The organism is Actinomycetospora sp. NBC_00405 (assembly GCF_036044095.1).
GTDB lineage: Bacteria > Actinomycetota > Actinomycetes > Mycobacteriales > Pseudonocardiaceae > Actinomycetospora > Actinomycetospora callitridis.
The window spans coordinates 3573653-3685141 of record NZ_CP107938.1 but is presented as its reverse complement, the minus strand read 5'-3'; the positions used below and the strand labels follow the sequence as shown (position 1 = coordinate 3685141).

The following is a 111489-nucleotide window of genomic DNA, read 5'->3' as shown; positions in this document are numbered from 1 at the left end:
GCCGGCGCCGGAGATCGGCAGGGCCTCGCGGAGCTCGACGGTGCGGGGCGCCTTGTAGCCCGCGATGAGGCCCTTGACGTGCTCGCGGAGCGCGTCGGCGTCGGGTGTGGCGCCCGCGGCCGGCACGACCACGGCGTGGACGCGCTCGCCCCACTCGTCGTCGGGCACGCCGATCACCGCGCAGGAGGCGACGTCGGGGTGCTTGGCCAGCGCGTTCTCGACCTCGACCGAGTACACGTTCTCGCCGCCGGAGACGATCATGTCCTTGATCCGGTCGACGACGTAGACGTACCCCTCGTCGTCCATCCGCCCGCCGTCCCCGGTGTGCATCCAGCCGCCGCGCAGCGCCGTCGCGGTCTCCTCGGGGCGGTTCCAGTACCCGAGCATCACATGCGGGCCGCGGCAGACGATCTCGCCGACCGTGCCGCGGGGGACCTCGCGGTCGTCCTCGTCGACGATCCACACCTCGCTGTGCGGCGCGGCCCGCCCGGCCGAGCGCCGCAGCCGGTCGACGGCGTGGTCGGCGGGGGAGAGCAGCGTCGCCACCGGCGAGAGCTCGGTCATCCCGTAGGCCTGCGTGAACTCGGCGGCGGGCAGGCGCTTCGCGGCGCGCTCGAGGACGGCCTCGGAGATCGGCGACGCGCCGTAGATGAGGTTCCGCAGGCTGGTCAGGTCGGCCTCGAGGGCCTCCGGGGCGTCGACCAGCATCTGGATCATCGTGGGGACGAGCAGGACGTCGGTGACCTCGTGGCGCGCCATCGCGTCGGCGACCCCGGCCGGCGTGAACATCGGGACGATCACGTGGGTGCCGCCCACGACGTTGCGCGCCACCCACGCGGCGCCGTCGGCGAGGTGGAACATCGGCGCGGCGTGCAGGAGGCGCCCGCCCGGCGTCATGAACGAGCCGGAGGCCGCGCTGCCCAGCGCCGAGGCGAGCAGGTTCGCGTGGCTGAGCACGACGCCCTTGGGCGTACCCGTGGTGCCGCCGGTGTAGTAGACGCCGTAGGGCTCGGCGCCGCCGCGGCGCGCGTCCGGCACCGGCTCGTGCCCGGCGACGAGCGCCTCGAAGGACACCATCCCCTCGGGGACGTCGCCGTCGCCGCAGTGGACGACGGTGCGGACGACCGGCGCGGCCGCCAGGACCGCGGGCACGGCCGGGACGAACGTGTCGTCGACGAGCAGGACCGTCGCGCCCGCGTCCTCCAGCGAGAACGCGATCTCCGCGGGGCTCCAGCGGATGTTCACCGGCGTGACGACGCCGCCCGCCCACGGCACCGCGAACAGGTACTCGTGATAGCGGTCGGAGTTCAGCGAGAGCATCGCGACGCGGTCGCCCGGGCCCACCCCGAGCGCGTGCAGCGCGCCGGCGAGACGGGCCACGCGGTCGCGGCACTCCGCCCAGGTGCGGACGCGCTCGCCCGCGATCGTCGCGGGCAGCTCGGGGGTCTGCTGAGCGGCGCGGTGCAGCGCCTGGGTGATCTCCATGGCCGGGTCCTCGGTGTCGGTGCAGGCCGGGTCGTTGCCCACGCGATGTGAACCGTGATTAGCTTGCTGCGGCGTCAGTGAACCACGTCACGCGGGGGTGGGGAAGTGTCCGTTCCGGGCGGGAGGAGCGGCATGGGCCGAGCGCACAGCACCTCCGGTGGCCTGCCGTCGGCGGGCGCCACCGCCGGCGCGTGCGTCGTCACGCTCCGGGAACGGTCGGCCACGTGACGCTCACCGCGCGCGAATCATCGTTCACATCCCGTGACGGCGCGGAGGACGGCGTCGTGCGCGTCGCGCTCGACGGCGGCGTCGCGACGCTCGTCCTCGACCGGCCGCCGCGCAACGCGCTGACCTCGGGCTTCGCGGACGCCCTCCTCGAGGCGCTCACCGCCTGCCACGCCGACGCGCGGGTGCGCGCCGTGGTCCTCACCGGAGCCGGGGACGTGTTCAGCGTCGGCGCGGACCTCACCCGCGGTCCGGAAGCGCTCCGGGACCTCCTCGACGCCGACGGAGCCGACCGGCCCGGCTACCGCGAGCCCGCCGGTCGCGTGACGGCGGCGATGGCGAGGCTCGAGGTCCCCGTGGTCGCGGCCCTCAACGGTGACGCCGTGGGCGGCGGCGCGACCGTCGCGCTCGGGGCCGACGTGCGCTTCGCGACGCCCGAGACCCGCATCGGGTTCCCGTTCACACGGCTCGGCGTCTGCCCGGAGGGCGCCTCGACCCACCACCTGCCGCGCGTGGTGGGCGGCGGCCGGGCGGCGGACTGGCTGCTCTCCGGGCGCCTCGTCGACGCCCGCGAGGCAGAGTCCGCGGGCTTCCTGGCCTCGACCACGACCCGCGACCAGCTGCTCGCGCGGGCGCAGGAATGGGCGGGGGCGATCGTCGCCCGCACGTCGCCGACGGCGGTCGCGGCCACCAAGGCGCTGCTGCGCGCCGCGCCGGCCGACGCCGGGGTCGCGTCCGAGGCGGAGAGCCGGACGATCGTCGAGCTGATCCGGGGGCCGGACTGCGTGGAGGGCGTCACCTCGTTCCTCGAGCGCCGCCGCCCGCGCTTCGCTCCGCGGGTGCCCGAGGACGAGCGGTGACGTCACCGGCCGCGCCGGTGCGCCGGCGGCCCCGGGACCGTCGCCGGCAGATCCTCGCCGCCGCGGCGGCCCGGTTCTGGTCGCTGGGCTACCACCAGGTCGGGATGGCGGACGTCGCGACGGCGGTGGGGATCGCGCCGAGCGCTCTGTACCGCCACGTCCGCGGCAAGGAGGAGCTGCTCCTCGCCATCCTCGACGAGCACCTGGCCCGCATCGAGCGCCTGGTCGAGGAGCCCGCCGACAGTCATCCAGGTGGCGATCTCGTCGACGGCCTCGCCGCCCTGACCCTGGAACGCCGCGAGTTCGGCCTGCTCTGGGAGCGGGAGTCCGGCCACCTGCCCGCGGAGGCGCGGCGCGCGATCCGTCACCGCCTGCGGGCGGTGGCGGGCGTCGTCGCCGCGCGGTGCGCCGAGCCCGACCCGGCGACGGCCGACCTGCGGGCGTGGGCCGCGCTGGCGGTGGTGGACAGCCCGTCGCACCACCGCTACCAGCTGGACGACGCGCGCTTCCGCCCCCTGCTGGCGGGCGCGGCGCGGGCCGTGCTCGCCGAGCCCCTCCCGCCGGCGAGCGGGCCGTCGGCCGACCCGGCGCGACCGGGCGTGCTCGCGCCGGCCTCGCGCCGCGAGGCCCTGCTCGCGGCCGCGACGCGGCTGTTCGGCGAGCGCGGCTACCCGGCGGTCGGCCTCGGGGACATCGGCGCCGCGGCCGGCATCGCCGGGCCGAGCGTCTACCGGCACTTCGCGACGAAGCCCGACCTCCTGCTCCGCACCCTGCACCGCGGGAACGAGGCGCTGTGGCTGGGCCTGCACCACGCGCTCGGGCGGGCGCGGGACGCCCCGGACGCCGTGGCGCGGCTGGCCGCCGACTACACGGCCTTCGTCGCCGACAACCCCGAGATCGTCAGCGTCCTCGTCTCGCAGGTCATCCACCTGCCCGCCCCGAGCCGCGACGAGCTGCGGCGCTCGCAGCGCGACTACGTCGCCGAGTGGGTCGCGCTCCTGGCCGCCGCGCGGCCCGGGCTCCCGGCGCCCGAGGCCCGGGTGCTCGTCCACGCCGCGCTCGCGCTGATCAACGGCCTGACCCGCGTCCCCCACCTCGCCGTGCAGCCCGGCGCCCGGGCGCGGATCGCGGCCCTCGCCGAGGCGGTGCTGGCGGCGGAGGGGTAGCGACCCCTCAGGCGAAGTCCAGCACCGGCTCGCGGTGGGCCGGCGGGTAGGGCGCGGGACCCTCCTTGCGGGCGCGGGCGGCGAGCAGCGCGGCGTACTGCTCGCGCGGCGTCGGCCCGTGCGCGGCGTAGGCCTCGGCGGGGCTCGACACGACCGGGGTGACCGCGGGGGTCCCGCGCAGCACCGGCTCCAGCACCGGCACCGTCCGCGGCGACGCGACCCGCAGCAGCGCGAGCTGCAGGGTGGTGCTGGCCGCGAGCAGGCGGATGACCGGGCGGGTCACCGCGACCGCCAGGGCGTCGACGACGGCCGGCTGCGGCATCCCGCCGAGGCGGCGCATCCACCGGGGCAGCGTGGCGATCACGGCGCGCCGCGTCGCCGCGGTGAACAGCCGCCGCAGCGGCGTCGGCAGCTCGGGCGGCAGCACGATCGCGTCGGCGTCGAGCAGGAAGTCCATCATGCCCTGGGCGACCTCGGAGGCGATCAGTCGCGGCCGGTAGGCCTCGAAGTAGGCGCGGATGCCCTCGCGGGTGCGCGGCACGTCGGCGGGGTCGATGGTCTGGAACTCCGCCGCGCGGGCGCACTCCTCCCAGTACTGCTCCTCCTCGTGCGCCGGGAGCTTCCCGGGCCCGAACACCTCGTAGGTGTAGAGGATCGAGTGCCATGCGGTGAGGTGGATCCACAGCTGCGAGTCGGGGTCGTTGGCGTCGAACGGGCGCCCGGTGACCGGGTCGGTGCCGATCGCCCGCGCGTGAATCTTCATGAGGGTGTCCGCGGCCGCGAGGACGGACGCGGTGTCGCCGAACTTCACCGTCGCGAAGTACTGCATCGTGCGGTCGTAGCGCAGGCGGGGGCGGGCCTGGACCTGCCCGGACTGCGCGACCGACGCGAGCAGGAACGGGTCGAGCTCCTCGACCACCACGGCGCGCAGGAAGCCGAGCGCCAGGGACGTCGGGTAGGACCACACCTTCCAGGTCACCGACTCCGGTCCGAAGAACCCGTAGTCGGCGTGCTGCGTTGCCCCGCGCCCCGACCGCCGCACGACACCCATGTCGACTCCCTCCGATGGTGATCTGCAACAGAAGGTAACAGTTACCTGAAGTAGGCCATACCTCGTGTCCGACCAACTTCGGCGGAATCACCGCCACGGGTGACCGGACCCACCGTCGGCCGGTCCGGAGGGGCGGATGCGTGCGGTCCGTCGCGGTGTTGATCCTGATGCCGGCCCGACATCGCACCGAGATCGACGGCCGGACGTCACCGGACATCGGGGTCCGGAGAGGGAGTGCGTCGTGCGACGTCACCACAGCCCAGTCAGCGCCGGCCCGGCCGGCACCAGCCCGGTCCTCATCACCGGCGCGGCCGTCTCGCCCGCGGCGGAGTTCGCCGCCCGCAGGCGCCGCTACTCGCTCATCATGTCCCTGCGCATCCCGTGCCTCGTCCTGGCCGGCGTGCTGGCCCTCGGCTTCGGGTGGAGCATCGCCGCCGCCGTGATCGTCGTCCTGTCCGTACCGCTGCCCTGGGTGGCGGTGCTCATCGCCAACGACGGGCCGCCGCGCAAGGCCGAGAAGGTGGCCCGCTACCGCCCGGACCGCGTCCTCGAGGCCCCCGAGACGAAGGCGCTCGGGACGGGCGTCGTCATCGACGTCCCGCCGGACCGGGCGGCCTGAGCCCGATGGCCGGCGAGGGGTCCTGGGCCCAGCTGGTGGCCCGGGAGCACCGCGGGGCGATGGCGGTGCTCTCGGGCGGCACGCTGATGTTCGCGGTGGACACCTACATCACCGCGAGCCTGATGCCGTCCGCGGTCGCCGAGATCGGCGGCGAGGCCTTCTACGCCTGGCCCACCACCGTGTTCCTCCTCGCCGCCGTCGTCACGTCCGCGCTGGTCAGCAGGGTCCTCGCGACCGTCCCGGCCGCGCGCGCCTACCTCGTCGCGCTCGCGGTGTTCGCCGCGGGCGCGCTGGTCGGGGCGCTCGCCTCCTCGATGGCCGTGTTCCTCGTGGGCCGGCTCCTGCAGGGCGTCGGCGGCGGCCTGCTCGCCGGCATGGGCTATGCCCTCATCCGCGTCTCGCTGCCGCGCGCCCTCTGGACGCGGGGCAGCGCCGTGATCGCCACGATGTGGGGCGTCGCGCTGGTCGTCGGCCCCGGGCTCGGCGGCGTCCTCGCCGGGGCGGGGCAGTGGCGCTGGGCGTTCGGCGTGCTCGTCGCCGCCGCCCTGGCGATCGCCGCGATCGTGCCCTCGGCCCTGCACCGCACCCGCGCCCGGATCGCACCGGGCCCGTTCCCGCTCGGCTCGGTGCTCTACGTCGGCGCCGCCGCGGCGGTGCTGAGCGTCGCGGGCCTGGCCGCCGACGTGCGCGTGGCGGGCGCCGGCCTCGCCGCCGCCGCGGTGCTGATCGTGCTGTTCCTGCGCCACGAGCGGCGCACCACCGCCGCCGTCCTGCCGCGCGCCACGTTCCGCCCGGGCTCGGCGCTGCCCTGGATCTACGGGCTGAGCGCCGTGCTCGTCGGGGTGGCCGGGCTCGAGGCGTTCGTGCCGCTGGTCGGGCAGCGCGTCGCCGGCCTCGCGCCGGTCGCCGCCGGGTTCCTGGGCGTCGCCCTCGGCGCCGGGTGGGTCGCCGGCGAGATCGTCAGCGCGTCCGGCCGCCGGCCCCGGGGCCGGGTGCTCCTCGGCCCGGCGCTCCTCGCGGCCGGCACCGTCGTCGTCGCGGTCACCCTGCTCGTGCTCGACCCGCTCGCTGCCGGGACCTGGGGGGCTGTGCTCTGGGCCGTCGGGCTCGCCGCGGGCGGGCTCGGCATCGGGACGGCCTGGCCGCACCTCGCCGCCGCCGCGATCGGCGGTGCCGACGACGACCCCGATCTCGACACCTCCGGTGCGGCCCCCGACGAGAGCGAGGCCGACAAGGCCTCCGCCGCGGTGACGACCGTGCAGATGCTCGCCACCTCCGTCGGCACCGCGCTGGGCGGCGCGAGCCTCGCCCTCGGGGGCGCCGACCCGCTCGCCTCGGCCCGCTGGCTCTTCGCGACGTTCGCCGTCGTCGCGGTCGTCGGTGCCCTCGCCGCCCGCCCCGCCGCGCGGGGCGTCCCGGACCGCGCGTAGCGCCCTACCGCAGGATCTCGACGAGCAGTACCCACGCGTTGATCAGGCCCGCGGCCAGGGCGAGCGCCACCGCGACGGGGAGCCAGTAGAGGCCGCCGAGCGACTCGGTGAGCAGGCCGATCCCGGCGACCGCGGGCGCGAGGGCGACGATCGCCGACGGCACGACGTTCGTCCCGAGCCACGAGGCCCTCGACTGCTCGGGGGCGCGGGTGCCGGGCCTCGCCAGGATGCCGAGCGCCGGGACGATCACCGCGGAGATCGCGAGCAGCTCGATCCCGAGGGCGACGTCGGACTGCCCGGGGACCAGCAGGACGAGCGAGAGGAACACCGGCAGCGCCAGCAGGATCAGGGCCTGGGCGGCGCGGCGGGCGATGCCGTGGCCGGCCAGGATCGTCTGGATGTTGATCGAGACGGCGACGAACAGCAGGCCGGCGAGCGCGGCCGCGGCCCCGGCCATGCCCGCGGCGAAGTCGGACCACGCCTCGGCGTCGTAGGCGGGGTCCACCTACGTCAACTTCTCGCGCATCGCCGCGGCCACCGCCTGCAGCGCGGACAGCGGGCGGATCATGACCGTCAGCCGGTCGATCGCCCCGCTGTCGTCGTGGTGGAGCAGGTCGATGCCCTCGAGCTCGCGGTCGCCGACGTGCGCGCGGAAGACCAGGACGTGCTCGTCGGCGCCCGCACCGATCTCGGCGACGTAGCGGAAGCCCTCGAAGACCTCGACGACCGCTCGCAGGATGGGTGCCACGGCGTCGCGCCCCCGGTACGGCGAGTGGACGACGGGGCTGTGGAACTCGACGTCGGCGGTGAGCAGCGCGATGGCGGCCTCGACGTCGTGGGACTCGATCGCCGAGCGGAACGTCGTGCTCATACGGGCCTTTCGGGGGAGTGGTCGGGGCTCGTCGGTGACCGGTGGGGTCGCCGGATTGGAGTAGGCGTGCAGCGGGAACAGCCTACGGTCGGGCGAGGTCGGGATCCGGGTCGCGGAGGTGGGGCGCGCGTGGTCGAGGTCGACGCCGGGTCCGACACGTTGCACCTCGAGGTGCCCGCCACGGCCGCGCACGTCGGACGGCTGCGCCGCGCCCTGCGCCGCTGGCTGACCGGGGCCCTCGCCGAGGGCGACGACGACGCCGTCGACAACCTGACCCTCGCCGTCAGCGAGGCGCTCGAGAACGCCGCCGAGCACGCCTACGCCGACCGCGACGAGGCGGGCACGATGACGCTCGCCGCCTGCCGCGAGTCGGCCGCGCCGTACGCGGTGATCATCACGATCTCGGACAGCGGCACCTGGCGCGCGCCGTCGGTGGGCGCCGGCTACCGCGGGCGGGGCCTCGCCCTCATCGAGGAGCTCGCCGAGACCTACACCGTGACGCCCGGTCCCTCGGGGACGACGGTCACGCTGCGGCACGCGGGCTGACCGCCGCTACACGACGTCCGGGAGACGCAGGTCGACCTGGAAGCCGCGGGCCCCGTGGTCGATCACGCCGCGGCACCGCACCGGGCCCGCGAGGTCGACGAGGTGGCGGTAGCGGGCGCTCATCGCCGCGGTGAGCTCGCCGACCCGGGCGCCGTCGAGGCGGACCTCCACCGCGTAGTCGCCGCGGTACTTGCCCCGGGAGACCGTCGACGAGCACAGCTCGACGGTCACCGACGTCGGCGGCCGGCCCGGGGCGTGGTGCCCGGCCAGGACGTCCTGGTGGTCCTCCTCGCGGGTCACCACGACCTCGCGCTCGGGGGCCAGGATCTCGTCGGTGTCAGCGGGCGTGTCGGCGGGCGTGCCGGCGGCCCCGGCCCGCGGGCGGGGGTCCGGGACGACGGTGAGGGTCCGGGAGCCGCGGGGGACGGGCACGGGGGCCGTGGGCGGGTCGGCGGGAGGCGCCGGGGCTCGTCGCGGAGCCGCGGGGGTGACGGCGACGAGGGGCGCGCGGGGCGTCGGGAGCGGAGCCGGCGCGGGGGCCGGGGCGGGGGCCGGGGCCTGGCGCCGGGACCGGTCGACGAGCCACCAGAGGCCGAAGGGCACGGCCAGGATCAACCCGGTGGTCAAGAACCACATCAGCACCGTCGTCACCACACCCGCCATGCCCCGAATCCCTCCGCAGGACCCGCACCGCGCGAGCCGGACGTCGCTTCATCGTCGGGAGCGGGCGTTTCGTGACACCACCGGTCCGGTGCGTAACGACCGGCCCACCGGACCCGACAAGGCGGACGATCACACCGGCTGAGGGGACGACGACGTGCGCACCGCCCACAAGGTCTGGTCCGGGATCGCGGCAGGCGTGTTCGGCCTGGTCGCGGTGACGGACCTCGCCGGCTCGTCCGTCCCGCCGGCCGGCACCGTCGCGAGCTCCTCGACGCTCCCGGCGTCGTCCGGCGCGGCGTCCCCCGGTGCGATGCCGGCCGTCGCCCCGGCGGTGGCGGGCCCGGCGGCGATGTCCGCGTCGGTCATCGACGTCATCGACGGCGACACGTTCCGGCTCGCCTCCGGCGACGAGGTCCGTGTGCTGGGCATCGACTCCTGCGAGGCGGCCACCCCCGGGGGCCGGCGCGCCACCGCCGCGGCCCGTACCCGCCTGCTCTCCGCGCCCGTGACGCTGACCGCCGAGCCCGGCGTCGACCGCGACCGCTACGGACGCATGCTGCGCTACGTCGGCGCGGGGGGCGCCGACTTCGCGTCGTCGATGGTCACCCAGGACCACACCGCGATCTACACCCGTGGACGCAACGACGCCTCGACCGCCGTGCGGTCGACGCTGCGCCGCCTCGACACCGACGGCCGGAGCTGCGGCACGGCTCTGTCCACCGCACCCACCACCCCGCGGACCACCACGGCGACGCGCACCCCGGACGCGGACGTCGACCGCCCGCGCACGCCGCGCCCGGTGGCCCCGCGCACCGCGCCGCGGGCGGCAGCCGGCTCGTCGGGCGGCTCGTCGGGCGGTGGCGGGTACTACGCGAACTGCAGCGCGGCGCGTGCCGCAGGCGCAGCACCGCTGCGCGCCGGAGCGCCCGGGTACCGCGCGGCACTCGACCGCGACAAGGACGGTGTCGCCTGCGAGTGAGCGCCCCCGCGAGTGACGGCTCAGCGGGGTGTTCGCTCCGGGTACCGCGGTGAGCGTGGCGCGGGAGTTCGTGCCGGGCGCGTTGCGTGACTGCTCGCCCGCCGGGGCGTCGGTGACGTCGCGGACGGCTCGACCAGCCCGAGGGCGGAGTCCGGGATGAGGGCCAGCTCCCGATTCTTGATCATCTTGCTGCCCTTCCTGTCGGACCCGGGCGTCGGAGCGTCCCGGGTGGCTCGTCCCCAGTGAACGCCGTCACCCCGGCGATCGTTCGGTCGTCGTCCACGGGATCGATCAGGCGGGGCCGATCGAGCGGCGGATGGTCGGCCTCCGTGGACGAACGGTGACCGAACTGCTCACTCAGAGCAGCGGTCGCAGGTGCGCGTGCGCCCAGCCCGCGAGCGTGCTCGGGGTGGTGGTGAGCACCGAGCGCGGCTGCTCGGGCACGAAGTCGTTGCGCAGGCCCGTCGACATGCCCACGATCGCCTCGACCTGCGCCCGGCCGAGCCCGACCGCGCCCAGGCTCGCGCGCAGGTCGTCGTCCGAGATGCGCTCGGCGCGCACCGGGCGGCCGAGCGCGGTGGTGAGGACGTCCGCGACCTGCGCGAAGGTCAGGTCCTCGGGCCCGTGCACCGCCGTCACCCCACGGCTCTCCCACGGGTGGAGCAGGCGCCCGGCCGCGACCTCGGCGATGTCCCGCGGGTCGACCCAGGGCATCGGGGCGTCGAGCGGGTTCGCGGTGCGCAGCACCCCCTCCCGCAGCGCGTCGAGGTCCACCAGCAGGTTGCTGAAGAAGTAGCCGGCCCGCAGGTGCAGCACCGGCGCACCGGTGGCGTCCAGCGCCTCCTCGGTGCGCGCCAGCCCGTCGATCTCCCCGACGCCGTGGCGCTTCTCGGCGCCCACGCTGGACAGGAACACCGTCCGCGCGATCCCGTTCTCCGCGACGGCGCGGGCGACGTGCCCGCCGAGGCGCGCGTGCGCCGCCACCGGGTCGGCCTCGTGGAGCGTGGGGTTCACCCAGAACAGGGCCTCGACCCCGCGGGTCGCCGCGAGCACGGCGTCCGCGTCGTCCTGGTCGCAGGCCACGGCGTCGACGTGCTCGCGCCAGGCCGGGTCGAGCGCGCCGGGGTCGCGCATCAGCACGCGCGGGAACGCGCCGGCCTGCACGAGGCGTTGCAGGACGTGGGACCCCACATGGCCCCGGGGAGTGGTGATCGCGATCGTCATCAGAACTCCTCTCGTCGTCCGCCCACCGTGGCCCAGGGGTCCGACACCCGTCGGACGTCGGTGATCCGCGGGGTGCAGGAATGTTGATCGTGCACGACCGAATCGGCCAGATCGAAAGGATTCCCATGCCCACGCTCACCGTCGGCGACGAGAACGGCAGCCCGATCGACCTGTACTACTCCGACCACGGCTCGGGGCGTCCGGTGGTGCTCATCCACGGGTGGCCACTGTCGGGTCGCTCCTGGGAGAAGCAGGTCCCGGCCCTGGTCGAGGCCGGGCACCGCGTCGTCACCTACGACCGCCGCGGCTTCGGCTCGTCGTCGCAGCCGTGGGGCGGCTACGACTACGACACCTTCGCCGCGGACCTCGACGCCCTCCTGCGCCACCTCGACCTGCGGGACGCCACGCTCGTCGGCTTCTCCATGGGCGGCGGCGAGGTGGCCCGCTACCTCGGGCGCTACGGCGGCGAGCGCGTCGCCCGCGCGGTCTTCGCCGGTGCGGTCCCGCCGTACCTCTACAAGACCGACGACAACCCGGACGGCGGCCTCGACGACGCGACGATCCAGAGCTTCCTCGACGGCGTCACCGGCGACCGGATCGCGTTCCTCGACGGGTTCACGACGAACTTCTTCGCCGCGGGCGACCGCACCGACCTGATCAGCGAGCCGTCGCGGGTCTACCACCGCGAGATCGCCGAGTTCGCGTCGCCGAAGGGCACGCTGGAGTGCATCCGGGCCTTCAGCTACACCGACTTCCGCGACGACCTCGCCAAGATCGACGTCCCGACGCTGGTGCTGCACGGCGACTCGGACGCGATCGTGCCGTTCGAGGTGTCGGGCAAGCGGACCGCCGAGGCCGTGAAGGACAGCCAGGTCGTCGTGATCGCGGGCGGTCCCCACGGCTTCAACGCCACCCACGCCGACGAGTTCAACCGCGCCCTGCTCGACTTCCTGGGCTGAACCCGGCCGCGCTCAGGGGAGCACGGCCGTCGCCTCGACCTCGACGAGCAGGTCGGGCTCCCCGAGCGCGGTCACGCCGATCATCGTGATGGCGGGCGTGACGAGGCCGAGGTCGGCGGCGGCCCGCATCGCGCCCTCTCCGAACAGGGCCATCCTCTCCGGGGCGAGGTCCACGACGTAGACGGTCATCTTCGCGACGTCGGTGAGGCTCGCGCCGACGCCCGCCAGCGCCACGGCGACGTTGCGGTAGGCCTGCTCGGTCTGCGCCGCGAGGTCGCCGGGGCCGACCGGCGTGCCGTCCGCGGTGCGGGCGACCTGCCCGGACACGTAGACGGTGCGCGTGCCGGTCGCCACCGCGACCTGGCGGTAGATGTCGGGAGCGGGCAGGCCGGCCGGGTTGAGCAGTTCGACGGTCACGGTGACCTCCGGGTTGGATAGCGGTGTTATGTCTCGCTAGGTATAGCAGTGCTATGTATCGTGGGCAAGTGCCCCGGACCCCGGATCCCGCCGTGCGCGTCGCGCTCATCGAGCAGGCCGCCGCGATGCTCGTCGCGCGCGAGCCGGTGACGCTGCGCGCGCTCGCCGGGCGCGTCGGCACGTCGACGATGGCCGTCTACACGCACTTCGACGGCATGCCCGGGCTGTGGGCCGCGGTGCGGCAGGAGGGGTTCGCGCGCCTGGCCCGCGGGCTGGCCGAGGTGTCCCCGTCCGACGACCCCGTGCGCGACCTGGCCGCGCTCGGCGCCGCCTACGCCGCGAACGCGGTCGAGAACCCGGCGCTCTACCGCGCGATGTTCGACGCCGCCGCGGACCTGCCCGACCCCGGGGCCGCCGGCGCGGGGTTCGCGCTGCTCGTCGACGCGGCGCAGCGGGCGGTCGACGCCGGCCGCTTCGTCGACGCCGACCCCACCGCCGTCGCCACGCGTTTCTGGGCTTCGGGGCACGGCGTGCTCCTGCTCGTGCTCTCCGGCGTCCTGCCCGACGACGCCCTCGACGAGCACTCCCCGGCCCTCGCGACGGCGGTGTTCACCGCCGCCGGCGACGACCCGGAGCGCTGCGCCGCCTCGGTGCGGCTGGGATGGGCGAGGTCGTAGGCCCTCGGCTCCACTCCGGCGGCCTCACCCTCCGGGACGACGCTTCGAAAACCGAAGCGTCTGCAGCGAAGTACTGACCGTCCGCCGCTGCCGACGATCGGCGTCCGTCGAGGCCGGGCACTAGGTTCCGCGCCGTGGACCCCGCCGCCCTCGTCGCCGACACCCCCCGCGCCCAGGCCGCGGCGCTGCGCGAGGGCCGGGTCACCGCCGTCGACCTCGCCGCCGCGGCGGTCGCCGCGTCCCGGGCGCTCGACGACGAGGTGAACGCGTTCCTCGCGATCGATGCCGACGGTGCCCACGCCGCCGCGCAGGAGGCCGACCGCCGGCGCGCCGCGGGGGAGGACGGCCCGCTGCTCGGGGTGCCGATCGCGCTCAAGGACGACCTCGACGCCGCGGGCCACGTGACGTCCTGGGGCACGCGCTCGCGCCGAACGCCGGCGCGCGCGGACGGTCCGGTCGTCACCGCCCTGCACCGCGCGGGTGCGGTCCCGATCGGGCGGACGACGCTGCCCGAGCTCGCGCTCTACGGGTTCACCGAGTCGGCGTTCTCCGGCATCACCCGCAACCCGCTCGACCCGACGCGCACCTCGGGCGGCTCGTCCGGCGGGTCGGCGGCGGCCGTGGCGGGCGGCGCCGTCGGGATCGCGACCGCGAGCGACGGCGCGGGCTCCATCCGCATCCCCGCCGCGTGCTGCGGGCTCGTCGGGATCAAGCCGGGCGCCGGGCGCACACCGGGCGGCGGCTGGAACGGGCTGTCGGTCCAGGGCTGCCTGACGCGCCGGGTCGCCGACTCCGCGCTCTACCTCGACCTCGTCGGCGACTTCCCGAGCCCGCTGGCGACCGCCGCGGAGCAGGACCCGCCGGCCCTGCGGGTCGGCGTCGACCTCGCGTCGCCGGTGGCACCCGCGCTGCCCCTCGACCCCGATCTCGAGGCCGCGGCCCGCCGGTCCGCCGAGCTCCTCGCCGGGCTCGGGCACGAGGTGCGCGACGTGCGGGTCCGCTACGGCGCCGCGCCGGCCGGGTTCGTCGCCCGCATGCTGCACGGCCTGGCCACCGCGGCCGGGGACGTCGACGACCCCGCGCTGCTCGAGACCCGCACCGCCGACGTGGCGCGCATCGGGCGGCTCGTCCCCGACGCCGCGATCGGGTCGGCCCGCCGCCAGGGGGAGGCGTGGGGACGCCGCGTGCTCGCCGACCTCGGTGTCGACGTGCTGCTCACGCCTCCGGCGCGCGGCCCGGCGGTGCCCGTCGGGCACTGGGCGGGCCGCCGGGGCCTGCCGACGATGCTGGCGCAGGCCCGGCACTACGCCCACACTCCGGCCTGGAACCACACCGGCCTGCCCGCGGCGGTCGTGCCGATGGGCGGGTCGGACGGCGGGCTGCCGCCGGCGGTGCAGATCGTCGTGGGCCCGGGGCACGACGCGCGGCTGGTGTCGGTGGCGGCCCAGCTCGAGCGCGCGGTGCTCCCGACGGCGCACGGGTGAGTTCCCCGAACGCCGGGTAGCCACAGCCCGGTCCGCCGAGCGCGGGTGTCGCCCAACCCCGGCGAGGCCCCCACTCCGCCCCGGGGTTCAGCCTCCGCCTCGTGGTGACGCCGGCGGGCCGTCCCGCGCCGCGACCCGTCGGGCGCCGTCCGCCACCAGGAGAGCGATGACCTCCCCCGACGTCCTGCGCCCCGTCCTGGACGCGTTCCGCACGGCGCCCTCGCCACGGGGCGACGGCCGGACCCTGCACAATTGGGCGGTGCTCGCCCGGGCGGCGGGCGAGGACCTCGACGTCGCCCGCCTGGCCGAGGCCCACCTCGACGCCGTGACGATCGTCTCCGAGCTCGGCGGCCCCGGGATTCCACCCGGCTCGTGCTGGGGGGTGTGGGCGGCGGAGTCGTCGAGCGACAAGCTCACCGCCGAGCCGGACGGGGACGGGTGGCGGCTGACCGGCCGCAAGCCGTTCTGCTCGGGCGCCGCGGGCCCGTGCACCCACGCGCTGCTCACCGCGCACGCCGACGACGGCCGCCGCCTGTTCGCCGTCGACCTTGCGGAGGAGGGCCTCGAGGTCGCGGCGGGCGCATGGCAGGCGCTCGGCATGCGGGGCAGCGCGGCCGCGACCGTCGACCTGCACGCCGTCCCGGCCGTCGCCGTCGGGGGGCCGGAGACCTACCTGGACCGCGCCGGCTTCTGGCACGGTGCCATCGCCGTGGCGGCGGCCTGGTTCGGCGGCGCGGTCGGGGTGGCGGCGCCGCTGCGGCACGCCGGGCGCGTCGGGCGCCTCGACGACCACGGGCTCGCCCACCTCGGGGCCGTGGACGCGGAGCTGGCCGGCGCGCGGGCGCTGCTGCGCGAGGCCGCCGCGGCCGTCGACGTCCCGGACGACCGGGCGCACGCCGAGGCGATCACGGCGGCCCGGCGCCGCGCGGTCCGCGTGCGCGCGGTCGTGGAGGCCGCGGTGGAGAGCGCGGTGCGACGCACCGGGCGCGCGCTCGGCCCGGGCCCGCAGGCGCGCGACGCCGACCATGCGCAGCGGGTCGCCGACCTCGAGATCTACGTACGCCAGAGCCACGCCGAGCGGGACCTCGCGACCCTCGGTGAGCTCGCCGGCGACCAGGACCTCCTGCTGTGAGCGGGCCGTCGCTGAAGGGGGACGGGACCCCCGAGGACGTGTGGTGGGCCGCGGGCGGTCTGGACACGGTCCCGGCGCGCGACCCGGCCGCCGTGCGCCCGCCGGGTCGCGTCGTCGTCGTCGCACCCCATCCCGACGACGAGGTGCTCGGCGTCGGCGGCACCCTCGCGGCCTGGGCACCGGTCGAGGTGCTGGTCGTCGCCGTGACCGACGGCGAGGGCTCGCACCCGGACAGCCCGACGCTGGCGCCGGCCACGCTCGCCGACCGCCGGGCCGACGAGCGCCACGCGGCGCTCGAGATGCTGGGGATCGGGGCGGGCGTGCACCGGCTCGAACTGCCCGACGGCGGGGTCGCCGCGGACGACGTCGCCGCCGGCCTCGGGGCGGTGCTGCGCCACGGCGACACCGTCCTCGTCCCCGTCGACGGTGACGGGCACCCCGACCACGACGCGACCGGCGACGGGGGTGCGCGGGCGGCGCGGCGCGCCGGGGTCGCGTGCTGGCGCTACCCGGTGTGGCTCTGGCACTGGGCCGACCTCGGGACGGTGTCGTTCGACGGCGCCCGGCGGGTGGTGCTGCCCGCGTCCGCCCGGCGCGCCAAGGCCGCCGCGATCGGCTGCTTCACCACCCAGATCGCCCCGCTGTCGGACGACCCGCGGGACGCGACGATCCTGCCCGCGCCGGTCCTGGCGCGCTTCCGCCGTGACGCCGAGATCGTGTGGGGGCCGCGGTGACACTGGGACCCGAGTATTTCGACGCGCTCTACTCCGACGCCGCCGACCCGTGGGGGATCGAGCAGGGCTGGTACGAGGAGCGCAAGCGCGCGGTCGTCCTGGCCGCCCTGCCGCGCCGGCGCTATGCGCGCGCCTTCGAGCCCGGCTGCGCGTCCGGTGCGCTCTCGCTGGGGCTGGCGGAGCGCTGCGACGAGCTCGTCTGCTGGGACCCCGCCGAGCGGGCCGTCGAGGCGACGCGCGCGCGGTTGGCCGACCGGTCCGGCGTGCGCGTCGAGCTCGGCGCGCTGCCGGAGCGTGCGCCCGACGGGACGTTCGACCTGGTCGTGGCCTCGGAGGTCGTCTACTACCTCGACGCGGGCGACCGCGAGGCGTTCTGGCGGGCGGTCGAGGACGCCCTCGAGCCGGGCGGGCACCTGGTCGCGATCCACTGGCGGCGCGAGGCGCCGGAGTACCCCGTCGAGGGCGACGCGGTGCACGACGAGCTGGAGACGCGACCGGGCCTGGCGCGGGTCGTGCGCCACGAGGAGGCCGACTTCCGGCTCGACGTCCACGCCCGGGTGCCGCCGCCGCCGCGCTCGGTGGCCGAGGAGACGGGGCTGCGGTGAGGCCGGTCCTGGGGGTCGTGGTCCCCGCCCACGACGAGGAGGAGCTGCTCGCCGCCTGCCTCGCCGGCCTGCGGACCGCCGTCGGGGCCGTCGCCGACCGCGCGCGGGTGGACGTGCTCGTCGTCGCCGACGCCTGCACCGACCGCACCGAGGCGGTGGCCCGCCGGTGCGGGGTCGAGGTGCTGCGGCTGGACGCACACACGGTGGGGCGGGCGCGGGCGGCCGGGGCGTCGTCCCTGCTCGGTCGCGGACCGTCGTGGCTGGCGACCACCGACGCCGACTCCGTGGTGCCGCCCGACTGGCTCGCCGCCCAGCTCGACGCGCGTGCCGAGGGCGCCGACGCCTGGGTCGGCACCGTCGAGGTCGCGGACTGGCGGGGCCTGCCGACCCCGGTGCGGAGGCGCTACCGCGACGCCTACGAGAACGGCGACGGCGACGCGCACCGTCACGTCCACGGCGCCAGCCTCGGGATCGCGGCGCGCGCCTACGAGGCCGTCGGTGGCTTCCCGCCGCGGGCCACGGGCGAGGACGTCGCGCTCGTCGACCGCCTGGACCGCGCCGGGTTCCGCGTCGTCCGCGACGGCGCGCACCCCGTCGCCACCAGCGCCCGCACCGTCGGTCGCGCCCCGGACGGCTTCGCGAGACATCTGCTCGGGCTCGCGGGCAGGCGTGTCATCGCCGATCCATCGGGTACCAGGAGGGTGGAGGATCCCCGTCCGGACCAGCGGCGGGGACGTGACAACGGCTCGGCGGCCCACATCTCCTCCGGAGCACCGCCGGCCGGTACGACCGCTCAAGACCCGCGGCGGTGACCACACCAGTCGTGCGCGTCCGCATCGGGCGCCGATCGTCCCGGGAGTCGTGCCATGGTCGATCCCCTGATCCCGCGAGCGCGATCGTGAGTGCCGGGTCCGCCGGGTGGCGCGCCCACGTCGACGCCGCGCTCGACCCGCGCTTCGAGCGCGCGTTCGCGATCCTCGACGCCCTGCAGGCCGAACGTCAGCGGCCCCGGCCCGAGCAGAGGGCCTCACGGGTCCTCTGGATGCGCCGGGAGCTCGGCTACCTCCTCGCCGAGATCGACGGGCTCCGGCAGCCCCGCGTCCCGCGAGGGACGCGCTGACGGCCGTGGCATGCGGACGATGCGCTCCGCCGTCGCGGTCGGTAATGTACCCCTCACGCATTTCGCGGTTGAGACCTCCACGCCGCTACGGACGCCGCGGTCCGGTCCCCCTCGGGGAGATCGGGCCGGCCGTGCACGACGAGGAGGTCCGATGACCATCCAGTCCGATGCCCCGGTCCACGGGGCGGTCGACGACGTCGAGCTGCCCGTGGATCCCGCCCGGCGTCGCCGCGCCGCGCTCGCCGAAGCCGCGGCCCACGCGGAGCCCGCCACCGTGGGCAACCGACGCGGCGCCGTCGGCGTCCGCACCTACGGCCCCGGGTGCGTCGCGCTCGCGCTGCGCGGACGCTTCGACCGCGCGGGAATGGAACGTCTCCGCGCCCTGAGCAGCGAGATCGAGCAGTACGCCCACGCGGAGCTCGTCATCGACCTCGCGGGGCTCGACCACTGCGACCCGGCGCTGGCCCGCGTGATCGCGCGCCTGCGCATCCGGTGCCTCGCGCGGGAGGCCCGCGTCGAGCTGCACGACCCGCCGGAGGCGCTCGCCGCCGAGCTCGGCCAGTTCCGGCTCTAGGGAGGACCCGTGACCGACCGCGACGACCTGCGCGTGCGCAAGGCCCTGCAGGGCATGGCGTTCCCCGCGGACCGGACGCAGGTGATCTCGTACGCGATGGACCGCGGCGAGCGCGACGAGAAGACCCTCGCCGCCCTGCAGGCGCTGCCCGACCGCACGTTCTCGACCGCCGACGACGTGGTGATCTCGGTACCCCATCAGCCCGACCGGGTGTGATCACGCCGCGGGTGGCACGGTCGGTCCCGTGCTCACCGTCACGGACCACACCCTCCTGCGGCGCGGCGTCGAGCTGGCCCGCGAGGCACTCGACGCCGGCGACGAGCCCTTCGGGTCGGTGCTCGTGGGTCGCGACGGTGGCGTCCTGCACGAGGACCGCAACCGGATCGCGGGCGGGGACGCCACCCGGCACCCCGAGTTCGCGCTGGCCCGGTGGGCGGCCGCGGAGCTGACCCCGGCGGACCGGGCGGGGAGCACCGTCTACACCTCGGGCGAGCACTGCCCGATGTGCTCCGCCGCGCACGCCTGGGTCGGGCTCGGTCCGATCGTCTACGCGAGCTCGGTGGCCCAGCTGACGGCGTGGCGGGAGGAGCTCGGCGCGCCGCCCTCGCCGGTCCGCCCGATCCCGATCTCGGAGGTCGCGCCCGGCATCCGCACGGAGGGCCCGGTCCCCCCGTTCGACGAGGAGGTCCGGGCCCTGCACCGCGCGTCCCTCCGTCAGCGAAGTTCCCGGCCATAGCCGGGAACTTCGCTCACGGGTCAGAAGCCGTCGGGGTCGTAGGCGGTGGTCTCGAAGGTGCCGTCGGCGTTGGTGTCCACCGCGGAGGTGTCGAAGTCGCCGTCGTTGTCGGTGTCGACCAGCACGACCTCGCCGTAGCCGTCGGCGTCGGTGTCGACCACGGCGGACTCGAAGGAGCCGTTGTGGTCGGTGTCGGCGATGACGGTGTCGACGGCGCCGTTGCCGTCCTCGTCGGTGGACACGGAGTCGATGTTGCCGGCGGCGTCGGTGGTGTAGGTGCCGGCCACGGTGCCGTCGGCGTGGTAGACGGTGCCGTTGGTGAAGGAGTAGGTCTCGGCGCTCATGGTCTGCTCACTCTCGGTCTGTTCGCGGTGCCCGGCTGGTGGGCTCTCGGCACTGTGACGACGCGAGGAGCTGGGGATGTTCCGCGACGACCGACAATTTTCTCTGTGCGAACGCGATCACCGACGGTGATCAGTCGTCGTCGTCATCGCCGTTGCGGTCGTCGTCGCGGATTCCGCCTGCGGCCGCCTCGGCGGGGGTGACGACCTCGACCGAGCCGAACGCCCCGTTGGCGTCGACGACCACCTCGGGCAGTGTCGCGCCGTTCGCCGGCACCGCGCAGGCCTGCTGGCACTCCGTGCTCCCGAAGATCATCGTGCCGGTCGTCCGGGCCGTGACGCCGGGCGGGACGACGACCTCGGTGTTGCCGAACAGCGTGGCCACCTGGGCCTCCGGGTCGCCCGGCGCGACGCTCACGGTGCGGCTGCCGAAGATCGCACCGCCGTCGTCGGCCGTCACGAGGTGCCCGCCGACGAAGACCGCGGCCGCCGCGATCACGAGCGGCACGACCACGCCCCCGAGGCGCTCGTGCCACGGCTTGCGCGGAGTCGCCTCTACGGGGCGGTCGTCGACGACGGTCGGGCGGTCGGCGGGCACCGGGGTGGCGGGGCTCGGCAGGTCGACGACCAGGGCGTCGAGCTCGCGCTGGGTGCGGGCCGCCCAGCACTCCCGGGTGCGCTCGTCGTACTCCACGAGCGTGAGCACCCCGTCGTCCAGCGCCGCCCGCAGGCGGTCGTCGGTGGCGCGCCGCTCGCGGTCGCCGATCCGCATCTCGGGGGCGGGGTGCTCCGCGCTCATGGGGCCATCCTGCCCGCCGCGCGTGGCGGCGGAGTGACGGTGCGTCAGCCGCGTCGACGGCGCGCCGCCAGCAGCGCCCGGTCGTCGGGGTCGTCGGTGCGGGCGAGGGCGGCCTCGAGCGCCCGGTCGGCCTCGGCGTCGCGGCCCAGCCGGCCCAGGAGGTCCGCCCGGACGGCGTGCAGGAGGTGGTAGCGCTCGAGTCGCTCCGCGAGCGCGTCGACGATCTCCAGCGCGGCCGCCGGCCCCTCGGTCTCGGCCAGCGCGACCGCCCGGTTGAGCGCGACCGTCGGGCTCGGGGTCAGCGCGAGCAGCTGGTCGTGCAGGGCGACGACCTGGCGCCAGTCGGTCGACGCGGTGTCGGGCGCGGACGCGTGCACGGCGTTGATCGCGGCCTGGACCTGGTAGGGCCCGGGCCGGTCGCGGCGCAGGCACCGGCGTACGAGGTCGAGGCCCTCGTCGACCATGGCCCGGTCCCAGCGCGTCCGGTCCTGGTCGGCCAGCAGCGCCCGCGTGCCGTCGGCCGACGTCCGCGCCGGCCGGCGGGCCTCGGTGAGCAGCAGGAGCCCGAGCAGCCCGAGGACCTCGGGCTCGTCGGGCATCAGCTGCGCGAGCAGGCGCGCCAGCCGGATCGCCTCCGCGGCGAGGTCCTCCCGCGTCGCCGTCGCGTGGCCCTCGGTGAAGACCAGGTAGACGACGGCGAGCACGCCGGGCAGGCGGTCGGGCAGGTCGGCGTCGCGGGGCACGCGGTACGGGATGCGCGCGGCGCGGATCTTGTTCTTCGCGCGCACGATCCGCTGCGCCATCGTCGCCTCGGGCACGAGGAAAGCGCGAGCGATCTCGTCGGTCCCGAGCCCGCCGAGCAGGCGCAGGGTCAGGGCCACGCGGGCCGGCAGGGCGAGCGCGGGGTGGCAGCAGGTGAAGATCAGGCGCAGGCGGTCGTCGTCCACCGGTCCCTCCTCCTCCTGCGGGGTGTCGTCGTCGGGCGGCGGTTCCTCGCGCGCGGCCCGGTGCTCCTTGTCCCGCCCCACCGCGTCGCGCCGGAGTCGGTCGAGGGCCCGGCGCCGGCCCGTGGTGACGAGCCAGCCGCCGGGGTTGGCCGGCACGCCGTCGGCTGGCCAGCGCGTCAGGGCGACGGTCAGCGCGTCCTGCACCGCGTCCTCGGCGAGGTCGATGTCGCCGAGGACGCGGGTCAGCGTCGCCACGCACCGCCCGTACTCCTCGGCGGCGATCCGCTCGATCGCCGCCGAGGACGGGACGTCGCCCGTGGCGCGATCGCTCACGGGGACCACTGGAAGGGCCGGACCTCGATCGCCAGCCCGATCGCCTCGGTGGAGCGGCGGCCCCAGTGCAGGGCGGCGTCGAGGTCGGGCACGTCGATGATCGTCAGGCCGCCGACGTACTCCTTGAGCTCGACGAACGGTCCGTCGGTGACCAGGACGTCGTCGCCGCTGCGCTGCAGGACCGTCGCGGTGTCCGGGGCCTCGAGGCCACCGGAGAACACCCAGACGCCCGCGGACTGCATGTCGTTCTGCAGCGTCGCGACGTTGCCCATGATCGCGTTCATCTCGTCCTCGGTCGGCGGCTCGCCCTCGGAGGGGGTGACGACGCTGAGCAGGTAGTGGGCCATGAGGTCCTCCTCGGTAGGTGGGCGGGCAGGGCGCCCGCACACCCCTCCACGAACGGCCGGGGCGCCGATCGACAGGTCCGCGGAGAAATCTTCTCCCGGGACGGAACGCTCAGCGTCCCCGGTCGGCCACGGCCGTGATCACGGCGGCGCGGGCCACGTACCAGGCCCGGCTGGCCCACCACCCCGCCGCCACGCCGTGCCAGACGACGCCGGCGGCGAGGACGAGGACGGGACGGACGGACATGCGGACCTCCGGGGAAGCGACTCGGGGGCTTCCTATCTCCCGAGGTGCGGCGGCCGCACCCGACACGCGACGCCGGACGGGTGGTGGACGCCGAGGCTTCACCCGGCGTTCGTTCCGGGCCCCGGCATGATGGCGCGGTGATCAGGGCGTGGCTCGCCGTCGTGGTGCTCCTGCTCGCCGCGGGGTGCTCGACGACCCCGTCGGGAGGCGCGGTCACCGACACCGGCCCCGAGGGGCCGCGGGACGTGTACCTCCGGCCGTTCGCGTGGAACTCGATCTGGAACCTCCCGCTGTCCACGGCCGCGGAGTACGCCCCGTTCGACGCGCAGATCGACGAGCTCTACCCGACGTCGAGAACATCTCGGTGGACCCGGACGCTCCGGTCCGCGAGCTCGACGCGGACCCCGGCGGATCCGTGCACGTCGACCCGGCCCTGCGGGCGGACGGCAGCGACAACAACTGCTCCACCCTGCTGCTCGACACCCCCGGCCGGACCACGGTGATCCAGGGCCAGCCGATGCGGCTCGCCCGCGGCGGCGACCCGAGCTGGGAGCACGGGTGGCCGCCGATGTCGCTGACCGGTCGCGGGATCGAGGGCTGCCACGGCGGGTCGGGGCTGTCGGGGATCGGCGGCACGCTGCGTCAGGGCGAGCTGTCCGGGACCCGGCCGGCGAGCTCGGCACGCCTCGGCGTGCCCCCTGCGCCCCGGCGTTCACCGACGGGACCGGGGGCGCGCCTCCCGGGTGCTGAGCGGTCACTCCCGGGCGAGGCCGTGCAGGAGCAGCGTCGCGAGGGCCTCGTAGGCCTCGGCGTCGGCCAGACCGGTGGTGCCCGCGATCCGGCGCTGCTGGATGGCGACCATCGTCGCGGTGATCACCTCGGCGGCGAACGACACCGGGACCTCCCGGAACGCGCCGGCGGCGACGCCCTCGCGGATCAGGTCGCCGACGCGGCGCGCGGCGGCCTCGGTGTTGCGCGCGTAGACCTCGGCGGCGGGCGGGAAGGCGGCCGTGTCGTCGAAGAACCGCGCCGAGGCGGGCGCGAGCTCGGCGGCCACGGCACGCAGGTAGGCCGCGACGCGGTCGGGGGGCGCGGCGACCGCGTCCACCGCGGCCTCGACCCGCGTGGTAGCACGCTCGAAGAAGTGCACGACCGCGGCGCGCACGAGCTGCTCCTTCGACCCCGCGAGCGCGTAGAGCGTGCGCTTGGAACAGCGCAGGCGGCCGGCGAGCTCGTCGAGCGTGAGGTGGGCGAAGCCCTCGGCGAGCAGGAGGTCGACCAGCGCGTCGAGGAGCTCCGAGTGGCGCGCGGCACCCCGTCGGGTCGGGCTCGGAGCGGACACGGACCTACCCTAGCGCTCCTGCTATCGGTACTCTAGGACCGATCTCAGTACCGATAGGAGTACCGCCGATGGCCGTCGACCGGCTGCTGCCCACCCAGGAGTCCGAGGACCTGCTCGAGCTCACCCGCGAGATCGCCGACAAGGAGCTGGCGCCCCGGGTCGAGGAGCACGAGCGGGCCGAGACGTACCCGGAGGGCCTGTTCGCCACCCTGGGCGAGGCCGGCCTGCTCGGCCTGCCCTACCCCGAGGAGGTCGGCGGCGGGGGCCAGCCCTACGAGGTCTACCTGCAGGTGCTCGAGGAGCTGGCCGCGCGCTGGGCCGCGGTGGCCGTGGCGACGAGCGTGCACTCGCTGGCGTGCTTCCCGCTGTTCACGTTCGGCACCGAGGAGCAGAAGCAGCGGCTGCCCGAGATGCTCGCCGGCGGGCTCATCGGTGGCTACAGCCTGTCCGAGCCGCAGGCGGGATCCGACGCGGCGGCCCTGCGGTGCAAGGCGGAGAAGGTCGACGCGGGCTACCGCATCACCGGTACCAAGGCGTGGATCACCCACGGCGGCGTCGCCGACTTCTACGCGCTGTTCGCCCGCACCGGCGAGGGCTCGCGCGGCGTCTCCTGCTTCCTCGCGCCCGGCCAGGCCGAGGGGCTGGAGTGGGGGAAGCCCGAGGAGAAGATGGGCCTGCACGCGATCCCGACGACGACGGCGAACTGGGACGGCGCGGTGCTCGACGCCGACCGGCTGATCGGCGCCGAGGGGCAGGGCCTGGAGATCGCGTTCTCGGCGCTGGACTCCGGCCGGCTCGGGATCGCCGCGTGCGCGGTGGGGCTCGCGCAGGGGGCGCTGGACGCGGCCGTGGACTACGCGAACGAGCGCTCGACGTTCGGCAAGAAGATCGTCGACCACCAGGGTCTCGGCTTCGTGCTCGCCGACATGGCCGCGGCCGTCGACTCGGCCCGCGCGACCTACCTCGACGCCGCGCGCCGCCGCGACCTCGGGCGCCCGTACGGCCGCCAGGCCAGCGTGGCGAAGCTCGTCGCGACCGACGCGGCGATGAAGGTGACCACCGACGCCGTCCAGGTCTTCGGCGGCTACGGCTACACCCGCGACTTCCCGGTGGAGCGCTACATGCGCGAGGCCAAGATCATGCAGATCTTCGAGGGCACCAACCAGATCCAGCGCCTGGTGATCAGCCGGCACTTCGCCCGCTGACCCCGTGAGCGAAGTTCACGGCCATAGCCGTGAACTTCGCTCACATGGCTAGCCGCCCCAGGTCACCTGGCGCAGGCCGTGGCGGTCGGGCGGGCCGGGCTGGGCGGCGCCGTCGGGCGAGACGGGCGAGCCGTGCGACGTCCCGCCCTCGCGGGCCTCGCGCTGGTCCCCGCCCGACGGGGTGGCGCCGTCGTCGAGCTCGGCCAGCCGGGTGCGCAGCACCTCGATCACCGGCATGCGCGAGGAGTGGGCGCGCTCGTGGTCGAGCAGCCCCTGCACCTCGTCGCGCTCGAGCGACCGGATGCGGTGCTTCACGGTCTCGACCGTGGCGTGGTCGAAGTCGGGGAACGGGGGTGTGTCGGCCACGAGTACCTCCTGCGGACGGTGCCCCGGGGCCTACCCGTTCACGAGGTCGACGCACTCTCTCCGGGCTGGTGGAGCAGCCCGATCACGCGCTTCTTGACGAGAAACCCCACGGTCAGGCCCACGATCACCGCGACGACCAGGCCGGCCCAGGAGAACCGCCGCAGCCAGGTCTCGGCTGCGATCCCGAGCGCGTACACCGCCGCCGTCGTGCCGAACGTCCAGAGCACCCCGCCGACGACGTTCGCGGGCATGAACTTCCGGTACGGCATGCGCAGTGCGCCGGCTAGCGGACCCGCGAAGATCCGCAGGATCGCGATGAAGCGGCCCACGATCACCGTCAGCACGCCCCAGCGCTCGAACGCGCGCTCGGCGAGGGCGAGGTGCGACGGACCGAAGTGCCGCGGGAAGCGCCGGCCGGCGGCCCGCAACAGCGTCATCCCGTAGCGGCGCCCGACGGCGAAGCCGATCGAGTCGCCGACCACGGCCCCGATCAGCGCGGCCACCGCGACCCAGATCGCCGACACCGCGAGCTCGGGGCGGGTGGCCATCAGCGTCGCGCTGACGAGCACGATCTCCCCCGGCAGCGGGATCCCGAAGCTCTCCACCCCGACCACGCCGAGGACGGTGAGGTACACCGCCAGGGGCGGGATCGACTGCAGCCACTCAGCGATCACCGCGCGACCCCCTCTTCCCCGGCACCGACCCGCCGAGCATGACGCACCGTGGCGACGGAGGACACCGTTGGGTCAGAAGGGCGACCGGGAACCGGGTACCGGTCGACACACCGTGACCATTCGGGTGCTACCCGCTGCGCAGCACCCGGCTCCGGCCGCGGAACTCCGCGATCACCTGCCCGTCGCGGGGACGGGAGACCGTGACGTCGTAGACGCCGCTGCGCCCGTAGGCGGTCCGCTCCGTCGCCACGGCCTCGAGCACCTCGGCGGTGCGCGCCGAGGCGACGAAGACGATGTCCGCGGCGGCGGCGACCGTGATCGGGCCGGGGCTGTTGCAGGCGCACGCGAACGCGGAGTCCGCGAGCAGGAACAGGTAGCCGCCGTGGCACATGCCGTGCCCGTTCACCATCTCGTCGGTGACGGTCATGGTCAGCCGCGCGCGGCCGTCGACGGCCTCGTGCAGCTCCATCCCGAGCTTGCGGGACGCGGCGTCGTCGTCCCACATCCGCCGGACGGAGGCGCTGATCTCACCGGTCACGACTCCTCCTGGGCACGCTTCGCCACCAGGGTCAGCACGTCGTACTTGGCGACGGGCTCGCCGGCGGCGTTGACGACCTCGGCGTCCCAGCGCACCTCGCCGTAGGCCGCCGAGGCCCGCGGGGAGATGTCCTTGGCCGTGAGCGTGATCGTCAGCTCGTCGCCGAATCTGACGGGCGTGAGGAAGCGCAGGTGGTCGACGCCGAAGTTCGCCAGCACCGGGCCGGGCGCGGGGTCGACGAACAGGCCCGCGGCGAACGAGACGACCAGGTAGCCGTGGGCCACGCGCTCGCCGAAGAACGGGTTGGCGGCGGCCGCCTCGGCGTCGAGGTGGGCGTAGAAGGTGTCGCCGGTGAACTCGGCGAAGTGCTCGACGTCGGCCTCGGTCACCGGTCGCGGGCCGCCGACGACGGTGTCGCCGGGGCGCAGGTCCTCGAGGTGCTTGCGGAACGGGTGCTCGTCGGTGACGTGCCGCGCGCTGCCCGGCACCCAGCGGCCCGTGATCGCCGAGAGCATGTCCGGGCTGCCCTGCACCGCCGTGCGCTGCATGTGGTGCGCGACGCCGCGCACCCCGCCCATCTCCTCGCCGCCGCCCGCGCGCCCGGGGCCGCCGTGCACGAGCTGCGGCATCGGCGAGCCGTGGCCCGTCGACTCCTTCGCGTCGCCGCGGTCGAGCACCAGCAGCCGCCCGTGCCACGGCGCGACGCCCAGGACGACGTCGCGGGCGAAGTCCGGGTCGGCGGTGACGACCGAGCCCGCCAGCGAGCCCTGCCCGCGCGCGGCCAGCGCGACGACCTCGGCGGTCGACGAGTACGGCATCACGGTCGACACCGGGCCGAACGCCTCCACCTCGTGCACCGCGGCGGCGTCGCCCTCGGCCCGCAGCAGGACCGGCGACAGGAACGCCCCGCGCTCGGCGTCGGCGCCGCGGACCTCGACCTGCTCCGGGTCGCCGAACACCACCTCGGCGGCGTCGGTGAGCGACTTCAGCGAGCGGCGCACCTCCTCGCGCTGCTCCAGCCCCGCCAGCGCGCCCATCGTCACGCCCTCGGTGGACGGGTCGCCGACGACGACCTGCGCGAGCTTCCCGCGCACCGCCTCCACCACCGCGTCGACCTGCGCGGCGGGCACGAACGCGCGCCGGATCGCGGTGCACTTCTGCCCGGCCTTCACCGTCATCTCGGTGACGAGCTGGGAGACGTAGAGGTCGAACTCCGGGGTGTCGGGCGTCGCGTCCGGGCCGAGGATCGAGCAGTTGAGCGAGTCGGCCTCGGCGGTGAAGCGCACCGCGCGCGCCGAGAGCACGGGATGGGTGCGCAGCTGCCGGGCCGTCGACGCGGAGCCGGTGAACGACACCAGGTCCTGTTCGGTGAGGTGGTCGAACAGGTCCCCCCCAGAAGGGGACGTGAGAGAGCCGGCCAGGAACTGCACCGATCCCTCGGGCAGCACGCCCGACTCGACGATCAGCCGGGCCAGCTCGGCGGTGAGGAACGCGGTGGGCGTCGCCGGCTTGATGATCGACGGGACGCCGGCGAGGAAGGCGGGGGCGAGCTTCTCGAGCGGGCCCCAGCACGGGAAGTTGTAGGCGTTGACCTGCACCGCGACCCCGCGCAGCGGCGTCAGCACGTGCTGGCCGACGAACGTCCCACCCCGGCTCAGCGGGGCCAGGTCGCCGTCGAGCCACGGTCCCGACGCGGGGAGCTCCCGCTTGCCCAGCGACGCGTAGGCCGCCAGGACGCCGATGCCGCCGTCGACGTCGAACTTCGAGTCCCCCTTCGTCGCGCCCGTGCGCGCCGAGACGGCGTAGAGCTCCTCGCGGTGCTCGCGCAGGTACCCGGCCAGGGCCTTGAGCAGCGACGCCCGCTGGTGGAACGAGAGGTCCCGCAGCGCGGGGCCGCCCGTGTCCCGGCCGTGGGCGGCGACCGCGGCCATGTCGATGCCGTCGGTCGCGAGCCGGCCGATCTCCTCGCCGGTGACGGCGTCGGTCATCGGACGGCCCGCCGTGTCGGAGACGGCGGGCGTGACCCACTCACCGCGGACGTAGCTGGGCAGGACACTCATCGGGACCTCTAGACGTCGTAGTCGACGGTGACTTCGTCGGAGACTGGCAGGGCCTGGCAGGTCAGCACGAACCCGGCGTCGACCTCCTCGGGCTCGAGGGCGAAGTTGCGGCGCATCGTCACCTCGCCAACGCTCACGTGGGCCCGGCACGTGCCGCACACCCCGCCCTTGCAGGCGAACGGCAGGTCCGAGCGCACCTTCTGCGCGGCGTCGAGCACCGGCTCGGTGCGCGGAAGCGTCAGCACGCTCGCGCGCCCGTTGAGCACGACGGTCACGGTGGCGCCCCCGACCTCGTCGACGGCGTCGTCCTCGCTGCGGTGCACCTCGGGCGGGGGCTCGTCGACGTAGAAGAGCTCGCGGTGCACCCGCGCGCGGGGCACGTCGAACCCGGTGAGCACCTCGCCCGCGGCCTCGACCATGCCCAGCGGCCCGCACAGCCACCAGTGCGCGACCTCGCCGACGGGGACGAGCGCGCCGATCAGAGTGCGCAGGCGGTCGGCGTCGAGACGGCCGTTGAACAGGTCCGCGGCGGTGGGCTCCCGCGAGAGCACGTGCACCAGCTGCAGGCGCGGCCCGTAGCGGTCCTTGAGGTCGGCGAGGTCCTCGCCGAACATCACGGTGTCCGAGCGCCGGTTGCCGTAGAGCAGGGTGACGTGGGTGTCGGCGTGCGCGGCGAGCACCGTCGCGGCGATCGAGAGCACCGGCGTGATGCCCGAGCCGGCGGCGACGAGGACATGGTGCGCACCGTGCGAGCCGTCGACCGGCGGGGAGAAGCGGCCCTGCGGCGGCCCGACCTCGATCTCGTCGCCGGGGGTGAGCCGGTCGACCAGCCAGGTGGAGAACAGCCCCGTGTCGACGCGGCGGACCCCGATCCGCGGCGCGGCGCCCTCGGGCGCGCAGATCGAGTAGGAACGGCGCTCCTCACCGGCGTCGGTGACCAGGCGCAGCGTCAGGTACTGGCCGGCGCGGAACGCGAAGTCGTCGCCCAGGGCGTCGGGGACGTCGAAGGTGACGGCGACGGCGTCGTCGGTGAGCCGCTCGACGTCGGCGACCCGCAGGGTGTGGAAGCCCGCCGCACGGGGGGCGACGCGCTCCGTGGTGGGGGCGCTCATCAGATCTCCTTGACGTGCTCGAACGGCTCGGCGCAGGAGCGGCAGCGACGCAGGGCGGTGCAGGCCGTGGGCCCGAACCGCGACACCTCCTCGGTGTCGGCCGCGCCGCACTGCGGGCACGCGACCGTCTGCGACGGCGGGGCCAGCGTCAGCGGGATGGGGGCGCCGGCGGCCTTCGGCCCGATCCGGTCGGGCGGGGCGACGCCGGCCTCGGCGAGCTTGCGGCGGCCCTCGTCGGAGATCCAGTCCGTGGACCACGGCGGGCTGAAGGTGGTGCGCACCTCGACCGCGTCGTAGCCGGCGTCCTGCAGGGCGGCCCGCAGGTCGTCACGCATCGCCTCGAGCGCGGGGCAGCCGGAGTAGGTCGGGGTGAGGGTGACGACCACGGTGCCGTCGCCCGCGGTCTCGACGCCGCGCAGGACTCCGAGGTCGGCGAGCGTGAGCATCGGCATCTCGGGGTCGACGACGCGCTCGGCGGCCTCCCGGGCATCGACCAGGGCCGTCACCACGTCGCCCCCGGGTGCGCGCGGGCGAGCGACTGCATGAGGGCGAGGACGCCGCCGAGGGCCTCGGTGTGCACGCCGTCGCGGCCCCCGCGACCGCCGACGAGGCCGACCGCCGGGGTCTCGGGACGGGTGAGCGTCGCGGCGGGCAGGACCTGCGCGACGACCGCGTCGACGTCGCCCCGCAGCTCCGCGGGATCGACGGCGACGCCGGCCTCGACGAGGCGGCGCTCGACGTCGTGGGCCAGGAACAGCTCGTCGACGTGGGGCCACACGCCGTCCAGACCGTCCTGCATGCGCGCGTGCGAGAGCTCCGTGCCGTCGCCGAGGCGCAGCACCCACTGCGCGGCGTAGTCGCGGTGGTAGGTGAGCTCCTTGACGGCCTTGCCGGCGACGGCGGCGAGCACCGGGTCGCGCGAGCCGGTGAGCCGCTGCATGAGCGCCAGGCGCCACGCGGCGAACACCAGGATCCAGGCGATCGTGCGCCCGAAGTCGCCGAGGTCGGTCTCGGCGAGCGTGACGTTGCGGAACGCGCGGTCGTCGCGGAAGTAGGTGAGCACGTCCTCGTCGTCCTGCGGCCCGACGCGGTACGGCTCGGCGGCGCCGAGGTGCCCGGCGCGCGAGAGCAGCACCCGCGCCTGGCCGAGCAGGTCGAGCGCGATGTTCGCGAGCGCGACCTCCTCCTCGAGCTCCGGGGCCTTCGCCGTCCAGCCGGCCAGACGCTGCGAGGCGATCAGCGCGTCGTCGGCGAGCATGAGGCAGTAGGTCGCGAGGTCGGCCTGGTCGACGCCCTCGGGCGCCGGGGCGGTGATCGCTGTGAAAGCAGGGTCGCCGGCGTCGAAGCCGGTGCCGAAGGCCCAGCGGCCGTCGTCGTCCGCGGTCGACAGGGCGTCGTAGACGTTCTCGTCGTGCCCTGGGTGGGGTGAGTGGGTGTCCATCACAGGTGCGGCACGTTGTCGGGGATCTCGTAGAACGTGGGGTGCCGGTAGACCTTGTCCCCGGCGGGCGCGAAGAACGGGTCCTTCTCGTCCGGGCTGGACGCGGTGATCGCGTCGCCGCGGACGACCCAGATGCTCACGCCCTCGTTGCGTCGCGTGTAGAGGTTGCGGGCGTTGTGCAGCGCCATCGTGTCGTCGGGCGCGTGCAGCGAGCCGACGTGCACGTGGTTGAGCCCGCGCTTGCCGCGCACGAACACCTCGTAGAGGGGCCAGACGGCCTTCGGGGTGCCGTCGAAGCGCGGCTCGCCCTCGACGTGGGCGGTGGTGTCGTCGGCCATGCTCATGCGCTCATTGCCCCCTCCGACGCCCGCGCCGCCTGCTTCCGGGCGTACGCCGTGGCCGCGTCGCGGACCCACTGGCCGTTCTCGTGGGCGGCGCGGCGGTTGGCGAGGCGCTGGGCGTTGCACGGCCCCGCACCCTTGACCACCTGCATGAACTCGTCCCAGTCGATGTCGCCGAAGTCGTGGGCCTCGCGCTCGTCGTTCCAGCGCAGCTCGGGGTCGGGCAGCGTCACGCCCAGGGCCTCGGCCTGCGGGACGGTCATGTCCACGTAGCGCTGGCGCAGCTCGTCGTTGGTGTGGCGCTTGATCCGCCAGGCCATCGACTGCTGGGTGTTGGGCGAGTCGCCGTCGGCGGGGCCGAACATCATCAGCGACGGCCACCACCAGCGGTCGACGGCGTCCTGCACCATCTCGCGCTGGGCGTCGGTGCCGGCCATCAGCGTCTGCAGGAGCTCGAAGCCCTGGCGCTGGTGGAACGACTCCTCCTTGCAGATGCGCACCATCGCCCGCGCGTAGGGCCCGTAGCTCGACCGGCACAGCGGGACCTGGTTGACGATCGCGGCGCCGTCCACGAGCCACCCGATGACGCCGATGTCGGCGAATGTCAGCGTCGGGTAGTTGAAGATCGACGAGTACTTCTGCTTGGAGTCGATGAGCTTCTCGGTGAGCTCACCACGGTCGACCCCGAGCGTCTCGGTGGCCGAGTAGAGATAGAGCCCGTGGCCTGCCTCGTCCTGGACCTTGGCCAGCAGGATGGCCTTCCGTCGCAGGCTGGGGGCGCGCAGGATCCAGTTGCCCTCGGGCTGCATCCCGATGATCTCGGAGTGCGCGTGCTGGGCGATCTGACGGATCAGCGTCTTCCGGTACCCCTCGGGCATCCAGTCGCGCGGCTCCACCCGGCCCTCGGCCGCGACCGTCCGGTCGAAGTCCGCCTCGAGCGCAGCGAGGTCAGGGCCCTGGTCCTCGGTCACCGTCATCGGTGAGCCACCTCCGTACCGAATGTTCGTTCGGTTGATGGTGACGCACCGGCGCGCCCCTGTAAAGCCGTGCCAGCGGGTCCCGACGGGTGGAGCGGGGGTCACCTCGATTGCGCTGGGTGCAGCGAAGGTGTCCCTCGCTCGACCGCGCACCGCCACGCCCGGTGGTTCGAAGGACACCCCAGCTGCACTGGACGCAGCGAGGGCGTCCCTCGCTGCCGCACCCCGGACGCCGCGGGACGATCTCCGGCATGGACGTGCTCGCGACGCTGGCCGACGGGACGTTGACGGTGCGCCGGGCGCGGGCCGACGACCTGCCCGCGCTGGTCGGGCTCCTCGCCGCCGATCCCGTGAGCGCGGGCCGGGGCGACGCGGTCGACGACGTCACGCCCTACGCGGCGGCCTTCGCCGAGATCGACGCCGACCCCGCGCACCTGCTCGTGTGCCTGGACGAGGCCGACGGCACGACGGTCGGGACGCTGCAGCTCTCGGTGCTGCCGAACCTCGGGCGGCGCGGGACGCGGCGCGCGCAGCTCGAGGCGGTGCACGTCAGCGACGCGCGGCAGGGCCGCGGGTACGGGGCGGCGCTCGTGGAGTGGGCCGTGGCGGAGGCCGGGCGCCGGGGGTGCGGGCTGGTCCAGCTCACGAGCGACGCGTCGCGGACGGACGCGCACCGCTTCTACGAACGACTCGGGTTCACGGCGTCGCACGTCGGGTTCAAGCGGGACCTGACGTCCCGTCGATGAGCTCGTCGAGCGTGACGTAGAGGCCGGGCTCGCCGGTGCGCTCGCTGCGCTCCACCGCGGCCCGGGCGCGTTCGGCGATGCGCCCGATCTCGTCGGCCGCCACCACGCGGCTCTGCAGCACGGTCCCGTCCTCGTCGGTCAGCGTGACGGCGACGAGGCCGGTCTCGGGCTGCTCGGAGAAGTCCAGCGGCACGCAGCCCAGCCTAGTTGTCGCGGACCCTAGAACGGGCGTCGCTTCGGTGCAGGTGCCGGCGCGAGCAGGCCCTCGAACGCCATGCGGTCCACCTCGGCGACCAGGGCGTCCACCGGGATCCGGCCCGGGCGGTACCACTCGACGAGCGAGTTCACGAGCCCCGAGAGCAGGCGGGCGTCGACGGCGGGATCGAGGCCGTCGCGCAGCTCGCCGGCTGCGGAGGCGTCGCGCACGAGGCGGGCGATCGCGGCGTCGAACTCGCGGCGCCGCGCCAGGGCCCACCGCTCGGTCTCCGTGTTGCCGCGCAGCCGCAGCAGCAGGGTGACGTGGGGCAGCTCGGCGACGAGCACCTCGACCTGGCGGCGCACGATGTGGCGCAGCCGGGTCAGCGGGCTGCCGGTGGCCGCCGCCGGCTCGTCGAGGATGCCGAACAGCCCGTCCAGGGCGCGCTCGAGCGCGGCGCGCAGCAGCGCCTCCTTGCCCCGGACGTGGTGGTAGAAGGACGACTTCGTGATGCCCGCCGCCGCGGAGAGGTCCTCCATGCTCGTGGCGTCGTAGCCGCGCTCGTTGAACACGCGCGCCGCGACCTCGACGAGGCTCGACGGGTCGTAGGTCGGGCGGGTCCGCCGGTCCCGGGCGGGCGCTGCCGCTCGTTCGCCCTCGCGGGCGGGGGGACGCGTACCGGTCACGGGGAGCAATCTACGGCCCCGGGCGGGGGGTTTCCGCGCGGCGGCTCCGCGGAGCGGAGCCGCCGCGCCGGACGCCGTCGACGCTGGCGCCGGACGCCCGTGACGGACCATCCTCGTCCTGGTCGGACGGGGTGGCTCGCTGCTACGGTCCCGCCCGACCGAACGATCGTTCGCCTGTCCGTCCGCACAGCGCTACCCCGAGGTGGTCGATGACGACGCTCGAGACCCTCCACGACCTGGCCCCGGCCGCGGACGCCGGCAACGCCACGCGCACCGTCGGGGCGCCGATGCGCCGCGCGCTCGCGACGTCGCGCGACCGGACGGCCGTGGTCTGCGGCGAGCAGAGGCTGACCTACGCCGAGCTCGGCGACCGCCTCGCCCGCCTGGGCGGCCTGCTCGCCGGGCTGGGCCTCGGACCCGGCGACCGCGTCGGCGTCCTGGGCGCCAACTGCCACCGCTACCTCGAGCTCTACCTCGGGCTGCCCTCGCACGGGCTCGTGATCGTCCCGCTCAACGTCCGGCACACCGAGGCGGAGCGGACCTACGCGCTGCGCGACGCCGGTGCCACGGTGCTGTTCGCCGACCGGGCCCTCGACGACCTCGACCCCGACCTGCGCGTCGTCGACCTCGGCGCCGAGTACGAGGCGCTGCTCGCCGCCGCCGCACCCACCGAGCCGCGGCGCGCGCCCGCCGAGCACGACCTCGCGGGGATCTTCTACACCGGCGGGACCACCGGCGCGGCCAAGGGCGTCATGCTCACCCACGGCAACCTCGTCGCCAACGCCTTCCACTTCATGGCCTGCTGGCCGTTCACGGCCGACACCTCGTGGCTCGTCGTCGCACCGATGTTCCACGCCGCCGGCACGATCGGGGCGCTCGCGACGATCTGGGCGGGCGGCACGCAGGTCATGTGCCCCGCCTTCAGCGCCGACGGCGTGCTCGACCTCGTCGAGCGTCACGGCATCACCGCGACGCTCGTCGTCCCCACGATGATGGACGCGCTGGCCGTCGAGCAGACGGCCCGGCCGCGGCGGGTGTCGTCGCTGAGGTGGCTCTCGCACGGGTCGTCGCCCGCGGCGGTCGAGCTGCTGCGGCGCACCCACGCGGCGTTCCCCGAGGCCGAGATGCTGCACATCTACGGGCTCACCGAGACGTCCCCGATCGTGACGCTGCTGCCCGGCGAGCAGCACCTGCTCGACGCCCCGCAGGCCCGCTCGTGCGGGCGCGCGGCGGTGGGCGTCGAGGTGATCGTCGTCGACCCGGCGGAGCGCACGCCGCTGCCGACCGGCGTCGTCGGCGAGGTGCTGATCCGCGGCGCCAACGTCACCGCGGGCTACTGGAACAAGCCCACCGAGACCGCGGCGGCGCTGCGCGACGGCTGGTTCGCCTCCGGCGATCTCGGCCTGATCGACGACGGCGGCCACCTTTTCCTCGTCGACCGCGCCAAGGACATGATCGTTTCGGGCGGGGAGAACGTGTACAGCGCCGAGGTCGAGAACGCGCTGTTCGCGCACCCGTCGGTGGTCGAGGTGGCCGTGTTCGGCGTGCCCCACGAGCGGTTCGGCGAGGCCGTGCACGCGGTGGTCGTGCTCCGCGCGGAGCCCGAGGACGCGGACGCCTTCACCGAGGAGCTCGTCGCCCACTGCCGCCGGTCGATCGCCGGCTACAAGGTGCCCCGCAGCATCGAGACGCGCACCGAACCGCTCCCGAAGTCCGGGGCGGGGAAGATCCTCAAGCGCGAGCTGCGCGCGGTCTTCTGGTCCGACCGGGAGTCGCAGCTGACGTAGGTCCCGGGGCCCGTCAGGCGTGGACGTTCCGCTGCCCGACCGCGCCCCAGAGGCCGACGCAGCCGACACACCCCACGCAGTCGACGCAGTCCACACACCCGACGCAGGCCACGCACCGGGTGCAGTTCACGCAGGCGAGCGTGGCCACGCAGTTCCGGAGCGCGACGCCGAACGCGGTGACCAGGCTGCCCGCGATGCCGGCGCTGCCGGTGGTGGCCACGCTGCCGGCGACGGCGACGCTGCCGGAGGTCGCCACGCTCCCCGCGACGGCGACGCTGCCGGCGGTGGCCACGCTGCCGGCGACGGCGACGCTGCCGGCCGTCGCCACGCTCCGGACGACGGCGACGCTGTGGGACGTCGTCACGCTCCCCGCCGTGGCGACGCTGCCGCTCGTGTCCACGCTCCCGGCCGTCGCGACGCTGTCGGCGGTGCGGACGCTGCCTGCGGCGGCGATCCCGCCGGCAGGGGGATTCTCCGGCTCGGTCACGACCAGCAGGGTGCACGAACTGCTCCCCGCCGTCCAGGAAGGATTGGGCTGATCAGTTCACCGAATGGAGCCCGATCACCACTACCGTCGATCTCGCAAGCACAGTGAGCACACACTGCCGGAGGCCGACGTGCCGCAAGCGACGATTGTCCTGGTCCACGGAGCGTGGGCCGACGGCTCGAGCTGGAATGCCGTGGCGCGCGAGCTGAGGAATCGTGGACTGTCGGTGATCACGCCGCCGAATCCGTTGCGCGGTGTGACCACCGATGCGCCCTACGTCAGCTCGTTCGTCAACCAGCGCACGACGGGCCCCGTGGTCCTGGTGGGCCACTCCTACGGCGGGTTCGTCATCACGAACGCCGCTGCGGGAGCCGGCGACGTGCGCGCGCTCGTCTACGTCGACGCGTTCATCCCCGAGGCGGGGGAGACGGTCTTCCAGATTCTCGGCGGTTCCGGATCGGCGCTCGACGTCCCCGACCCGACCGCCGTCCTCGACCTCGCGGGATATCCGAATGCGCCCGAAGGAGACGTCGAGGCTTTCCTGAAAGCGGACACCGTGCACCGGTCGTTCGCGCAGGACCTGTCCGAGGACGACCGCTGGAGAATCATCGAGAGTCAGCGTCCGATCACACTCGGTGCGAATCTGACGCCGGGCACGGAAAGCGCCTCGACGTCGCTCCCCAGCTGGGCCGTGGTGGGCACCGAGGACAAGGTCATCCCGCCGGACACGCAGCGGAAGATGGCCGAGCGGGCCGGGTCGACGATCTCCGAGGTCGCCGGTTCGCACGTCTCGATGGTGTCCCGGCCCGGGCCGACGATCGAGGCGATCCTGGCCGCCGCGGAGGCGGCCGGCTGAGGTCAGTGCCCGGTGAACGTGGGCTTCTCCTTGGCCAGGAAGGCCTCGACGGCGTTGCGGTGGTCCTCCGTGGCGGCGAGGCGTGACTGGGCGGCCCCCTCGTGCTCGAGCACCGTCGTCAGCGGCGAGACGGTGCCGAGCGCGATCGCCATCTTGATCTCCGCGTAGGCGGCGGTCGGGCCGTGGGCGAGGCGGCGGGCCAGCGCGAGGGCCTTGTCGTCGAGCTCCTCGGCGGCGACGACCTCGCGGACCAGACCCCAGTCGCGGGCCGACTCGGCGGTGAACGTGTCGCCGAGCATGAGCAGGTCGGTGGCGCGGGAGGCGCCGACGGCGTGGGCGAGCGTGGCCGAGAGCCCCGAGTCGCCGCCGAACCCGATGCCGGAGAACGCCGTCGCGAACCGCACCCCGGTGGCGGCGAGGCGCAGGTCGCAGGCGAGCGCGAAGCCGAGGCCCGCCCCGACGCACGTGCCCCCGATCGCGGCGATGGCGGGCTTGGGCATCGTCGCGAGCGCGGAGGTGATGCGGTTGTAGTGCTCGGGCACCGTGCGCATCGGCTCCTCGGCGCCGGAGCGCAGGGCCTCGGCGTGCTCGCCGAGGTCCTGGCCGACGCAGAAGGCGGGCCCGGCGGCCGACAGGACGACGGCGCGGATCTGCGGGTCCTGGCCGACGTCCTCGAGCGCGTCGCGCAGGGCGACCTTGAGCTCGGTGGTCAGCGCGTTGCGACGGTCCGGGCGGTTCATCCGCACGGTCGCCACGGCCGCCTGGTCGTCACGGGTCACCACGACCGCGTCGTTCGTCATCGAACGCACTCCTCTCGCTCACCGTCTCCGCCGGGGATCATGCTGCCCGTCCGGTGCGGGCGCGGACAGGGGGCGTCGGCCCGTGACGGCGGAGCGGACACACCGGACACTGGAGCCGTGGTCCTCTCCGTCCGCGTCGCCGCGCGCACCACCGGGGCGCTCCTGGCCGGCTTCGGCGCCTTCCAGGCGTGCCTGGCGGGCGGTGCCCCGTGGGGACGGTTCGCCTACGGCGGCCAGCACGAGGGGCGTCTCCCCGACAGCTTCCGCCGGATCAGCGCCGTCGCCGCCCCGGTCTACGGCGCGATGGCCGTCGTGGTCGCGTCGGAGGCGGGCTCGCCGCGGCGGCGGCGAGCGGTGGCGAGCGGGGTGGCCATCGTCATGGCGGTCGGGACGGCGCTCAACCTCGCCTCCCGGTCGCCGGCCGAGCGGATGCTCTGGACGCCGCTGTGCGCGCTGACCGCCGTGCTCGCCGGGGCGGCCCGTCCGCCGGCTCACTCCGTCCGGGCGACGAGCGTGACCACCGGGGGACGGTAGGGCGCCATCACCGGGGTGACGGCGTCGACGGCCGCCCCGCGCAGCGCCGCACGCTCGGCCTCGGAGAGCCCGGCGAGCCACGCGGCGACGTGCGCCTGGCCCAGGCGGTAGTCGACGAGGTCCTCGGGGCGGTCGACGCCCACGTCGGCGGCGTGCTCGGTGACGACGACGTCGACGAGCCCCGCGCTCTCGGCGGCCGAGGTCATCGCGGGCACGTCGCCGAGCAGGGGCGCCTGCGCCCGGGTGAGGTGCGCGTACCAGGGCGGTGGGACGAAGCCGGCGTCGGCGACCACGACGTCGATCCGGTCGCGCACCGCGCGGTGCCGGGTCGTCGCGGCGGCCACCGTGGCCAGGACCGCCCCGCCGGGCCGGGTGACGCGGGCGAGCTCGGCGAGCGCGGCCGTCGGGTCGTCGACGTGGTTCAGGACGAAGGCGGCGACGGTGTCGTCCACCGCGTCGTCGCGCAGCGGCAGCGCCTCGAGCGCGCCGGCCACGGCCGGCGGGCGGTGGCCCGCGTCCCGGGCGAGCATCGCCGGCGAGCGGTCGACGGCCACGGGGTGGGCGCCGACCGCGGTCAGGGCCGTCGAGGCGAGGCCCGTGCCGGCGCCCACGTCGAGCACCCGGCGACCGGCCAGGGAGTGGGGCGCCGCGGCCACGAGCTGTGTCGCCAGCGGGCCGTAGACGCGCGCCGCGCCCGTCGCCCAGCCCGTCGCCGCCGCGGCGTAGCGGTCCTCGTCCCGGTCACTGATGTCGCTGCCCATGATCGGGGCGAGGATGTGGCTTTCCTGACGTTGAGTGCAAGCGTGGACGCAGGGCTGGCACCGCCGGTGCCCTCACGGTTCCCTCAGAGTCGCCACAGAGCTGCGTCACGGGCGGTGGACAGGGTGGATCACGAGGCGGCCGCCCCCGATCGGTCACCCGTGTCGTGAGGAGATCGAGGAGATGGACTTCCGTCGCCTGCCGGTGCTCGCCGGACCGGTCGTGGCCGGGCTCTTCCTGCTCGGCGGGTGCGCCGCCGGGCCGGCCCCAGCCCCGACCGAGGCCCCGGCCGCGACGCCGGCCGCGGCCGCTGCCGGCACCGGCCCGGCGCCCTGCACCGCGCGGCTGCGTCCCGGCGCCACCGGCGGCGCCCCGCTGACGCTCTCGCCCGAGGCACGCAGCGAGATCGACCGGCTGCGCGAGCAGCCCTCCGGCCCGGCGTCCGCCCAGGACCCGGAGCTCGCCGCGCGCCTGGCCGAGGTCAGCCGGCGGGTCGAGCGCGCCGCCCGGCCGTGCGCCGACCGCTGAGCGGGCCCGACGGCGCGACCGCCACCGCGCGGACCCTCCCGGACGCGGTGGCACCATCCGCGCCCATGAGCGAGTCGAACCCCGACCTGCTGGTGGTCGACGACGACGCCGACGTACGGGCGTCGCTCGAGCGCGGCCTGCGGCTCTCGGGGTTCACCGTGCGCTCCGCGCAGGACGGGCCGGGCGCGCTGCGGGCGGTGCACGAGCGCGTCCCCGACGCCGTCGTCCTCGACCTCGGGCTGCCCGGCATGGACGGGGTGGCCGTCGTGACGGCGCTGCGGGCGATGGACCACGACGTGCCCGTGTGCGTGCTCTCGGCGCGCGACACCGTCGACGACCGCGTCGTCGGGCTCGAGGCCGGGGCCGACGACTACATGGTCAAGCCGTTCGCGCTCACCGAGCTCGTGGCGCGGCTGCGCGCCCTGCTGCGACGGGGCGCGCGGTCGACGACCCCGGCCGAGCCCGCCCTCGGCGAGACGCTCACGGCGGGGCCGCTGACCGTCGACCTCGCCCGGCGCACCGTCCACGTCGGGGACCGAGCGGTCGAGCTGACCAAGCGCGAGTACGAGCTGCTCGTCGTCCTCGCCCGCAACGCCGAGGTCGTGCTCACCCGCGAGCGCCTGCTCGAGCTGGTGTGGGGCTACGACTTCGCCACCGACACCAACGTCGTCGACGTCTTCGTCGGGTACGTGCGCCGCAAGCTGGAGTCCGACGGCACGCCCCGGCTCGTGCACACCGTGCGCGGGGTCGGGTTCGTGCTGCGGGCGGGCGGATGAGGCGCTCCCTCTCGCTGCGGGCGCGCGTCGCCCTCGCCGCCGCCCTGGCCGCGACCGTCGTCGTCGTCCTCGTCGGCGTGCTGGCCTCGGTGCTGCTGGCCCGGGAGCAGACCGAGCGGCTCGACCGCAGCCTGGTGCCCGGCTCGCCGGCGGTGCTCGGCTCGTTCGCCTCGACGCGCGCCGACCTCGCCGTCACGCTGCGGAACCCGGCCGGCGAGGCCCGGCGGGTGAGCGGGCCCGAGCTGCCGCTCTCCCCGATCGGCATCCCGACCTCGGTGACGGTCGCGGGCGTCGACTACCGCATCCGCACCGCGCCGGGCCCGGCGCCGGGCTCGCTGGTGACGGTGGGCGCGACCGAGGACGACACCCGCGCACGGGTCGCGGAGCGGCAGCGTCTGGTGGCCGGGCTCGGGGTCGCGGCGGTCGCCCTGGCGGCGGGCCTGGGGTGGCTGTTCGCCGGGCGCGCGGTGCGCCCGATGCGCCGGCTCACCGCGCAGGCGGCGACGCTCGACCGCGCGGCCACCGACCCGGAGGCCGCGCCGCCGACGGTCCGCGCCGACGGGTCGCGCGAGTCCGAGGAGCTCGCCGACGCGCTGTCGGCCATGCTCGCCCGCCTGAACGCCGAGCAGGAGCGCAGCACGGCCTCGCTGCACGCCGCGCGCGACTTCGCCGCGGCCGCCCGCCACGAGCTCCGGACGCCGCTGACGTCGATGCGCACCGACCTCGAGGTCCTGGCGGCCCATCCCGACCTGCCCGAGCGCGACGAGGTGCTCGCCGACGTGCGGCGCGCCCAGGCCCGGGTGGAGGCCACGCTGACCGCCCTGGGCCAGCTCGCCACCGGGGACCTGCCCGACGCCGCCGGCGGCGAGGCGATCGGGGTGGCCGACGTCCTGCGCCTGGCCGCCGAGGACGCGCGACGCGCCCACAGCGGGCTCGAGGTGGTCGTCGAGGAGCCGGACCCGGCGACCCCGGAGTCGGTCCGCGCGTCGCCGGAGGGGCTGCGGATGGCGCTGGCGAACGCCGTCGTCAACGCCGTGCGGCACGGTCGCGCGGGCACCGTCCGGCTGGGTGCCCACGCGGGCGCCGACGGCGGGATCGTGCTCACCGTCGACGACGACGGGGGCGGCCTGCCCGCGGACGAGCGGGAGGCCGTGCTCGCCCGGTTCGTGCGCGGGAGCACCGCGGGCGCGCCGGGCTCGGGGCTGGGCCTGGCGCTGGTGGCGCAGCAGGCGGCCCGCCACGGCGGTCGGGTGGCGCTCGGGGACGCCCCGACGGGTGGCCTGCGGGTCAGCCTGGCCCTCGGCCCGGATCGAGCTGGGTGACCAACCTCAGGTCCCACGCCTCGGGCCAGGGCGCGCTGCGCCGGACGCGCTCGTAGATCCAGGCGGTGAAGCCCTCCGAGACCAGGACGCGCGCGATCTCGACGAGCGCGGCCAGGTCGTCGGACTCGTGCTGCTCGTGGTCGTTGCGGGCGGGGGTGTGCAGCGGCCCGCGGAAGCGTCGCGCGTCGAGCCAGTAGCGCCGGGGGCCGCCCGAGCGGGGTAATCGGATGTCGCCGGTGTCGTCCATGTCGCCGATGCTAGCGACACCGACGTCATGAACGACAGCGGTGTCATTCACGAAATCCGCGACAGCGGCGCCATTACGTCGTTCGGACGACACCGGCGACATAGGCTGCCCGCCATGTCCCCGTCGGACCTCGTCTCGACCCCGGAGGCCGCGAAGGCGCTGGGCGTCAGCCCGCGCACGCTGCAGCGCTACGTCCGGGCCGGCCTCGTCACGCCCGAGATCACGCTGCCGTCGGGGCAGTACCGGTGGAACGTCGCCAAGCTGCGCCGCCAGATCGGGATCGCCCCGGACGAGGACTGAGGACGACCGACCGAGCCGCCCGTCGCTGTCGGTGGGCAGGGTTAGCGTCGACGCCGTCCGCCACCCGCGGAGGAGGAGGAGGCGCCATGCCCGACGGCGACGAGGTCCTGCCCGGACCCTTCGACACCGAACCCCTCGGTCTCGGTCGGCTGCTCTCCGAGGGCTTCTCGCCGGCCGTGCCGGGCGACGAGGTGGTGCGTCGGTGCGAGCGCTGGCTGGTCGGCGTGCTCGACGAGGCCGACGTCGCGCTCGGGGCGAGCGACGTCGAGATCGCCTCGCTGCTCGCCGCCGAGGGGTGGTCGGTGGCCCAGGTCGTGGGCGGCTGGGTGCGGCGTGCGGCGAGACCGGTGGCCCGGGAGCTCGTGGCGCCCGGCGTCACCCGCGTGGGCTGACCAGCGCGAGCACGTCGCGCAGCCCGCGCTCCCGCTCGCGCTGCTCGCCGGCCAGCACGAAGGCCCGCAGGCCGGCGGTGACGGCGCCGCCGTCGCGCACCGGGTTGTCGCCGACCATGAGCGTGCGCCGGGGGTCGGCGCCCAGGCGCTCGCAGGCGGTGCGGAACAGCGCGGGGTCCGGCTTCTCGGTGCCCTCCTCGCAGGAGAGCACCCAGGTGCCGACGAGTCCGTCGAGTCCGGCGGTGCGGGCGTGGCTGCGGATGTCCCAGCCGATGTCGCTCACCACGCCGACCGGCACGCCCCGCTCGGCGAGGGCCGCGAGGAACGATCCGGTGTCGCCGTAGGGCACCCACGAGTCCTCGGCCACCACCCGCGCCTGCGCGGCGTCCTCGATGCCCGCGAGGTAGGGCACGCGCGAGAACCACGCGCGCATCGCGCGCCGGTGCGCGTCGGCGTCGAGGTCGCGGCCCACCTGTGCGGCCGCGACCTCGGGCTCCGCGGCCGCCACGTCGAGGGCGGCGAGCACCGCCCCGGGGTCGCCGAGCTCGCGCCCCGTGTCGGCGGCCACCCGGCGCAGCCACTCCTCGGTGCCGATCATCCGGAAGAGCGTGTTGCTGAAGTCGCAGAGCACCGCCTCGACCGGCGGGACGGGCGCGGCCCGGTCGTCGTCGGACGGGCGGTAGGCCGCGGGAAGGTCGAACAGGGCGCGCACGTCGATCAGTGTGGCCCCCCGCGTCAGACGGCGTCCTCAGGCGGCGGGGGTGCTGTCCTCCTCGACCACGGCGGACTCGTTGAGCGCGCGCTCGCGGCGGGCGCTGCGCACGGCGACGACGATCGCCACGACCCAGAGCACCGCCAGCACGATCAGCACGGTGGTCACGATGCCCGTGGCCACGTCGACGCTGTTCAGCAGCGTGCGGGCGTTGGTGATGATGATCAGGCCGCCGGCCCCGGTGCCCAGCACGCGGGCGGGCAGCAGCCGGACGATGTAGGCCGCGAACGGCGCCGCGATCACGCCGCCGACCATCAGAGCGAGGACGACCGTGTAGTCGATGCCCTCCTGCGAGAGCGTGAACAGGAAGCCGATGCTGGCCGCGAGGGCGACGACGAACTCCGAGGTGTCCACCGAGCCGACGACCTTGCGGGGCTCGAGACGGCCCGACGCGAGCAGGCTCGACGTGGCCACCGGGCCCCAGCCGCCCCCGCCCGAGGCGTCGAGGAAGCCCGCGACCAGGCCGAGCGGGCCGAGGAACCTGCCGCCGGGCCGCGGCCCGGAGACGACGCGCTTCGCGACCGCGCGGGAGCTGAAGCGCAGCAGCACGTACACGCCGAGCAGCAGCAGGATGCCGGCCATGTAGGGCTCGGCGTCCTCGGTCATGTTCACCAGGACGTAGGCGCCGAGCACCGCGCCGGCGGCGCCGGGGACCGCGAGGATGCCGACCACCCGCCAGTCGACGTTGCCGAAGCGCCAGTGGGAGGCGCCGGAGGCGAGGGTGGTGCCCACCTCGGCGAGGTGGACGGAGGCGGAGGCGATGGCGGGCGCCGTGCCCGCCGCCAGGAGCACCGACGTCGACGTGACGCCGTAGGCCATGCCCAGGGAGCCGTCGACGAGCTGGGCGATCAGGCCGGCGAGGGCGAAGAGCAGGAACGTGCGCACAGGATTCCTCGGTGATGGCAGGGGCGGGCCCGCGCGCCCGCACACCGGGGCATGTGGCGACCCGATCGGGGACGGACCCGCGACCGGACGAGACGTGGACGGTCAGCGGCGGGGGAGGCGACACCCGGCCGAGGTGACACGGAGGAGGTCGACGTGCGCACGGCGCACCAGGACCACTCCCGAGTCGGACACGCCGTGATCCTCACACGGCGACGCGGCGGAGGACAGCGATCCGACGCACCGCTGTGACCGCCGCCACGCCGCCGCTCGAGGGCGATCAGCCCGGCACGGGAGCGGGCTGTCCCGGCTGCGCGGGCACGGCCGGCTGAGTGGGCTGGGCCGGCTGAGTGGGCTGGGCCGGCTGCGTGGGCTGGGCGGGCTGGGCGGGCTGCCCCGGCTGGGCCTGGGCGCCCGGCACCGTCTGGACCGTCGCGCCCGGCGCCACCTGCACGGTCGCACCCGGCTGGACCTGGACGACGATCGGGCCCGACGCGCCGGCGGCACCGCCGCGCTCGCCACGGGGACCGCCGTGGGGACCGGGCGGGCGGCCCGGAGCCCCGGGACCGCCCGGTCCGCCGCGCCCCTCGGCGCTCGTGCCGGGACCCCGGTCCCGCGGCCCGTCACCGTGGCCGCCACCCACGGTCGCGGCCAGCACGCCGCCGGCCAGCAGCACGCCGAGCAGCAGCCCGACGACGCCGGCCACGACGATCGCGGTGCGGCGGGTCCAGCCGGACGGGCGGGTGGTCCGCTGCCATCGCGTGGGTGGACCGGTCGTCCCCGGGGACCGGTCGGTCGGTCGGGTCGGCGGGTCGCCGTCGGGGGTGCCGGACTGCGGTGTCTCGCTCATCGGTGGTCTCCACTCGTGCTCGGGGACCTCCGACGATGGGCAGCGCGGCTGAACCCGGCCTGAAGCCACCGGTGTGCGGGCGGGTCTTCAGGTCCCGTTCAGGAGCAGGGGGCCAGGATCCGGGTGTGGGTGGCACCTGGGGCACGGCGGCGCGCGTGCTCGTCGTCGAGGACGAGACGGCGATCCGCGAGTCGGTCGTCGAGGCGCTCGAGGACGCGGGCTTCCGCGCGCTCGGGCGCGGCGACGGCGAGGGCCTCGAGGAGCTGCTCGACGGGTTCCGGCCCGACCTCGTCGTCCTCGACGTCATGCTGCCCGGCCGTGACGGCTTCCGGCTGCTCGGCGTGGTGCGCGAGCGCAGCGACGCGGGGCTGGTGCTGCTCACCGCCCGCGACGCGCTCGCCGACCGCCTGCACGGCCTCGACGGCGGCGCCGACGACTACGTCGTCAAGCCGTTCCTGCTCGCCGAGCTGGTCTCCCGGGTGCGCGCCGTGCTGCGGCGGCGGGGACGGGTGCCGACGGCCATGACGGTCGGCGACCTCGTCGTCGACGACGAGGCGGGCACCGCGACCCGCGGCGGCGCCGTCCTCGAGCTCACCGCCACCGAGCTGCGCCTGCTGCGCTACCTCGTCGAGCAGCGCGGGCGCACCGTCACGAAGAACCAGATCCTCACCCAGGTCTGGGGCTACGACGCCTACGACCCCAACCTCGTCGAGGTCCACGTGAGCGCCCTGCGCCGCAAGCTCGAGGCCCACGGCCCACGCGTCGTCCACACCGTGCGGGGCCTGGGCTACGCCCTGCGCCCGGTGGCGGGGGAGAGCGCGTGAGCCGCTCCTGGGCCCGGCTGTCGCTGCCCGAGGGCTGGTCGGCGACGCGCTCGCTGCGCTTCCGCGTCACCGCGCTCGTCCTGCTGGTGGTGGCGCTGGCGCTGGTGGTCATCGGGGTCGCCGTCGACCTCTCGCTCGACGCCCAGCTGCGCCGCGACCAGCAGAGCCGCCTCGACGACCGCGCCGCTCGGGCCGGTCTGCTCGTCGCGGCGGGGTCGACGGGCCCGTCGCTGGTCGAGGCCGTCGACGGGCAGGGCATCCGCGCGGTCCTGCTCGACGCCGCGGGACGCCGGGTCGCCGGGTCGGACGACGACGGTCCCCGGGGACGCGGCCGGCCGGGCGCACCCGACGGGCCGGGCGGGCCCGGCGCACCGGACGGGCCGGTGCCGGTCGCGCCGGGCCGGCCGGACGTCCCGGGCGCGCCGGACGGCCCGCGTCCCTCGCGCGCCGGGCGGGACGACGTCCGCACGGTCGCCCTGCCGGACGGCTCGCGGCTGGTGCTGGCCGTGGAGCCGGGGGAGAACGACGGCGTCCTCCGGCGGCTGCGTGTGATCATGATCGGCGTCGGTGGGCTCGGGCTCGGCGTCGTGGCCGTCGCCCTGTTCGTCGGCGTGCGGATCGCGCTGCGCCCGCTCGACGACATGACGGTCCTGGCGCGCGACATCGCCGCAGGCGACCGGGGCCGGCGGCTGCGTCCCGAGCGCACCGACACCGAGCTGGGACGCACGGCGGCAGCCTTCGACGCGATGCTCGACGAGCTCGAGTCCGCCCAGACGCGCGCCGAGGACGCGGCCGGGGAGGCGCGGCGTTCCGAGGTGCGCACCCGGCGGTTCCTCTCGGACGCCGCCCACGAGCTGCGGACGCCGATCGCCGGCGTCCAGACACTCGCCGAGTCGCTCGTGCGCCACCCCGACGGCGACCTCGAGCGCCGCGAGCGCCTCGCCACCACCCTCGTGCGCGAGACGCGGCGGGCGGGGGCGCTGGTCAACGACATGCTCGAGCTCGCGCGCATCGAGGACGGCACCCCGCTCGACCGCCGGCCCGTGGACCTCACCGAGCTGGCCGCCGCGCAGGCCGAGCGGATCGCGCTGCTCGCCCCCGGCCTCGCCGTCGAGGTCGACGGCCCGCCCACCACCGTCGACGCCGACCCGGGACGGGTCACGCAGATCCTCGCCAACCTGCTGGAGAACGCCCGGCGCCACGGACCGGTCGAGGGCACCGTGCGGATCGAGGTGACCGTCGAGGGCGCCGATGCGGTGCTCGACGTGGCCGACGAGGGCCCGGGGATCCCGGCGGCGGACCGCGAGCGCGTCTTCGACCGCCTGGTCCGCCTCGACGACGCACGCACCCGTGACGCCGGTGGCGCCGGGCTCGGCCTGCCCATCGCGCGCGCCCTGGCCCGCGCGCACGGCGGGGACCTGCGCGTCGTCGAGTCCGAGGTCGGCGCCCGCCTCCGCCTGACCCTGCCGCGCCCGGGCTGACGCGAGGCCCGGGGTGCTGGCAGCGAGGGACGCCCTCGCTGCGTCGGGCGCAGGCGAGGCGTCCCTCGCTCCCACATCTCAGCCGGCGACGACCAGCGCGGTGGCGTTGTCCGTGAGCCCCGCGGCCTCGGCGAGCCGGACGAGGCGCGCCGCGCGCTCGCCGGCGCCGCCGCCCGCGGCGAGGACCGCGGCCATCGCGGACCCCGACACCGCGCGGTGGACGCCGTCGCTGACGAGCAGCAGGGTCCCCGGGTCGTCCACCACCGCGATCCCGACGTCCCGGGGTCCGGCGGTCCGCGCGCTCGTGGTGATGACGTGCTCGAGGTGCGGGTGCGGGGTCAGCCCCAGGGCCCGCACGCGCGCGGCGAACGTGTGGTCGCTCGTCAGCGTGCGCAGGGTGCGCCCGTCCCACGCCAGCGCGCGGCAGTCGCCCACCCACGCCATGCGCCAGCGCGGCTCGCCCGGGCCGGGGGCGAGGGCGACGACGGCGGCGGCGTCGCCGGGGACGAGGTCCTGCGTGGCCTCCAGCAGGTCGTGGGCGGCGAGCAGCGCGGTGTCGGGCCTGCCCTCGAGGGCCGCGACGCGGACCGCGTGGTCGGCCACGAGGCGCGCGGCGAACCCGGCGTCCTCGGAGTCCCCGACCCCGTCGGCGACCGCGACGGCGAGACGACCCCACGGCGCCCGGTGGGAGGCGACGGCGTCGGCCTGGTGCTGCCGGGGACCGCGGTGGGTCGCGTGCCCGACGAGGACGTCGGCGGCGGAGGAGGTGGCGCCGGCCGCGACGGTGCCGGACGGGACGGTGACGGCGGCGGTCATGGACGGGCCCTCTTCGCCGGTGGTCGGCGCCGGTGCTCCGTGCGCCTACCGACCAGGGTGGGCGGGCTCCCTGGGCGCAGCCTGTGCGCGCGATGAGGACCGCGGGTGGGTCGAGCGACCGCGTGTCTCTGGCGAAACGCTGAGATAGCTCTGATGGAGTAGCCAGGAGGGTTTCTCGTCGCTCTCCGTGTTCTATGCTCCTTCTCGTCGGCCGGTCCCCGCTCCGCGCCGATCCGGCCCCGCCGGTCCCCGCGCAGCCCCCGTCGCATCGAGGAGTTCCCATGTCGCAGCAGGCACCGCCGCCCCCCGCCGGCTTCCCGTACCCGCCGATGCCGCAGGGTCCGTCCGGGATGCCCTACGGCGGCCCACCTCCCGGTCCGGGATACGGCGGCTACCCTCCGCCACCGCCCGTGCGCAAGAGCTCGGCCGGCAAGATCATCGGGATCGTGGTCGGGGTGTTCGTCGCGATCCTCGTGGCCCTGTTCGCGCTCGCGATGGTCTTCGGGTCGCCGACGGTCACGGCCGACCAGGTCGAGCAGCAGATCGCCCAGCAGTACGGCGTGGACGCGAGCCAGGTGGACTGCCCCTCGTCGCTGGAGGGCGAGGTCGGCGCGAGCATCACGTGCACCGGCACCGACGCGGGCACCACGTCGACGCTGCTCGTGCGGGTGACCGCCGTCCAGGGCGACACCGTGAACTTCGACATCATCCCCCAGTGACGGTCGACCGGTGACGGTCGACCGGTGACGGTCGACCGGTGACGATCGACCGCCGATCCCGGCGGTCATGATGACCGCATGACACCGCCGTCCCCGTCGCGCCCGTGAGCGCGGCGGGGACGGCGGCGCTCGTCCTGGGCCCGGTGCTCCTCGGGGCGCTCACCCAGCGGGCGACCGGTCTCGGTCTGGCCCTCGTCGGCGCGCCGTTCCTCGTCGCCATCCTGGGCCCTCGTGACGGCGTGTCGTTCGGCAACGCCCTGCAGGTGCTGCTGTGCGCCGTCGTGCTGGCGCGGACCTGGCGCGGGGTCGACCTCCGGTCCGCCGGACTGCTCCTGGCCGGCGCCCTCGTCACGGTCCCGCTCGGCGCCTGGGTGGTCGGCGTGCTGCCCGAGGGACCACTACTGGTCGTGGTCGGCCTGCTCGCCATCGGCGCCGTGGTGGTCTCGCTCGTCCCGCGTCTCGGCGGGTGGATGAACGGCACGCCCGGGGCCGTCGGGGCCGGCGCCGTCGCCGGGTTCGTCAACGCCGCGGCGGGCGTGGGCGGGCCGATGATCTCGGCGTTCGCGCTCGCCCGGCGATGGAGCACCGACGTCTTCGTGCCGACCGCGCAGCTCGTCCTGCTCGTCATCAACCTGCTCGCGCTCCTGGGCAAGGGCGTCCCCCGCCTCGCCCCGGCGGTCTGGGGTACCGGTCTCCTGGCCCTGGCCGTGGGGGTCGTCCTGGGCGACGTCGTCCACCGGCGCCTCGACCCCGCCACGGCGCGCCGGGCGGTCGTCGTCCTGGCCCTGATGGGCGGGCTCGCCACCGTCGTCCGGGGCCTGCTCACCCTCTGAGCGCCCTCCGACGACGACCGTTCGGGTGGACAGCCCCCGCAGGGCCGGGGCACAGTACTGGGGCTACCCGCAGCTTCACCCCCACGAGGCCATGCGGTACTCGTTCCTCGTGGAAGGGGTGGCGCTCATGCGCGCGCCTCGTGACCAACGGTTCGACGGCTCGGCCGCACCGGAACCTCGTTGTCCCGACGAGCCGCTCGGCGGCCTGACGATCGCCCCGACGCAGCCACGGCGTGGGCTCGTGCTCGTGCGTGTCATCGGTGAGATCGACATGCTCACCGCCCCTCGCTTCGGCGACGTCGTGCAGAACGCCCTCGTCGCGGTCGCCGCGGAGCGGGATCGCGGGGGCGACCCCGCCCTCGACGACCCGTCCCCGCAGGTCGTGTGTGATCTCTCCGGGGTCACGTTCTTCGGCGCCTCCGGGCTCGACGTCATCGCCTCCGCCCAACAGACCGCCGAGGAGCACGACGTCCGGTTGGTCGTCGTCGCCGACCACCGCACGGTGCGACGCCCCTTTCGTCTCGTCGCCCTCGACCGACGGGTCCTCCTCACCGCGACCCACCCGGCGATCGGACGGCGCGTCACGGCGGGATCGGCGCGATGAGCGCGGTGACCTCCCCGCCCCCGCGGGCCGGTGGTGGCGGCAACGCCCGCCCCCCGGAGCTGGGCGAGGCGGTACGGGCGGCCCTGGGTGCGCTCGCCGACATCGCGGTCCCCTCGGCCGCGCTGCGCGACGGCCGGGTCGACCGCATGTTGAGGGCAGCGCTGATGGCCCACGAGTCGGCGCCCAACGGTGACGGGCACCGGGCCGGGCTCGACGAGGTCGCCGCCGCGGTGCGGACCGCGTGCGCGCACCTGGCCGTGACCGAGTTCGAGGACGCGTACCTCGCCCTGCGCGCTGCGCTCGACCGGTTGCCGCGGCGGTGGGACCCCGGGGCCGACGGCGCCGTCGCGGGTGACGCCCGGGGCTGACCGGCCGCGTCGCCTCACCACTGGAAGCCGTGCCCCGCGCCCTGCCGCACCAGCTCGGGCTCGTCGCCGGAGAGGTCGATGACCGTGGTCGGCTCGGTGCCGCACTCGCCGGAGTCGATGACGGCGTCGAGCTGGTTGCCGAGCCGCTCGTGGATGTCGGCGCCGGAGGTCAGCGGCTCCTCGGTGTCGGGCAGGAGCAGGGTCGAGGAGAGCAGCGGCTCGCCGAGCTCGGCCAGCAGCGCCTCCGCCACCGGGTGCTCGGGGATGCGGACCCCGACGGTGCGCTTGCGGGGGTGCAGCAGCCGCTTCGGCACCTCCTTGGTCGCCGGCAGGATGAACGTGTAGCAGCCGGGCGTCGCGGCCTTCACCGACCGGAACACCGGGGTGGAGACGCGGACGAACTGGCCCAGCTGGGCGAAGTCGCGGCACACCAGCGTGAAGTGGTGGCGCTCGTCGAGGTGGCGGATCGTGCGGATGCGCTCGAGCCCCTCGCGGTTGCCCAGCGCGCAGCCGAGCGCGAAGCACGAGTCGGTGGGATAGGCGATCAGCCCGCCCTCGCGGAGGAGGTCGACGGTGGCGGTGACCGCCCGTCGCTGCGGGTTGCGGGGGTGGACCTCGACGTACCTCGCGCGCGTGGGAGCGGCCATCGCCGCAGGGTAGGTGCGCTGCGGCCCGCTGCGCGACACCCGAGCGGCGGCGACGGGATGATTGGACCCCGTGTCGGAGGGGCACTCCATCGAGGCTTGTGACCGGATCGAGACCTACGCGGAGCGTGACCGAGACTTCGATACGCCCTTCGGCGCATCGTGATCACGCTGGAGGAGGAACTCGGATGAGCGCTCACCGCATCCAGGACGAACGCCCCGCTGACGTGGTCCGCCTCGTCGGGCGGGGGGTGGTGGCCACGACGGCCGCCCTCACCCTCACCGGTGCGGGGGCGGGCCTGGCGCTGGCGACACCCGGCCACGGCGGTGACGGGCACGGCAACGGGCACGGCAACGGGCACGGCAACGGGCACGAGGACGGGCACTCGGGGCACTCCGCCCAGGACCCGGCCGACTGCGGTGCCTCCGGCGACGACCTCGTCGGCGGCCTGCTCGGCGACCTGGGCCTCGGCGGATCGCACGGGCAGGACAGCTCGCAGGACGCCTCGTGCGACACCGGGTCGTCCGTGGGCTCCGTGGGCTCCGAGGACTCCGAGGCCTCGGGCAGCCAGGACGCCGGGTCGGCGAGCGACGGCAGCGCCACGCAGCAGGCCTCGGCGCAGCGGCAGTACACGCCGAGCAACCCGGCCGACATCCCGCCGCCCCCGGGCGAGACGAAGATCATCGACATCCCGGACCGCTCCGCGTCGTAGCGCGGCGGCCCGACCGGGGTGGGCAGACTGGCGTCATGGATCTCGTGGCTCCGTGGCGGATCGACGACGCCCGACACCCCGACGCCGCGGTCGCGGCCCGCGAACGCATCGCCGAGGTCGACGACCACGTCCGTGCGTGGGTCACCCCGGTGCCGTCGGAACCCGCGGGTGACGGTCCGCTCGCCGGGGTCCCGGTGGGCATCAAGGACATCGTCGACGTCGCCGGCGTGCCGACCCGGTGCGGTTCGCGCGCGCTGGTCGACGCGCCGCCGGCGGCGGCCGACGCCGGGATCGTGCGCCTGCTGCGCGCCACCGGGGCGGTGGTCGTCGGCAAGACCGTGACCACGGAGTTCGCCTACTTCGACCCGGGGCCCACGCGGAACCCGCACGACCCGTCGCGCACGCCGGGCGGGTCGTCGAGCGGGTCCGCGGCCGCGGTGGCCGCGGGCATGGTGCCGCTGGCGGTCGGCACGCAGACCGCGGGCTCGGTGGTGCGGCCGGCGTCGTACTGCGGCGTCGCCGGGCTCGCGGTCGCCCGCGGGGTCCTGCCGCACGACGGGGTCGCGCCGCTGGCGCCCGGGCTCGACACCCTCGGGCTGTTCGCCGCGACCGTCGCCGACCTCGCCGTCGCGCGGGCCGCGATCGACGGACGGGACGCCGCTCCGGAGACGACGGACCCGCTGCGCCTGCTGGTCTGGGACGGCACCGCGGTCGCCGACGTCTCCCCGGCGATGCGCGACGCCCTCGCCGCCGCGATCGACCGGCTGCGCGCGGACGGGGCCACCGTCGCCGACCTCGACGTCGACCTCCGGGCGGCCACCGCCGACCACCGGACCGTCATGGCCGCCGAGGCCGCGACCACCGTGCCCGAGCTCCCCGGGCTCGGCGAGAACCTCACCGCCCTGGTGGCCGAGGGCCACGGGGTCACGGACGGCGAGCTGACCGCGGCCCGCGAGCGCTCCTCGGCCACCCGGGAGACGGTGCTCGCGCGTCTCGCCGACGCCGACGCGGTCCTGGCTCCCGGTGCCCTCGGCGTCGCCCCGCCGGGCCTGGAGGCCACCGGCGACCCGGTGCTCAGCAGGCCCTGGCACGTGATGGGCCTGCCCGCCCTCGCCGTGCCCGGGCTGCGCGACGCCGACGGCCTGCCCCTGGGCCTCCAGCTGATCGGCCACCCCGACCGCGAGGACGCCCTGCTCGCCGCGGGCCGCCGCCTGGAGCCCCTGCTGCCGTGAGCGATGTTCACGGCCATAGCCGTGAACATCGCTCACATGGGTGGGTCACCAGCCGTGTACCGCCTTGCGCACGGGGGAAGAGTGGGGGCCGTGGCGGACCGGGAGACGCGGGCGGCGGGGGCGACGCCCACCGGGTCACCCCGCGTCCCGCCCCCTGACTCCCCCCGTGTCCCGACCCCGGACTTTCCCCGTGACTCGCCCAGGAACTCCGACGACGGGCTCGACGTCGAGTTCCTCGAGGAGTTCGCCGACGAGCTCGACCACCACCACCTCTGGCACCGCGACGGCCAGCGCCACCAGTTCGGCACCGACTCGCCGCTGCTCTCCCCGCGCCTCGCCGCGTGGGTGCGCTACGTCCCGCGCGCCCATCCCGCGGGCTTCGTGCTGGGCACCGCCTTCGGGCTCATCTCGCTGACGCCGTCGCTGATCCCCCGCGACTACCTCTTCCAGGGCCTCGCCACCGGCATCTCCGCCGCCCTGGGCTACGCGATCGGGGTGGCCCTCGCCTGGCTCCTGCGTCGCATGGGGCGCTGGACGCACCTCACGGACCGCCTGGACCGCGCGACCCCCGTGTGGTTCACGCCCGGGGCCTGGCTGGTGCTCGTGGTGACCGCGGCGCTCGCCCTGTTCGGCCTGCTCCTCGCCGGCGCGGGCTGGCAGCGGCAGATCGCCGGGCTCATGGGCCTCGAGCAGCCGACGACCGACGGCTGGCTGCGCGCCGGGCCGATCGCGGTGGTCGTGGCCGGCGTGCTCGTCGGCTTCGGGCGCGGGGTGCGCTGGCTCGCGGGCCGCGTCGCGGAGCTGCTGCGCCGGCGCGTCCACATGCCCCGCCGGGTCGCGACCGTCGCCGGCACCGTGCTCGTGCTGCTCCTCGTCGTCACGGTGCTCGACTCGGTGGTCCTGCGCGGCGGGCTGCGCGTGGCCGACGCCGTCTTCAGCGCCACGAACGACACGCCCTACCCCGGGCTCGCCGCCCCGACCTCGCCGCTGCGCTCCGGCTCGCCCGCCTCGCCGGTGCGCTGGGACACGATCGGACGCGAGGGCCAGGCCTTCGTCGCGGGCGGGCGCCCGCCCCCCGAGCTCGCCACCGCGTCCGGACGCACCCCGGTGGAGCCGATCCGCGCCTACGTCGGCCTGCTCGCCGCGCCCGGGCCCTCGGAGCGCGCCGCCCTGGCCGTAGCCGAGCTCGAGCGCACCGGGGCGTTCGACCGGTCGGTGCTCGCCGTCGTCACCACCACGGGCACCGGCTGGATCGACACCCCGACGGCCGACTCCCTGGAGATGGTGTGGGGCGGGGACACCGCGATCGTCGCCACCCAGTACTCGTACCTGCCGAGCTGGCTGTCGTTCGTCGTCGACCGCACGCGCGCCGAGGCCGAGGGCCGGGCCCTGTTCGACGCCGTGCACGCCCGCGTCGAGCAGATGCCCCCCGACCGGCGGCCGCGGCTGTTCGCCTTCGGCGAGAGCCTCGGCTCCCAGGGCTCGGAGGCCGCCTTCTCGGGTGTCGACGACGCCCGCGCCCAGGCCGACGGGGTGCTCTGGGTGGGCCCGCCGAACTCCAACCGGCTGCACTCCGCCCTGACCGCGCGCCGGGACCCGGGCACGCCGGCGGTCCTCCCGGTCGTCGACGGGGGACGCGAGGTGCGGTTCGGGGCGACGCCCGAGGACCTCGCGCGCCCACCCGCTCCGTGGGATTCGCCACGGATCGTCTACCTGCAGCACGCCTCGGACCCGGTGGTGTGGTGGTCCCCGTCGCTGCTCTGGGCCCGCCCCGCGTGGCTGGCCGATCCCAGGGGCCGCGACGTCTCGCCCGCGATGGACTGGTACCCCGTGGTGACGTTCTGGCAGGTCACCATCGATCTGACCAACTCGCTCGGGGTGCCTGACGGCCATGGTCACCAGTACCGCGGCGTGATGCTCGACGGATGGCTCGCCCTGGGTACCCCCGACGGGTGGACCCTTGCGGACACGGAAAGGGTGGCAGGCATGCTGGGGATGTGACCGCTCCCCAGCACACGGCCGCCGAGGCGTGCCCCGACCGGGGCGACACGAACGACGAGGAGGACACCCCCTCCCACTGGCGACGGCTCGCCCCGCCGGCCGTCGTCGCGGTCCTGCTGCTGGCCTGGAGCAACGTCGTGCTCCCGGCGCTGCCCGCCGACGCGGTGCTCAAGGCGCTGTTCAACCTCGGCGGCGTCGCGGCCATGGTCACCGTGGCCCGGCTGCTCGGGCTGACGTGGGCCGACCTCGGGATCGGACGCGGCACCTGGGGTGCCGGGCTGCGCTGGGGCGGCGCCGCGATCGCCGTCGCGGTGCTCGGCTACGGCGCCGTCCTCGTCGCCGCCCCCCAGCTGCTGGAGAACCCCCAGCTGGCCGGCGCCTCCCCGGGCGCCCTGCTGCTGCGCGGGCTCGTCCTCATCCCGCTCGGCACCGTGCTGGCCGAGGAGCTCGCGTTCCGCGGCGTGCTGCAGGGGCACTCGGTGCGCTCGCTGTCGGCCCGGGTGGCCCTCAGCGTCACCGCCGTCGCGTTCGGCCTCTGGCACCTCACCGTCGCGATGGGCCCCTCCGCCGTCCCGCTGCCGCCGACGCTGCAGTGGACCTCGGTGCTCACCGTGCTCGCCGTGACCGTCGTCGGCGGGCTCGCGCTCGGCTGGCTGCGCCACCGGACGGGCTCGGTCCTCGCCCCCATCGGGCTCCACCTGGGCACGAACGCGGTCGGTCTCGTCGCCGCGGGTGTCGCGCTCGCGCACTGACGGACGTCGCAGGCGAGACTGTCGCGATGACGGTGGTCGACAACGCGGTGTACGTGAGCGGTGCCCGTGACAGGGAGCCCGACTCGCTCGACGGCACCCTCGCCGCGCTCCGGGAGCGCGACGGCACGCCCGGCGACGACGGCTTCGCATGGATCGGCCTGCTGCGCCCCGACACGGCCGAGCTCGACAAGCTGGCGCTCGAGCTCGAGCTGCCGGAGCTGGCCGTCGAGGACGCGGTGCACGCCCACCAGCGGCCCAAGCTCGAGCGCTACGACGACACGGAGTTCGTCGTCCTGCGGCCCGCCTGGTACGTCGACGAGGACGAGGACGTCCAGGTCGGCGAGATCCACGTGTTCCTCGGGCAGGACTTCGTCGTCACCGTGCGCCACGCCGAGACCCCCGACCTGTCCTCCGTGCGCGCCCGCCTCGAGGGCGATCCGGAGCTGCTGGCGCTCGGCCCGCGGGCGGTGCTCTACGCGGTGCTCGACCGCATCGTCGACGACTACCGCCCCGTCGTGCGGGGCCTGCGCAACGACATCGACCAGATCGAGACGCAGGTCTTCGGCGGCGACCCGAGCGTCTCGCGGCGCATCTACCAGCTCTCCCGCGAGGTCATCGAGCTCCAGCGGGCCGTGGACCCGCTGCGCGAGGTGCTCGACGGGCTCCTGTCCGAGACCGCCGACGACCACGCGCGCATCGGCCTGCACCGCGGCCTGCGCGACGTCGCCGACCACATCGCGCAGACCTCGGAGTCCGCCGACAACTTCCGCCAGCTGCTCGGCAACATCCTGCAGGTCAACGCCGCGCTCGTCGGGCAGCGCCAGAACGAGGAGATGCGCAAGCTCTCCGAGACCAGCCTGGCCCAGGGCGAGGAGGTCAAGAAGATCTCCTCCTGGGCGGCCATCCTGTTCACCCCGTCGCTCATCGGGGCGATCTACGGCATGAACTTCGAGCACATGCCCGAGCTCGCCTGGACCCTCGGCTACCCCTTCGCGCTGGGGCTGATGGTGATCGGCTCGCTGACGCTGTTCCTCGTCTTCCGCAAGCGCGGCTGGCTGTGACGACGGAGCGGGCCCGCTCGTTCGGCGCCGCCGCGGACGACTACGACCGGCTGCGGCCCGCGCCGGCCGCCGAGGCCCTGCGGTGGCTGGTGCCGTCGCCGCAGAGCCGGGTGCTCGACCTCGCCGCGGGCACGGGGCTGGTGACCCGCGCGCTCGCCGCCGAGGGCGTGCACGACGTCGTCGCGGTCGAGCCCGACGACGCCATGCGGGCCGTGCTCACCGCGCGCAGCCCCGGCGTGCGGGCCCTGGCCGGCACGGCCGAGGACATCCCGCTGCCGGACGGGTCGGTGGACGTCGTGCTGGCGGCGTCGGCGTGGCACTGGTTCGACGCCGAGCGGGCCGCGACCGAGATCGCGCGGGTGCTGCGGCCCGGGGGCGTGCTCGGCCTGATGTGGAGCTACTCCGACCCCGACACCGACTGGGTCGCGGACCTGCGCCGGATCGGGCGGGCCGAGGCGCAGGGGTCGGCGTCGCTGGTGCGGTCCGGGCTCGCGCTGGAGATGCCGGCCGGGGCGCCGTTCGGCATCGGCGAATCGCGGGTCTTCGGGCGCTCGGCGTGGATGGCGGCGCAGGACGTGGCCGCGATGCTCGGGACGTACTCGAGCGTGCTCACGCTGCCCGCGGCCGAGCGCCGTGACGTGCAGCGACGGGCCCGGGCCCTCCTCACCGAGCGGGTGGGCACCGACCCGGTGCTCGTGCCTTTCGTGACCGGGGCGTTCCGGACGGCGCGCTCGTGACGTGATCGCCTCTCGACTCCGGGTGCGGAGCGAGGTTAGCCTGCCCTCACGAAGCGAGGAGGCTGCCGTGACGTTGCGTTTGCCCACGGGTGAGGTGACCGTGCTGCTCGGCGAGCAGATCGTGCGCCGCCGGCTCATGGACATGCTCGACGACTCGTCCGCGCGCGGGGACACGGGCCAGCCGGCGACGGTGCACCGCGTCAGCGCGGGCGCGTCGGAGGGTGTCGCGACGCGCCGCCGGCGTCTCGAGGACGCCGGCAGCGTCGACGGGGCCGCGATCGTGCTCGTCGACCACATCACCGACGGCCTCGACGCCGCGGGGAGGCGCGCCGTGCTCAGCGCGCTCGCGACGGTGGCCGCGCGGGGTGCTGCGGTGCTGGTGGACGACGGTGACTGCGTGGCCGCCCTGGCGATGGCGGACGGCACGCTGCGCGCCGACCCCGTACGGGGGCTCGTCCTCGAGCCCGCCAGCGGGTCGGCCGCGCCGCTGGAGGAGCTCTACCGGGCCTCGTAGGTCAGGCAGTCGGCGACGTCCGAGCCCTGGCCGATCTCGACCGACGGCGCGGTGCACTCGAGCTTGTCGTTGAACTTGCACTCCGAGCGGTGGCAGGCGCCCACGACACCGTTGCGGTCGAGGCCGCCGCGGAAGGAGATCTCGACGAAGGTGCCGCACTTGGCGGTGTCGCCGGCGATGGTGATCGCACCGGCGTGGCAGGTCTTGCTGTCGTTGTAGGAGCAGGCGGTCACCGAACAGGCCTGGACCGTGGGCATGTCCTGGGTCGAAGTCATGACGATGATGGTGGCGTTGCCGCGGGGGCCGTCGCCACGCAGCGAAGGCTGCCCTGATCAGGGCGAATGCCCCGTCCGGCACACGCCGACCTGGGGCGACGAGGACGACACCCGCGACAGGCGGGCAATCCTGTGATGCACGTCACGTTGCGTGGTACCCGTCCGGGCCTCGCGGGGTGAGGGTGCGCTGTCCTCAGTTGGTCCCTTGATCGGTGATCGGACGCTGGGGACTTCCCAGGACGCATCGGGCGGGCCACGGTGGATCACTCCACCACCGCCCGTCGACGGGAGCACTGCCCGTGACCGACACCGCCCCGCCCGTCCAGCGCACCACGCACGTCGGCCAGAGCCTCCCGCGTCGCGAGGACGCGGCGCTGCTCACCGGCCGCGGCACCTGGACCGACGACATCGCCCCGCTCGGCGCGGTGCACCTCGCCCTGGTGCGCAGCCCCGTCGCCCACGCCCGGATCACCGCCGTCGACACGAGCGCCGCGCGGGAGCACCCGGGCGTCGTCGCCGTCCTCACCGCCAAGGACCTCGCCGACGACTTCGTGGCCGGCATCCCCACCGGGTGGCCGGTGACCGAGGACATCCTCGTGCCCGACCACCGGCCGCTGGCCCACTCCGAGGTCAACCATGTCGGGGACGCCGTGGCGGTCGTCGTCGCGGGCGACGCGGCGACGGCGCGGGACGCCGCCGAGCTCGTGATCGTGGACTACGACGAGCTGCCCGCCGCGGTCGACCTGGAGGCCGCGCTCGCGCCCGGCGCCCCGCTCGTGCACGAGGAGTTCGGCACGAACCACTGCTACACCTGGCCGCTCGCCGTCGGTGACGTCGACGCGGCGTTCGCCGAGGCCGACGTGGTCGTCGAGGGCCGCTACGTGCAGCAGCGCGTGATCCCCTCGCCGATGGAGACCCGCGCGGTCGTCGTCACGCCCGACGCCGTCGGCGGCGGCTTCACCCTCCACACCTCGACGCAGGTGCCGCACTTCGTGCGCGACATCCTCGCCGCGATCTGCGGCATCTCCGACACCAAGCTGCGCGTCGTCGCCCCGGACGTCGGCGGCGGCTTCGGCGCGAAGCTCAACGTGTACGCCGAGGAGGCCCTGGCGCTGGTCCTGGCGCGGCGGTTCAAGCGGCCGGTGAAGTGGACCGAGACCCGCTCGGAGCACCACGTCGCGACCACCCACGGGCGTGGGCAGGTCCAGTACATGACGATCGGCGCCACGCGCGAGGGGAAGATCCTCGGCATGCGGATCCGCCTCGTCGCGGACATGGGCGCCTACCTGCAGCTCCTGACCCCCGGCATCGCCGTCTTCGGGGCGTTCACCTACTGCGGGCTCTACGACTTCGGGGCCTACGACTTCTCGTGCCAGGGCGTCTTCACCAACCTCACGCCCACCGACGCCTACCGGGGCGCCGGGCGTTCCGAGGCGGCGTACGCCCACGAGCGGATCCTCGACGACCTCGCCCGCGCCCTGGAGATGGACCCGGCGGAGCTGCGTCTGCGCAACCTCCACCCCCCGTTCTCCGAGCCCCGCACGGTGCCCTCGGGCGTCCAGTACGACTCCGGGGACTACGAGCCCTGCATGCGTCGCGCGCTCGAGCTCGTCGACTACGAGGGCCTGCGCGCCGAGCAGGCGCGGCGCCGGGCCGCCGGCGACACCGTCGAGCTCGGCATCGGGATCGGGAACTTCACCGAGTCCGGCGGCCTCTCGCCCTCGAAGGTCGCCGCCGGGGTCCGGCTGCAGAGCGGCGGCTGGGAGGCGGCGACGGTGCGGATGACCACCGCCGGACGCGCCGAGGTCGTCACGGGCACGAGCCCGCACGGGCAGGGCCACGAGACGGCCTGGGCCCAGATCACCGCCGACAGCCTCGGCATCGATCCCGCCGATGTCGAGGTGTTCCACGGCGACACGATGGTCGCGCCGTTCGGGCGCGACACCTACGGGTCGCGCAGCCTCGCCGTCGGGGGGACGGCGGTGTACGGGGCGGCCGAGAAGGTGCTGGCGAAGGCCCGGCTGATCGCCGCGCACCTGCTCGAGGCCAGCGAGACGGACCTGCAGTTCGTCGACGGCACGTTCTCCGTGGCCGGCACCTCCGGGCCCTCGATCACGATCCAGGAGGTCGCGGGCGCGGCGTCGCTGGCCGCCGACCTGCCCGACGGCATGGAGCCCAACCTCACCGCCGACTACCACTTCGACCCACCGAACTTCACGTGGCCGTTCGGCACGCACATCTGCGTCGTCGAGGTCGACACCGAGACCGGCATGACCACCGTGCGGCGCTTCGTCGCGGTCGACGACTGCGGGCGGATCGTCAACCCGCAGATCGTCGACGGGCAGCTGCACGGCGGGATCGCCCAGGGCATCGCGCAGGCGCTCTACGAGCACGCCACGTTCGACGAGGACGGCCAGCCGACGGCCGCGACGCTCGCCGACTACGCCGTGCCCGCCGCGAGCGACCTGCCCTCGTTCGACCTGGACCAGACCGTCACCCTGTCGCCCACCAACCCGCTGGGCGCCAAGGGGATCGGGGAGTCCGGGGCGATCGGCTCGTCGCCCGCCGTGGTGAACGCGGCGATCGACGCGCTCGCCGCCCGCGGCGTCACGCACCTCGACATGCCGCTGACGCCGCAGCGGGTCTGGCGCGCCCTCGACGGGGCCGCCAAGGTGACCTCATGACCGCCACGGAGGCCGAGACGGAGACCCGCTACGACCACGGCGGCGACGAGTTCGTGTACGTCGAGCTCTCCGCGGCGATGAGCCTCCCGGTGCACTTCCGGTCCCTGGCGATCACCCGGCGGCTGGCCGAGGAGGCGATCCCGGGCGTCGAGGAGATCGCGCCGTCGAACGCGTCGTACATGGTCCGCGTCGACCCGGACCGGCTGCACCCACGCGACCTCGTCCGCGAGCTGCGGCGCATCGAGGGCGAGATCGGCGAGCTCTCCGACGACCTCACCGTGGCGTCCCGGATCATCGACGTCCCGATCATGCTGAACGACCCGTGGACCCACGAGGTCCTCATGAAGTTCCGCGACCGCCACCAGGACCCGAACGGCACCGACCTCGACTACGGGGCCCGGATCAACGGCTACAGCTCGACCGAGGACTTCATCGACGCGCTCGCCGCGTCGCCCTACCTGGTGACGATGATGGGCTTCGTCCCCGGGTTGCCGTGGTGCTTCCAGCTGGTGCCCCGTGAGCGGCAGGTCGAGGTGCCCAAGTACGTCCGCCCGCGCACCGAGACCCCGGAGCGGGCGTTCGGGTTCGGGGGCGCGTTCGCGGTGATCTACCCGGTGAAGGGCGCGGGCGGCTACCAGCTCTTCGGCTCGGCGCCCGCGCCGATCTTCGACGGCGAGCAGCGCCTGCCCGACTTCGCGGAGAACGACTCGGTGGTGTTCTTCAAGCACGGCGACGTGATCAACTACCGGCGCGTCGACCGCGAGGAGTACGACGACGTCCGCGCGCAGGTCGACGCGGGCACCTGGCGGTACTCGTACAAGGAGCTCGAGTTCTCGCCGAGCCGGTTCCTCGCCGACCCCGACGGCACCAACGCGGCGATGAAGGAGGTGCTGTACGGGTGAGCATCCGCGTGCAGGATCCGGGCCTGGAGACGACGGTCCAGGACACCGGCCGGCTCGGCTACTACAGCATCGGCTTCCCGCCCTCGGGCGCGCTCGACTCGTTCGCCTACCACGTCGGCAACGCCCTGGTCGGCAACGAGCCGGGCGCCGCGGGGCTGGAGGCGGTCTACCTCGGCCCGACGCTGGAGTTCACCGCCGACACCGTCATCGCCGTGACCGGGGCCGACATCCCCGCCTTCGTCGACGGCCAGGAGATCCCCCTCTGGGAGTCCGTGGCGGTGTCGGCGGGCTCGGTGCTGTCGTTCGGCCAGCTGCGCGGCGGGGCGCGGCCCTACATCGCCGTCGCCGGCGGCATCGACGTGCCGCTCTACTACGGCAGCCGCTCGACCTACACGCTCGTGGGGATCGGCGGCTTCGAGGGACGCGCGCTGAGGGCCGGCGACGAGCTGGCGATCGGCTCCGACGCGCGGGAACCCCGTGCGGGCCGCCGGGTGGACGCCTCCGACGTGCCGGTGCACCCGTCGACCGCCGGGGTGCACCTGCTCGTCGGCCTGCACAGCTACCGGCTCACCGAGGACAGCCTCGCGCGGTTCACCGACACCGAGTGGAAGGTGACCCCGGACGCCAACCGGGTCGGCTACCGCTTCCGGGGTGCCGAGCTGGAGTTCGTGCCCCGCGAGCAGCCGTTCGGCGCCGGCAGCGACCCCGCCAACGTCACCGACTGCGGCTACCCGGTCGGGTCGGTGCAGGTCCCCGGCGGCGTCGAGCCGATCGTGCTGCTGCAGGACGCGGTGACCGGGGGCGGCTACGCGACGCTCGGCACCGTCGTGTCCGTCGACCGCGACCGGCTGGCCCAGACCAAGACCGGCGACAGGACGCGCTTCGTGCCCGTCGACCTCGACGGCGCGCTGGAGGTCCGCAAGGACCGCCTCGGCGCGCTCGACCGCATCCGTTCCGCGCTCGCCTGACCGATCCCCAGGAGGCACGTCCGTGGGCAGCCACACCATCACGTCCCGCACGCCCGGCGTCTTCTACCACCGGCCCTCGCCCGACGCGGACCCCTACGTCACGGAGGGGGCGTCCGTCACCGAGGGCGACACGGTGGGTCTCGTCGAGGTCATGAAGACCTTCCACGAGGTGAAGGCCGACGCCGCGGGCACCGTGTCGAAGTTCCTCGTCGAGAACGAGGACGAGGTGACCATCGGCCAGGACCTGGTCGAGCTGGAGACGTGAGCCTGCGAAGCGTCCTGGTCGCCAACCGCGGCGAGATCGCGCTGCGGGTCGTGCGGGCCTGCCGGGAGCTGGGCATCCGGTCGGTCGCCGTGTACTCCGACGCCGACGCGTCCGCCGCGCACGTCCGGCACGCCGACGACGCGGTGCACATCGGCAAGTCGTCGGCGTCGAAGAGCTATCTGAACGCCGACGCGGTGCTCGAGGCGGCGCGCTCGGCGGGCGTCGACGCGGTGCACCCCGGCTACGGCTTCCTCTCGGAGCGGCCGTCGTTCGCGGCGGCCGTCGAGGAGGCGGGGCTGACGTTCGTCGGCCCGCCGTCGTCGGTGATCGCGACGATGGGCGACAAGGCGGCGGCCCGGGCGGTGGCGCGCTCGGCGGACGTGCCCGTGGTGCCGGGCAGCGACGAGGTCGAGTCGGGCGACGATGCTGTCGCCGCGGCCGAGGAGGTCGGCTACCCGGTGCTCGTCAAGGCCTCGGCCGGCGGCGGGGGACGGGGCATCCGGCCGGCCGCGTCGGCCGACGAGCTGCGGACCGTGGTGGTCGAGGCCCAGCGCGAGGCGTCCTCGGCGTTCGGGTCCGGCGCGGTGTACCTGGAGCGCGCGCTGCAGGGGCCGCGTCACGTCGAGGTGCAGGTGCTCGCCGACACCCACGGCTCCGTCGTGCACTGCTTCGAGCGGGAGTGCTCGCTGCAGCGCCGTCGCCAGAAGATCCTGGAGGAGGCGCCGGCGCCCGGGCTCTCCTCGGAGCTGCGGTCGGCGCTGTGCGACGCGGCCGTGCGGCTGTCGTCGCAGGTCGGTTACGTCGGCGCGGGCACGGTGGAGTTCCTCGTCGAGGGCTCCGGCGACGAGGCTGAGTTCTTCTTCATCGAGATGAACACCCGCATCCAGGTGGAGCACCCGGTCACCGAGTGGATCACCGGGCTCGACCTCGTCGCCGAGCAGCTGCGCATCGCCGGCGGGGAGCCGCTGTCGGTGACCCAGGACGACATCGTCCGCCGGGGCGCGGCCATCGAGTTCCGCGTCAACGCCGAGGACCCCGACCAGGACTTCCTGCCCTCGCCGGGCGAGGTGACGGGTCTCGAGCTGCCCGGCGGGCCCGGCGTCCGCGTCGACACCGCCCTCATGGCCGGCGACGTCGTCCCGCCGTTCTACGACTCGCTGGTCGCGAAGCTCGCGGTCTGGGCGCCGACGCGCGAGCAGGCCCTGGCGCGCGGCCGCCGCGCCCTCGCCGAGTACCGCGTGGAAGGCCTGCCGACCACCATCGGCCTGCACCGCCGCCTGCTCGACGAGCCCGCGGTCGTCGACGGCACCTACGACATCACGACGCTGGAGACGTGGTTGGCGGGGTAGCAGCGAACGCGCTACCGGCGGGCGGTGAGCAGCGAACGCGCTGCCCGCTGCTTCTATGCGTACGAAATCCCCGTTCGCGGACGCTGCCCGGCGTGATCGGACGCCTACACGCCGGTCGTTCCTGGGTGACCTGCATCACGCTAGCGTCGTCGGACATGGGGACCCTCGTCGACGTCATCGATGTCGGCACCGGCCCGACCGTTGTCCTGCTGCACAGCTCGGTGAGCGGGAACCGGCAGTGGAAGGCGTTGATCGCCGACCTCCGGGACCGTCACCGTGTCCTCGCGATCAACCTGCTCGGTTACGGCGACACCCCGCCGTGGTCCGGGGACCGTCCGCAGCGACTGACCGACCAGGCCGGGCTGGTCCACGCCGCGATCGACGGGATCGACGAGCCCGTGTCCCTCGTCGGCCACTCCTTCGGCGGCGCCGTGGCGATGCAGGCCGCGCTCGAGCTCGGCGACCGCGTCCGCGCGCTCGTCCTCCTGGAACCCAACCCCTTCTCGCTGCTCGCGCGCGCCGGCCGCGCAGAGGCGTTCGCCGAGGCCTGCGCCCTGCGGGACCACGTCCGGCGTCACGGCCGCACAGGCGAGTGGGACGTCGTCGCCGAACGGTTCGCCGACTACTGGCTGGGCGACGGCACGTGGGAGGCGATGCCCGACAAGCGCCGTGCCGCGTTCGTCGCCGCACTCGTCCCGAACCAGCACGAGTGGGACGCGGTCGCCGACCCGGACCTGGTGCTCGACGACCTGCCGCGCGAGGTCCCGACGCTCGTCGTCCACGATCCGGCCACGCGCCGCCCCATCCGGGAACTCGTCGAGGTCCTCGGCGAGGCACGGCCCGACTGGTGCTTCCGCACTCTCGCCGAGGGAGGCCACATGGCCCCGCTGACCCGCCCCGACCTCGTCGACCCCATCGTGGTGTCGTTCCTGGCGCAGTCGTGAGCGCGACGCGCGGGCTCGGGGTCGCGCTGACGCCGATGGAGACCCGGCGCGAGGTCGTCATCCACCTCGCGGAGAGGGCCGAGCAGCTGGGCTACGGCACGTTCACCGTGGCCGAGGGCTGGGGCTGGGACGCGGGCGTCGTGCTCGCCGAGATCGCGGGTCGGACGGAACGCCTGCGCCTCGGAACGTCGGTGGTCAACATCTGGGGCCGGAGCGCCGCCACCCTGGCGATGATGGCCGCGAGCCTGGACGCCGCGAGCGACGGCCGGTTCACCCTGGGTCTCGGCGCGGGCAGCCCTGCGCTCGCCGAGGGCCTGCACGACGTCCCGTTCGCCGACCCGATCGCCCACCTCGCGGCGGCGACGCAGCAGGTCCGCGGCCTGCTCGCGGGGGAGCGGCTCCGAGCGACCACGGGACAGAAGGGCATGCGTCTCGGCGTCCCACCCCGCCCCGGTGTGGCGATTCACCTCGCCGCGCTCGGACCGCGGTCGGTCCGGCTCGCCGGCGAGCTGGCCGACGGCTGGGACCCGTTCTTCCTGCCCGTGTCCGCCTTCGCGCAGGTCCGCGACGACCTCCGCGCCGCGGCCCGGGACGCCGGACGTGCCGACCTCCCCACCGCCTGCCCGGGGATCCCCACGGCGGTGTCCGACGACGCGGCCACCGCTCGGGAGGCGGCCTCCTGGTGGGTGGGCTTCTACCTCACGGCGATGGGGCCGCTGTACCCGCGGACCTTGCGACGGCTCGGCTTCGGCGACGCGGTCGAGGAGGTCGTCGCGGCCAATCCCACCGGGCGCACCACCGTGGTCCCCGAGAGCGCGGAGGTCCTCCTCGACGAGCTCACCCTCACCGGCGACCCGGAGCACGCCCGGGCCACGCTCGAGCGCTGGTACGCCGCCGGCGCCGAGCGCCCGTCGCTCGTCCTGCCGCCCGGACGCGACGTCGACGAGCTCGACGCCGTCCTCGAGGCGCTGCGTCCTCAGCCCCGCAGCAGCTGAGTCGCCGGCACGCGCTCGACGCCCAGGGAGTCGAAGCGTCGACGGAGGGCCTCGACGATCTCGACGGCGTTGGGGCGGTCGCCGTGCAGGCAGATCGTGTCCACCTCGACGTCGAGGTGCTTGCCCGTCGTCGAGGCCACGTGCCCTTCGAGGAGGTCGACGGCCTGCTGGGCGACTGCGTCGGGGTCCTTCGCCTTCGGCTCGGGCTCGACGATGATGTGCCCCTCGTCGTTGTACTCGAGGTCGGCGAAGCCCTCGCGGGCCACGGTCGCGCCGAGCGAGCGGGCGAGGTCGGCCGTCGGCCCGGCCAGCCAGAAGATCATCAGGTTCGGGTCGAGGCGCAGCACCGCCTCCGTGATCGCGGTGGTGATCTCGGGGTCGGTCAGCGCCATGCCGTACAGCGCACCGTGGGGCTTGACGTGCACGACCTCGGCGCCCTCCGCGCGGGCCGTCGCCTGCAGCGCACCGGTCTGGTAGAGCACGAGCTGGGCGGCCTCGTCCGGGCGCAGCGCCATCCGCCGGCGCCCGAAGCCCACGAGGTCGGGCAGCCCGGGGTGGGCGCCGATCGCGGTGTCGGTGGCGACGGCCGTGCGCACCGACTCGCGCATCGTCACCGGATCGCTGGCGTGGTACCCGCAGGCGACGTTCACCGAGGTCACGTGGCCCATGAGCTCGGTGTCGTGACCGAGCTTCCAGCGCCCGAGGCTCTCCCCGGCGTCGGCGTTGAGGTCGACGCGTGTCTGCATGGGCACAGTGTCCGCTCAGAACGCGCCGGCGTGAACCTCCGCCCACTGACGGAACGTCCGTGCCGGGCGCCCGAGGAGGTCGGGGACGGTCGTCGTCACCCGGCTGTCGTCGTACTCGCCGCCGCGGAAGAAGCGGAAGAAGGCGTCGACGTACGCGGCCGGCATCACCGACCCGAGACGCGCCCGCGCCTCGTCGTCCGGCTCGGGCTCCAGACGCAGGTCGCGCCCGAGGACGTCCCCGAGCACCGCCAGCCGGTCGGCCGGGAGCGTCGCCTCGGGCCCGGTGAGCCGCAGGCTCCGTCCCTCGAGCCCCGGGTCGGTGAGCGCCCGGGCGGCGACGGCGCCGATGTCGGCCGGGTCGATCACGGCGACCGGGACGTCTGCGAAGGGCTCGCGGACGACGTCGACGAGCGGCGCCCACTGCAGCGCGTTCGACATGAACCCGCTCGGGCGCAGCACCGTCCACCCGAGGCCCGCGTCGCGCACGGCGGCCTCGGAGACGAGGTTGAACCGCGTCACCGCGTTGTCGACGTCCCCGCCGACCACGGCGCCGGTCGAGAGCAGCACGACCCGTCGCACCCCGGCCGCCTGCATGTCGGCGAGCAGGCCAGGGACGTCGGGGTGGCCGGCGGGCAGGAACACGGCGTCGACGCCGCGCCACACGTCCGCCACCGAGGTGCGGTCACCCAGGTCCCCGGTCACCGGGACGGCCCCCGCGACAAACGTCCCCCGCCGCGACAGCGCCCGGACCTCGCCCGCGCCGGCGAGCGCCCGGACCACCTCGCCGCCCACGTTCCCGGTCGCGCCGGCCACCAGGACGGTCGTCATCGGCCCTCCTCGGCGCGGGTCACGCGCCCGGCGCCGCGGGCACCGGGGCCTCGAGCGGCAGCGCGTCGAGCCCCCCGCGGATCGCCTCGGCGAGCAGGGCGAGGTCCTCGTCGTTCGCGATGAGCGGCGGGGACACCGCGACGCCCTTGCCCAGCCCGCGCACGAGCACCCCGTTCTTCCGCGCAGCGCGCAGCAGCACGTTCGGGGCGTCGCGGACGCCGTCGAGCACGTCCTGCTCCAGCTCGACCGCGGCGAGGAAACCGAAGCCGGCGCGCACCTCGTGGACGTACGGGTGCGACGTGAGCGGCGCGAGCGCCTCGAACAGCGGCATCTCCAGCTCGCCGCCGCGCGCGATGAGGTTCTCGCGCTCGTAGACGTCGAGGGTCGCGAGGCCCGCCGCGCAGCAGGTCGGGTGTCCCGAGTAGGTCGGGCCGTGGCGCAGGGTGCGCTCGCCGGGGGTCGTCCACCACGGGGCGGCGACCTCGCCGGAGACGATCACGCCGCCGAGCGGCAGGTAGCCGCTGGTGACGCCCTTCGCGAAGGTGATCATGTCGGGCCGGACGCCGAAGCGCTCGATGCCGAACCAGGTGCCCAGCCGCCCGAAGCCGCAGATCACCGCGTCGATGACCAGCAGGACACCGTGGCGGCGGCACAGCTCGGCGACGCCCTCGACGTAGCCGTCGGTGGGCAGGTGCACGCCGCCGGCGCCGGTGACGGGCTCGATCACGAACGCCGCGATCCGCTCGGGACCGACCTCGGCGAACACCTTCTCCACGCCGTCGAGGTCGTGCAGGGGCGCGACGGTGTTCTCACCGGGGAGCACGCCCCAGCCGTCGCGGTTCGGCGGGATGCCGGTGATCGACGTCCCGAAGCCGTGCGTGCCGTGGTAGCCGGTCTCGCGGGAGACGACGTGCACGCGCTGGTGCTCGCCGCGCGCCTGCCAGTAGGCGCGAGCGAGCTTCACCGCCGTGTCGATGGCGTCCGCCCCGCCCGAGCCGAAGAACACCTTGGCGTCGTCGACCGGGGCCAGGTCGGCCAGCCGGTCGGCGAGCTCGAGCGCGGGGCGGTTGGCGATGTCGGCGAAGCACGAGTACGCCTCGAGCTTCGACATCTGCCTCATGGCCGCGTCGACGATCTCCTGCCGTCCGTGGCCGACGTTGCAGTACCAGAGGCTCGCGCAGCCGTCGAGATAGGCGCGTCCCGCCTCGTCGTAGACGTACGCGCCCTCGGCGCGGTCGACGACGAACTCGTTCCCGTCGACGGCGGCCATGTCGGAGAACGGATGCCACAACCGGGTGCTCATGGTCGCGATTCTCCCGCCGACCACGCTCCGGCGGCACCCCTGCGGAGGATCAGGGACCGTTCCCGTCGCCCGGCCCGAGCCCCAGCGGCAGCGGCGCCTGCGGGTCTCTGAGCGCGGCGAGGCACTGCCGGGCCGCCGCGGCCCAGGGGGTCCATCCGGCGCGCTCGGCCAGGGCGAGGGCGGCGGTCCACTCCCGGCGGGTGGTGTCGGGGTCGTCGAGGACCCGGGCCGCGAGCCCCGTAAAGAGCGTCGCGGGACCGAGCACCGCGCCGCCGAACCCGACGAGCACGGCGGCGTCCGGGTCGGCGGGGAGCACCTCGCGGACGTGGGCGGCGACCGCGGGATCCCCGAGGCGGAAGGCGGCGGCCGCGGCCATCGCCGCCGCGGCGCGGGAGAACCACATCGCGGGGTTGGCCGCGCGGCGCCCGTACTCCGCGAGGTGCTCGCGCGCGTGGTCGTCGTGGGCCGCGCAGGCCTCCGCGTAGGCGGCCGCGGCGGACCAGGCCCCGGTGTTCAGCGCGCGGGTCGAGGCGTGGGCGGCGAGCGGGGCGAGCTCGGCGACGGTCCCCAGCAGCAGGTGCTGGACGAGCAGGTGCGCGCCTGCGGCGAACGGCGCCGCGGGGAGCCCGAGCGCCTGGCCCCGTTCCGCGGCGCGGCTCGCGGCGGCGTCGGCACCCGGATCGCCCTCGGCCAGCAGCATCGCGGCCCCGGTGGCCTGCGCGGCCCAGATCGAGCGCGGGCGGAACCACCGCTCGGCGGCGGTCTCCAGCTCGACGCGCAGCTTGTGGGCCTGCTCGGTGCGCCCGTTCGCGAGCTCGGCGGTCATCAGCAGCTCGGTGCCCTCCAGGTACAGCGACGGGTCCCCGGTGGCCAGGGCGAGCCGGTGGGCGTCGGTCGCGACGGCGAGCCGCTCGCGCACCGAACGGGCGCCGTCGACGAGGTGGCGGGCCTCGAGCGCCCGGACGCGGGCCTGGGCCTCGGGGTCCTCGTCGGCGATCGCGTCCGCCAGCGTCCTCGCCTCGGCGACGAGCGCCGGCGCCCCGTCCCGGGCGGTCGCCGAGGCCTCCCGGACGGTCGCGACGAGCAGGTCGAGCCGCAGGCGCGGGGCCAGCGGCCGGTCGAGGAGGCGGTGCAGCCGCGCGTAGCGGCGGGGGTCGCCCTGCACCGAGAGCCCCAGCGGCTCGTCGCCGACCGCGACCAGCACGGCGAGCTCGTCGTCGCCGGCGTCCAGGGCCGCGTCGAGGGCCTGGTCGAGGTCGTCCTCCAGCGCGTGGTCCCGGGCCTCGCCGGTGCCGCGCACCGCGGAGTGGCAGAGGGCGCGGTGGCCGAGCAGGCGCGCGCGGGCCCGGTCGGTGGCCGCCGGGAGCGCGGCCTCGAAGAGGGCGATCGCCTCGGGGATCGCCCGCCGGCGGTAGGACTCGACGCCGGCGTCCACCTGCGCCGCGGCCAGGCGGGACGGCGCGAGCAGCGTCGCGGCGCCCTCGCTGTGGCGCAGCACGGTGAACGCGTCCGCGTCGTCGTCGAGCCCCTCGAGCCGGGCGAGGTGCAGGTGCGCCGCGCGGACCGGCGGGACCCCGGCCCGCAGGCCGTCGGCGTCGAGGTCGTGGCGCAGCACGTAGCGGTCGCCCTCGCCGGTGGCCAGCCCCGCCCGCACCGCGACCTCGAGGTCGTCGGCCACGTCGAGCGGGCGACGCCCGAGGACGGCGGCCAGGCCGGTGAGGTCGACGGGGCGCAGCACCGCGAGCGCCTCGACCGCCCGCCGCGTCGCGGCCGGGAGCTGGGCGGCCTGGTGGTCGATGACGGCCCGCACCTGGTCGGGGACCCGGTCGACCGCCTCCAGGGCCTCCTCCCGCCCGGCGCAGCGCCCGAGGAGGTCGAGCAGCGCCGTCACGTGGAGGGCGAGGCCCCCGGAGCGGCGGATCACCGCGTGCACGAGCTCGTCGTCCGGCTCGAGCGCGGCGAGGCGCCGGCGGACGAGGACCGCCACCGCATCGGGGGCGAGCGGCCCGACCGCGACGGTGGTGACGGCGTCGTGCCCGTCCAGCTCGGCCCGCGCGCGGTCCCAGTGCGGGTGCGGTGCGGTGTCGGGCGCCCGCGCCGCGACCACGACGACCACCCCGGCGGGCAGGCCGCGACGGGCGAGGGCGCGCAGGACGTCGAGCGAGGCGGTGTCGGCGCGATGGGCGTCGTCGAGGGCCAGGAGCACGGGCGCGTCCCCGGCCCGGCGGCCGAGCTGCGCATGGACCCAGGGCCCGAGGTCGCGGTCGGGGCCCGGCCCCCGGATCTCCAGGTCGTCGATCACCTCGTGCCACGCGGCGGCGGGGGCGTCGTTCTCCCCCCACGCCGAGCTCGCCGTCCGCGCCCCTCGCGCCCGCGCGGCGTGGACCACGGCGCGGAGCACGGCGGACTTCCCCGTACCCGCCCGGCCGTGCAGCACGAACAGGCGACCGTCACCGTGCAGGGCCTCGAGGACCGTGCCCGCGAGGGCCCCCCGACCGACCAGCTCCGGAGCGCTCGTCCGCTCCCCGCCCGCGCGGGGCGGGGTGAGCGAGCCGTAGAGCGACCGCAGCTCGGGGCCGGGCTCGACGTCGAGCTCGTCCCGGAGCCTGCGGCGGACCTCGAGATAGGTCTCGACGGCGTCGCGGTGCCGGCCGCCGTCGCGCAGGGCCCGTACGAGCAGCGCCGACAGCTCCTCGTCGAGGCGGTCCTCGCCGGCGAGGAGATCGACGACGTCGCCGTACCGGCGCTGCTCGAGCAGCAGCGCGGCGTGGCGGACGTTGAGGGCGCGCCGGCGCTCCTCGGCGCCGCGCCGGGCCTCGGTGAGGCGGGCGGAGGCGAGCCCGAGGAACGGCGTGCCCCGCCACGCGGCGCGGGCGTCCTCGAGGGCGGCGAGGTCCCCGCCGCGCAGGGCGGCGTCGGCGAGACGGCCGAACTCCAGGACGTCGACGGCCTCGCGCCCGAGGTGCAGCGTGTACAGCCCGCCGCCCGCGGTGATCCACGGCTCGACGCGGTCGCCCAGCCACGCGCGGAGGCGGGTCAGCGCGACCTGGAGGGTGGCGCGGGGGTTCTTCGGCAGGTCCTCGCCCCACGCCTCGTCGATGAGGGCGTCGCCGTCGACGGCCTCGCCCGCGTGGAGGGCGAGGAGCGCGAGGAGGGTCGCGAGGGTGCGGCTGCGGTGCGGCTCCGGCACCCCGTCGCGCACCACGGCCACGCCGCCGAACAGGCGCAGGCCGACAGACGCCATCCATCCCCCCGGACGTCACGTCACGTGATCACCTCGCGGAAGGGTACGTCCTCCGAGGTCACCCGACGTGCCGCCGTGTGGACGAACCGTTCGCCCGAGCGGAGGGGGTGGAGTGCGAGCCGACGAGACCGCGCGAGGTGCACGAGGGATGCTTCGAAAACCGGAGCATCCCCGGAACCGGTCATCGCTTCGGGCTGACGGCGGAGACGCGTGCGACGAGTCCGGCGGGCACCTCCCACTCGCCCGGGGCGCCGGAGGGACTCGCGTCGTATCGCCGCGCCGCGTCGAGGAGGTCCTCGGCGTCGTCGACCCCGATCCGCGAGAAGCGGACACGCGGCTTGCCGGGCCCGTCGACGGCGACGTTGCCGGCGTTCGGGCACCCGCCGAGGCAGGGCACGTGACGGACACGCACGTCGGCCCCGGCGAGCGCCCCGTCGAGAGCGGCACCGAACGACCCGCTGTCCACGTCGTACCGCGGACAGGTGCGGCAGATCAGCAGCGGCACGGGCTCAGGGCCGGGCTTCGACGGCCTGGCGCGTGGCGTCCGTGACCGGACCGGCCGGGGCGTCGAGCCCGCTGCGCGGGGCGATGCCGCTGTCCTCCTTGTGGAAGCGCCCGTCCTTCATGATCGCGTGCAGCTTGTCGTGGTCCTGCAGGATCGTGATGTCGTCCAGCGGGTCGCCGTCGACGAGCAGGAGGTCGGCGAGGTACCCGGGCTGGACCTGGCCGAGCTCGTCGGGGCGCAGCATGATCTCGCCGCCGAGCTTGGTGGCGGACAGGATCGCCTCCATCGGCGTGAAGCCGAGGCGTTCGACGAAGTGCTCGAGGTCGCGGGCGTAGGTGCCGTGCGGGGTCCAGGCGAAGCCGTAGTCGCCGCCGGGCAGCAGCTTGATGCCGCGCCGGTGCATCTCGCGCAGCCCGTCGGTGGCGACCTCGAGCTCCTTCTTGTAGCCGACCGCCTCGGCCGCCTCCTGCGGGAACCCGAACGCCTCGGCCTCGTAGAGCGTCGCGATCAGCCAGTTGATGCCGGGGGCGACGAACACCCAGTCCTTGTTCGCCTCGAGCATGTCCATGCCCTCGGCGTCGGTGAACGAGGCGTGGTAGATGATGTCGACCTTGTTCCGCAGGCACATCTTCACGCTCTCGGCGGACCGGGCGTGGGCGCAGACGCGCTTGCCGCGCCGGTGGGCCTCGGTGACCGCGGCCGCGACCTCCTCGTCGGAGAAGTACGTGTCCTCCGCGCGCTGGGTGCCGGTGATCTCCTCGCCGGTCATCGACAGCTTGATCTGGTCGACGCCGAGCTCGATCAGCTGGCGCACCGCGAGCCGCATGCCCTCCGGCCCGTCGGCGAACTTCGTGATCGACTTGATCAGCGCGCCGCCCGTCACCGCGATCTCGGGGCCGTTGGCGAGGTAGCGCGGGCCGGGGATGCGGCCGGCGTCGATCGCGTCGCGGCAGACGACGTCGAGGCGCTCCTTGGCCGACGCGGCGCCGAGGCACATCGTGTAGCCGGAGTCGATGTACTTCTTCGCCGACTCCATCGAGAAGAGCAGGTGCTCCTCGACCGGCATGGTGCCGAGCCCGTCGAGGTCCGCGGAGTTGTTCCAGCTGAAGTGGGTGTGGGCGTCGCACAGTCCGGACATCAGCGTGCGCCCCCGGCCCTCGACGACCTCCGCGTGCAGCGCGCGGGCCTCCTCGACGGTGCCGACGGCCGCGATCCGGTCGTCCTCGACGAGCACGTCACCGGGGTAGGGGTCGGCGCCCGTGGAGTCGAGGATCGAGACGTTGCGGAACAGGACCTTGCTCATGACGGCTCCTCGTCGTCGAGGGTGGTGGCCAGAAGGATCAGATTCAGGTGAAGAACTTGAGGAGGTGCTCGGTGACCTCGTGGGGCTTCTCGAGCGCGGTCCAGTGGCCGCAGTCGCCGAAGATCTCGAGCACGGCGGAGCCGTGGGCGTCGGCGAGCGCGTGCGAGACCGCCGGGGCCCCGACGCCGTCGTCCGCGCCGGTGAGCAGCAGCAGGGGCAGGGCCGGGTCGACCGGTCCGGGGTCGTTCGCGCCGGCCAGGGCCTCGCACGAGCGGGCGTAGCCCTCCGGGTCCTGGCGCAGCACCAGCTCGCGGACGCACGCCGCGGTCGCGGGGTGGTCGCGCCGGGTGGCCTCGGCGGTCGCGTTGGTCATCACCGCGTCGGCGACGTTCGCCATGCCCTCGGCGCGGACCTTCGCCGCGCGGTCGTGCTGGCCCTGCCGGCCGGCCTCGGGCAGCGGCGCGGGCACGGCGCCGAGGAGCGCGAGGTGGCTGACGAGCTCCGGCCTGCGGGCCGCGAGGCTGCGCACGGTGATCGTCCCCATCGAGTGCCCGACGACCCGTGCCGGTCCGGCGTCGAGGGTCTCGATCAGCGCGGCGAGGTCGTTGGCGAAGCCCTCGATCGACAGGGTGCCGGCGACGGCCGAGCGCCCGGAGCCCTCCATGTCGGGCCGGACCACGGTGAAGCGCTCGGCCAGCGCCGCGACCTGGGGCTGGTAGAAGTTCGACGTCCCGCCGAGGCCGTGCACCAGCACGACGGGCGGACCGTCCCCGGTGACCTCGACAGCGAGCTCCTTGCCGTTGACCTGCACGCGTTCGTCCTCCTCGAGGGGTCGTTCAGCGGATGGTGTTGCGGAGGGCGCCGAGGCCCGTGATCGCGCACTCGACGACGTCGCCTGGCTGCAGGAAGCGGGGCGGGTCGAACCCGATCCCGACGCCGGCGGGGGTGCCGGTGGCGATGACGTCCCCGGGCAGCAGCGTCATCCCGGCCGAGAGCACGCGGATCAGCTCGGGGACGTCGAAGATCAGGTCGGCGACCGGTGCCTTCTGGCGGGGCTCGCCGTTGACCGTGCAGGAGACCTCCAGCGCGGTCAGGTCACCGATCTCGTCGGCGCTCACCGCCCACGGCCCCATCGGCGCGTGGGTGTCGAGCGACTTGCCCAGCAACCACTGCTTGTGGTCGCGCTGCACGTCGCGGGCGGTGACGTCGTCGACGATGGTGTAGCCCCAGACGTGCTGCATCGCCTGCTCGCGGGTGATGCCCCGCCCGCCGCGGCCGATGATGACGGCGAGCTCGGCCTCGTAGTCGAGCTCGCGGGTGACCGACGGGTGGGACTCGACGTCGTCATGGGGCCCGGTCACCGCCGTGGTGGCCTTCGAGAAGACGATCGGCTTGTCGGGCAGGTCCTCCGAGCGCTGCGGGGTGTCGTAGCCGGAGCGGCCGAACTCGGCGACGTGCTCGCGGTAGTTCTTGCCCACCGCGAACAGGTCGCGGCGCGGCTCCGGGATCGGTGCGCGCAGGCGGGCTCCGTCGACGACGGGCAGCTCCCCGGCCTCGGCGATCGTGGGGCCGAGCCGCTCCCAGTCGGAGATGATCGCGAGCACCGACCGGTCGCCGACGACGCCGGCGAGGTCGCGGACCGTCGTCCCGTCGTCGTCGACCCGCCCCACGCCCTCGCGGTCGGCGGTACGGAAGGTCACGAGCTTCACGGGTCACACTCCGGGCGTACGCAGAACCAATACGGACCAATCGCGGCGTGTGGTCGGCCACCTCGCCGGTCCATCGACCGTACGACGAGGCGGATCGACTGCCAAGAGGGTCGATGCCGTAGCATTGGTCCTGTATTGGTCGGCGAGAAGGGGGAGTCGTGGCCGCACCGCAGGAGGACGTCGGGAGCGCACCCGTCCTCTCCCGCCTCCGGGCCCTGCTCGACGAGGCCGTCGCGGCCGGTGCCCTCAGCACGGGATCGAAGATCCCGACCGAGCGCGCGCTGTCGACGACGCTGCAGGCGTCGCGGGCCGCCGTCCGCGCCGCGCTGGGCGAGCTCGAGCGCGACGGACGGATCACCCGCCACGTCGGGCGCGGCACGTTCCTCACCGAGCTCGAGGCCGAGCCCGGCCTCCCCCCGGCCGCCCGCGGGCCGCTCCAGACGAGCCCCGCCGAGATCATGGCGACGCGCCTCGTGCTCGAGCCGGAGATCGCCGCGCTGGCCGCCCGCCACGCGACCCCGGCGGACCTCGAGCACATCGAGCACTGCCTGCGGCGCGGCAACGCCACCGCGACCTACGAGGAGTTCGAGGCCTGGGACTCCGCGCTGCACCGCGCCGTCGCGGCCGCGGCGCACAACGGCCTGCTGCTGCGGCTCTTCGACACGATGAACGCCGCCCGCGACCTGCCGGTGTGGGGCAGCATCAAGCGGCGCTCGGCCTCGCCGGAACGGCGGCGCGGCTACGAGCAGTGCCACGCCGAGATCGTCACCGCGCTCACCGAGCGCGACGCGGACGCCGCGCGCGAGCACATGCGCCGTCACCTCGTCGACGTCCGCACCAACCTGCTCGGTCAGCACTGAAACGGGCATCCTCTGCAGATGCCCGCGCAGAACCTGGTCGTGAGCGACACCGAGACCGTCGACGCCGTCGTCGTCGGCGCCGGCCACAACGGCCTGGTGGCGGCGAACATGCTGGCCGACCGGGGATGGTCGGTGCGCGTGCTGGAGGCCTCGGACGGGCCGGGCGGGGCGGTGCGCACCGAGGAGATCACCGCGCCGGGCTTCCGCAGCGACCTCGGCAGCGCGTTCTACCCGATGGGCGTGGTGTCGCCCACCTTCCGCTCGCTGGACCTCGAGGGACACGGGCTCCAGTGGCGTCACGCGCCCGCCCCGCTGGCGCACGTCCTGCCGGACGACCGGGGCGTGCTGCTCTCGCGCGACGTCGACGTCACCGCGGCGTCGCTCGACCGCTTCGCCCCCGGCGACGGGGACGCCTGGCGACGGCTCGCCGACGAGTGGCAGCGGCTGCGCGACCCGCTGCTCGCCGCGTTCCTCGGGCCGTTCCCGCCGGTGCGCGACGCCGCCCGGGTGCTGCGGACGCTCGGCGGTCCCGACGCGCTCCGCCTCGCCCGCCGGTTGCTGCTGCCGTCGACGCGGTTCGGCGAGGAGGAGTTCGCGGGGGAGGGGGCGCGGGTCCTCGTCGCCGGCAACGCCCTGCACACCGACCTCGGGGTGAACCAGACCGCGAGCACCGCGTTCGGCTGGCTGCTCGCGATGCTCGCGCAGGACGTCGGGTTCCCGGTGCCCGCGGGCGGCGCGCGGGGGATCACGGACGCGCTGGTGACCCGTTTCGCCCTGCGGGGCGGGAGTGTGGAGTGCCATCGCCCGGTCACGCGTGTCCTCGTCGAGGGCGGGCGGGCGGTGGGGGTCGTGGACGCGGCCGGCGGGCTGGTGCGGGCCCGGCGCGCGGTGCTCGCCGACGTGCCGGCGCCGGTGCTGTTCGGCGACCTCGTGGGGACCGAGCACCTGCCGGCCCGGATGGTCGACGACCTCGCCCGGTTCCAGTACGACGACGCGATCCTCAAGGTCGACTGGGCGCTGTCCTCCCCGATCCCGTGGACCGCGCCGGAGCCCCGCGAGGCGGGCACGGTGCACCTCGGCGGGGACGTGGCGGGGCTCGTCGACTTCGGCGCCGACCTCGCCGCCGGCCGCATGCCGCGGGAGCCGTTCATGCTGCTCGGGCAGATGACGCTCGCCGACCCGCTGCGCTCGCCGCCCGGCACGGAGTCGGTCTGGGCGTACACGCACCTGCCGCACCGCCGTGTGCACACGGAGGAGGAGCTCGCCGAGCAGGTCGCGCGCATGGTCGCGGTCATCGAGCGCCACGCGCCGGGCTTCGGCGACCGCGTCGTCGCGCGGGCCGTGTCCCGGCCCGGCGACCTCGAGGCCCGCGACCCGTCGCTGGTGCGCGGCGCGCTCATGGCCGGGACCGCCCAGCTGCACCAGATGCTCGTGTTCCGCCCGACGCCCGGCCTCGGGCGCCCCGACACCCCCGTCGAGCGCCTCTTCCTCGCCGGCGCGACGGCCCACCCGGCGGGCGCGGTGCACGGGACGCCGGGGGCCAACGCGGCGCGGGCGGCGCTGGCGCGCGGCGGGCGTCTCGGCGCGCTCTACGGCGCCGGGATCCGCGCGGGACAGCGGCTGGTCTACGGGGCGGACGTCCGGGAGGTCGGCCGCGAGCGCGCGGGCAGGTAGTCCCCGATCAGCTCGCGGTGCCACCAGGCCCCGGTCTCGCGGCGCTCCGCGCGGGTGGTGAACCGGTAGCGGAAGAGCCGCGCGCGCACCCAGGCCGGCCGCTCGCCGGCGAACGGGTCGTGGCGCAGCAGCCGCAGGGTCGGCGCGTCGGCCTCGAGCAGGCGGTCGAGCAGGGTCGGGAGCCAGCTGCGTGCCATCCGCGGCGCGAGGGGGGCGAACCACATCAGCCAGTCCAGCCGGCGGTGGTACGGCGCGAGCTGCGGGGGGCGCCGGTACCGATCGCCGGGCTTGGCGCGGAACCCGTACTCGCGCCAATCGGCGTCGTCACCCCCGTCCGGGTCGTCGGTGCCCTCCAGCACCACCTCCTCGCGCTCGCGGGTCACCGAGCCGAACGCGCCGTAGCTGTTGCCCAGGTGCACCGGGGTGATGCCGGCGTTCATCAGCTGGCGGCCGCTGGCCATGTTCAGCACCGGCCACACCGACAGCGCGAGCATGAGGACCGTCACGGCGATCACCACGACGGCGAACCACGTCGGCACGGGCCCGGGCGTCGGCAGCGACACCAGCCACCCGAGCCGGGCGTCGTCGATCGCGGCGAACGCCAGCGTGATCGTCAGGAGGTTCAGCCAGGCGAAGTTGCCGCTGCTCACCAGCCAGCCCTGGGTGACGATCACGACGGCGGCGGCGATCGACGCCACCGGCTGGGGGAGGAACAGCAGGAACGGCACGACGAGCTGGGTGACGTGGTTGGCGAGCACCTCCGCGCGGTGCAGCGGGCGCGGCAGGTGGTGGAAGAACCGGCTCGTCGGGCCCGGGAGCGGCTGGGTCTCGTGGTGGTACTCGAGGCAGGTGAGGTCGCGCCAGCAGCGGTCGCCGCGCAGCTTGATCAAACCTGCGCCGAACTCGACGCGGAACAGCAGCCAGACGAGCAGCCAGAGGATCGGTGTGGGCGGGGCGACGTCCGCGGGGCCGAGGAACGTCACGAGGAACCCGGCCTCGAGCAGCAGCGACTCCCAGCCGAAGCCGTACCAGACCTGGCCGACGTTGACGATCGACAGGTAGAGCACCCACAGGGCGGCCCACAGCGCGATGCCGGCACCGAGCGGGAGGACGTCGGTGGCCCCCGCGAGCGCGGCGACGGCGAGGACGAGGCCCAGCGCGGCGACGACCCGGAAGAGCGTGTCCGAGTAGCGCAGGTGGAACAGGCTCGGGTGGCGGCGGAAGGTCGTGCGCGCGAGGAAGCGCGGGATCGGCGTCAGGCCACGCTCGCCGATCAGCGGGCGGAACTGCGCGAGCGCGACGGTGAACGCGATGACGTAGACGAGCGCGACGAGGTGCTGGACCACCCAGCGGGCGGTCGTGTAGTCGGGCGCGGCGAGCCAGTCGGGCACGGGGCCTCCCCTCGGGTGCGAGGTCCGAGGCCTACCCGCCGTGGCGTCCGGTCGATGCGCGCCACCTCGGGCGCTCATGATCGAGGCGGATTTCCTGGCCCTATCGGCGTGCTGTGTCAGATCGCCAGCGTGGACGCAGGGCTTGCACGCCGGGATCAGGCGAGGGCCGCCGCCACGATCGCGTCGGTGTCGAGGTGGTGGTGCGCCCAGGCGTCGGCGAGGCCGGAGGAGCGGCCGAAGTCGGTGACGCCGAGGTGCGAGGCGCGGACGCCGTGCACCGAGGCCAGGAACGCGAGGGTGTGGGGGTGGCCGTCGAGGACGGTGACCAGGCGCGCGGCGCGGTCGGCGGGGAACGCGGCGTCGAGGATCCAGGTCGGCGCCTCGGCGTGCGCCCCGGTGGCCGCGTCGCGGGCCCGCAGCGCACGGAAGAGCCGGTCGGGGCTCGTGACCACGACGACGTCGGTCGGTCGGCCCTGGTCCTCGAGACGCGCCGCGGCCGCGAGGGCCTGGCCCACCAGCGCGCCCATCACCGCGATCGTCACCGTCGGGGCCCCGGCGGCCCGGCGCAGGAGATAGGCACCCGCGGTGACCTGGCGGCGGCGCTGGGCGCGGGCCGCGGGGTCGGTGGGGACGGCGGCGAGGCTCTGGTCGACGGGCACAGTCGACAGGCGCAGGTAGGTCGACGAGCCGCCCGCGCGCCCGAGGCGGCCGAGCCCGTCGAGCAGGCACCAGCCGACCTCGACGCCGAACGCGGGCTCGAACGCGACGCAGCCGGGCTGCTCGAGCCCGATGGAGGGGGTGGTGATCGACTGGTGCGCGCCGCCCTCCGGCGCCAGCGACACCCCCGACGGTGTGCCGACCAGGATCGACTGCCCGCCCGCGTACATCCCGAACGCCCACGGCTCGAGGGCACGGGCCACGAACGGGTCGTAGAGCACGCCGATCGGCAGCAGCGGCTCGCCCCACCGCGACCACGTCGCGCCGAGCTCGCCGAGCAGCCCGACGAGGTTCGTCTCGGCGATCCCGAGCTCGATGTGCTGCCCGCTCGGCTTCTCGTGCCAGTGCAGGATCGTCTCGGCGTCGTCGGCGAACCAGTCGCGGCGCTCGTGGGCCGACCACGAGCCGACCTTGTTCAGCCACCCGCCCAGGTTCGTCGACGACGTGACGTCGGGGCTGACCGTCACCACCCGGCGGGCGGCCTCGGGTGCGGAGCGGGTGAGGTCGAGCAGCGCGCGCCCCAGCGCCTGCTGCGTGTGGCCGGTGCCGGTGGGCGTGCGATCGAGGTCCTCGGGGATCACCGGCGCCGCCGCCGGGTTCGCGGGGGAGCGGCGCAGTCGGGTGGCGGTCGCGGCGCAGAGGTCGGCGGCCGGCCCGGCGGGCAGGGGCGCCCACGGGTCGTCGAGGTCGGTGCCCAGCCCCGTCGCCAGCGCCCGCATCTGGGTCTCGGTGAGCAGCGACGAGTGGTTCTGCGGGTGCCCCTGCGTCGCGAGCCCGTAGCCCTTCACCGTGTACGCGAAGATCACCGTCGGGCGGGTGTCGTCGATGGCGTCGTAGGCGTCGGCGAGCGCGCCGAGGTCGTGGCCGCCGAGGTTGCGGATCGCGGCGTGCACCGCGCCGTCGGTGACCTCCTTGAGCAGCGCGGCGATCGCCTCGCCCTCGGGACCGTCGCCGGGCAGGCGTTCGCGCAGCTGGAGCGGGGTGCAGCGCAGGAGCCGCTGGTACTCCGGGTTGGTCATCTCGTCGATGCGACGGCGCAGGGCGTCGCCACCCGGCCTGGCGTAGAGCTCGGCGAGCAGCCGCCCGTACTTGACGCTGATGACCTGCCACCCCGCGGCGACGAACAGCGCGTGCAGCCGGGTGGCGGAGATGTCGGGGACGACGCGGTCGAGGCTCTGGCGGTTGAAGTCGACGATCCAGCAGACCTCGCCGAGCTCGCGCACCATCGGGTCGAGCACGGCCTCCCAGACCGCGCCCTCGTCGAGCTCCGCGTCGCCGACCAGCGAGAACTGCCGTCCCGTCCCGGCGCGCTGCCCGACCCCCTCGGCGTAGCGGCGCGCGATCGTGCCCCAGATCGGGGCGGTCGCGCCGATGCCGACCGAGCCGGTCGAGTAGTCGACGGGGTCGGGGTCCTTCGAGCGCGACGGGTAGGACTGCAGGCCGCCGGCCTCGCGCAGCGTCTCGAGGTACGACGCGTCGAGCTCGCCGAGCAGGTGGTTGATCGCGTGCAGCACCGGCGAGGCGTGCGGCTTGACCGACACGCGGTCCTCCGGGCGCAGCGCGTGGAACCACAGCGCCGTCATGATCGAGACGATCGAGGCCGACGACGCCTGGTGGCCGCCGACCTTCAGTCCGCCCGGGTTGGGACGCACCCGGTTGGCGTGGTCGACGATCGCCGTCGACAGCCAGAGCACGCGGTCCTCCACCGCCTGCAGCGCCTCACGCTCCGGCTCCTGGCCGGTGAGCGGTGCGGGGGCGGGACGCGTGGATGTCATCGGTGGCCTCCGGGTCTCACATTGACGCCCGAAGCGTTCGTCATGGCGCTGTCGTGCGCAAGCGGTGCGGACGCCGCTGAGCACTATGGTCGCGACGGCGGTCCCGACGTCGGTGGGGAGTGAGCAGGATGGAACCCGTCGACCCGATCGACGCGCGGCTGCTGCAGGCGCTCGGCGAGGAGCCGCGCGCCACCGTCGTCGCACTCGCCGAACGCCTCGGGCTCGCGCGCAACACCGTCCAGTCCCGCCTCGCCCGGCTGGAGAGCCGCGGTGTGCTCGGCGCCTTCGGCCGCCGCATCGACCCCGCCGCGCTCGGCCACCCGCTGCGGGCCTACGTGACGACCCGCGTCGACCAGCGCCGCCTCGAGGAGGTGACGACGGCGCTCGCCCGCGTCCCGGAGGTGGTCGAGGTCGTCGGTCTCGCCGGGGACGACGACCTGCTCGTCCAGGTCGTCGCCCGCGACGCCGACGCGCTCTACACGATCGCCGGCAGCCTCCTGGCCGTCCCGGGCGTGGAGCGGACGTCGACGGCCCTGGTGATGCGCCAGCTCGTCCCGTTCCGCCTGGACCCGCTGCTCGCGCGCCGCGCCAATTCGGAGGACGGCGCCGACAGCCGGGGCTAGCGTCGTCGTGGCGAGTCCGGGCCGGAGGCCCCGTCGGTGACCACTCGAAATGGGGAGGTTGCGGGTTCGAACCCCGCCGCCGGGACGTCCCGGCGTAGCTCAACCGGAAGAGCGCCACGATTCCGGCGGCCACACCACGCCCGTCCTCGCGCCACAGCGCTCGACAGTTGCCCGCCCCGGGGAGGGCGGGCCGGCAGACCGTCGGTGATCGGCGTTCCCGGTACGACCGCGGAGCGTGGCCGGCCTTCCGGTGTTCCTCCGGTGGTCGACAGCACGCCCGTCCTCCCCGTCCCCACACCCCACCCCGCCTGCCGGACGTGTGCCCTCCAGGGAGGACGACGCATGGACCCCCTGACCTCGGTCTCGACCCGCGCCACGTCGCAGCTCCTGCGCGCCGACGAGCGCCAGATCCCCAACGCCGCCGGGGGTCACGGGTTCGCCCTCGACGACGACACCCGGGTCCTGCGCTTCCTGACCCTGGGCACCGACGGCGGCACCTACTACGCGACCGCGCGGGAGCTCACCGCGCAGAACGCGCCCGTGGTCCTGCGGGCCGCGCGGGAGCGGACGGCGTGGCTGGTCGAGAAGGTCGTGGCGATCTCGACTGCCGGACGGGCGCCGCGGCAGAACGCGGCGATCTTCGCGCTGGCCGCGGCCGCGGCGCTGGGGGATGACGCCGGCCGCCGGGGCGCGCTCGACGCGCTGCCCGCGGTCTGTCGCACCGGCACCCACCTGTTCCTCTTCGCCCGCTACGTCGAGCAGTTCCGCGGGTGGGGACGGGGCCTGCGACGGGCCGTCGCGCGCTGGTACACCGAGCCGGACGTCGACGACGTCGCCTTCCAGGCCGTCAAGTACCGGCAGCGCGAGGGCTGGTCGCACCGCGACCTGCTGCGCCTCGCCCACCCCTCGGTCACCGACCCCGCCCGGCGGGCGCTGTTCCGGTGGATCGTGGAGGACGAGGCCGGCGAGGACGCCCCGGAGATCGTGCACGGCTACCTCGCGGCCCGGGCGGCGACCACCGCGTCGGCCTGGGTCCGGCTGGTGATCGACCACCGGCTGTCCTGGGAGATGCTCCCGGACGCCGCGCTCGGCGAGCCCGACGTGTGGCGGGCGCTGCTCGCGAATGGGCTGCCGCCGACCGCGCTGCTCCGCCAGCTGCCCCGGCTGACCCGTCTCGGGGTGCTGACCGGGGACATCCGCCGGTCCGTGGCCGCGCAGCTCGCCGACCCGGCCCGCCTGCGCCGGGGGCGCGTGCACCCCGTGTCGGTGCTGGTCGCGCTGCGCACCTACGCGTCCGGGAGCGGGGCGGGCGGGACCTGGGAGCCGATCCGGGAGATCGTCGACGCCCTCGACGCCGCCTTCTACGCGGCGTTCACCACGGTCGTGCCATCCGGGAAGCGGACGCTGCTCGCGGTGGACGTGTCGGGGTCGATGAAGGTCGGGTCGGTCTCCGGGCTCCCGCTCTCGCCGCGGGAGGCGTCGGCGGCGCTCGCGCTGGTCACGATGAGCACCGAGCGCGACGCCACCTGCGTCGGCTTCACCTCGGCCGACGGCGGCTGGGCGCCGGCGCTGACGGAGCTCGCGATCAGCCCGCGTCAGCGCCTCGACGACGCGATCACGGCGGTGTCCCGCCTGCCCTTCGGCAGCACCGACTGCGCGCTGCCGATGGAGTGGGCCCGGGAGACCGGGCGGGCGTTCGACACGTTCGTCGTGCTCACCGACAACGAGACCTGGGCGGGCGCGATCCACCCGCATCAGGCGCTCGTGCGGTACCGGGAGCGGTCGGGGATCGACGCCCGGCTCGTCGTGGTCGGCATGACCGCCACCGACGTGTCGATCGCCGATCCCGCCGACGGCGGGATGCTCGACGTCGCCGGGTTCGACGCGGCGGCCCCGGGCCTCGTCGCCGACTTCTCCCGCGGCGACCTGGGCTGACCCCCACGTGAGCGATGTTCACGGCTATAGCCGTGAACATCGCTCACGGAGGCCGGTCAGCCCAACGTGAACGGGTCGCGCGTGCCGCCGGTGAGCTCGACCCACACGGACTTGTTCTCCAGGTACGCGTCGATGCCGTGGACGCCGTTCTCGCGCCCGATCCCCGAGGCCTTGAAGCCGCCGAAGGGGACGCTGGGGGCGACGACGCGGTAGGCGTTGATCCACACCGTGCCGGCCTTGATCCGCGCGGCCATCCGGTGGGCGCGGTGGACGTCCTTGGTCCACACGGCGCCGGCGAGCCCGTACGGGGTGTCGTTGGCGAGCTTCACCGCCTCGTCCTCGTCGGTGAACGTCGTCGCCGCGAGCACCGGCCCGAAGACCTCCTCGCGGAAGACCGTGTCGGTGGGCTTCACCGAGAGCACGGTGGGCTGGACGAAGTAGCCGCCGAGCTCCTCGTCGGGGTCGCCGCCGTAGGCGATCGTGGCGCCCTCGTCGCGGGCGGTCCGCAGGTAGCCGACGACCTTCTCGTACTGCATCCCGTTGGCCACCGGACCCATCTCGGTGTCCTCCGCGAACGGGTCGCCGAGCTTGATCTGCGACGCGCGCTCGGCGACCAGGCGCACGAGCTCGTCGTGCACGTCGGCGTGCACGATCAGCCGGGACCCGGCCATGCACGTCTGCCCGGTCGCGGCGAACACCCCGGCCACCAGGCCGTTCGCGGCCGCCTGCAGGTCGGCGTCGGGGAACACGACCTGCGGGGACTTCCCGCCGAGTTCGAGCGTCGCGGGGTTGAGGTTCTCCGCCGCCGCCGCGGCGACCTTGCGGCCCGTCGCGGTGGACCCGGTGAAGGCGACCTTGTCCACCCCGGGGTGCGCGGCGAGATGTGCCCCGACCGAGCCCGAGTTCGCGGTGACGACGTTGACGACGCCGTCGGGGATGCCCGCCTGCGCGATCAGCTCGGCGAACCCGAGCGTCGAGCCCGGCGCGTGCTCCGACGGCTTGATCACCACGGTGCACCCGGCGGCCAGCGCAGGCGCGACCTTCCAGCTCATCAGCAGCAGCGGGGAGTTCCAGGGCGTGATCGCGGCGACGACGCCGACCGGCTCGCGGCGGGTGTAGACGAGGTAGTTCGGGTTCGGCGAGGGGATCTGCTGGCCCTCGATCTTGTCCGCGAGCCCCGCGTAGTAGTGGTACCAGCCGCCGAGGCCGTTGAGCTGGCCCAGCATCTCGCGGTAGAGCTTGCCCGAGTCGTTGACCTCGAGGCGGGCGAGGCGCTCGGCGTTCGCGGTGATCAGGTCGGCGAGGCGGCGCAGGCAGGCGGCGCGGGCGAACCCCGTCATCTGCCCCCACTCGCCGTCGAGGGCCGCGCGGGCCGCGTTCACCGCGGCGTCGACGTCCTCGGTGCCGCCGTCGGGGATCAGCGCCCACGACTGCCCGGTGTAGGGGTTCTGGGACTCGAAGGTGTTCCCCGAGATCGCGCCGGTCGGCTTCCCGCCGACCAGCATGGACAGCTGCTCGAGCTCGCTCACTGGTGATCTGCTCCTGTCGAGGGGTGCTCAGCCGGGGAAGGTGCCGGCGCGGGGGAGGAGGCCGGGGACGCGGTAGCCGAGGGCGTCGGAGAGGAACCCGGCGATCGGCAGCAGCGCGTCGAGGTCGAGCCCGGTCGGATGGCCCATCCGGTCGAGCAGGTAGACGAGGTCCTCGGTGGCGATGTTGCCCGTGGCCGCGGGGGCGAACGGGCAGCCGCCGATCCCGCCGTTCGAGGAGTCGAGCCAGTCGACGCCCCACTCCAGCGCGGCGACGGCGTTGGCGAAGCCGGTGTTGCGGGTGTTGTGGAAGTGCGCGCGCATCAGCGCGTCGGGGGCCACCGCGCGAACCCCGTCGAGCAGCGTGCGCACCTGGGTGGGCACGCCGACGCCGATGGTGTCGGCGATCGCGATCTCCTTCGCGCCCGCCGCCGCCCCACGCCGGGCGACCTCGACGACCCGGTCCGGGTCGACCTCGCCGTCGAACGGGCAGCCGAACGACGTCGCGATCGTCAGCGACGCGAACAGGTCGCGGTCGGCGGCCTCGGCGAGGACGTCCTCGGCCACCTCGGTCAAGGCCGCGGTCGTCGAGTTCTGGTTGGCCTTGGCGAACCCGTCGGAGGCGGGCACGACCACGTTGATCTCGTCGACCCCCGCCTGCACCGCCCGGTCGTAGCCGCGCCGGTTGAGCACCAGCCCGATGTAGGAGACCCCGTCGACGCGATGCAGCCCCTCCATCACCGCCTCGGCGTCGGCCATCGCCGGCACGAGCTTGGGGTGCACGAACGACACCGCCTCGATGCGCGTCGCGCCGGCCGCCACCGCCCGCTCGATCAGCTCGATCTTCGCGCCCGTCTCCAGCAGCGCCCGCTCGTTCTGCAACCCGTCGCGCGGGCTGACCTCCACAATCCCGACCACGGGACCGATCCTGCCCCTCAGCCCCGCACGGCGGCCACCGTCGCGGCGTGGTCACGCATCGTCGCGATCGGGTCCTCGCCGCGCTGACGCCCCATCCCGCAGTACATGGCGACGCCGAAGTCGGTCAGGTGACGGGACGCCGTGGCGTGCCGGCGCCGCAGCCCGTCCTCGCCGTCGAGCGGCAGGACGATGCCGAGGAAGATCCGGGAGTCGGGGGCGTCGAGGTCGGCGAGCGGGGCGAAGAACGCGTCCTCCTCGCTGCGCAGGTAGCGCGGGCCGGCGAGGTGGATCCAGTCCACGGGACGTCCGGCGTCCGCCACCGCGTGGTTGGCCATCCGGACGATCAGCTCCATGTCGCGCGCCTCGTACATCGGCCACTCGGGGAACGTGCCGTAGCAGAGGTGCAGGCCCATGAGGACGTCCTCCGGGACGCGGCGGGCGAGGCGCGACCACGGCCCGGCGAAGCGCTCCCAGGCGTCCCCGTCGGTCCAGCCGACCACGCCCTCGATGTCGATCACCTCGTAGGCGAGGTCCCACTGGAGGGCGAGGTCCGCGGCCGGGATCACGGCGAGCAGGTCGTCCACCGACCGCTCCCACAGGTCCTCGAGCGCCGGCCCGACGATCGCCCAGTTGTCGGCGTAGTCGTCCTTGAAGGCACCCGTGAACACGCTCGACGGGAACGGCAGCCCCACCTGGAAGCGCAGTCCGGGCGGGATCACCCCCTCGGCGCGCAGCGCGACGAACCGCTCGTAGGACGCGAGCGTCTCCGCCGCGCGGGGCCATCGTCGAAGCGCAGCGCGTCGACCCCGTCCCGGACCGTCAGCCGGGCGGTGTCGTAGGCGTGCCGCGCCCGCCCCGTCGGGGACGGCGACGGGGCGAGCACGGCGATGTCGGGGTGCGGCTCGAGCAGGGTCGTGCGGTCGTAGCCCACCCAGGCGCCGCGGGCGCCGGACTCGCCGTCCGGGAGGGCGGCGACCAGGCCGGCGAACAGGTCGGCACCCCACCGGAACCCGTCGTCGGTCGAGTCGACGGGCAGGCTCCCGACCAGGAGCAGGTCGCTGTCCACGCGGCGGGTCATCCTCGGGTCTCCCCTCGATCTTCGACCAGCGGGACGGGGTCCGCGTCGGTGCAGCGACCCCGTCGGGCAGCATGATCCCGCCGCACCACGGGCGCACCCCCGGGTGGACCGCTCGGCGATGCCGCGTGACCGACCGGGTGTTCGCCACGTCGCACCCGGCGTGCCGCGGCGTCGTCACGGTCACCCGGGAGTGATCGGTACGGCAGGAGGACACTGGGAGGATGAGCGCGATCGTGACCACCGGGTCGACGAGCACGACACGCGCCACCCCGGCCACCCGCCGGGCCCTGCGCATCGGCACGGGTGTCCTCGTGGCCGCCGTCGTGATCACCGGCGTCGTCATCGTGATGCCGACGGTCGAGGCCGCGGGCGCCGCGCTCATCGGGGCCGACCCGTGGTGGGTCGTCCTCGCGGTCGCCACCGAGGCCGGCGCGCTCGTCGCGTTCTCCGTGCTCCACCACCGCCTGCTCGTGGCCGCCTCGGTGCGGGTCTCGCTCGGCGCGGTCACGCTCGCCACCCTGGCCGCGAACGCCCTGCACCTCACCGTGCCGGGCGGCGCCGCGCTCTCCACGGCCTACACCTACAAGCGCCGCCGCGCCTGGGGCGCCAGCGCGCCCGCCACCACGTGGACGATGGTCGCCGGCGGCGTCGCGGCCAGCCTGGCCCTCGCCGCCATCGCCCTCGGTTCCGCGCTGGTCGTCGGCGGGCGGGCCACCTCGCTCCCGTGGCTGATCGCGCAGATCGTCGGCGTCGCGGCGCTCGGCGCGGGCGTCGTGGTCATCGCCCGCCGCCCGGGCCTGCTCGTACCCGCGGGGACCTGGGGACTGCGCCTCGTCAACCGTGTGCGTCACCGCCCGCGGGAGACCGGCGTCGGCGAGCTCGCCGAGCAGATCGCGGGCCTGCAGCTGATCGACCTCCGCGGCAGTGGGCGGGCCGTCGTCAGCACCGCCGCCCTGGCCAACTGGATCCTCGACATCGCGTGCCTCGCCGCGTGCTGCGCGGCCGTCGGCGCCGAGGGCATGACCCTCGCGCTCGTCCTGCTGGCCTACGCCGCGGCCACTGCCGCCTCGAGCGCCGCGTTCCTGCCCGGCGGCCTCGGGCTCGTCGACGGGGCCCTGCTGGCCGCGCTCGTCGCGGGCGGTGTGCCGTCGCACCCCGCGCTCGCCGCCGTGCTGCTCTACCGCCTGGTGAGCTTCGTGGGCGTGGCCGCCGCCGGCTGGGTCGCCTGGTTCGTGATCCACGCCAAGGAGACCCCGACGGCCACGGCCGACACGGTCGACGACGCCCCGGCCGAGACGCCTGCGGTGACGGACGCGTCGTCCGAGGACTCGGACGCGATCTCCCCGCACGGCTCCCGTCGCCTGCGCTGATCTCCTGCGCCGGCCTCCCGCGCGGCCCTCTGAGCAATGCCACCCGAGTCATCGGGCACCGTCGTGGCGGGCACACCCCCGCCGCCGTGGGGGGAGAACCCCACCTCCTGCATGGTGCGGCCCCGTCGGGTGAGTAACCGGGCCCGTTCACGAGCACCGCAGTCGAGTACCCACGTGCTCATGACCCGGGACCCGCAGGCCCGCAATCTGGTTCCCATCACCGACGAGCACCTCGGTCGGACCCCCGGTCCGCACCCGAGCCGAAGGGAACCGACATGACCACTCCTGTGAGCCCGGCCGCGGCCGGCGTGACCCCCGGCCCCGTGGCGGCGGGCGCCCCCCTCGAGACCCCCGTCCCCGATCCGGCGACGACGAACCCGGGGCCGTTCCCCCCGGAGACCCCCGACGACGTCACCGACGGCACACCGACCGACGTCCCCGAGACCCCGGAGACCCCCGAGACCCCGGAGCCGCCGGTCGACGGCGAGGAGCCCCCGGAGGAGCCCGAGGAGCCGGAGACGCCCGAGGAGCCGGCCGCCGAGATCGACGTGGTCGAGGACTACTGGTGCTGGGACCACGGCCAGGGCTGCCCGCCCGCGTGCGCGATCCTGATCCGGTGGCGTGAGGTCTACGACCTCCCCGACGACTGGCACCCCAGCGAGGGCTGGGACGGCGGCGACCAGTGGCAGTGGCACCCCCACCACAACCCGCACTGCTGGCACCCGGAGCACAACCCGTGCGGGTACCACCCCGAGTACCAGCCGCACTGCTACCACCCGGAGCACAACCCCGAGGGCTACCACCCGGACGAGAACCCGCACTGCTGGCACCCGGACTACAACCCCTGCGGCTACAACTCGCAGCACCAGCCGCACTGCTGGGATCCGGACCGCAACCCCGACGGGTTCCACCCGGACTACAACCCGCACTGCTGGCACCCGGACTACAACCCCTACGGCTGGAACCCCGAGATCCAGCCCTACTGCTTCCACCCGACCGCACAGCCGTACTGCTGGAACCCGGTCGCCCAGCCCTACTGCTGGCACCCGGTCTACTACCCCCACGGCTACAACCCGGAGCACAACCCGAGCGGCTGGGACCCGGTCAACAACCCCGAGGGCACCGACTCCGACCCGAACGGCCCCTACATGCCGGAGGACGCCCGGGGCGAGGAGCCGCCGGAGCCGACGCCGACCCCGGAGCCGGACACGCAGCCGGAGACGGAGCCGGTGAGCGAGACCGAGGAGCCGCTGACGCCCCCCGTGACGGAGCCGGAGATCGAGCCCGAGACGGAGCCGGTGAGCGAGACCGAGGAGCCGGTGACGCCCCCCGTGACGGAGCCGGAGACGGAGCCGGTGAGCGAGACGGAGGAGCCGCTGCCGACGCCGACGGACCCACCGGTGGACGAGACGCCGGTGCAGACCCCGGAGCCCGAGCCCGAGCCGGAGCCCGAGACAGAGCCGGAGGGCCCCGTCTTCACCGGCGGGAACGCCCCGTCGGCAGGCGGCGGCGACGACGGCACGTCGTCGGGTGGTTCGGGCGGCCCCACGTCGGGCGGCGACGAGGTCGAGACGACGCCCGTCGCCACCACCCCGGAGCCCGAGCCGGAGCCCGAGCCGGAGCCGGAGCCCGACCCGGAGCCGGTGTCCCAGGTCGAGTCCTCGTCGGACGACGGCGGTGGCGACGACGGCGGGAGCGGCGACTCCTCCGGCAGCGACTCCGACCTCGCCGGCGTGAGCTGACGGTCCCGATGTGCGTGGCCCCGGCCGGGGTGACCCGGCCGGGGCTACGGCACGTCCCTCGCTGATCCACCCGACACCGCCGATCCCGGCGGGGTCGAGCTCGGCCGTTCACGAGGAGGAACGGGTGACCCACCCCGGAGCCGACGACGCCCACCCCGCGCGTCGTCGTCGTCGATCGATCTTCCGCGACGACTCGGACGATCTCGGCCTGCGCGACGCCTGGGGCGAGACGGCGCCGGACGCGGCCGTCCCGACGGTCACGACCGACGACCCCGACACGGCACCGTCGATCTTCCGCGCCGGGCTCCCCGACTCCCCGCCGGCAGATCCCGGCCATCCCGACGGGATCGTGCGATGAGCGCCGACGACCGGACGGGGGCCGACCCGGCCGACGCCGCGCGCGCGATGCAGGAGAAGGCCGACAAGGCACGGGCGGAGGCGCTCGAGCGCGCCGCGGCCGCCCGGGAGGCCCGCGAGGAGACCCGCCGCCGCAAGGAGGCCACCCCGCCGCCGGCCGTCCGGCCGACCACACCCAAGGCCGCCACACCCAAGGGCGCCGCGCCCGAAGCCGCCGCCACGCACGCCGCGAAGCCCGCGGCCACACCCAAGCCCGCCGCCGAGCCCGCCGCCACGCCCGCCCCGGCGAAGGTCGCCGCCCCGCCGAAGGTCGCCGCCCCGCCGAAGGTCGCCGCGCCCGCGAAGCCGGCGGCCCCCGCGAAACAGGCCCCGAGCGCCGCCGCGAAGCACGCCATGGACACCGTGGACATGGCGATCAAGGCGGCGACCGCCTACGAGCGCGACGACCTCGTCGCGCGGCTGCGGACGGCCCGGACGCTGCTGAGCGACAACTCGGTGCGCATCCCGGTCGTCGGCGAGTTCAAGCAGGGCAAGAGCTCCCTGGTCAACGCCCTGGTGGGGCTCCCGATCTGCCCGGTGGACGACGACATCGCCACGGCGGTGCCGACGGAGGTCCGGCACGCCGCGGCGCCCACGGCGAGCGCGACCTTCGAGGCGCTGCCCGGGTCGGGGGGCACCGGCTGGACCGAGAGCATCCCGCCGGCCGAGGTGGCGACGTACGCCTCCGAGTCGGGCAACCCCGGCAACACGCGCCGGTTGACGTCGGTGACCGTCGGGATCGACCGGCCGTTCCTCGCCGACGGGCTGGTCCTGGTGGACACCCCGGGCGTCGGAGGCCTCGGGGGGCCGAACCAGAGCGCTGTCGCCGACCTGCCCCGGTCGCACGCGTGCCTGTTCGTCAGCGACGCCTCCCGCGAGCTCACCGACGCCGAGCTGCGCTTCCTCCACGCGGTCGCGGAGCTCTGCCCGACCGTGATCATGGTGCTGACGAAGACCGACCTGTACCCGCACTGGACCCGCATCCTCGAGCGCAACCGCGCGCACCTGCAGCGGGCCGGGGTGCGGTTGGAGATCTTCGGGTTCTCCTCGGAGCTCCGGATGCTCGCCGGTGCCCACCGCGACGAGGAGCTGGAGGAGGAATCCGGCGCCCCGCAGCTCGTCGCGCGCCTCCAGCGCGTCCGCGAGGAGGCCGCCCACATCGCGGTGCGGTCGGTGATGATCCAGGTGACGTCCGCGCTCGGTCAGCTCGAGGCGGCGGCCCGCGCCCGGCGCGACGCGCTCGTCGACCCGGCCCGTCAGGAGGCCCTGGTCGCCCAGCTCACCGCCGCCAAGGAACGGGCGGAGGGTCTGCGCGAGAAGGGCACGAAGTGGCAGTCGGTGCTCACCGACGGCTTCGCCGACATCACCTCGAACATCGACTTCGACCTGCGCACCCGTGCCCGCGCCGTGCAACGCGAGGCGGAGGAGACCATCGAGGAGGGGGATCCGGCGAAGAACTGGGAGGAGTTCACCGACTGGCTGCGCCGCCGGCTCGCGACCGAGGCGATGGAGAACTACGCGCTCTTCGTCCGGCGCGCCAAGGACGTGGCGGTCGACGTCGAGCGGCACCTCGACATGGAGCAGTCCCGCATCACCGCGAGGGCGGTCGACGCCCCGCACGAGACGATGGCGCGGCTGGCCCTCGACGTCGAGTTCGCCCCCTCGGGCTTGCGTCAGAGCATCAAGCTGCCGCTCCTCCAGAAGGTGTTCGGCGGGGTCATCATGCTCACGATGATCTCCAATATGGCCGGTCTCGGGATCCCGATGGCCGCCGGCCTGCTCGTCGGTGGTGCCATGGGCTTCTTCGGCGTCCGTGAGGACCGCAAGAAGGCGCTGGAGAAGCGGCGCACCGACGCGAAGGCCGGGGTCCGCAAGTACGTCGACGACTTCATCAACCAGGTCGGCAAGGACTCCCGCGACTCGATCCGCCACGTCCAGCGGGAGCTGCGGACCGCGTGGACCGGGCGCGTCGCCGAACTGCAGCGCTCGTCCACCGCGGCGCTCGCGGCCGCGCAGTCCGCCGTCCAGGCGGGCAAGACCGACACCGGTGCCCGCGAGCGCATCGAGAAGGACCTCGAGTCGCTCGGCCTCGTGCGGGCCCGCGTCGACGACCTGGGGGAGCACCTCCGCCGCACCGCTCCGGGGCAGCCCCGTCGTGAACCCGCCGGGAGGATCTCGTGAGCGGGCGCCCCTGGCCGCCGGGCCCGCCGGGTCCGCCGGGCCCGCCGGGTCCGCCCGGCCGCCCCGGTCCGCCGCCGCGGAACGTGCCCCCGCCCGTCGGGGGCCCCCGCTCCGTCCCCGGCCCCGGGACGCCCGCGCGAGGCGTCCCGCCCAAACCGATCCCACCCGGACCGATCCCACCCCGACCGACCCCGTCCCGGCCGGGCCCGCCCCCGGCGCCCGCCGAACCGCAGCTGCTCGACCGTGTGCGCGGCCTGGTGCGCCACGTCGCGGGCCTCTACCAGGGCGGCCCCGCGGCGGCGGGTCTCGACCGCGCCGCCCGCCGGCTGGACGAGCCGCTCCGGGTCGCGATCGCCGGACGGATCAAGGCCGGGAAGTCGACGCTGCTCAACGCGATGGTGGGGCAGGAGCTCGCGGCCACGGACGCCGGGGAGTGCACGCGGATCGTCACGTGGTTCCGGGACGGTCACACCTACCGCGTGCAGGCCCAGCTGCGCGACGGCAGCCGCCGCCAGCTGCCCCCCGGACCGACCGGGGGCCTGCTCGACATCGACCTCGGGCGCCTGGGGTCCGGCGACGTCGACCGCCTGCTGGTCGACTGGCCGTCGCCGGCGCTCCGGTTGATGACGCTGATCGACACCCCCGGCCTCGACTCGCTGAGCGCCGAGCTCTCCCGCAAGACCGAGGCGGCGCTGGCGCCCGGCGGGGACGGCGCGGCCGAGGCCGACGCGGTGATCTACCTGATGCGGCACGTCCACGCGTCGGACGTGCACTTCCTCGAGGCGTTCCGCGACGACCCCACCGACCGCCGCCCGCTGAACACGATCGGGATCCTGGCCCGGGCCGACGAGGTCGGGCACGCCCGGCCCGACGCGCTCGAGAGCGCCGCGTCCATCGCCGCGCGCTACCGCGAGGACGAGCGGATCCGCGGGCTGTGCCAGACGGTCATCCCGGTGGCCGGGCTGCTCGCGTCGAGCGCGGTGACGCTGCGCGAGGACGAGTTCCGTGCGTTCGGCGTGCTGGCCACCGCGCCCGAGGCCGACGTCGACCGGCTGCTGCTCACCGCGTCACGGTTCGCCCGCGCGGAGTCGGAGGTCGGCCTCGAGCCGGCCCGGCGCGCCGCGCTGCTCGACCGCTACGGGCTGTACGGCCTGCGCCTGTGCGTACGCCTCCTGCGCGAGGGCACGGTGACCACGGCGGGGGGCCTGTCCCGGGAGCTGATCACCCGCAGTGGTCTCGGGCCGCTCCGGGAGTCCCTGATGACCCGCCTGGCCGGGCGCGCCGACGTCCTGCGCGCCCAGTCGGCGCTGACCGCGGTCGAGCGCGCCGTCCGGCGGTACCCGATCGCGTCGGCCTCGGCGCTGCGCGGCGAGATCGAGCAGATCACCGCCGGGGCGCACGAGTTCGCCGAGATCCGCCTGCTCGACCGCCTGCACACCGGCGCGGTGACGCTGGCCGAGGACGAGCGCGCCGACGCCGAGCGCCTGCTCGGCAGCGACGGGCCGGGCCCGGCGATCCGGCTCGGTCTCACGCTCGACGCGCGCCCGGAGGAGGTCGTGCGGGCGGCGAACGCGAGCCTCGGGCGCTGGCGGCGCCGGGGTGAGCACCCCGCGTCGGGGCGCGACGTCCGCGACGCCGCCCGGGTCCTGGCCCGGACCTGCGAGGGCATCCTGCAGCGCGCCCAGCGCAGCGGTCCGCCGGGACGGGCGGTGGGGTGAGCCGGGGGAGATGAGCAACGCCCGACGGGTCGTCGGCGATAGGGAGTAGTCAGCTGCTCATGACGGGAGGACCGTCAGGGGCGACGGTGGACCGCGAGGTCAGGTGGCGGTCGTTGGGGAGGTTCCGGTGGCGTACGGGCTGGGGGTCGATCTCGGCACGACCTACACGGCGGCCGCGGTCGTCCGTGAGGGGCATGTCGAGATGGCGCCGCTGGGCGACCGGTCGACCGCGATGCCCTCCGTCATCCTCATGCGCGCCGAGGGCGGCGTCCTCACCGGCGACGCGGCCAACCGCCGCGCGGCCACGGAACCGGACCGCGTCGCGCGCGAGGTCAAACGCCGCCTCGGCGACCCGATGCCCGTCCTGCTGGGCGGCACGCCGTACTCCGCGGGCGACCTCATGGCCGCCCAGCTCCGCGAGGTGGTCGCCCAGATCTCCGAGCGGGAGGGCGGCCCGCCGGTCGCGGTGCGGCTGACCCACCCGGCGAACTGGGGTCCGTACAAGCGGGAGCTGTTCGAGCAGGTCCCGCGCACGGCCGGGCTGTCCGACGTCACCATGATCACCGAACCGGAGGCCGCCGCCGCGCACTACGCGGCGAACGAGCGGATCGCCGACGGCACCACCGTCGCCGTCTACGACCTCGGCGGCGGCACGTTCGACGCCACCGTCCTGCGCACCACCGGCGGCGGCTTCGAGATCCTCGGGGCGCCCGAGGGCGTCGAGGGCCTCGGCGGTGTCGACTTCGACGAGGCCGTCTTCGGCCACGTCGACCGCTCCCTCGACGGCGCGGTCTCCGCGCTGGACCTCTCGGACCCGGCCGCCACCAGCGCGATCGTGCGCCTGCGCCAGGACTGCGTGCTGGCCAAGGAGGCGCTCTCCTCGGACACCGAGGCGACGATCCCCGTGCTCCTGCCGTCGCTGCAGACCGAGGTCCGCCTGACCCGTGGCGAGTTCGAGACGATGATCCGCCCCTCGGTGGCGTCGACGATCGCCTCGCTGCAGCGCGCCCTGGAGTCGGCCGACATCTCCGCCGAGCAGGTGGACACGGTGCTGCTCGTCGGCGGGTCGTCGCGCATCCCGCTGGTCTCCCAGATGGTCTCCGGCGAGCTCGGGCGTCCGACGTCGGTCGACGCGCACCCCAAGCACGCGATCGTCCTCGGCGCGGCGTCGCTCGCCGAGCCGCCGGCCCGCGCCGCCGGTCCGGGTGCGCCGGGCCCGGCGCACACGTCGGTGTTCCCGACGTCCGGGGCGCCCTTCCGGACCCCGGTGCCCCGCGTCGGTCCGCGCACGCCGGCCGGTGGCATCCCGGTCGGCGGCAGCGGGCGCCCGGCGTCGACGCCGGCCGCGGCCGCCCACGGCGGGGGATCGGGCACCAACTCCGGGATGATCCCGATCGTCGCGGGCCCCCGGCCCTCCTCCACGGGTGGCTTCTCCACGGTGTCGCCCACCGGGACGCACGGCCGGCCGCCAGGTGGACGGCCGGGCACCGGGGCCTTCCGCGCCGCGGGCGCGGGCACCGGGGCGATGAACGCCGGGACCGGGTCCTCGCCCGCCGCCGCGACGCGCGCCGGCGGCACGTACACCGGTCCGACCGCTCTGCGCCCCACCTACACCGGGCCGACACGCACCGTGCCGGCCCGTCCGGGCCCGGCCCCGACCGGGGCGACCGCCGCCGTCCACAGCCAGGGCCCCCCGACCCAGGGCGGGCAGGGAGGCCAGGGTGGCCAGGGCGGGACCGGCGGACGCGGGGCGCCGCCGCCGTCGCTGGGCGGCCGGTCGGGCGACGACGAGTCGTCGTCCGGCGGATCGCGCCGCCGGCTCCCCCTGATCGTCGGCGCGGTGGTGCTCGTGGCCGCGCTCGCGGGCGGCGGCACGTTCGCCTACCGCTCGCTGTCGGCGGAGGCCCCCCTCCCGCCCGCCCCGACCCCGTCGGTGGTCGTGGCCCCGACCCCGCTGCCGACGACCGCGCCGCCGGAGCCGGTGGACGAGCCCGCGACCGGCGGGTCGAGCGGGACCGGCGGGTCGGGTTCGGCCGGCGGGTCGGGGTCGGCCGGGGGCTCGGGCGGCACCGGTGGGTCCGGTCGCGGCGGCACGGGAGGGTCGAACAACAACAACGGCGGCACCTGGCGCCCGCCCGAGCCGGGCCACAGCACCGACGGCACCACCGACGGCGGCACCACCGACGGCGGCACCACGGACGGCGGCACCACGTGCTGCGACCCGACGCCGGAACCCAGCGGGGGGTAGGTCAGCAGGGACGGAGACCGAGCGCCTCGGGCAGGTCGCCGCGGCGGGCGATCCCGAGCTTGGCGTACACCGCGTGGAGCACGTTGTTCACGGTGCGCACCGAGATCACCAGCTGGTCGGCGATCGCCTTGCTCGTGAGCCCGCCCGCGGCCAGCGCCGCGATCTCGGCCTCCCGCGGGGTGAGCTCCCCGGTGCGCTCGAGCAGCCCCGAGGCGGGCGTGTCGGCCCCCTCGCACGACGACGCCGCCACCCGGCTGCGCGACGCCGACCAGCCCGCCGCCCCGGTGTGCCCGGCCGCGCGGTGCGCCGAGCACGCCTGGGCGTAGGCCTCGGCGGAGAGCAGGAGGTGGTCCAGCTCGGCGAAGCGCCCGGCGGCCTCGTCGAGGCCCGCGCCGTCGCCGGCCGCCAGTGCCCGCGCGTGCGCGACGCACGCGACGGCGAACGGGCCCTGGACGGTCGCGGCCACCCGCTCGATGGCCTCGAGCACGGGCCGGCCGACGCCGAGGCGCACCGCGGTGTGCAGGGCGCGCAGGTGGTCCGACGGTGACGCCGCCGGGCGTTCCTCGCCGGCCAGCTCCGTGGCGCGGGTGACCCGGCCCTCGACCCCCGCGATCCACACCTGCGCGGCCCAGAGCCATCCCGTGAGCGGCCCGCCCGGCACCCCGTGCGCCTCGGCGAGCACGTCCTGGCCCTCCGTCGTGCGCCCGAGGCCGGCCAGGGCGACGGCGAGCTCGCCGACCAGCGGCACCGTGTACGGGAAACGGCGCGACGAGACCCCGGACGCGGCCTCGTGCAGGAGGCGCACCGCGCTCTGCAGGCGCCCGCGCCGCGACGCGACGATGCCCAGCCAGGTGACGTACAGCGCGACGTGCTCGCCGACCCCGCCCGGCGCCGCCTCGGCGTGGCACGCCCGGGCGAGCTCCTCGGCGTCGTCGAGGCGGCCGGTGGCGAGGAGCGCGCTCCACTGCGCCGAGCGCAGCTCGACGGTCAGCCAGCCGCCGGTCGGGTCAGGGCCGGCCGCGAGGCCCCGGACGGCCAGGGGCACCGCGTCCTCGGTGCGCCCGAGCTGCACCTGGGCGATCGCGGCGACGGCGAGGGCCGCGGTCGTCGCCGGGTCGCCGTCCGGGCCGTCGAGCACCGGGGTGACCTCGGCGAGCGCGTCGGCGGGCCGGTGGGCGAGCAGGGCGAGGAAGCCGCGCAGGGCGACCGCGAGCGGGGACGACCCGGCGTCGGTGTCGGTCGCGCTGCCCTCGGCCGCGGCGAGCGCGGCCGTCACGGCGGCGCGCGCGCCGGGCTCGTCGCGCAGGCCCCAGTAGAGGTTCCGGGCGCGGGCGGTGGCCACGAGGACCGGGTCCGGGAGGGGCTCGCCGGGGCGGTCGTCGGTCGTGGTGGTGTCGGGGCCGGCCTCGGCGAGCTTCGCGGCGGTGGCGAACGCGGCCTCGGCCTCGTCGAACCGGCCGAGCGCGACCCGGAGGCGTCCGAGGCGCCACAGCACCTCCCCGCCCGCGCCCTGGTCGGCGGCGGCGCGCAGCAGGCGCTCGGCGGTGCGGGGCTCGTGGTCGGAGACGCCGTCGGCGGCGGCGAGCAGCTCGGCCGGATCGATGGACAGACCCTCGGCGGCGCGCCAGGCCAGCATCCGGTACCGGTCGCCCGCGCGCCGGGAGCCCGACGCCTCGAGCGCGGTGCGCAGCCGCCGGTAGGCCTCGCGCTCCTGCAGCGGCGTCGCCCGGCTGCGCAGGAGCTCGGTGTAGAGCGGGTGGGTCAGCGCCACGTCCAACCGGCGCCCGTCGCGCGTCGAGGTGATCAGCCCTTCCGCCTCGAGCCGCGCGAGCGTGTCGTCCGGGAAGATCTGGTTGACGACCTCGCAGCCGAGGGGCTGGCCGAACGCCAGCGTGCGCATGAGGTCCTGCTCGGCGGGCGCGAGACCGCCCAGGCGGTCGGTGAGCAGCTCGATCAGGCGCCGCGGTGGATGGCGCGGCGGGTCCCAGCGCCACACCGAGCCGGCGCGCCGCAGCGCCCCCTCGTCGCGGGCGCCGTCGACCAGCTCGCAGAGGAACCGGGGGTTGCCCAGCGACAGCTCCCAGAAGCGGTCGAGCGTGACACCGTCGACGTGGCCGCCGAGCGTGCTGCTCACGAGGTGGTCCGACTGGGCGCGATCGAGCTCGGTGATCTCGAGCCGGGTGGCGAGCCCGTCGCGGTAGAGCGCGTGCAGCGGCTCGGGGGACACCGCGCCGGTGGGCACCGTGAGCAGCAGGAACATCTCTCCGGCGCGCGCGAGCTGGGCGAGCAGGACCGCGGAGGTGGTGTCCAGGAGGTGGGCGTCGTCGACGACGACGAGGTGCTTCGGCCCGGCGCCGACGAGCAGGCGGCGGGCCTCGCGGAGCAGCGATGCGGTGTCGGTGAGCGCCGGGTCGAGGTCCGGCAGCAGGTGGCCGAGGGCGCCGAGGGGGATGTCCCGGGTGGCCTGCCCGGTCATCGCGCTCGACGGGCGCCAGCGGCCCGCGCCCGCTCCGTGGGTCATGCCGGCCAGGGCGGTGCGCGCCAGCCGGGTGCGGCCGACCCCGCGAGGGCCGCCGATGACGACGGCCGCGAGCCGGTCGTCCTGGGTGGCGGCGACGGCAGCCGCGATCGCCTCCGATCGCCCGACCAGTGGTCGGCTCTCGGGCATGCTCGCGCCTCCCTCCGGGCCGCAGGTACCGGGAGTGTCGCGAAGGCGACGTGGGGGCGGAAGGGATCACGACACTCTTACGTAGTACTGCTGACCCGATGAAGGTAACCGCGGGTAACACCTAACGTTCCTGCGCGGCCGCGGCCGCGGTCGCACCGGCGACCGGCAGCGACGGCATGATGGGTCGTGTGGGTGCGCCGAGCATGAAGGACGTCGCGGCCCGGGCCGGGGTGTCGCTCGGGACGGTGTCGAACGTGCTCAACCGGCCCGAGCGGGTCAGCGCCGCGACGCGTGGGCGTGTGGAGACGGCGATCGCGTCGTTGGGCTTCGTGCGCAACGAGTCGGCGCGCCATCTCCGCTCGGGTCGCAGTCGCACACTCGCCTTCGTGGTCCTCGACGCAGCGAACCCCTTCTTCACCGACGTCGCCGCCGGTGTCCAGCGCGCCGCGGACACCGCGGGTCTTGCGACGTACCTCTGCGACTGCGGCGGCGACACCGGCCGTCAGGCCCGTTATCTCGAGCTCCTGGCCGAGCAGCGCGTCCAGGGGGTGCTCGTCACCCCCGTCGACGCCGCCGATCCGCGGCTGGAACAGCTGCCGCAGCGTGGCACCCCGGTCGTCGTCGTCGACCGCGGTGCCGGTCCGACCCACTGCTCGGTGACCGTCGACGATGTCGTGGGCGGTGCGCTGGCGGCCGGACACCTCCTCGAGCTCGGCCACGAGAGGATCGCGGTCGTCGGCGGGCCCACCGCGCTGGGACAGGTCGCCGACCGGATCTCCGGTGCCCGTAGCGCCCTCGCGCGTGCCGGGCGCGATCCGGACGACCTCGTCGTCATGGAGACCACCGGGCTGACGGTCGCCGAGGGGCGCCGCGCGGGGGAGCGGCTCGCGGGCCTGCCGTCCCGTCGCCGGCCGACCGGGGTGTTCTGCGCCAACGACCTGCTCGCCCTGGGGCTACTGCAGCGGAGCGTGCACTGGGGGCTGAGCGTCCCCGACGACCTCGCGATCGTGGGCTACGACGACATCGAGTTCGCCGAGGCGGCGGCGGTGCCGCTGACGTCCGTGGCCCAGCCGCGCGAGCTACTCGGCCGGACCGCGGTGGAGCTGCTCCTCGACGAGGTGGCCACGGGCTCCGAGCACGAGCACCGACACGTCGTCTTCACCCCCGAGCTCGTGGTGCGCTCCTCGACGCTCGTCCCCGGACGCACCGTGTCCGCCTGACCGGGCTCACGGGGCGGTCGGGACCGCCCTGACGGGGTCGGCGCGCTCGGCCTCGATCTGCTCCAGCGACTTCCCGGTCGTGTCCGGCATGGCGAGGTAGCCGACGATCCCGCTGATCAGCAGGAACAGGGTGAGCAGCAGGGCCACGGGCACGATGCCGATCGCCGACAGCAGCGGGACGACCAGACTGAACACGCCGAGGACCACCCGGGCGACGCCGAAGGTGAATCCCTGCGCGGTACCACGCAGCATGGTCGGGAACAGCTCCTGGCTGGTGACCTTGTACGTGGCCTCGCCGGCGACCGCGCTGCCGACGTAGAAGAGCAGGACGCTGGCGATGACGCTCGGGATGGTGAAGTCGATGACCAGGTACAGGCCGTACGAGCAGATCTGCATGATGGCGCCGAGCGCGAACAGGCCCTTCCGCATGCCGTGGCTGCGGTCGTAGAACGGCATGAACAGCGCGAGCGTGCCGACGATGCCGGCCGCGAAACCGAGGCAGGACAGCGCCACGCCCGCGGCGTTCGAGCCGGCCCCGATGGTCTCGACCATGTACGGGGTGAAGATGCCGGCGGTACCGGCCGCGAGGTTCCAGAACGTGTAGAAGGTGCCGGTGTAGAGCAGCGCCTTGAGGTGGTTGCCCCGGAACAGGGCCCGCACCCGCTGCGCGGCGTTGCCGGGCAGCTCGCTCGCGGACTGCCAGCGCGCGGACTCGGCGATCCCTCGGCGGAGTGCCCAGGTGATGATCGCGACCACGAACAGACTGCCGAACACGATCCTGGTGCCCAGCAGGCCCAAGGGGTCGAGCGCGAAGGCCAGCAGCAGGACGACGACCGGTCCGACGTACCAGGAGACCTGGGTGAACCCGAGCAGTCGGGCCCGCCCCTTGTTCGGCGCGAGCTCACCGACCAGGGCCAACGAGGTGGGCACGTCGGCGCCGACGGCGACACCGACGATGACCGTGCCGACGAAGAGCATCGCGGGGTTGACGGCGAGGGCGATGAGCGCGATGCCGAGGGCGTAGACGAGCAGGTCCCACTTGTAGATCCGTTTGCGCCCGAGCTTGTCGCCGAGGCGTCCGCCCACGAACGCGCCGATCGCGCAGCCGATGGCGTTCGGGCCGATGGCCGCGAGGACGCCGACGCCGGTGTCGGAGAGGCCGAACTCCTCCTGGAACACCGCGAGGCCGGAGCCGAGGGCCACGATCGAGCCGGCGTCGAGGTAGGACGCCATGCCCGCCAGGCCGGTCCACCTCCATTGCTGCTTGGTGATGGTGCCGTCGTCCCCGGGGGGACCGGTCTCCGTCTCCGGTGTCGTGGACATCCGGATCTCCTCGTCGTCGTCGGTCGGCGATTGAAACGTATTAGCGAGGCAACGTAAGGAGAGGTCGTCCGCGTCACAAGAGGTCGGCGGCTGTCGATGATGCTGAACCGCTTCAGGCTCGCGAAGTGCAGCGACGTCGTTGACCGGTCCTCCAGCGACTCTCTACCGTCGTGGTTGAAACGATCTAAGTAGGAGGCGCACGATGGCTGACCCGGCGGCCGTTCGCCGCGATCTCGCGGCGCAGAGCATCGACACCCCGTCGTGGGCGTACGGGAACTCGGGGACGCGCTTCAAGGTGTTCGCGCAGGCCGGAGTGCCTCGTGACCCCTGGGAGAAGATCGCCGACGCCGCGGTGGTCCACCGCCTCACCGGCGCTGCACCGACGGTCTCGCTGCACGTTCCCTGGGACCGGGTCGACGACTACGCCGAGCTCGCGAAGTACGCCGCCGAGCAGGGTCTGGGCATCGGGGCGATCAACGCCAACGTCTTCCAGGACGACGACTACAAGCTCGGCTCGGTGACGAACCCCGACCCGCGGGTCCGGCGCAAGGCCGTCGACGCCCTGCTCGCCTGCGTCGACGTCATGGACGCCACCGGCAGCCGCGATCTGAAGCTGTGGTTCGCCGACGGCACCAATTACCCCGGTCAGGACTCGATGCGCGCCCGTCAGGACCGGCTCGCCGAGGCCCTGCGGGAGGTGTACGCCCGCCTCTCCGGCGACCAGCGGATCCTGCTCGAGTACAAGCTCTTCGAGCCGGCCTTCTACCACTCGGACGTCCCCGACTGGGGCACGTCGTACGCGCACTGCCTCGAGCTCGGACCCAGGGCGACGGTCTGCATCGACACCGGCCACCACGCGCCCGGCACCAACATCGAGTTCATCGTCGCGTTCCTCGTCCGCGCCGGGCGGCTCGGCGCGTTCGACTTCAACTCGCGCTTCTACGCAGACGACGACCTCATGGTCGGCGCCGCCGACCCGTTCCAGCTGTTCCGGATCATGAACGAGATCGTCGAGGCCGGCGTCCACACCCCGGACTCGGGCATCGCCTTCATGCTCGACCAGTGCCACAACATCGAGGCGAAGATCCCGGCGATCATCCGCTCGGTGATGAACGTGCAGGAGGCCACGGCCAAGGCCCTGCTGCTCGACCGTGACGCGCTTGCCGCCGCCCGCGCCGCCGGTGACGTGCTCGGCGCGAACGAGGTCCTCATGGACGCCTACGCCACCGACGTCCGGCCGCTGCTGCGTGAGGTCCGCGAGGAACAGGGCCTCGACCCCGACCCGCTCGGGGCGTACCGCCGCTCCGGCCACCAGGAGCACATCGAGGCCGAACGCGTCGGCGGCACCCAGGCCGGCTGGGGCGCGTGACACCCCCGACGACACCCCGGCGACCCCACCAGGAGCAGCCCCCCATGAGCGCGACCCCGCGACCCGTCCGCGACCTCCTCGACCGCAGCCACCGTCTGGGCGCGGACCCGACCACCACCAACTACGCCGGCGGCAACACCTCCGCGACGGGCACCGCCACCGATCCCGCCACCGGCGCCGACGTCGACCTGCTGTGGGTCAAGGGCTCCGGGGGCGACCTCGGCACCCTGACCGGGGCCGGGCTCGCCGTCCTGCGTCTCGACCGGCTCCGCGCGCTGGTCGACGTCTACCCCGGCGTGGAGCGCGAGGACGAGATGGTCGGCGCGTTCGACTACTGCCTGCACGGCCGCGGCGGGGCCGCCCCGTCGATCGACACCGCCATGCACGGCCTGGTCGAGGCGGCCCACGTCGACCACCTGCACCCCGACGCCGGCATCGCGATCGCGACCGCGGCCGACGGGGAGGCGCTCACCAAGGAGATCTTCGGCGACCGGGTGGTGTGGGTGCCCTGGCGACGTCCCGGCTTCCAGCTCGGCCTCGACATCGCCGAGGTCGCCCGCGAGAACCCCCGGGCGATCGGCGTGGTGCTCGGGGGCCACGGCATCACGGCCTGGGGCGCGACGTCCGAGGAGTGCGAGCGGCGGTCGCTGGAGATCATCCGGACCGCCTGGGACCACATCGACGCGCGCGGCGGGACCGATCCCTCGGTCGCCTTCGGCGCAGTGCGGCCCGGCTTCGCGGCGCTGCCCGAGGGCGAGCGCCAGGCCCGCGCCGCCGCGCTCGCACCCGTGCTGCGCGGGCTCGCGTCCACCGACCGTCGGGTCGTCGGCCACTACACCGACACCGACGCCGTCCTCGAGTTCCTGGCGCGGGACGAGCTGGAGCGCCTCGCCGCGCTCGGCACCTCGTGCCCCGACCACTTCCTGCGGACCAAGGTCCGCCCGATGGTCCTCGACCTCCCCGCCGACGCGCCGCTGAACGACGTCGTCGCGCGGCTGGGGGAGCTGCACGAGGCCTACCGCGAGGACTACCGCGCCTACTACTCCCGGCACGCCGACGCCGACTCCCCGCCGATGCGCGGCGCGGATCCGGCAATCGTGCTGGTCCCCGGTGTCGGGATGTTCTCCTTCGGCGCCGACGCATCGACCGCCCGGATCGCCGGCGAGTTCTACGTCAACGCGATCAACGTGATTCAGGGCGCCGAGACGCTCTCGACCTACGCCCCCATCGACGAGCGCGAGAAGTTCCGCATCGAGTACTGGCCCCTCGAGGAGGCCAAGCTCGCGCGGCTGCCGAGACCGAAACCACTGGCGGGGCGCGTCGCGCTCGTCACCGGCGGCGGTTCCGGTATCGGCCGCGCGATCGCGCACCGCCTCGCCGGGGAGGGCGCGGCCGTCGTCGTCGCCGACCGTGACACCGACGCCGCGGTGACCGTGGCGTCGGAGATCGGGACCACCGACGCGGCCGTGCCCGTCACCGTCGACGTCACCTCCACCGACGCGGTCGAGGCCGCCGTGGACGCCGCGGCGCGGGCCTTCGGCGGGGTCGACCTCGTCGTCAACAACGCCGGATTGTCGATCTCCAAGCCGCTGCTGGAGACCAGCGACGCCGACTGGGACGTGCAGCACGACGTCATGGCCCGCGGGTCGTTCGTCGTCGCCCGGGCCGCCGCCCGCGTGATGATCGCGCAGGGTCTCGGGGGCGACATCGTCGCCATCGCCTCGAAGAACGGTGTGTTCGCCGGGCCGAACAACGTCGCCTACGGCGCCGCCAAGGCCGACCAGGCGCATCAGGTGCGGCTGCTCGCCGCCGAGCTCGGCGAGCACGGCATCCGGGTCAACGGCGTGAACCCCGACGGCGTGGTCCGTGGCTCGGGCATCTTCGCCGGCGGCTGGGGCGCGCAGCGTGCGGCGGTCTACGGCGTCGAGGAGTCCGAGCTCGGCGCGTTCTACGCCCAGCGCACGTTGCTCAAGCGCGAGGTGCTGCCCGAGCACGTCGCGAACGCCGTGTTCGTGCTCTGCTCGGACGACCTGTCGCACACCACCGGGCTCCACGTCCCCGTCGACGCCGGCGTCGCGGCCGCCTTCCTGCGATGAGCCAGGAGGTCACGGTCGCCGCCGTCGACCTCGGGGCGTCGTCCGGGCGGGTCGTGCGGGCACGGGTCGGCAGGACGGCGGGCCTCGAGCTCACCGAGGTGCACCGCTTCGACAACGGACCGGTCCGGGTCCGCGACACCCTGCACTGGGACGTCATCGGCCTGCACCGCGAGATCCTCCGCGGGCTGCGGGAGGCCGCGACCGTCGACGCCGTCGGCATCGACACGTGGGCCATCGACCACGGCCTGCTCGATGCCGACGGGGCGTTGTTGGGCACCCCGGTGCACCATCGGGACGACCGCACCATCGGTGTCGCCGAGCGGGTGCACCGCACCGTCCCGGCGGCCGAGCTCTACGCCCGCACCGGGGTCCAGGAGCTGCCGTTCACCACGATCTACCAGCTCGTGGCCGCAGGCGGCACCGCACAGCTCACCGCCGCGCAGGAGCTCCTGCTGGTGCCCGACCTGCTGTGCTATTGGCTCACCGGTGAGCGTGGTGCGGAGCTCACCAACGCCTCGACCACCGGGCTGCTCGCCGCGGACGGGTCCGGGTGGGACACCGACCTCGCGCTCCGCGTCGGGATCGACCCGTCGCTGCTCCCGGCGTTGCGGGCCCCCGGCGACGTGGTGGGCCCGGTGACACCGTCGGTCGCGGCCGAGACGGGCCTCGACCCGGCCACCCCGGTGCTCGCGGTCGGGTCGCACGACACCGCGTCGGCGGTGGTCGGCGTGCCCGCGACCGGCGAGCGCTTCGCCTACGTCTCGTGCGGCACCTGGTCGCTGGTCGGCGTGGAGCTGGACGCCCCGGTGCTCACCGAGGCGTCCCGTGCCGCGAACTTCTCCAACGAGCGCGGCGTCGACGGCACCATCCGCTATCTGCGCAACGTGATGGGCCTCTGGCTGCTGCAGGAGTGCCTGCGCGCCTGGGGCTCGCCGGCGCTCGAGGCGTTGCTGGCCGAGGCCGAGGCGTACGCGGGCCCGTCCGTGGTCGTCGACGCCGCCGACGACGTGTTCCTGGCGCCGGACGACATGCCCGCGCGCATCGCCGAGGCCGTCTCGGCTCTCGGCCAACCGGTCCCCGACACCCGTGCCGGGATCGTGCGGTGCGTCCTCGACAGCCTGGCTCTCGCCCATCGCCGCGCCGTCCGGGAGGCGGTCAGGCTCTCGGGGCGCGAGGTCGACACGGTCCACGTCGTCGGTGGTGGCGCGCGGAACCGGCTCCTCTGCCGGCTCACCGCGGACGCCTGCGGGCTGCCCGTCGTGGCCGGGCCGGTCGAGGCCACCGCGATCGGCAACGTGCTGGTCCAGGCCCGGGCACTGGGCGCCCTCGGGGGCGACCTCCCGGACCTCCGCGCGTTCCTCGCGGAGCAGGTCACGACCGTGACGTTCGAACCCCGCGGCGCGGGTCGCTGGGACGATCTCGAGGCCGTCCTCGGTCGCTGACCACCACCGCCCGGCGGACACTGTCCCGGCCGCCACCACTGGCGAGGAGGATCCGCCGTGCCGCACTACTGCTTCGTGCACCACGTGCGCCGCGACCGGCTCGACGAGTACCGCGCCCGCCACCGCGACGTCTGGCCGGAGATGCTGATCGCGCTGCGCGACGCCGGATGGCGTGACTACCGGCTCTACCTCGGCGAGGACGGGCTGCTGGTGGGCCACGTCGAGGCCGACGACCTCACCGAGGCCCGGGCGGCGATGGAGCGCACCGCGGTGAACGAGCGCTGGCAGGCGGAGATGGCGGAGTTCTTCGACGGCGCCCGCCCCGACACGGCGTTCAGGGTCCTCGAGCAGGTGTTCGGGCTCGAGGAGCAGCTGGAGCGGTCGACGTGAAGATCGCAATCCTTGCGACCTGCCTCGGGGACGCCCTGTTCCCCCGGGCGCCGCAGGCCACGGTCGAGCTGCTCGAACGCCTGGGACACGAGGTCGTCTTCCCCGCCGACCAGACCTGCTGCGGGCAGGCCCACGTCAACACCGGCTACCTCGACCTCGCGCTGCCGCTGGTGCGCCACCACGTCGAGGTCTTCTCGGGCGCTGCCGACGTGGTCGTGGCCCCGTCGGGTTCCTGCGTCGGGTGCGTCCGTCACCAGCACGCGATGGTCGCCCGCCGCGGGGGGGACGAGGAGCTGGCGCAGGCGGCCGAGGACCTCGCCCACCGGACCTACGAGCTCTCCGAGCTGCTCGTCGACGTCCTCGGGGTCACCGACGTCGGCGCCTACTACCCGCACCGCGTGACCTACCACCCGACGTGCCACTCGCTGCGCATGCTGCGCGTCGGCGACAAGCCGCTGCGCCTGCTCCGCGCGGTCCGCGGCCTGACGCTGACCGAGCTGCCCGACGCCGAGGTCTGCTGCGGGTTCGGCGGGACGTTCGCGGTCAAGAACGCGGAGACGTCGACGGCGATGCTCGCGGACAAGATGGCGAACGTCCTCTCCACCCACGCCGAGGCGTGCACCGCGGGCGACACCTCGTGCCTCATGCACATCGGCGGCGGGCTCTCGCGGCTGCGCTCGGGCGTGCGCACCGTGCACCTGGCCGAGATCCTGGCGTCCACCGCCGATCAGGAGGTCCCCGCGTGACCACCCATCTCGGCATGCCGACCGTCGCGTCGGACCCGTACGGCCACCTGCGCGGGAGCGAGTCGTTCCCCGCCGCGGCGCGCCGGTCCCTCGCCGACACCCAGCTGCGCCAGAACCTCGGCCACGCCACCCGCACGATCCGCGCCAAGCGCGCCGGGGTCGTTGCCGAGGTCGACGACTGGGAGGAGCTGCGCCGCGCCGGCGAGGGCATCAAGGCCGACGTCATGGCGCGTCTGCCGGATCTGCTCGTGCAGTTCGAGGAGGCGGTGACCGCCCGGGGCGGTGTCGTGCACTGGGCGCGCGACGCCGTGGAGGCCAACCGGATCGTCGTGGACCTGGTGCGGGGGACGGGCGTCGAGGAGGTCGTCAAGGTCAAGTCGATGGCCACGCAGGAGACGGGGCTCAACGAGGCCCTCGGCGAGGCGGGGATCGCGGCGCTCGAGACCGACCTGGCCGAGCTGATCGTCCAGCTCTCCGACGACCGGCCGTCGCACTTCCTCGTCCCGGCCATCCACCGCAACCGCTCGGAGATCCGCGACATCTTCCTGCGCGAGATGCCCGACGTGGACCCGGAGCTCACCGACGAGCCCCGGCTGCTGGCCATGGCGGCCCGTGCGCACCTGCGCCGGAAGTTCCTCTCCGCGCGGGTCGGCATCTCCGGGGCCAACTTCGCCGTCGCCGACACCGGGACGATCTCGGTGGTCGAGTCCGAGGGCAACGGGCGGATGTGCCTGACGCTGCCGGACACCCTGATCACGGTGATGGGCGTCGAGAAGATCGTCCCGACGTGGTCGGACCTGGAGGTGTTCCTGCAGCTGCTGCCGCGGTCGTCGACCGGGGAGCGGATGAACCCGTACACGTCGACCTGGACCGGGGTCACGCCCGGCGACGGCCCGCAGACCTTCCATGTCGTGCTGCTCGACAACGGCCGCTCGAACGTGCTCGCCTCGCCCGACGGCCGCCAGGCGCTGCACTGCATCCGCTGCTCGGCGTGCCTCAACGTCTGCCCGGTCTACGAGCGCACGGGCGGGCACGCCTACGGCTCGGTCTACCCGGGGCCGATCGGTGCCGTGCTGACCCCGCAGCTCACCGGCATCGACGGCGCCGACGACGTCAGCGCCTCGCTGCCCTACGCCTCGACGCTGTGCGGGGCGTGCTTCGACGCGTGCCCGGTGCGCATCGACATCCCGCACCTGCTCGTGCAGCAGCGCGCCGCCGCG

General features: G+C 75.0%; 114 protein-coding genes (2 of these 114 only partly in view). 65 read left to right on the top strand and 49 right to left on the bottom strand.

Annotation, left to right across the window (positions count from 1 at the left end; all coding sequences use genetic code 11):
- On the bottom strand, positions 1 to 1527 hold the 5' portion of the coding sequence (locus OG774_RS18190; protein WP_328302982.1) for an acyl-CoA synthetase. 63 nt of this gene lie to the left of the window's left edge; the window shows 1527 of its 1590 coding nt (coding positions 1-1527); its start codon is at positions 1525 to 1527; its stop codon lies beyond the left edge, outside the window.
- A gap of 182 nt (positions 1528 to 1709) precedes the next feature.
- Here OG774_RS18190 and OG774_RS18185 point away from each other — a divergent pair, with 182 nt between their 5' ends.
- Together OG774_RS18185 and OG774_RS18180 are read left to right on the top strand one after the other, a co-directional pair.
- On the top strand, positions 1710 to 2570 hold the full coding sequence (locus OG774_RS18185) for an enoyl-CoA hydratase/isomerase family protein (protein WP_328302980.1): 861 nt from the start codon (positions 1710 to 1712) through the stop codon (positions 2568 to 2570).
- Complete coding sequence (locus OG774_RS18180) at positions 2567 to 3736, top strand: TetR/AcrR family transcriptional regulator (RefSeq protein WP_328302978.1); 1170 nt, start codon at positions 2567 to 2569, stop codon at positions 3734 to 3736. The genes OG774_RS18185 and OG774_RS18180 overlap by 4 nt, the downstream gene beginning before the upstream one ends.
- Before the next feature lie 7 nt (positions 3737 to 3743).
- Here the strand turns inward: OG774_RS18180 and OG774_RS18175 are convergent, their stop codons facing one another.
- Entirely contained in the window at positions 3744 to 4787 is a 1044-nt protein-coding gene (locus OG774_RS18175; protein WP_328302976.1) for an oxygenase MpaB family protein, read from the bottom strand.
- Between the two features lie 241 nt (positions 4788 to 5028).
- On the opposite strand from OG774_RS18175, the gene OG774_RS18170 reads away from it, so the two are divergent.
- Both OG774_RS18170 and OG774_RS18165 read left to right on the top strand, forming a co-directional pair.
- Positions 5029 to 5406, top strand: coding sequence for a DUF3099 domain-containing protein (locus OG774_RS18170; RefSeq protein ID WP_328302974.1), 378 nt, complete (start codon positions 5029 to 5031; stop codon positions 5404 to 5406).
- Between the two features lie 5 nt (positions 5407 to 5411).
- Positions 5412 to 6836 carry an MFS transporter gene (locus OG774_RS18165; RefSeq protein ID WP_328302972.1) on the top strand — a complete coding sequence of 475 codons (1425 nt, stop codon included), beginning with the start codon at positions 5412 to 5414 and terminating at the stop codon, positions 6834 to 6836.
- A gap of 4 nt (positions 6837 to 6840) precedes the next feature.
- Here the strand turns inward: OG774_RS18165 and OG774_RS18160 are convergent, their stop codons facing one another.
- A complete protein-coding gene (locus OG774_RS18160) occupies positions 6841 to 7341 on the bottom strand; it encodes a hypothetical protein (RefSeq protein WP_328302970.1) in 501 nt (166 codons plus the stop codon).
- Complete coding sequence (locus OG774_RS18155) at positions 7342 to 7707, bottom strand: nuclear transport factor 2 family protein (protein WP_328302968.1); 366 nt, start codon at positions 7705 to 7707, stop codon at positions 7342 to 7344.
- Positions 7708 to 7836: 129 nt separating this feature from the next.
- On the opposite strand from OG774_RS18155, the gene OG774_RS18150 reads away from it, so the two are divergent.
- The gene (locus OG774_RS18150) at positions 7837 to 8253 is read left to right on the top strand and encodes an ATP-binding protein (protein ID WP_328302966.1); all 417 of its coding nucleotides are present in this window, start codon (positions 7837 to 7839) and stop codon (positions 8251 to 8253) included.
- A gap of 6 nt (positions 8254 to 8259) precedes the next feature.
- On the opposite strand, the gene OG774_RS18145 is transcribed toward OG774_RS18150, so the two are convergent.
- A complete protein-coding gene (locus OG774_RS18145; RefSeq protein ID WP_328302964.1) occupies positions 8260 to 8916 on the bottom strand; it encodes a hypothetical protein in 657 nt (218 codons plus the stop codon).
- A gap of 154 nt (positions 8917 to 9070) precedes the next feature.
- Here OG774_RS18145 and OG774_RS18140 point away from each other — a divergent pair, with 154 nt between their 5' ends.
- Positions 9071 to 9895 (top strand): thermonuclease family protein, encoded by an 825-nt coding sequence (locus OG774_RS18140; protein WP_328302962.1) that lies wholly within the window; start codon positions 9071 to 9073, stop codon positions 9893 to 9895.
- Positions 9896 to 10252: 357 nt separating this feature from the next.
- On the opposite strand, the gene OG774_RS18135 is transcribed toward OG774_RS18140, so the two are convergent.
- Complete coding sequence (locus OG774_RS18135) at positions 10253 to 11119, bottom strand: NmrA family NAD(P)-binding protein (protein ID WP_328302960.1); 867 nt, start codon at positions 11117 to 11119, stop codon at positions 10253 to 10255.
- A gap of 125 nt (positions 11120 to 11244) precedes the next feature.
- On the opposite strand from OG774_RS18135, the gene OG774_RS18130 reads away from it, so the two are divergent.
- Positions 11245 to 12078: an alpha/beta fold hydrolase gene (locus OG774_RS18130; RefSeq protein WP_328302958.1), complete on the top strand. Its 834-nt coding sequence runs from the start codon at positions 11245 to 11247 to the stop codon at positions 12076 to 12078.
- A gap of 12 nt (positions 12079 to 12090) precedes the next feature.
- Here the strand turns inward: OG774_RS18130 and OG774_RS18125 are convergent, their stop codons facing one another.
- Positions 12091 to 12495 carry a RidA family protein gene (locus OG774_RS18125; RefSeq protein ID WP_328302956.1) on the bottom strand — a complete coding sequence of 135 codons (405 nt, stop codon included), beginning with the start codon at positions 12493 to 12495 and terminating at the stop codon, positions 12091 to 12093.
- A gap of 68 nt (positions 12496 to 12563) precedes the next feature.
- Between OG774_RS18125 and OG774_RS18120 the strand changes: the two genes are divergently transcribed.
- The 10 genes from OG774_RS18120 to OG774_RS18075 all read left to right on the top strand — a co-directional run bounded on the left by OG774_RS18120 (position 12564) and on the right by OG774_RS18075 (position 19557).
- Positions 12564 to 13172, top strand: a complete 609-nt coding sequence (locus OG774_RS18120; RefSeq protein WP_328302954.1) for a TetR/AcrR family transcriptional regulator — start codon at positions 12564 to 12566, stop codon at positions 13170 to 13172.
- Positions 13173 to 13306: 134 nt separating this feature from the next.
- Positions 13307 to 14656 carry an amidase gene (locus OG774_RS18115; protein ID WP_328302952.1) on the top strand — a complete coding sequence of 450 codons (1350 nt, stop codon included), beginning with the start codon at positions 13307 to 13309 and terminating at the stop codon, positions 14654 to 14656.
- A gap of 166 nt (positions 14657 to 14822) precedes the next feature.
- Positions 14823 to 15788, top strand: coding sequence for a hypothetical protein (locus OG774_RS18110; protein WP_328302950.1), 966 nt, complete (start codon positions 14823 to 14825; stop codon positions 15786 to 15788).
- Positions 15785 to 16522, top strand: a complete 738-nt coding sequence (locus OG774_RS18105) for a PIG-L deacetylase family protein (protein WP_328302948.1) — start codon at positions 15785 to 15787, stop codon at positions 16520 to 16522. Before OG774_RS18110 ends, OG774_RS18105 begins: the two co-directional genes overlap by 4 nt.
- Positions 16519 to 17127, top strand: a complete 609-nt coding sequence (locus OG774_RS18100) for a class I SAM-dependent methyltransferase (RefSeq protein WP_328302946.1) — start codon at positions 16519 to 16521, stop codon at positions 17125 to 17127. Before OG774_RS18105 ends, OG774_RS18100 begins: the two co-directional genes overlap by 4 nt.
- Positions 17124 to 17939: a glycosyltransferase gene (locus OG774_RS18095; protein ID WP_328302944.1), complete on the top strand. Its 816-nt coding sequence runs from the start codon at positions 17124 to 17126 to the stop codon at positions 17937 to 17939. Before OG774_RS18100 ends, OG774_RS18095 begins: the two co-directional genes overlap by 4 nt.
- Positions 17940 to 18025: 86 nt before the next feature.
- On the top strand, positions 18026 to 18247 hold the full coding sequence (locus OG774_RS18090) for a hypothetical protein (protein ID WP_328302942.1): 222 nt from the start codon (positions 18026 to 18028) through the stop codon (positions 18245 to 18247).
- Between the two features lie 151 nt (positions 18248 to 18398).
- Positions 18399 to 18821, top strand: a complete 423-nt coding sequence (locus tag OG774_RS18085) for an STAS domain-containing protein (protein WP_328302940.1) — start codon at positions 18399 to 18401, stop codon at positions 18819 to 18821.
- A gap of 9 nt (positions 18822 to 18830) precedes the next feature.
- Entirely contained in the window at positions 18831 to 19037 is a 207-nt protein-coding gene (locus OG774_RS18080; protein WP_328302938.1) for a DUF2795 domain-containing protein, read from the top strand.
- A 28-nt stretch (positions 19038 to 19065) separates the two neighbouring features.
- Entirely contained in the window at positions 19066 to 19557 is a 492-nt protein-coding gene (locus OG774_RS18075) for a nucleoside deaminase (protein ID WP_328302936.1), read from the top strand.
- A 20-nt stretch (positions 19558 to 19577) separates the two neighbouring features.
- Here the strand turns inward: OG774_RS18075 and OG774_RS18070 are convergent, their stop codons facing one another.
- The 6 genes from OG774_RS18070 to OG774_RS18045 all read right to left on the bottom strand — a co-directional run bounded on the left by OG774_RS18070 (position 19578) and on the right by OG774_RS18045 (position 23910).
- Positions 19578 to 19901: a hypothetical protein gene (locus OG774_RS18070; protein ID WP_328302934.1), complete on the bottom strand. Its 324-nt coding sequence runs from the start codon at positions 19899 to 19901 to the stop codon at positions 19578 to 19580.
- 130 nt (positions 19902 to 20031) lie between these two features.
- A complete protein-coding gene (locus OG774_RS18065; RefSeq protein ID WP_328302932.1) occupies positions 20032 to 20697 on the bottom strand; it encodes a DUF1707 SHOCT-like domain-containing protein in 666 nt (221 codons plus the stop codon).
- 44 nt (positions 20698 to 20741) lie between these two features.
- The gene (locus tag OG774_RS18060) at positions 20742 to 21977 is read right to left on the bottom strand and encodes an RNA polymerase sigma factor (RefSeq protein ID WP_328302930.1); all 1236 of its coding nucleotides are present in this window, start codon (positions 21975 to 21977) and stop codon (positions 20742 to 20744) included.
- The gene (locus tag OG774_RS18055; protein ID WP_328302928.1) at positions 21974 to 22324 is read right to left on the bottom strand and encodes a YciI family protein; all 351 of its coding nucleotides are present in this window, start codon (positions 22322 to 22324) and stop codon (positions 21974 to 21976) included. Before OG774_RS18055 ends, OG774_RS18060 begins: the two co-directional genes overlap by 4 nt.
- Positions 22325 to 22433: 109 nt before the next feature.
- Positions 22434 to 22568, bottom strand: coding sequence for a hypothetical protein (locus tag OG774_RS18050; RefSeq protein ID WP_274197559.1), 135 nt, complete (start codon positions 22566 to 22568; stop codon positions 22434 to 22436).
- Positions 22569 to 23322: 754 nt separating this feature from the next.
- Complete coding sequence (locus OG774_RS18045; RefSeq protein WP_328302925.1) at positions 23323 to 23910, bottom strand: TetR/AcrR family transcriptional regulator; 588 nt, start codon at positions 23908 to 23910, stop codon at positions 23323 to 23325.
- Between the two features lie 68 nt (positions 23911 to 23978).
- On the opposite strand from OG774_RS18045, the gene OG774_RS18040 reads away from it, so the two are divergent.
- Complete coding sequence (locus OG774_RS18040; RefSeq protein ID WP_328302923.1) at positions 23979 to 25115, top strand: acyl-CoA dehydrogenase family protein; 1137 nt, start codon at positions 23979 to 23981, stop codon at positions 25113 to 25115.
- Between the two features lie 48 nt (positions 25116 to 25163).
- Here OG774_RS18040 and OG774_RS18035 read toward each other — a convergent pair whose 3' ends face one another.
- The 9 genes from OG774_RS18035 to paaA all read right to left on the bottom strand — a co-directional run bounded on the left by OG774_RS18035 (position 25164) and on the right by paaA (position 32624).
- Positions 25164 to 25481 (bottom strand): hypothetical protein, encoded by a 318-nt coding sequence (locus OG774_RS18035; protein ID WP_274188517.1) that lies wholly within the window; start codon positions 25479 to 25481, stop codon positions 25164 to 25166.
- A gap of 38 nt (positions 25482 to 25519) precedes the next feature.
- On the bottom strand, positions 25520 to 26155 hold the full coding sequence (locus OG774_RS18030) for a DedA family protein (RefSeq protein WP_328302920.1): 636 nt from the start codon (positions 26153 to 26155) through the stop codon (positions 25520 to 25522).
- 127 nt (positions 26156 to 26282) lie between these two features.
- A complete protein-coding gene (gene paaI / locus OG774_RS18025; protein WP_328311012.1) occupies positions 26283 to 26660 on the bottom strand; it encodes a hydroxyphenylacetyl-CoA thioesterase PaaI in 378 nt (125 codons plus the stop codon).
- Positions 26661 to 26689: 29 nt separating this feature from the next.
- Positions 26690 to 28753 carry a phenylacetic acid degradation bifunctional protein PaaZ gene (paaZ, locus tag OG774_RS18020; RefSeq protein WP_328302918.1) on the bottom strand — a complete coding sequence of 688 codons (2064 nt, stop codon included), beginning with the start codon at positions 28751 to 28753 and terminating at the stop codon, positions 26690 to 26692.
- Between the two features lie 8 nt (positions 28754 to 28761).
- Positions 28762 to 29865, bottom strand: a complete 1104-nt coding sequence (gene paaE / locus OG774_RS18015; protein ID WP_328302916.1) for a 1,2-phenylacetyl-CoA epoxidase subunit PaaE — start codon at positions 29863 to 29865, stop codon at positions 28762 to 28764.
- Positions 29865 to 30374, bottom strand: a complete 510-nt coding sequence (gene paaD / locus OG774_RS18010) for a 1,2-phenylacetyl-CoA epoxidase subunit PaaD (protein ID WP_328302914.1) — start codon at positions 30372 to 30374, stop codon at positions 29865 to 29867. Before paaD ends, paaE begins: the two co-directional genes overlap by 1 nt.
- Positions 30368 to 31306: a 1,2-phenylacetyl-CoA epoxidase subunit PaaC gene (gene paaC, locus OG774_RS18005; protein ID WP_328302912.1), complete on the bottom strand. Its 939-nt coding sequence runs from the start codon at positions 31304 to 31306 to the stop codon at positions 30368 to 30370. Before paaC ends, paaD begins: the two co-directional genes overlap by 7 nt.
- On the bottom strand, positions 31306 to 31644 hold the full coding sequence (paaB, locus tag OG774_RS18000) for a 1,2-phenylacetyl-CoA epoxidase subunit PaaB (protein ID WP_274197599.1): 339 nt from the start codon (positions 31642 to 31644) through the stop codon (positions 31306 to 31308). The genes paaC and paaB overlap by 1 nt, the downstream gene beginning before the upstream one ends.
- A gap of 2 nt (positions 31645 to 31646) precedes the next feature.
- Positions 31647 to 32624, bottom strand: a complete 978-nt coding sequence (paaA, locus tag OG774_RS17995; protein WP_328302910.1) for a 1,2-phenylacetyl-CoA epoxidase subunit PaaA — start codon at positions 32622 to 32624, stop codon at positions 31647 to 31649.
- A gap of 251 nt (positions 32625 to 32875) precedes the next feature.
- Here paaA and OG774_RS17990 point away from each other — a divergent pair, with 251 nt between their 5' ends.
- Entirely contained in the window at positions 32876 to 33370 is a 495-nt protein-coding gene (locus OG774_RS17990) for a GNAT family N-acetyltransferase (protein WP_328302908.1), read from the top strand.
- On the opposite strand, the gene OG774_RS17985 is transcribed toward OG774_RS17990, so the two are convergent.
- Complete coding sequence (locus OG774_RS17985; RefSeq protein ID WP_328302906.1) at positions 33342 to 33563, bottom strand: hypothetical protein; 222 nt, start codon at positions 33561 to 33563, stop codon at positions 33342 to 33344. The two genes, OG774_RS17990 and OG774_RS17985, sit on opposite strands and share 29 nt — an antisense overlap.
- A 26-nt stretch (positions 33564 to 33589) precedes the next feature.
- Entirely contained in the window at positions 33590 to 34252 is a 663-nt protein-coding gene (locus tag OG774_RS17980) for a TetR/AcrR family transcriptional regulator (protein WP_328302904.1), read from the bottom strand.
- A 209-nt stretch (positions 34253 to 34461) separates the two neighbouring features.
- On the opposite strand from OG774_RS17980, the gene OG774_RS17975 reads away from it, so the two are divergent.
- The 3 genes from OG774_RS17975 (at position 34462) to OG774_RS17965 (ending at position 37382) form a co-directional block, all read left to right on the top strand.
- Entirely contained in the window at positions 34462 to 36039 is a 1578-nt protein-coding gene (locus OG774_RS17975; protein ID WP_328302902.1) for a class I adenylate-forming enzyme family protein, read from the top strand.
- A 140-nt stretch (positions 36040 to 36179) separates the two neighbouring features.
- Entirely contained in the window at positions 36180 to 36578 is a 399-nt protein-coding gene (locus OG774_RS17970) for a hypothetical protein (RefSeq protein WP_328302900.1), read from the top strand.
- Positions 36579 to 36590: 12 nt separating this feature from the next.
- Entirely contained in the window at positions 36591 to 37382 is a 792-nt protein-coding gene (locus OG774_RS17965) for an alpha/beta hydrolase (RefSeq protein ID WP_328302898.1), read from the top strand.
- A 2-nt stretch (positions 37383 to 37384) separates the two neighbouring features.
- On the opposite strand, the gene OG774_RS17960 is transcribed toward OG774_RS17965, so the two are convergent.
- Positions 37385 to 38182 carry an enoyl-CoA hydratase/isomerase family protein gene (locus tag OG774_RS17960; protein WP_328302896.1) on the bottom strand — a complete coding sequence of 266 codons (798 nt, stop codon included), beginning with the start codon at positions 38180 to 38182 and terminating at the stop codon, positions 37385 to 37387.
- 117 nt (positions 38183 to 38299) lie between these two features.
- Between OG774_RS17960 and OG774_RS17955 the strand changes: the two genes are divergently transcribed.
- Complete coding sequence (locus OG774_RS17955; protein ID WP_328302893.1) at positions 38300 to 38716, top strand: hypothetical protein; 417 nt, start codon at positions 38300 to 38302, stop codon at positions 38714 to 38716.
- On the opposite strand, the gene OG774_RS17950 is transcribed toward OG774_RS17955, so the two are convergent.
- Complete coding sequence (locus tag OG774_RS17950; protein ID WP_328302891.1) at positions 38674 to 39477, bottom strand: methyltransferase domain-containing protein; 804 nt, start codon at positions 39475 to 39477, stop codon at positions 38674 to 38676. The genes OG774_RS17955 and OG774_RS17950 overlap by 43 nt on opposite strands.
- Before the next feature lie 181 nt (positions 39478 to 39658).
- Here OG774_RS17950 and OG774_RS17945 point away from each other — a divergent pair, with 181 nt between their 5' ends.
- From OG774_RS17945 to OG774_RS17935, 3 genes are all read left to right on the top strand, one after another.
- Positions 39659 to 40003, top strand: coding sequence for a hypothetical protein (locus OG774_RS17945; RefSeq protein WP_328302889.1), 345 nt, complete (start codon positions 39659 to 39661; stop codon positions 40001 to 40003).
- Between the two features lie 65 nt (positions 40004 to 40068).
- Positions 40069 to 40779, top strand: a complete 711-nt coding sequence (locus OG774_RS17940; protein WP_328302887.1) for a response regulator transcription factor — start codon at positions 40069 to 40071, stop codon at positions 40777 to 40779.
- A complete protein-coding gene (locus tag OG774_RS17935) occupies positions 40776 to 42101 on the top strand; it encodes a sensor histidine kinase (protein ID WP_328302885.1) in 1326 nt (441 codons plus the stop codon). Before OG774_RS17940 ends, OG774_RS17935 begins: the two co-directional genes overlap by 4 nt.
- Here OG774_RS17935 and OG774_RS17930 read toward each other — a convergent pair.
- On the bottom strand, positions 42067 to 42348 hold the full coding sequence (locus OG774_RS17930; RefSeq protein WP_328302883.1) for a hypothetical protein: 282 nt from the start codon (positions 42346 to 42348) through the stop codon (positions 42067 to 42069). The genes OG774_RS17935 and OG774_RS17930 overlap by 35 nt on opposite strands.
- Positions 42349 to 42462: 114 nt before the next feature.
- Here OG774_RS17930 and OG774_RS17925 point away from each other — a divergent pair, with 114 nt between their 5' ends.
- Both OG774_RS17925 and OG774_RS17920 read left to right on the top strand, forming a co-directional pair.
- Positions 42463 to 42648 carry a MerR family DNA-binding transcriptional regulator gene (locus tag OG774_RS17925; protein ID WP_274197535.1) on the top strand — a complete coding sequence of 62 codons (186 nt, stop codon included), beginning with the start codon at positions 42463 to 42465 and terminating at the stop codon, positions 42646 to 42648.
- An 86-nt stretch (positions 42649 to 42734) separates the two neighbouring features.
- On the top strand, positions 42735 to 43040 hold the full coding sequence (locus OG774_RS17920) for a hypothetical protein (protein ID WP_328302881.1): 306 nt from the start codon (positions 42735 to 42737) through the stop codon (positions 43038 to 43040).
- Here the strand turns inward: OG774_RS17920 and OG774_RS17915 are convergent.
- From OG774_RS17915 to OG774_RS17905, 3 genes are all read right to left on the bottom strand, one after another.
- Positions 43024 to 43752 (bottom strand): HAD family hydrolase, encoded by a 729-nt coding sequence (locus OG774_RS17915; protein ID WP_328302879.1) that lies wholly within the window; start codon positions 43750 to 43752, stop codon positions 43024 to 43026. The two genes, OG774_RS17920 and OG774_RS17915, sit on opposite strands and share 17 nt — an antisense overlap.
- Positions 43753 to 43788: 36 nt before the next feature.
- Positions 43789 to 44697, bottom strand: coding sequence for a sulfite exporter TauE/SafE family protein (locus OG774_RS17910; protein ID WP_328302877.1), 909 nt, complete (start codon positions 44695 to 44697; stop codon positions 43789 to 43791).
- Positions 44698 to 44974: 277 nt separating this feature from the next.
- On the bottom strand, positions 44975 to 45544 hold the full coding sequence (locus tag OG774_RS17905; RefSeq protein ID WP_328302875.1) for a hypothetical protein: 570 nt from the start codon (positions 45542 to 45544) through the stop codon (positions 44975 to 44977).
- A 125-nt stretch (positions 45545 to 45669) separates the two neighbouring features.
- Between OG774_RS17905 and OG774_RS17900 the strand changes: the two genes are divergently transcribed.
- On the top strand, positions 45670 to 46368 hold the full coding sequence (locus OG774_RS17900; RefSeq protein WP_328302873.1) for a response regulator transcription factor: 699 nt from the start codon (positions 45670 to 45672) through the stop codon (positions 46366 to 46368).
- Positions 46365 to 47849, top strand: coding sequence for a sensor histidine kinase (locus tag OG774_RS17895; RefSeq protein ID WP_328302871.1), 1485 nt, complete (start codon positions 46365 to 46367; stop codon positions 47847 to 47849). Before OG774_RS17900 ends, OG774_RS17895 begins: the two co-directional genes overlap by 4 nt.
- Positions 47850 to 47927: 78 nt before the next feature.
- Here the strand turns inward: OG774_RS17895 and OG774_RS17890 are convergent, their stop codons facing one another.
- Complete coding sequence (locus tag OG774_RS17890) at positions 47928 to 48665, bottom strand: PP2C family protein-serine/threonine phosphatase (protein WP_328302869.1); 738 nt, start codon at positions 48663 to 48665, stop codon at positions 47928 to 47930.
- 281 nt (positions 48666 to 48946) lie between these two features.
- On the opposite strand from OG774_RS17890, the gene OG774_RS17885 reads away from it, so the two are divergent.
- The 4 genes from OG774_RS17885 to OG774_RS17870 all read left to right on the top strand — a co-directional run bounded on the left by OG774_RS17885 (position 48947) and on the right by OG774_RS17870 (position 51189).
- Entirely contained in the window at positions 48947 to 49384 is a 438-nt protein-coding gene (locus OG774_RS17885; RefSeq protein WP_328302867.1) for a DUF4333 domain-containing protein, read from the top strand.
- 104 nt (positions 49385 to 49488) lie between these two features.
- Positions 49489 to 50217, top strand: coding sequence for a TSUP family transporter (locus OG774_RS17880; RefSeq protein WP_328302865.1), 729 nt, complete (start codon positions 49489 to 49491; stop codon positions 50215 to 50217).
- Between the two features lie 91 nt (positions 50218 to 50308).
- Positions 50309 to 50821 (top strand): STAS domain-containing protein, encoded by a 513-nt coding sequence (locus OG774_RS17875; protein WP_328311009.1) that lies wholly within the window; start codon positions 50309 to 50311, stop codon positions 50819 to 50821.
- The gene (locus OG774_RS17870) at positions 50818 to 51189 is read left to right on the top strand and encodes a hypothetical protein (protein WP_328302863.1); all 372 of its coding nucleotides are present in this window, start codon (positions 50818 to 50820) and stop codon (positions 51187 to 51189) included. Before OG774_RS17875 ends, OG774_RS17870 begins: the two co-directional genes overlap by 4 nt.
- A 14-nt stretch (positions 51190 to 51203) precedes the next feature.
- On the opposite strand, the gene OG774_RS17865 is transcribed toward OG774_RS17870, so the two are convergent.
- Complete coding sequence (locus OG774_RS17865; protein ID WP_328302861.1) at positions 51204 to 51836, bottom strand: L-threonylcarbamoyladenylate synthase; 633 nt, start codon at positions 51834 to 51836, stop codon at positions 51204 to 51206.
- A gap of 185 nt (positions 51837 to 52021) precedes the next feature.
- Here OG774_RS17865 and OG774_RS17860 point away from each other — a divergent pair, with 185 nt between their 5' ends.
- The 7 genes from OG774_RS17860 (at position 52022) to OG774_RS17830 (ending at position 58843) form a co-directional block, all read left to right on the top strand.
- Positions 52022 to 52546: a hypothetical protein gene (locus tag OG774_RS17860; RefSeq protein ID WP_328302859.1), complete on the top strand. Its 525-nt coding sequence runs from the start codon at positions 52022 to 52024 to the stop codon at positions 52544 to 52546.
- Positions 52547 to 52581: 35 nt separating this feature from the next.
- Complete coding sequence (locus OG774_RS17855) at positions 52582 to 53778, top strand: amidase (protein WP_328302857.1); 1197 nt, start codon at positions 52582 to 52584, stop codon at positions 53776 to 53778.
- Positions 53779 to 53868: 90 nt separating this feature from the next.
- Positions 53869 to 55779 carry an alpha/beta hydrolase gene (locus OG774_RS17850; protein WP_328302855.1) on the top strand — a complete coding sequence of 637 codons (1911 nt, stop codon included), beginning with the start codon at positions 53869 to 53871 and terminating at the stop codon, positions 55777 to 55779.
- On the top strand, positions 55776 to 56531 hold the full coding sequence (locus OG774_RS17845) for a CPBP family intramembrane glutamic endopeptidase (protein WP_328302853.1): 756 nt from the start codon (positions 55776 to 55778) through the stop codon (positions 56529 to 56531). Before OG774_RS17850 ends, OG774_RS17845 begins: the two co-directional genes overlap by 4 nt.
- Positions 56532 to 56557: 26 nt before the next feature.
- Entirely contained in the window at positions 56558 to 57592 is a 1035-nt protein-coding gene (locus OG774_RS17840) for a magnesium and cobalt transport protein CorA (protein ID WP_328302851.1), read from the top strand.
- Entirely contained in the window at positions 57589 to 58329 is a 741-nt protein-coding gene (locus OG774_RS17835; protein ID WP_328302849.1) for a class I SAM-dependent methyltransferase, read from the top strand. Before OG774_RS17840 ends, OG774_RS17835 begins: the two co-directional genes overlap by 4 nt.
- 67 nt (positions 58330 to 58396) lie before the next feature.
- The gene (locus OG774_RS17830) at positions 58397 to 58843 is read left to right on the top strand and encodes a hypothetical protein (RefSeq protein ID WP_328302847.1); all 447 of its coding nucleotides are present in this window, start codon (positions 58397 to 58399) and stop codon (positions 58841 to 58843) included.
- Here OG774_RS17830 and OG774_RS17825 read toward each other — a convergent pair.
- Positions 58828 to 59118 carry a DUF1540 domain-containing protein gene (locus OG774_RS17825; protein WP_274197515.1) on the bottom strand — a complete coding sequence of 97 codons (291 nt, stop codon included), beginning with the start codon at positions 59116 to 59118 and terminating at the stop codon, positions 58828 to 58830. The two genes, OG774_RS17830 and OG774_RS17825, sit on opposite strands and share 16 nt — an antisense overlap.
- A 299-nt stretch (positions 59119 to 59417) precedes the next feature.
- Here OG774_RS17825 and OG774_RS17820 point away from each other — a divergent pair, with 299 nt between their 5' ends.
- The 7 genes from OG774_RS17820 (at position 59418) to OG774_RS17790 (ending at position 67225) form a co-directional block, all read left to right on the top strand.
- Positions 59418 to 61802: a xanthine dehydrogenase family protein molybdopterin-binding subunit gene (locus OG774_RS17820; protein ID WP_328302840.1), complete on the top strand. Its 2385-nt coding sequence runs from the start codon at positions 59418 to 59420 to the stop codon at positions 61800 to 61802.
- Complete coding sequence (locus OG774_RS17815; RefSeq protein WP_328302838.1) at positions 61799 to 62704, top strand: 5-oxoprolinase subunit B family protein; 906 nt, start codon at positions 61799 to 61801, stop codon at positions 62702 to 62704. The genes OG774_RS17820 and OG774_RS17815 overlap by 4 nt, the downstream gene beginning before the upstream one ends.
- Complete coding sequence (locus OG774_RS17810; protein WP_328302836.1) at positions 62701 to 63672, top strand: biotin-dependent carboxyltransferase family protein; 972 nt, start codon at positions 62701 to 62703, stop codon at positions 63670 to 63672. Before OG774_RS17815 ends, OG774_RS17810 begins: the two co-directional genes overlap by 4 nt.
- A 22-nt stretch (positions 63673 to 63694) precedes the next feature.
- Positions 63695 to 63937, top strand: a complete 243-nt coding sequence (locus tag OG774_RS17805; protein ID WP_328302834.1) for an acetyl-CoA carboxylase — start codon at positions 63695 to 63697, stop codon at positions 63935 to 63937.
- Positions 63934 to 65286, top strand: coding sequence for an acetyl-CoA carboxylase biotin carboxylase subunit (locus OG774_RS17800; RefSeq protein WP_328302832.1), 1353 nt, complete (start codon positions 63934 to 63936; stop codon positions 65284 to 65286). The genes OG774_RS17805 and OG774_RS17800 overlap by 4 nt, the downstream gene beginning before the upstream one ends.
- Before the next feature lie 155 nt (positions 65287 to 65441).
- On the top strand, positions 65442 to 66230 hold the full coding sequence (locus OG774_RS17795) for an alpha/beta fold hydrolase (protein WP_328302830.1): 789 nt from the start codon (positions 65442 to 65444) through the stop codon (positions 66228 to 66230).
- Positions 66227 to 67225 carry an LLM class flavin-dependent oxidoreductase gene (locus OG774_RS17790; RefSeq protein WP_328302828.1) on the top strand — a complete coding sequence of 333 codons (999 nt, stop codon included), beginning with the start codon at positions 66227 to 66229 and terminating at the stop codon, positions 67223 to 67225. Before OG774_RS17795 ends, OG774_RS17790 begins: the two co-directional genes overlap by 4 nt.
- On the opposite strand, the gene OG774_RS17785 is transcribed toward OG774_RS17790, so the two are convergent.
- The 8 genes from OG774_RS17785 to OG774_RS17750 form a co-directional block, all read right to left on the bottom strand.
- Positions 67207 to 67971 carry a LamB/YcsF family protein gene (locus OG774_RS17785; protein ID WP_328302826.1) on the bottom strand — a complete coding sequence of 255 codons (765 nt, stop codon included), beginning with the start codon at positions 67969 to 67971 and terminating at the stop codon, positions 67207 to 67209. The genes OG774_RS17790 and OG774_RS17785 overlap by 19 nt on opposite strands.
- 15 nt (positions 67972 to 67986) lie before the next feature.
- A complete protein-coding gene (locus OG774_RS17780) occupies positions 67987 to 68799 on the bottom strand; it encodes an NAD(P)H-binding protein (RefSeq protein WP_328302824.1) in 813 nt (270 codons plus the stop codon).
- Between the two features lie 19 nt (positions 68800 to 68818).
- Entirely contained in the window at positions 68819 to 70102 is a 1284-nt protein-coding gene (locus tag OG774_RS17775) for an aminotransferase family protein (protein ID WP_328302822.1), read from the bottom strand.
- Positions 70103 to 70151: 49 nt separating this feature from the next.
- Positions 70152 to 73346, bottom strand: coding sequence for a BTAD domain-containing putative transcriptional regulator (locus tag OG774_RS17770; protein ID WP_328302820.1), 3195 nt, complete (start codon positions 73344 to 73346; stop codon positions 70152 to 70154).
- A 181-nt stretch (positions 73347 to 73527) separates the two neighbouring features.
- The gene (locus OG774_RS17765; RefSeq protein WP_328302818.1) at positions 73528 to 73851 is read right to left on the bottom strand and encodes a DUF1636 family protein; all 324 of its coding nucleotides are present in this window, start codon (positions 73849 to 73851) and stop codon (positions 73528 to 73530) included.
- Between the two features lie 4 nt (positions 73852 to 73855).
- Positions 73856 to 75154: a metal-dependent hydrolase family protein gene (locus tag OG774_RS17760; RefSeq protein ID WP_328302816.1), complete on the bottom strand. Its 1299-nt coding sequence runs from the start codon at positions 75152 to 75154 to the stop codon at positions 73856 to 73858.
- Positions 75155 to 75197: 43 nt separating this feature from the next.
- Positions 75198 to 75965 carry an alpha/beta fold hydrolase gene (locus OG774_RS17755; RefSeq protein WP_328302814.1) on the bottom strand — a complete coding sequence of 256 codons (768 nt, stop codon included), beginning with the start codon at positions 75963 to 75965 and terminating at the stop codon, positions 75198 to 75200.
- A 25-nt stretch (positions 75966 to 75990) separates the two neighbouring features.
- Positions 75991 to 76863, bottom strand: coding sequence for a fumarylacetoacetate hydrolase family protein (locus tag OG774_RS17750; RefSeq protein ID WP_328302812.1), 873 nt, complete (start codon positions 76861 to 76863; stop codon positions 75991 to 75993).
- Positions 76864 to 77021: 158 nt separating this feature from the next.
- Between OG774_RS17750 and OG774_RS17745 the strand changes: the two genes are divergently transcribed.
- A complete protein-coding gene (locus OG774_RS17745; RefSeq protein ID WP_328302810.1) occupies positions 77022 to 77723 on the top strand; it encodes a FadR/GntR family transcriptional regulator in 702 nt (233 codons plus the stop codon).
- 18 nt (positions 77724 to 77741) lie between these two features.
- Positions 77742 to 79397 carry a phytoene desaturase family protein gene (locus tag OG774_RS17740; protein ID WP_328302808.1) on the top strand — a complete coding sequence of 552 codons (1656 nt, stop codon included), beginning with the start codon at positions 77742 to 77744 and terminating at the stop codon, positions 79395 to 79397.
- Here OG774_RS17740 and OG774_RS17735 read toward each other — a convergent pair.
- Positions 79349 to 80788 carry a lipase maturation factor family protein gene (locus OG774_RS17735; RefSeq protein ID WP_328302806.1) on the bottom strand — a complete coding sequence of 480 codons (1440 nt, stop codon included), beginning with the start codon at positions 80786 to 80788 and terminating at the stop codon, positions 79349 to 79351. The genes OG774_RS17740 and OG774_RS17735 overlap by 49 nt on opposite strands.
- 155 nt (positions 80789 to 80943) lie before the next feature.
- Entirely contained in the window at positions 80944 to 83280 is a 2337-nt protein-coding gene (locus tag OG774_RS17730; protein ID WP_328302804.1) for a transketolase-like TK C-terminal-containing protein, read from the bottom strand.
- 128 nt (positions 83281 to 83408) lie between these two features.
- Here OG774_RS17730 and OG774_RS17725 point away from each other — a divergent pair, with 128 nt between their 5' ends.
- Positions 83409 to 83903 carry an Lrp/AsnC family transcriptional regulator gene (locus tag OG774_RS17725; RefSeq protein WP_328302802.1) on the top strand — a complete coding sequence of 165 codons (495 nt, stop codon included), beginning with the start codon at positions 83409 to 83411 and terminating at the stop codon, positions 83901 to 83903.
- A gap of 342 nt (positions 83904 to 84245) precedes the next feature.
- Positions 84246 to 85838 (top strand): TROVE domain-containing protein, encoded by a 1593-nt coding sequence (locus OG774_RS17720; RefSeq protein ID WP_328302800.1) that lies wholly within the window; start codon positions 84246 to 84248, stop codon positions 85836 to 85838.
- A gap of 56 nt (positions 85839 to 85894) precedes the next feature.
- Here OG774_RS17720 and OG774_RS17715 read toward each other — a convergent pair whose 3' ends face one another.
- From OG774_RS17715 to OG774_RS17700, 4 genes are read right to left on the bottom strand one after another with little or no spacing between them, the layout of a single operon-like run.
- Positions 85895 to 87367, bottom strand: a complete 1473-nt coding sequence (locus OG774_RS17715) for an aldehyde dehydrogenase (RefSeq protein ID WP_328302798.1) — start codon at positions 87365 to 87367, stop codon at positions 85895 to 85897.
- A gap of 27 nt (positions 87368 to 87394) precedes the next feature.
- Positions 87395 to 88282 carry a hydroxymethylglutaryl-CoA lyase gene (locus OG774_RS17710; RefSeq protein ID WP_328302796.1) on the bottom strand — a complete coding sequence of 296 codons (888 nt, stop codon included), beginning with the start codon at positions 88280 to 88282 and terminating at the stop codon, positions 87395 to 87397.
- Between the two features lie 17 nt (positions 88283 to 88299).
- On the bottom strand, positions 88300 to 89001 hold the full coding sequence (locus tag OG774_RS17705) for a hypothetical protein (protein ID WP_328302794.1): 702 nt from the start codon (positions 88999 to 89001) through the stop codon (positions 88300 to 88302).
- Positions 88998 to 89360 (bottom strand): hypothetical protein, encoded by a 363-nt coding sequence (locus OG774_RS17700; protein WP_328302791.1) that lies wholly within the window; start codon positions 89358 to 89360, stop codon positions 88998 to 89000. Before OG774_RS17700 ends, OG774_RS17705 begins: the two co-directional genes overlap by 4 nt.
- Positions 89361 to 89581: 221 nt before the next feature.
- On the opposite strand from OG774_RS17700, the gene OG774_RS17695 reads away from it, so the two are divergent.
- From OG774_RS17695 to OG774_RS17670, 6 genes are all read left to right on the top strand, one after another.
- The gene (locus tag OG774_RS17695; protein ID WP_328302789.1) at positions 89582 to 90730 is read left to right on the top strand and encodes a lysylphosphatidylglycerol synthase transmembrane domain-containing protein; all 1149 of its coding nucleotides are present in this window, start codon (positions 89582 to 89584) and stop codon (positions 90728 to 90730) included.
- Positions 90731 to 91005: 275 nt separating this feature from the next.
- A complete protein-coding gene (locus OG774_RS17690) occupies positions 91006 to 92472 on the top strand; it encodes a hypothetical protein (protein ID WP_328302787.1) in 1467 nt (488 codons plus the stop codon).
- Positions 92473 to 92596: 124 nt separating this feature from the next.
- The gene (locus OG774_RS17685; RefSeq protein WP_328302785.1) at positions 92597 to 92830 is read left to right on the top strand and encodes a hypothetical protein; all 234 of its coding nucleotides are present in this window, start codon (positions 92597 to 92599) and stop codon (positions 92828 to 92830) included.
- Positions 92827 to 95049 (top strand): dynamin family protein, encoded by a 2223-nt coding sequence (locus OG774_RS17680; RefSeq protein ID WP_328302783.1) that lies wholly within the window; start codon positions 92827 to 92829, stop codon positions 95047 to 95049. Before OG774_RS17685 ends, OG774_RS17680 begins: the two co-directional genes overlap by 4 nt.
- Positions 95050 to 95294: 245 nt before the next feature.
- On the top strand, positions 95295 to 96767 hold the full coding sequence (locus OG774_RS17675; protein ID WP_328302781.1) for a dynamin family protein: 1473 nt from the start codon (positions 95295 to 95297) through the stop codon (positions 96765 to 96767).
- 127 nt (positions 96768 to 96894) lie between these two features.
- The gene (locus OG774_RS17670; protein ID WP_328302779.1) at positions 96895 to 99015 is read left to right on the top strand and encodes an Hsp70 family protein; all 2121 of its coding nucleotides are present in this window, start codon (positions 96895 to 96897) and stop codon (positions 99013 to 99015) included.
- Position 99016: 1 nt separating this feature from the next.
- On the opposite strand, the gene OG774_RS17665 is transcribed toward OG774_RS17670, so the two are convergent.
- Entirely contained in the window at positions 99017 to 101683 is a 2667-nt protein-coding gene (locus OG774_RS17665; protein WP_328302777.1) for a LuxR C-terminal-related transcriptional regulator, read from the bottom strand.
- Between the two features lie 179 nt (positions 101684 to 101862).
- Here OG774_RS17665 and OG774_RS17660 point away from each other — a divergent pair, with 179 nt between their 5' ends.
- Positions 101863 to 102903, top strand: coding sequence for a LacI family DNA-binding transcriptional regulator (locus OG774_RS17660; protein ID WP_328311007.1), 1041 nt, complete (start codon positions 101863 to 101865; stop codon positions 102901 to 102903).
- Positions 102904 to 102909: 6 nt separating this feature from the next.
- On the opposite strand, the gene OG774_RS17655 is transcribed toward OG774_RS17660, so the two are convergent.
- The gene (locus OG774_RS17655; protein WP_328302775.1) at positions 102910 to 104226 is read right to left on the bottom strand and encodes an MFS transporter; all 1317 of its coding nucleotides are present in this window, start codon (positions 104224 to 104226) and stop codon (positions 102910 to 102912) included.
- Between the two features lie 202 nt (positions 104227 to 104428).
- Between OG774_RS17655 and rhaI the strand changes: the two genes are divergently transcribed.
- The 6 genes in view from rhaI to OG774_RS17625 are tightly spaced (at most 57 nt apart) and all read left to right on the top strand, a layout consistent with a single transcriptional unit that may run on beyond the window.
- Positions 104429 to 105595 (top strand): L-rhamnose isomerase, encoded by a 1167-nt coding sequence (rhaI, locus tag OG774_RS17650; RefSeq protein ID WP_328302773.1) that lies wholly within the window; start codon positions 104429 to 104431, stop codon positions 105593 to 105595.
- A 44-nt stretch (positions 105596 to 105639) separates the two neighbouring features.
- Positions 105640 to 107691, top strand: a complete 2052-nt coding sequence (locus tag OG774_RS17645) for a bifunctional aldolase/short-chain dehydrogenase (RefSeq protein WP_328302771.1) — start codon at positions 105640 to 105642, stop codon at positions 107689 to 107691.
- Positions 107688 to 109133, top strand: coding sequence for a rhamnulokinase (locus OG774_RS17640; protein WP_328302769.1), 1446 nt, complete (start codon positions 107688 to 107690; stop codon positions 109131 to 109133). Before OG774_RS17645 ends, OG774_RS17640 begins: the two co-directional genes overlap by 4 nt.
- A gap of 57 nt (positions 109134 to 109190) precedes the next feature.
- Positions 109191 to 109523, top strand: coding sequence for an L-rhamnose mutarotase (locus OG774_RS17635; protein WP_328302767.1), 333 nt, complete (start codon positions 109191 to 109193; stop codon positions 109521 to 109523).
- Complete coding sequence (locus OG774_RS17630; protein ID WP_328302765.1) at positions 109520 to 110269, top strand: (Fe-S)-binding protein; 750 nt, start codon at positions 109520 to 109522, stop codon at positions 110267 to 110269. Before OG774_RS17635 ends, OG774_RS17630 begins: the two co-directional genes overlap by 4 nt.
- 14 nt (positions 110270 to 110283) lie before the next feature.
- Positions 110284 to 111489 carry the 5' portion of a LutB/LldF family L-lactate oxidation iron-sulfur protein gene (locus tag OG774_RS17625; RefSeq protein WP_328311005.1) on the top strand. Its footprint extends 252 nt past the window's final position, so 1206 of the gene's 1458 nt are visible here — the first part of the coding sequence; the start codon lies at positions 110284 to 110286; its stop codon lies off the right edge, out of view.

What these genes read in the sequence shown, in the direction of transcription:
- OG774_RS18175 (WP_328302976.1), bottom strand. Translation starts at nt 4,787, where the DNA reads ATGGGTGTCGTGCGGCGGTCGGGGCGCGGGGCAACGCAGCACGCCGAC.
- OG774_RS18165 (WP_328302972.1), top strand. Translation starts at nt 5,412, where the DNA reads ATGGCCGGCGAGGGGTCCTGGGCCCAGCTGGTGGCCCGGGAGCACCGC.
- OG774_RS18155 (WP_328302968.1), bottom strand. Translation starts at nt 7,707, where the DNA reads ATGAGCACGACGTTCCGCTCGGCGATCGAGTCCCACGACGTCGAGGCC.
- OG774_RS18145 (WP_328302964.1), bottom strand. Translation starts at nt 8,916, where the DNA reads ATGGCGGGTGTGGTGACGACGGTGCTGATGTGGTTCTTGACCACCGGG.
- OG774_RS18135 (WP_328302960.1), bottom strand. Translation starts at nt 11,119, where the DNA reads ATGACGATCGCGATCACCACTCCCCGGGGCCATGTGGGGTCCCACGTC.
- OG774_RS18130 (WP_328302958.1), top strand. Translation starts at nt 11,245, where the DNA reads ATGCCCACGCTCACCGTCGGCGACGAGAACGGCAGCCCGATCGACCTG.
- OG774_RS18110 (WP_328302950.1), top strand. Translation starts at nt 14,823, where the DNA reads ATGACCTCCCCCGACGTCCTGCGCCCCGTCCTGGACGCGTTCCGCACG.
- OG774_RS18085 (WP_328302940.1), top strand. Translation starts at nt 18,399, where the DNA reads ATGACCATCCAGTCCGATGCCCCGGTCCACGGGGCGGTCGACGACGTC.
- OG774_RS18070 (WP_328302934.1), bottom strand. Translation starts at nt 19,901, where the DNA reads ATGAGCGCCGAGACCTACTCCTTCACCAACGGCACCGTCTACCACGCC.
- OG774_RS18065 (WP_328302932.1), bottom strand. Translation starts at nt 20,697, where the DNA reads ATGAGCGCGGAGCACCCCGCCCCCGAGATGCGGATCGGCGACCGCGAG.
- OG774_RS18055 (WP_328302928.1), bottom strand. Translation starts at nt 22,324, where the DNA reads ATGGCCCACTACCTGCTCAGCGTCGTCACCCCCTCCGAGGGCGAGCCG.
- OG774_RS18050 (WP_274197559.1), bottom strand. Translation starts at nt 22,568, where the DNA reads ATGTCCGTCCGTCCCGTCCTCGTCCTCGCCGCCGGCGTCGTCTGGCAC.
- OG774_RS18040 (WP_328302923.1), top strand. Translation starts at nt 23,979, where the DNA reads ATGGCCGTCGACCGGCTGCTGCCCACCCAGGAGTCCGAGGACCTGCTC.
- paaI (WP_328311012.1), bottom strand. Translation starts at nt 26,660, where the DNA reads ATGTGGGACGACGACGCCGCGTCCCGCAAGCTCGGGATGGAGCTGCAC.
- paaZ (WP_328302918.1), bottom strand. Translation starts at nt 28,753, where the DNA reads ATGAGTGTCCTGCCCAGCTACGTCCGCGGTGAGTGGGTCACGCCCGCC.
- paaE (WP_328302916.1), bottom strand. Translation starts at nt 29,865, where the DNA reads ATGAGCGCCCCCACCACGGAGCGCGTCGCCCCCCGTGCGGCGGGCTTC.
- paaC (WP_328302912.1), bottom strand. Translation starts at nt 31,306, where the DNA reads ATGGACACCCACTCACCCCACCCAGGGCACGACGAGAACGTCTACGAC.
- paaB (WP_274197599.1), bottom strand. Translation starts at nt 31,644, where the DNA reads ATGGCCGACGACACCACCGCCCACGTCGAGGGCGAGCCGCGCTTCGAC.
- paaA (WP_328302910.1), bottom strand. Translation starts at nt 32,624, where the DNA reads ATGACGGTGACCGAGGACCAGGGCCCTGACCTCGCTGCGCTCGAGGCG.
- OG774_RS17990 (WP_328302908.1), top strand. Translation starts at nt 32,876, where the DNA reads ATGGACGTGCTCGCGACGCTGGCCGACGGGACGTTGACGGTGCGCCGG.
- OG774_RS17975 (WP_328302902.1), top strand. Translation starts at nt 34,462, where the DNA reads ATGACGACGCTCGAGACCCTCCACGACCTGGCCCCGGCCGCGGACGCC.
- OG774_RS17965 (WP_328302898.1), top strand. Translation starts at nt 36,591, where the DNA reads ATGGAGCCCGATCACCACTACCGTCGATCTCGCAAGCACAGTGAGCAC.
- OG774_RS17960 (WP_328302896.1), bottom strand. Translation starts at nt 38,182, where the DNA reads ATGACGAACGACGCGGTCGTGGTGACCCGTGACGACCAGGCGGCCGTG.
- OG774_RS17950 (WP_328302891.1), bottom strand. Translation starts at nt 39,477, where the DNA reads ATGGGCAGCGACATCAGTGACCGGGACGAGGACCGCTACGCCGCGGCG.
- OG774_RS17945 (WP_328302889.1), top strand. Translation starts at nt 39,659, where the DNA reads ATGGACTTCCGTCGCCTGCCGGTGCTCGCCGGACCGGTCGTGGCCGGG.
- OG774_RS17940 (WP_328302887.1), top strand. Translation starts at nt 40,069, where the DNA reads ATGAGCGAGTCGAACCCCGACCTGCTGGTGGTCGACGACGACGCCGAC.
- OG774_RS17935 (WP_328302885.1), top strand. Translation starts at nt 40,776, where the DNA reads ATGAGGCGCTCCCTCTCGCTGCGGGCGCGCGTCGCCCTCGCCGCCGCC.
- OG774_RS17930 (WP_328302883.1), bottom strand. Translation starts at nt 42,348, where the DNA reads ATGGACGACACCGGCGACATCCGATTACCCCGCTCGGGCGGCCCCCGG.
- OG774_RS17925 (WP_274197535.1), top strand. Translation starts at nt 42,463, where the DNA reads ATGTCCCCGTCGGACCTCGTCTCGACCCCGGAGGCCGCGAAGGCGCTG.
- OG774_RS17920 (WP_328302881.1), top strand. Translation starts at nt 42,735, where the DNA reads ATGCCCGACGGCGACGAGGTCCTGCCCGGACCCTTCGACACCGAACCC.
- OG774_RS17905 (WP_328302875.1), bottom strand. Translation starts at nt 45,544, where the DNA reads ATGAGCGAGACACCGCAGTCCGGCACCCCCGACGGCGACCCGCCGACC.
- OG774_RS17890 (WP_328302869.1), bottom strand. Translation starts at nt 48,665, where the DNA reads ATGACCGCCGCCGTCACCGTCCCGTCCGGCACCGTCGCGGCCGGCGCC.
- OG774_RS17885 (WP_328302867.1), top strand. Translation starts at nt 48,947, where the DNA reads ATGTCGCAGCAGGCACCGCCGCCCCCCGCCGGCTTCCCGTACCCGCCG.
- OG774_RS17875 (WP_328311009.1), top strand. Translation starts at nt 50,309, where the DNA reads ATGCGGTACTCGTTCCTCGTGGAAGGGGTGGCGCTCATGCGCGCGCCT.
- OG774_RS17870 (WP_328302863.1), top strand. Translation starts at nt 50,818, where the DNA reads ATGAGCGCGGTGACCTCCCCGCCCCCGCGGGCCGGTGGTGGCGGCAAC.
- OG774_RS17865 (WP_328302861.1), bottom strand. Translation starts at nt 51,836, where the DNA reads ATGGCCGCTCCCACGCGCGCGAGGTACGTCGAGGTCCACCCCCGCAAC.
- OG774_RS17860 (WP_328302859.1), top strand. Translation starts at nt 52,022, where the DNA reads ATGAGCGCTCACCGCATCCAGGACGAACGCCCCGCTGACGTGGTCCGC.
- OG774_RS17855 (WP_328302857.1), top strand. Translation starts at nt 52,582, where the DNA reads ATGGATCTCGTGGCTCCGTGGCGGATCGACGACGCCCGACACCCCGAC.
- OG774_RS17840 (WP_328302851.1), top strand. Translation starts at nt 56,558, where the DNA reads ATGACGGTGGTCGACAACGCGGTGTACGTGAGCGGTGCCCGTGACAGG.
- OG774_RS17825 (WP_274197515.1), bottom strand. Translation starts at nt 59,118, where the DNA reads ATGACTTCGACCCAGGACATGCCCACGGTCCAGGCCTGTTCGGTGACC.
- OG774_RS17815 (WP_328302838.1), top strand. Translation starts at nt 61,799, where the DNA reads ATGACCGCCACGGAGGCCGAGACGGAGACCCGCTACGACCACGGCGGC.
- OG774_RS17795 (WP_328302830.1), top strand. Translation starts at nt 65,442, where the DNA reads ATGGGGACCCTCGTCGACGTCATCGATGTCGGCACCGGCCCGACCGTT.
- OG774_RS17785 (WP_328302826.1), bottom strand. Translation starts at nt 67,971, where the DNA reads ATGCAGACACGCGTCGACCTCAACGCCGACGCCGGGGAGAGCCTCGGG.
- OG774_RS17780 (WP_328302824.1), bottom strand. Translation starts at nt 68,799, where the DNA reads ATGACGACCGTCCTGGTGGCCGGCGCGACCGGGAACGTGGGCGGCGAG.
- OG774_RS17775 (WP_328302822.1), bottom strand. Translation starts at nt 70,102, where the DNA reads ATGAGCACCCGGTTGTGGCATCCGTTCTCCGACATGGCCGCCGTCGAC.
- OG774_RS17770 (WP_328302820.1), bottom strand. Translation starts at nt 73,346, where the DNA reads ATGGCGTCTGTCGGCCTGCGCCTGTTCGGCGGCGTGGCCGTGGTGCGC.
- OG774_RS17760 (WP_328302816.1), bottom strand. Translation starts at nt 75,154, where the DNA reads ATGAGCAAGGTCCTGTTCCGCAACGTCTCGATCCTCGACTCCACGGGC.
- OG774_RS17740 (WP_328302808.1), top strand. Translation starts at nt 77,742, where the DNA reads ATGCCCGCGCAGAACCTGGTCGTGAGCGACACCGAGACCGTCGACGCC.
- OG774_RS17730 (WP_328302804.1), bottom strand. Translation starts at nt 83,280, where the DNA reads ATGACATCCACGCGTCCCGCCCCCGCACCGCTCACCGGCCAGGAGCCG.
- OG774_RS17725 (WP_328302802.1), top strand. Translation starts at nt 83,409, where the DNA reads ATGGAACCCGTCGACCCGATCGACGCGCGGCTGCTGCAGGCGCTCGGC.
- OG774_RS17720 (WP_328302800.1), top strand. Translation starts at nt 84,246, where the DNA reads ATGGACCCCCTGACCTCGGTCTCGACCCGCGCCACGTCGCAGCTCCTG.
- OG774_RS17700 (WP_328302791.1), bottom strand. Translation starts at nt 89,360, where the DNA reads ATGACCCGCCGCGTGGACAGCGACCTGCTCCTGGTCGGGAGCCTGCCC.
- OG774_RS17695 (WP_328302789.1), top strand. Translation starts at nt 89,582, where the DNA reads ATGAGCGCGATCGTGACCACCGGGTCGACGAGCACGACACGCGCCACC.
- OG774_RS17690 (WP_328302787.1), top strand. Translation starts at nt 91,006, where the DNA reads ATGACCACTCCTGTGAGCCCGGCCGCGGCCGGCGTGACCCCCGGCCCC.
- OG774_RS17680 (WP_328302783.1), top strand. Translation starts at nt 92,827, where the DNA reads ATGAGCGCCGACGACCGGACGGGGGCCGACCCGGCCGACGCCGCGCGC.
- OG774_RS17665 (WP_328302777.1), bottom strand. Translation starts at nt 101,683, where the DNA reads ATGCCCGAGAGCCGACCACTGGTCGGGCGATCGGAGGCGATCGCGGCT.
- OG774_RS17660 (WP_328311007.1), top strand. Translation starts at nt 101,863, where the DNA reads ATGGGTCGTGTGGGTGCGCCGAGCATGAAGGACGTCGCGGCCCGGGCC.
- OG774_RS17655 (WP_328302775.1), bottom strand. Translation starts at nt 104,226, where the DNA reads ATGTCCACGACACCGGAGACGGAGACCGGTCCCCCCGGGGACGACGGC.
- rhaI (WP_328302773.1), top strand. Translation starts at nt 104,429, where the DNA reads ATGGCTGACCCGGCGGCCGTTCGCCGCGATCTCGCGGCGCAGAGCATC.
- OG774_RS17645 (WP_328302771.1), top strand. Translation starts at nt 105,640, where the DNA reads ATGAGCGCGACCCCGCGACCCGTCCGCGACCTCCTCGACCGCAGCCAC.
- OG774_RS17640 (WP_328302769.1), top strand. Translation starts at nt 107,688, where the DNA reads ATGAGCCAGGAGGTCACGGTCGCCGCCGTCGACCTCGGGGCGTCGTCC.